Source organism: Cytobacillus sp. S13-E01 (assembly GCF_029193815.1).
Taxonomy (GTDB): Bacteria; Bacillota; Bacilli; order Bacillales; family Bacillaceae_L; genus Bacillus_BV.
This window is the reverse complement of sequence record NZ_JARFVC010000009.1, coordinates 57,672-148,928: the sequence shown is the minus strand read 5'-3', so window position 1 is coordinate 148,928 and position 91,257 is coordinate 57,672. Positions and strand designations below refer to the sequence as shown.

Annotated in this window: 80 protein-coding genes, 1 other RNA gene, 5 pseudogenes and 2 other annotated features (1 of these 88 cut by a window edge); of the genes and pseudogenes, 10 read left to right on the top strand and 76 right to left on the bottom strand. The window is 36.5% G+C overall.

Annotation, left to right across the window (positions count from 1 at the left end; all coding sequences use genetic code 11):
• Positions 1–529 precede the first annotated feature (529 nt).
• The 15 genes from PY093_RS08890 to PY093_RS08820 all read right to left on the bottom strand — a co-directional run bounded on the left by PY093_RS08890 (position 530) and on the right by PY093_RS08820 (position 15,348).
• Positions 530–1,813 carry an IS110 family RNA-guided transposase gene (locus tag PY093_RS08890; protein WP_275645258.1) on the bottom strand — a complete coding sequence of 428 codons (1,284 nt, stop codon included), beginning with the start codon at positions 1,811–1,813 and terminating at the stop codon, positions 530–532.
• Between the two features lie 256 nt (positions 1,814–2,069).
• Entirely contained in the window at positions 2,070–2,357 is a 288-nt protein-coding gene (locus tag PY093_RS08885) for a DUF1292 domain-containing protein (protein ID WP_275645531.1), read from the bottom strand.
• A gap of 14 nt (positions 2,358–2,371) precedes the next feature.
• Positions 2,372–2,788, bottom strand: coding sequence for a Holliday junction resolvase RuvX (gene ruvX / locus PY093_RS08880; protein ID WP_275645530.1), 417 nt, complete (start codon positions 2,786–2,788; stop codon positions 2,372–2,374).
• A gap of 5 nt (positions 2,789–2,793) precedes the next feature.
• Positions 2,794–3,060, bottom strand: coding sequence for an IreB family regulatory phosphoprotein (locus PY093_RS08875; protein WP_275645536.1), 267 nt, complete (start codon positions 3,058–3,060; stop codon positions 2,794–2,796).
• 94 nt (positions 3,061–3,154) lie between these two features.
• Complete coding sequence (alaS, locus tag PY093_RS08870; protein WP_275645529.1) at positions 3,155–5,788, bottom strand: alanine--tRNA ligase; 2,634 nt, start codon at positions 5,786–5,788, stop codon at positions 3,155–3,157.
• 573 nt (positions 5,789–6,361) lie between these two features.
• Positions 6,362–7,432, bottom strand: a complete 1,071-nt coding sequence (locus PY093_RS08865; RefSeq protein ID WP_275645528.1) for an AI-2E family transporter — start codon at positions 7,430–7,432, stop codon at positions 6,362–6,364.
• A gap of 163 nt (positions 7,433–7,595) precedes the next feature.
• Entirely contained in the window at positions 7,596–7,739 is a 144-nt protein-coding gene (locus tag PY093_RS08860; protein ID WP_275645527.1) for a DUF3918 family protein, read from the bottom strand.
• A 22-nt stretch (positions 7,740–7,761) separates the two neighbouring features.
• A complete protein-coding gene (locus PY093_RS08855; protein WP_275645526.1) occupies positions 7,762–7,953 on the bottom strand; it encodes a hypothetical protein in 192 nt (63 codons plus the stop codon).
• Between the two features lie 16 nt (positions 7,954–7,969).
• Complete coding sequence (locus PY093_RS08850; protein WP_275645525.1) at positions 7,970–8,449, bottom strand: PRC-barrel domain-containing protein; 480 nt, start codon at positions 8,447–8,449, stop codon at positions 7,970–7,972.
• A 27-nt stretch (positions 8,450–8,476) separates the two neighbouring features.
• Positions 8,477–10,885 (bottom strand): SF1B family DNA helicase RecD2, encoded by a 2,409-nt coding sequence (gene recD2, locus PY093_RS08845; protein WP_275645524.1) that lies wholly within the window; start codon positions 10,883–10,885, stop codon positions 8,477–8,479.
• 39 nt (positions 10,886–10,924) lie between these two features.
• Complete coding sequence (locus tag PY093_RS08840; RefSeq protein WP_275645523.1) at positions 10,925–11,596, bottom strand: tetratricopeptide repeat protein; 672 nt, start codon at positions 11,594–11,596, stop codon at positions 10,925–10,927.
• A gap of 167 nt (positions 11,597–11,763) precedes the next feature.
• Positions 11,764–12,876: a tRNA 2-thiouridine(34) synthase MnmA gene (mnmA, locus tag PY093_RS08835; protein ID WP_275645522.1), complete on the bottom strand. Its 1,113-nt coding sequence runs from the start codon at positions 12,874–12,876 to the stop codon at positions 11,764–11,766.
• 27 nt (positions 12,877–12,903) lie between these two features.
• Positions 12,904–14,046 (bottom strand): cysteine desulfurase family protein, encoded by a 1,143-nt coding sequence (locus PY093_RS08830; protein WP_275645521.1) that lies wholly within the window; start codon positions 14,044–14,046, stop codon positions 12,904–12,906.
• A gap of 182 nt (positions 14,047–14,228) precedes the next feature.
• Complete coding sequence (cymR, locus tag PY093_RS08825; protein WP_275645520.1) at positions 14,229–14,645, bottom strand: cysteine metabolism transcriptional regulator CymR; 417 nt, start codon at positions 14,643–14,645, stop codon at positions 14,229–14,231.
• Positions 14,646–14,664: 19 nt separating this feature from the next.
• The gene (locus PY093_RS08820; protein WP_275645519.1) at positions 14,665–15,348 is read right to left on the bottom strand and encodes a YczE/YyaS/YitT family protein; all 684 of its coding nucleotides are present in this window, start codon (positions 15,346–15,348) and stop codon (positions 14,665–14,667) included.
• Positions 15,349–15,947: 599 nt separating this feature from the next.
• Here PY093_RS08820 and PY093_RS08815 point away from each other — a divergent pair.
• Together PY093_RS08815 and PY093_RS08810 are read left to right on the top strand one after the other, a co-directional pair.
• On the top strand, positions 15,948–17,192 hold the full coding sequence (locus PY093_RS08815; protein ID WP_275645535.1) for a replication-associated recombination protein A: 1,245 nt from the start codon (positions 15,948–15,950) through the stop codon (positions 17,190–17,192).
• 223 nt (positions 17,193–17,415) lie between these two features.
• Complete coding sequence (locus PY093_RS08810; protein WP_275645518.1) at positions 17,416–18,153, top strand: RsfA family transcriptional regulator; 738 nt, start codon at positions 17,416–17,418, stop codon at positions 18,151–18,153.
• A 97-nt stretch (positions 18,154–18,250) separates the two neighbouring features.
• On the opposite strand, the gene PY093_RS08805 is transcribed toward PY093_RS08810, so the two are convergent.
• The 5 genes from PY093_RS08805 to PY093_RS08785 all read right to left on the bottom strand — a co-directional run bounded on the left by PY093_RS08805 (position 18,251) and on the right by PY093_RS08785 (position 23,163).
• On the bottom strand, positions 18,251–19,018 hold the full coding sequence (locus PY093_RS08805; protein ID WP_275645517.1) for a tRNA threonylcarbamoyladenosine dehydratase: 768 nt from the start codon (positions 19,016–19,018) through the stop codon (positions 18,251–18,253).
• Between the two features lie 230 nt (positions 19,019–19,248).
• A non-coding RNA gene (ssrS, locus tag PY093_RS08800) (6S RNA) lies at positions 19,249–19,430 on the bottom strand.
• Positions 19,431–19,493: 63 nt separating this feature from the next.
• Positions 19,494–21,269 (bottom strand): aspartate--tRNA ligase, encoded by a 1,776-nt coding sequence (aspS, locus tag PY093_RS08795; protein WP_275645516.1) that lies wholly within the window; start codon positions 21,267–21,269, stop codon positions 19,494–19,496.
• Complete coding sequence (gene hisS / locus PY093_RS08790) at positions 21,269–22,552, bottom strand: histidine--tRNA ligase (RefSeq protein ID WP_275645515.1); 1,284 nt, start codon at positions 22,550–22,552, stop codon at positions 21,269–21,271. The genes aspS and hisS overlap by 1 nt, the downstream gene beginning before the upstream one ends.
• 102 nt (positions 22,553–22,654) lie before the next feature.
• Positions 22,655–22,886, bottom strand: a binding site (T-box leader).
• Positions 22,887–22,986: 100 nt separating this feature from the next.
• Positions 22,987–23,163 carry a hypothetical protein gene (locus PY093_RS08785; RefSeq protein WP_275645514.1) on the bottom strand — a complete coding sequence of 59 codons (177 nt, stop codon included), beginning with the start codon at positions 23,161–23,163 and terminating at the stop codon, positions 22,987–22,989.
• A 182-nt stretch (positions 23,164–23,345) separates the two neighbouring features.
• Here PY093_RS08785 and PY093_RS08780 point away from each other — a divergent pair, with 182 nt between their 5' ends.
• The gene (locus PY093_RS08780) at positions 23,346–25,172 is read left to right on the top strand and encodes an N-acetylmuramoyl-L-alanine amidase family protein (RefSeq protein ID WP_275645513.1); all 1,827 of its coding nucleotides are present in this window, start codon (positions 23,346–23,348) and stop codon (positions 25,170–25,172) included.
• 98 nt (positions 25,173–25,270) lie between these two features.
• Here PY093_RS08780 and dtd read toward each other — a convergent pair whose 3' ends face one another.
• The 8 genes from dtd to PY093_RS08740 form a co-directional block, all read right to left on the bottom strand.
• Positions 25,271–25,714, bottom strand: a complete 444-nt coding sequence (gene dtd / locus PY093_RS08775) for a D-aminoacyl-tRNA deacylase (protein ID WP_275645512.1) — start codon at positions 25,712–25,714, stop codon at positions 25,271–25,273.
• A 391-nt stretch (positions 25,715–26,105) separates the two neighbouring features.
• Positions 26,106–28,301, bottom strand: coding sequence for a RelA/SpoT family protein (locus tag PY093_RS08770; RefSeq protein WP_275645511.1), 2,196 nt, complete (start codon positions 28,299–28,301; stop codon positions 26,106–26,108).
• Positions 28,302–29,283: 982 nt separating this feature from the next.
• On the bottom strand, positions 29,284–29,796 hold the full coding sequence (locus tag PY093_RS08765; RefSeq protein ID WP_275645510.1) for an adenine phosphoribosyltransferase: 513 nt from the start codon (positions 29,794–29,796) through the stop codon (positions 29,284–29,286).
• Entirely contained in the window at positions 29,796–32,156 is a 2,361-nt protein-coding gene (gene recJ / locus PY093_RS08760; RefSeq protein ID WP_275645509.1) for a single-stranded-DNA-specific exonuclease RecJ, read from the bottom strand. Before recJ ends, PY093_RS08765 begins: the two co-directional genes overlap by 1 nt.
• Before the next feature lie 84 nt (positions 32,157–32,240).
• A complete protein-coding gene (locus tag PY093_RS08755; protein ID WP_275645508.1) occupies positions 32,241–32,594 on the bottom strand; it encodes a LapA family protein in 354 nt (117 codons plus the stop codon).
• Between the two features lie 265 nt (positions 32,595–32,859).
• Complete coding sequence (secDF, locus tag PY093_RS08750) at positions 32,860–35,115, bottom strand: protein translocase subunit SecDF (protein WP_275645507.1); 2,256 nt, start codon at positions 35,113–35,115, stop codon at positions 32,860–32,862.
• A gap of 299 nt (positions 35,116–35,414) precedes the next feature.
• Positions 35,415–35,717, bottom strand: a complete 303-nt coding sequence (locus PY093_RS08745) for a post-transcriptional regulator (protein ID WP_275645506.1) — start codon at positions 35,715–35,717, stop codon at positions 35,415–35,417.
• 12 nt (positions 35,718–35,729) lie between these two features.
• The gene (locus PY093_RS08740; protein WP_275645505.1) at positions 35,730–36,224 is read right to left on the bottom strand and encodes a COG2426 family protein; all 495 of its coding nucleotides are present in this window, start codon (positions 36,222–36,224) and stop codon (positions 35,730–35,732) included.
• A 180-nt stretch (positions 36,225–36,404) separates the two neighbouring features.
• On the opposite strand from PY093_RS08740, the gene spoVB reads away from it, so the two are divergent.
• Positions 36,405–37,979, top strand: coding sequence for a stage V sporulation protein B (spoVB, locus tag PY093_RS08735; protein WP_275645504.1), 1,575 nt, complete (start codon positions 36,405–36,407; stop codon positions 37,977–37,979).
• A gap of 26 nt (positions 37,980–38,005) precedes the next feature.
• Here the strand turns inward: spoVB and PY093_RS08730 are convergent, their stop codons facing one another.
• Complete coding sequence (locus tag PY093_RS08730) at positions 38,006–38,674, bottom strand: DUF421 domain-containing protein (RefSeq protein ID WP_275645503.1); 669 nt, start codon at positions 38,672–38,674, stop codon at positions 38,006–38,008.
• 435 nt (positions 38,675–39,109) lie between these two features.
• Complete coding sequence (locus tag PY093_RS08725) at positions 39,110–40,399, bottom strand: ArsB/NhaD family transporter (protein WP_275645502.1); 1,290 nt, start codon at positions 40,397–40,399, stop codon at positions 39,110–39,112.
• Positions 40,400–40,632: 233 nt separating this feature from the next.
• Between PY093_RS08725 and PY093_RS08720 the strand changes: the two genes are divergently transcribed.
• Positions 40,633–41,019 carry a TIGR04086 family membrane protein gene (locus PY093_RS08720; protein WP_275645501.1) on the top strand — a complete coding sequence of 129 codons (387 nt, stop codon included), beginning with the start codon at positions 40,633–40,635 and terminating at the stop codon, positions 41,017–41,019.
• A 208-nt stretch (positions 41,020–41,227) separates the two neighbouring features.
• Here the strand turns inward: PY093_RS08720 and yajC are convergent, their stop codons facing one another.
• The 12 genes and pseudogenes from yajC to PY093_RS21290 form a co-directional block, all read right to left on the bottom strand.
• Positions 41,228–41,488: a preprotein translocase subunit YajC gene (yajC, locus tag PY093_RS08715; RefSeq protein ID WP_275645500.1), complete on the bottom strand. Its 261-nt coding sequence runs from the start codon at positions 41,486–41,488 to the stop codon at positions 41,228–41,230.
• A gap of 32 nt (positions 41,489–41,520) precedes the next feature.
• Entirely contained in the window at positions 41,521–42,660 is a 1,140-nt protein-coding gene (tgt, locus tag PY093_RS08710; RefSeq protein WP_275645499.1) for a tRNA guanosine(34) transglycosylase Tgt, read from the bottom strand.
• A gap of 111 nt (positions 42,661–42,771) precedes the next feature.
• Complete coding sequence (gene queA, locus PY093_RS08705) at positions 42,772–43,797, bottom strand: tRNA preQ1(34) S-adenosylmethionine ribosyltransferase-isomerase QueA (RefSeq protein ID WP_275645534.1); 1,026 nt, start codon at positions 43,795–43,797, stop codon at positions 42,772–42,774.
• Between the two features lie 23 nt (positions 43,798–43,820).
• On the bottom strand, positions 43,821–44,003 hold the full coding sequence (locus PY093_RS08700) for a DUF2905 domain-containing protein (RefSeq protein ID WP_275645533.1): 183 nt from the start codon (positions 44,001–44,003) through the stop codon (positions 43,821–43,823).
• A 16-nt stretch (positions 44,004–44,019) separates the two neighbouring features.
• Positions 44,020–45,021, bottom strand: coding sequence for a Holliday junction branch migration DNA helicase RuvB (gene ruvB, locus PY093_RS08695; RefSeq protein WP_275645498.1), 1,002 nt, complete (start codon positions 45,019–45,021; stop codon positions 44,020–44,022).
• A gap of 19 nt (positions 45,022–45,040) precedes the next feature.
• Positions 45,041–45,652: a Holliday junction branch migration protein RuvA gene (ruvA, locus tag PY093_RS08690; protein ID WP_275645497.1), complete on the bottom strand. Its 612-nt coding sequence runs from the start codon at positions 45,650–45,652 to the stop codon at positions 45,041–45,043.
• Between the two features lie 173 nt (positions 45,653–45,825).
• On the bottom strand, positions 45,826–46,407 hold the full coding sequence (locus PY093_RS08685) for an intercompartmental signaling factor BofC (protein WP_275645496.1): 582 nt from the start codon (positions 46,405–46,407) through the stop codon (positions 45,826–45,828).
• A gap of 196 nt (positions 46,408–46,603) precedes the next feature.
• The gene (locus PY093_RS08680; RefSeq protein WP_275645495.1) at positions 46,604–47,479 is read right to left on the bottom strand and encodes a YhcN/YlaJ family sporulation lipoprotein; all 876 of its coding nucleotides are present in this window, start codon (positions 47,477–47,479) and stop codon (positions 46,604–46,606) included.
• Positions 47,480–47,614: 135 nt separating this feature from the next.
• Entirely contained in the window at positions 47,615–48,355 is a 741-nt protein-coding gene (gene nadE, locus PY093_RS08675; protein ID WP_275645494.1) for an NAD(+) synthase, read from the bottom strand.
• 137 nt (positions 48,356–48,492) lie between these two features.
• Positions 48,493–50,031 (bottom strand): SafA/ExsA family spore coat assembly protein, encoded by a 1,539-nt coding sequence (gene safA / locus PY093_RS08670; RefSeq protein WP_275645493.1) that lies wholly within the window; start codon positions 50,029–50,031, stop codon positions 48,493–48,495.
• 464 nt (positions 50,032–50,495) lie between these two features.
• Positions 50,496–51,203 (bottom strand): annotated as a pseudogene (locus PY093_RS08665) (quinolinate synthase); the annotation flags it as partial.
• 6 nt (positions 51,204–51,209) lie between these two features.
• Positions 51,210–51,506 (bottom strand): annotated as a pseudogene (locus PY093_RS21290) (FAD-binding protein); the annotation flags it as partial.
• Positions 51,507–51,653: 147 nt separating this feature from the next.
• On the opposite strand from PY093_RS21290, the gene PY093_RS08660 reads away from it, so the two are divergent.
• Complete coding sequence (locus tag PY093_RS08660) at positions 51,654–52,784, top strand: IscS subfamily cysteine desulfurase (RefSeq protein WP_275645491.1); 1,131 nt, start codon at positions 51,654–51,656, stop codon at positions 52,782–52,784.
• Positions 52,785–52,799: 15 nt separating this feature from the next.
• Complete coding sequence (locus PY093_RS08655) at positions 52,800–53,336, top strand: transcription repressor NadR (RefSeq protein WP_275645490.1); 537 nt, start codon at positions 52,800–52,802, stop codon at positions 53,334–53,336.
• A 383-nt stretch (positions 53,337–53,719) separates the two neighbouring features.
• Here the strand turns inward: PY093_RS08655 and pheA are convergent, their stop codons facing one another.
• From pheA to PY093_RS08500, 31 genes and pseudogenes are all read right to left on the bottom strand, one after another.
• Complete coding sequence (gene pheA / locus PY093_RS08650; RefSeq protein ID WP_275645489.1) at positions 53,720–54,580, bottom strand: prephenate dehydratase; 861 nt, start codon at positions 54,578–54,580, stop codon at positions 53,720–53,722.
• Positions 54,581–54,594: 14 nt separating this feature from the next.
• On the bottom strand, positions 54,595–55,056 hold the full coding sequence (locus PY093_RS08645; RefSeq protein ID WP_275645532.1) for an ACT domain-containing protein: 462 nt from the start codon (positions 55,054–55,056) through the stop codon (positions 54,595–54,597).
• A gap of 109 nt (positions 55,057–55,165) precedes the next feature.
• Positions 55,166–56,455 carry a GTPase ObgE gene (gene obgE / locus PY093_RS08640; protein WP_275645488.1) on the bottom strand — a complete coding sequence of 430 codons (1,290 nt, stop codon included), beginning with the start codon at positions 56,453–56,455 and terminating at the stop codon, positions 55,166–55,168.
• 44 nt (positions 56,456–56,499) lie between these two features.
• Entirely contained in the window at positions 56,500–57,039 is a 540-nt protein-coding gene (locus PY093_RS08635; protein ID WP_275645487.1) for a sporulation initiation phosphotransferase B, read from the bottom strand.
• 507 nt (positions 57,040–57,546) lie between these two features.
• Entirely contained in the window at positions 57,547–57,837 is a 291-nt protein-coding gene (rpmA, locus tag PY093_RS08630) for a 50S ribosomal protein L27 (RefSeq protein WP_275645486.1), read from the bottom strand.
• Between the two features lie 12 nt (positions 57,838–57,849).
• A complete protein-coding gene (locus PY093_RS08625) occupies positions 57,850–58,182 on the bottom strand; it encodes a ribosomal-processing cysteine protease Prp (protein ID WP_275645485.1) in 333 nt (110 codons plus the stop codon).
• Between the two features lie 9 nt (positions 58,183–58,191).
• Positions 58,192–58,500, bottom strand: coding sequence for a 50S ribosomal protein L21 (gene rplU / locus PY093_RS08620; RefSeq protein WP_275645484.1), 309 nt, complete (start codon positions 58,498–58,500; stop codon positions 58,192–58,194).
• A 14-nt stretch (positions 58,501–58,514) separates the two neighbouring features.
• Positions 58,515–58,593, bottom strand: a sequence feature (ribosomal protein L21 leader region).
• A gap of 130 nt (positions 58,594–58,723) precedes the next feature.
• A complete protein-coding gene (locus PY093_RS08615) occupies positions 58,724–60,202 on the bottom strand; it encodes an Rne/Rng family ribonuclease (RefSeq protein ID WP_275645483.1) in 1,479 nt (492 codons plus the stop codon).
• Positions 60,203–60,261: 59 nt separating this feature from the next.
• The gene (locus PY093_RS08610; RefSeq protein WP_275645482.1) at positions 60,262–61,128 is read right to left on the bottom strand and encodes a M50 family metallopeptidase; all 867 of its coding nucleotides are present in this window, start codon (positions 61,126–61,128) and stop codon (positions 60,262–60,264) included.
• On the bottom strand, positions 61,121–61,912 hold the full coding sequence (locus tag PY093_RS08605; protein ID WP_275645481.1) for a M23 family metallopeptidase: 792 nt from the start codon (positions 61,910–61,912) through the stop codon (positions 61,121–61,123). The genes PY093_RS08610 and PY093_RS08605 overlap by 8 nt, the downstream gene beginning before the upstream one ends.
• Positions 61,913–62,056: 144 nt before the next feature.
• Positions 62,057–62,857 (bottom strand): septum site-determining protein MinD, encoded by an 801-nt coding sequence (gene minD / locus PY093_RS08600; RefSeq protein WP_275645480.1) that lies wholly within the window; start codon positions 62,855–62,857, stop codon positions 62,057–62,059.
• Positions 62,858–62,859: 2 nt separating this feature from the next.
• Complete coding sequence (minC, locus tag PY093_RS08595) at positions 62,860–63,552, bottom strand: septum site-determining protein MinC (protein ID WP_481769288.1); 693 nt, start codon at positions 63,550–63,552, stop codon at positions 62,860–62,862.
• Between the two features lie 67 nt (positions 63,553–63,619).
• A complete protein-coding gene (gene mreD / locus PY093_RS08590; protein WP_275645478.1) occupies positions 63,620–64,129 on the bottom strand; it encodes a rod shape-determining protein MreD in 510 nt (169 codons plus the stop codon).
• Positions 64,126–64,992, bottom strand: a complete 867-nt coding sequence (mreC, locus tag PY093_RS08585; protein ID WP_275645477.1) for a rod shape-determining protein MreC — start codon at positions 64,990–64,992, stop codon at positions 64,126–64,128. Before mreC ends, mreD begins: the two co-directional genes overlap by 4 nt.
• A gap of 36 nt (positions 64,993–65,028) precedes the next feature.
• On the bottom strand, positions 65,029–66,036 hold the full coding sequence (locus PY093_RS08580; protein ID WP_275645476.1) for a rod shape-determining protein: 1,008 nt from the start codon (positions 66,034–66,036) through the stop codon (positions 65,029–65,031).
• 127 nt (positions 66,037–66,163) lie between these two features.
• Positions 66,164–66,310, bottom strand: a pseudogene (locus tag PY093_RS08575) (JAB domain-containing protein); the annotation flags it as partial.
• Positions 66,311–67,751: 1,441 nt separating this feature from the next.
• A pseudogene (locus tag PY093_RS08570) lies at positions 67,752–69,558 on the bottom strand (reverse transcriptase/maturase family protein).
• 561 nt (positions 69,559–70,119) lie between these two features.
• A pseudogene (gene radC, locus PY093_RS08565) lies at positions 70,120–70,593 on the bottom strand (RadC family protein); the annotation flags it as partial.
• 95 nt (positions 70,594–70,688) lie between these two features.
• On the bottom strand, positions 70,689–71,255 hold the full coding sequence (locus PY093_RS08560; RefSeq protein WP_275645475.1) for a Maf family protein: 567 nt from the start codon (positions 71,253–71,255) through the stop codon (positions 70,689–70,691).
• 244 nt (positions 71,256–71,499) lie between these two features.
• A complete protein-coding gene (locus PY093_RS08555) occupies positions 71,500–72,594 on the bottom strand; it encodes a hypothetical protein (RefSeq protein WP_275645474.1) in 1,095 nt (364 codons plus the stop codon).
• 221 nt (positions 72,595–72,815) lie between these two features.
• Complete coding sequence (locus PY093_RS08550; protein WP_275645473.1) at positions 72,816–73,559, bottom strand: pilus assembly protein PilO; 744 nt, start codon at positions 73,557–73,559, stop codon at positions 72,816–72,818.
• A 4-nt stretch (positions 73,560–73,563) separates the two neighbouring features.
• Positions 73,564–74,151 (bottom strand): PilN domain-containing protein, encoded by a 588-nt coding sequence (locus tag PY093_RS08545; protein WP_275645472.1) that lies wholly within the window; start codon positions 74,149–74,151, stop codon positions 73,564–73,566.
• Positions 74,151–75,146, bottom strand: coding sequence for a type IV pilus biogenesis protein PilM (pilM, locus tag PY093_RS08540; protein WP_275645471.1), 996 nt, complete (start codon positions 75,144–75,146; stop codon positions 74,151–74,153). The genes PY093_RS08545 and pilM overlap by 1 nt, the downstream gene beginning before the upstream one ends.
• Before the next feature lie 27 nt (positions 75,147–75,173).
• Complete coding sequence (locus PY093_RS08535; protein ID WP_275645470.1) at positions 75,174–75,932, bottom strand: prepilin peptidase; 759 nt, start codon at positions 75,930–75,932, stop codon at positions 75,174–75,176.
• A 76-nt stretch (positions 75,933–76,008) separates the two neighbouring features.
• Entirely contained in the window at positions 76,009–76,479 is a 471-nt protein-coding gene (locus PY093_RS08530) for a type II secretion system protein (protein ID WP_275645469.1), read from the bottom strand.
• An 87-nt stretch (positions 76,480–76,566) separates the two neighbouring features.
• Complete coding sequence (locus PY093_RS08525) at positions 76,567–77,775, bottom strand: type II secretion system F family protein (RefSeq protein WP_275645468.1); 1,209 nt, start codon at positions 77,773–77,775, stop codon at positions 76,567–76,569.
• Positions 77,775–78,809 (bottom strand): type IV pilus twitching motility protein PilT, encoded by a 1,035-nt coding sequence (locus PY093_RS08520; RefSeq protein WP_481769289.1) that lies wholly within the window; start codon positions 78,807–78,809, stop codon positions 77,775–77,777. Before PY093_RS08520 ends, PY093_RS08525 begins: the two co-directional genes overlap by 1 nt.
• A 15-nt stretch (positions 78,810–78,824) precedes the next feature.
• On the bottom strand, positions 78,825–80,486 hold the full coding sequence (locus PY093_RS08515) for a GspE/PulE family protein (RefSeq protein ID WP_275645466.1): 1,662 nt from the start codon (positions 80,484–80,486) through the stop codon (positions 78,825–78,827).
• A gap of 20 nt (positions 80,487–80,506) precedes the next feature.
• A complete protein-coding gene (locus PY093_RS08510) occupies positions 80,507–81,841 on the bottom strand; it encodes a VanW family protein (protein WP_275645465.1) in 1,335 nt (444 codons plus the stop codon).
• Between the two features lie 15 nt (positions 81,842–81,856).
• Positions 81,857–82,648 carry a PRC-barrel domain-containing protein gene (locus tag PY093_RS08505; protein WP_275645464.1) on the bottom strand — a complete coding sequence of 264 codons (792 nt, stop codon included), beginning with the start codon at positions 82,646–82,648 and terminating at the stop codon, positions 81,857–81,859.
• A gap of 78 nt (positions 82,649–82,726) precedes the next feature.
• On the bottom strand, positions 82,727–84,052 hold the full coding sequence (locus PY093_RS08500) for a hypothetical protein (protein ID WP_275645463.1): 1,326 nt from the start codon (positions 84,050–84,052) through the stop codon (positions 82,727–82,729).
• A 149-nt stretch (positions 84,053–84,201) separates the two neighbouring features.
• On the opposite strand from PY093_RS08500, the gene PY093_RS08495 reads away from it, so the two are divergent.
• From PY093_RS08495 to PY093_RS08485, 3 genes are read left to right on the top strand one after another with little or no spacing between them, the layout of a single operon-like run.
• Entirely contained in the window at positions 84,202–84,705 is a 504-nt protein-coding gene (locus tag PY093_RS08495) for a type IV pilus modification PilV family protein (protein WP_275645462.1), read from the top strand.
• A complete protein-coding gene (locus PY093_RS08490; RefSeq protein WP_275645461.1) occupies positions 84,689–85,315 on the top strand; it encodes a PilW family protein in 627 nt (208 codons plus the stop codon). Before PY093_RS08495 ends, PY093_RS08490 begins: the two co-directional genes overlap by 17 nt.
• 14 nt (positions 85,316–85,329) lie before the next feature.
• Positions 85,330–87,096 carry a hypothetical protein gene (locus PY093_RS08485; protein ID WP_275645460.1) on the top strand — a complete coding sequence of 589 codons (1,767 nt, stop codon included), beginning with the start codon at positions 85,330–85,332 and terminating at the stop codon, positions 87,094–87,096.
• A 56-nt stretch (positions 87,097–87,152) separates the two neighbouring features.
• Here PY093_RS08485 and PY093_RS08480 read toward each other — a convergent pair whose 3' ends face one another.
• The 3 genes from PY093_RS08480 to PY093_RS08470 all read right to left on the bottom strand — a co-directional run.
• Complete coding sequence (locus PY093_RS08480; protein WP_275645459.1) at positions 87,153–88,859, bottom strand: vWA domain-containing protein; 1,707 nt, start codon at positions 88,857–88,859, stop codon at positions 87,153–87,155.
• 137 nt (positions 88,860–88,996) lie between these two features.
• Positions 88,997–90,721, bottom strand: coding sequence for a sensor domain-containing diguanylate cyclase (locus tag PY093_RS08475; protein WP_275645458.1), 1,725 nt, complete (start codon positions 90,719–90,721; stop codon positions 88,997–88,999).
• Positions 90,722–90,843: 122 nt separating this feature from the next.
• Positions 90,844–91,257, bottom strand: the 3' end of a protein-coding gene (locus PY093_RS08470) for a bifunctional folylpolyglutamate synthase/dihydrofolate synthase (RefSeq protein ID WP_275645457.1). Its footprint extends 909 nt past the window's final position; 414 of the gene's 1,323 nt are visible here — the last part of the coding sequence; the start codon falls outside the window, past its right edge; its stop codon occupies positions 90,844–90,846.

The window sequence follows — 91,257 nt, the reverse complement described above, 5'->3', positions numbered from 1 at the left end:
TTTTATACTCCCTCATTAAAGTAAGGTTTTTCTCTTGTTTTCTCTGTTTTTCTCAGTATTTCAAATTTCAATAAGACTGCACTTTAATGGACTAACAGAACTTTATTTGTATTTTAGAGGAGGAGGACATAGTTAAATAAACCCTCTTCTTCTATTTTTTTACAAAAAAGGATAATATCTAGAAATATGGTCGCTATTGGATCCCACAATGTTCATGGCGGCACACCCTCCCATTTCTCACGGCGTCATATGAAAAATATGCGCATACATTCCTTCGTTCTGCCTATCCATGAAGTGGGGTCGGCGATGCTTTCTTGCGGGGTCATTGCCCAATAGTATAAATGCTTGCCGACTGCTCCTAGCTTCTGTTGTAAGTCTTCTTCAAATTGAAACAACTTTAAAATACTTCGACTACTAAGTGAATAAAAAATGAGAATTAAATATTGTCATCGATACTACTGTTTATGTTATATAAATCTTCGACTATTTTCTGCACCTAACTTCTTTTTGATCACTTTACCCTATCCTTTTAAGCAGCTTCTTGCATACTAAAATGAGGAATATCTTGTAACATTTTAGCTGGTTCAAACTCAATTTGTTTCTTTCCAATCGTAAATAAAATACGAATTAATTTACAACATATAGCGATGATAGACTGCTTCTTTTTTAATGGATTTTCATTTCGTGTAATAAAGTACTGATGTAGTGCCTTAAATGCAGGATTTTGAGCTACAAGAGGCAACACGACTTTAAACAATAGTGCCCTTAATTTAGGACGCCCTCGTTTAGTAATAATTGTTTGCCCTTTCCACTTTCCTGATGTAGCTAGTTTTAAGTTTAATCCTGCTAACTTAACAATTTGGTCGGGATGTGAGTACTTTTGTAAATCACCGACTTCTGCAAAAAAGGAGGCTACTGTAACTTGTCCAATACCTTTAATATCTCCCATCTCTCTCGCCCCTGGAACATCTTGTATGATGTTCTCTACTTCACTCCAGACGCTCTCTAATTGTTCTGAAAGAAGATCGTATTGGTCTAGTAAGCTTTTTAATTTTAACCTAGCTAGACTTCGCCCCTCTTTAATGCCTACTGAACGAAGGGCAACGTTTTTCAACTGAACAACCTTCTTTATTCCCACACCTTTTTTAACTTCTTTACGAATTTCAGCTAGAATTTCCAAGTCTTCACGCTCTAATAACTCATCAGGAAAAAGTCCCATTCTTAGAACTTGTAGAGAAGCTTTTCCATCCCACTTCCCAAAGACCGTTAAATATTCAGGAAAGAAACGGTCGAGCCATTGGTGAACTATATTTTTCACAGCTGTTAGGTCCTGTACCAATTGGTTATATAGGTTCATACCTTCACGTAAATCCGAGTATATACCTTCCGGTAAATTGGGCTCCGAATATCTTCCGCCCTCAATAAGTCTAGAGATAACTCTAGCATCCTTGAAATCATTCTTAGTAGGAGAATTGTCATCTAACTCCTTTGTTTGCTTAACATGAGCTGGATTAACTACAACCACCTTTTTTCCTTTTTCTTTTAGCCAATAAGCCAACGGAAGCCAATAATGTCCAGTAGGTTCCATCCCAATGATGACATCTTCCTTAGACTGTTTAGCTTTGATTTGATTTAACCAGTTTATGAAACCTTCAAAACCCTCATATGTGTTTAAAAATGTATGAGCTTTTCCAAATTGTATACCTCTATAATCTTGTGCTCTTGCGACATGCTTATGTTTAGCAATGTCAACCCCTATAATTAAGGTTTTTTCTGTAAGTTGCAGAATCTTGTCATTTTGTTTATACTTCATTTTATGTCCTCCTTTGGTTATTAAATGTCCTTTGCGCTGATCAGCTTGGACACTTTGTATCATACCAAGGAGGCTTATTTTATTCAAATCTCATTTTGCTTTAATACAGGAATGCTTTCTTATCTTTCAAGAAAAGCGAAAGGCGCGCCCGGAGCTAGACACTAAAACTAGGTACAAACTTTTATACTTTCTTATCTTTCAAAAAAAAAGATTAGCCCGTGTTTAAAGGACTAATCTTCTATAGTGATCAACTCTATTACTCTTCGTCTTCTTCAGCAAGGAATGTGTTTAGCATTTCCTCAATCATATCCCATTCTTCTTCAGTTTCGATTGGTTGTAGTTCGCCTTCTTCATTTTCAGCATTACTATCGAAACTTGATGCATGTATTTCAATTTCTTCATCATCATTTTCGTCAGCCCCTAGTGGATAATAAAGAACGTATGATTTCTTGAATTCTTCTGAATCAAATGTAAAAAGTACTTCGCATAGTTGTTCATTTCCGTTTTCGTCAATTACAGTAATTTGGTTATCATCATGTGTCATATCTTTCACCTCATCTAATTTTTACTATCAAGATAGCCTTGCAAAATCATAACTGCAGCCATTTTATCAATTACCTTTTTGCGTTTTTTTCTGCTCACATCAGCAGAAATTAACATTTTTTCCGCTGCCATTGTAGTAAGACGTTCATCCCACAGTATAGTTGGAAGTCCGAACTGTTCATTTAACATGTCTGCAAACACTTGACTAGCTATACCCCTAGGTCCAATTGTACCATTCATATTTTTGGGATAGCCGATGACAATTGAATCTACACCATACTCGTCAATTAGTTGGCGAAGTCTGTCCAAGCCAAATTGTTGTCTTTCTTCATTAATCTTTATTGTTTCAATACCTTGTGCAGTCCAGCCCATTTCATCGCTAATGGCTACACCTATGGTTTTTGATCCAACATCTAAGCCAAGTACACGCATCTGGTTTATCCCTCTCGATGACTCTTTAAGTATGATTTCACTAATTCCTCAATTAATTCATCACGCTCAAGCTTGCGAATAATATTACGTGCATCTTTATGACGAGGAATGTAAGCTGGGTCTCCTGACAATAAATAACCTACAATTTGATTAATAGGATTATATCCTTTTTCCTGTAGAGCTTCATAAACTTTAATCAATACCTCATTAACATTTGTTTCAATCGGTTCTTCAGGAAAATTGAATTGCATTGTTTTATCAAATGAGCTCATCTTCTGCACCTCACTCTCAGATTCTGCTGCATGAATCTGGTATGTCATCTCTTATATCCATTGTACACTAACTAAAGACAATATAAAAACTTTATCAAACTGATTTTACCCATTCTTCGACAAATTGTAATGCGCGATCAAGTTCTTCAGGGTTCTTACCACCCGCTTGTGCCATATCGGGGCGTCCGCCACCACCGCCACCACACCTAGTTGCTACTTCCTTAGCCAGCTTCCCAGCATGGAAGCCTTTTTCAATTAGGTCTTTCGTGACTCCAGCTGTAATATTTACTTTATCTTCATTTACACTGCCGAGTACAATGACAGCAGAGCCGAGCTTTTGTTTTAAATCATCTACCATTGTACGCAGATTATTCATATCAATCCCATTTATTCTGCTATATAAAACGGTAACATCTCCAATTTGTTTTGCCTTATCAACGAGGTTTCCTGCTTCAATATTACCAAGCTTAGCTGACAAGGACTCATTTTCTCTTTGAAGATTACGTAATTCGTATTGAAGTGCTTCAATACGAATTGGCACTTCCTTTGGTTTTGTTTTTAACATGGAAGCAACATCTTGTAATAGCTTTACTTGGTCGCTCACTATTTGGTAAGCAGCTTGTCCAGTTAAAGCTTCTATTCTTCTAGTTCCAGCTCCAATTCCTGTTTCTGAAACAATCTTAAATAAGCCAATTACTGATGTGTTTGGAACATGACAACCACCACAAAGCTCTAAGCTATAGTCTCCAACTTGGACAACACGAACGATATCTCCATACTTTTCACCAAATAATGCCATTGCACCCATTGCTTTTGCTTCATTTAGAGACTTATATTGAATATCTACAGCTATACTTCTCCAAATCTTTTCATTTACAATTGACTCAATCTTTTCAAGCTCATCATCTTTAATTTGACCAAAATGTGAGAAATCGAATCGTAAACGCTCGGCAGACACTTGAGAACCTGCTTGATTAACATGTTCTCCTAATACATCCTTTAAAGCTTGGTGTAAAAGATGTGTCGCTGTATGGTTTTTAATAATGTTTGCTCTTTTTTCATTATTTATTTTTGATGTAACAGAAGCGCCTTTTTGAATTGAACCTTTTTCTACAATAACACTGTGAATGTTTTGGCCATTCGGTGCTTTTTGAACATCCTTAACTAGTAGCCTTACATCTTCATTAACAAGTTCCCCTTGGTCAGCTACTTGACCCCCACTTTCTGCATAAAATGGAGTTTTATTGAGAATAATCTGAATTTCGTCTCCAACTACTGCACGGTCAACTAATTCACCATTCTTCAAAATAACATCTACAACTGATGTCGTTTCAAGGTTTTCATAGCCTACAAATTCACTTTCTACTCGAATTTCTCCAAGTACACCTGTTTGAACCTGCATTGAATCAACATCCTGCCTAGCCGCTCTTGCACGCGCACGTTGACTATTCATCTCACTTACAAAACCGTCATGATCAAGTTTCATTTTTTCTTCTTCTGCATATTCTTCTGTTAGTTCAACAGGGAAACCATATGTGTCATATAATCTAAAAACATCTTCGCCTGCAATAGTGTCATTCCCTGCTGCTTTTTCTTTCTTTATGACGCCAGAAAGGATAGCCAAACCTTCATTTAAGGTTTCATGGAAACGCTCTTCTTCATTTTTTACCACTTTCTGGATAAATTCTTTCTTAGCCTGAACCTCTGGATAAAAATCAACCATAATTTCTCCTACAACAGGTACCAGTTCAAACATAAAAGGTCTGTTAATGTTGATTTGCTTCGCATAACGGACTGCACGACGTAGTAAACGACGTAATACATATCCACGTCCTTCATTTGAAGGCAGTGCACCATCACCAACTGCAAAAGTTACTGTACGGATATGATCTGCAATCACTTTGAAAGCAACATCTTTTTCTTTATCTTGCAGGTATTTCACACCAGATACATGTTCGGTTGCCTCTATAATCGGGATAAATAAATCGGTATCAAAGTTTGTTGGGACATTCTGAATAACCGAAACCATTCGCTCTAATCCCATACCAGTATCAATGTTTTTCTTTGGTAGCGGTGTATAAGTTCCATCCGGATTATGGTTAAATTGTGAAAATACTAAATTCCATACCTCTAGGTAACGCTCATTTTCCCCGCCTGGATATAGTTCAGGGTCTTCTAGGTTATTACCATAGGATTCCCCACGATCATAAAAGATCTCAGTATTTGGTCCACTTGGTCCTTCACCTATATCCCAGAAATTCCCTTCTAAACGGATGATTCGTTCCTCAGGAACACCAATTTTATCTTTCCAAATATCAAAAGCTTCGTTGTCTTCTGGATGAATTGTAACTGAAAGCCTATCAGGATCAAAGCCAATCCAGTCTTTACTAGTTAAAAATTCCCAAGCCCAGATGATAGATTCCTCTTTAAAGTAGTCCCCTATGGAAAAGTTACCCAGCATTTCAAAAAATGTATGATGTCTAGCTGTTTTACCAACGTTTTCGATATCATTTGTACGAATTGATTTTTGTGCATTACAAATTCGAGGATTCGCTGGGATAACTCGACCATCAAAATATTTTTTTAATGTTGCAACACCACTGTTAATCCATAACAGGGAAGGATCTTCATGTGGAACTAATGGTGCACTAGGTTCAATAGCATGACCTTTTTCTTTAAAAAAATCAAGAAACATTTGACGTACTTGAGCAGATGTTAAATTCTTCATTATCTCTTTACCTCCAATTTTGGTTTAAATAAGCGTATGCGCCTTAGTCAGTCAGAAACAATAAAAGTGGCCAACATACTCTCTCTAGTCGACATCCGCATAGCAGGTTCTTAAAAGACACCAACACAGAACCGGCATTTGCTTTTAGAGGCGCTAAACTGGACAAAAAACTGCATAAAAAAATACCCTTATCCCAAAACAGGGACGAGAGTATTCTCGCGGTACCACCCTGATTATGAACATAGAGTTATATGTTCATCACCTCAATACAGCTTTGGTAACGGTGCCTACCGGTAGTTTTTCCCTACACTCAGGATTAGCGTTCCGTTTTCCTCCACCCTAGAATTTCTCTCAGCCTTAGGAAATCCCTCTCTGACGTGAAAAATCACGTGGTAGATGGTTTAAAAACGTACTCGGGTCCTTCATAGTTTTATGTATTAATACATATATTGTAATGATAATTTAAATCCGATTATAGACAAGCGTTTGCTATTTGTCAATGTTTGTTGAGTTGAAATAAATTAAACGTTACTAGTTGATATGACTTATGATACTTATTACTTGTATTGGTCCTTATGACTCGACTCCTTTAATAAAGTGTGATTTAGCATGCACAATAATGACTTTTATAATTGCTAAGACTGGTACAGCAATTATTAACCCAATCACACCACCAACTTCTCCACCCAATAGTAAAGCCACCATAATCATGATTGGATGCATATGCAGGCTTTTGCCTACAATTATTGGCGAAAGAAGATTACCCTCAATAAATTGTAAAATAAAAACGATAATAAGAACTACAATAACCATTTCAATCGATATTGTTGCTGCAATAAGCCCCGCCGGAATCGCACCAATTAATGGACCGAAATAGGGAATGATATTAGTAATTCCAATCACGACACCAAGTAATAAAGGGTACTTCATTCCGAAAATCCATAATGCAATTGAAGCAAAAAGTCCTATGATTAGACAAACCAGTAATTGACCTCTAATATAATTTCCTAATGACTCATCGATGTCTTTAATAAATAATTGCCCAGACTGCCTGAAACGTCTGGGTGTTATATACCAAATTGCTTTTTTTATCTCGTCATAGTCTTTAAGCATGTAAAATACAATAAAAGGGATAATTGCTAATAATAAAATAGAGCTAAGCAGCATCTTCAATGTACCTATAACCTTATTTAAAATATAGTCCATTCCTTCTTCAATCGTAATAAGGCCTTCTTCAAGTTTTGCATTTAGTCCACTCGGTAAATACGATGCCTTATTTTGAATGTTTGTTAGCCATTCACGATATGTTTCTAGAACTAATGGGAAATTTTCAACTAACTCCCTCAACTGTGTAATGACAATGGGTATACCACGATATATCCCAAACCCCATGCCTCCAAAGAATAAAATATAAATAATAAGGATGGCCATTGATCTAGGGAGTCCCTGGTAATGGATTTTTTCAACTAACGGATGAAGCAGGTAGGTAATAAAGCTGGAAATAAGAAAGGGAAGTAATACTATTTTTATCACATGTACAATTGGAACCCATATTGGGGCTAATTTCAAAAACACAAACAGTGCTAGAAAAAAAAGTAATAAAACACCAAATCTAAGTAGCCACTTTATTGAAGATTCATTCAATATTATTTCTCCTTTCACTCTTATTTACGGTTTTATGCCTAACACAAGTCCCTCTATTTTTATCTAATTAAAAAGACTAGAAAATTGCTTGGGAACTTGAACAAAATTTTTACACTTTCTTTATATTTGAAGAAAGCCCCACTAAAATAGTGGGGCTTTGCCATTAATAAATCGCTTTAGAAAGTCGTTTACGCATTTGTTTCATTGTTTTATTGTTCATCATATTCCCCATATTGTTTCTTTGAGCCATGCTGTATGCAGCCGCACCTAACCCAAGAGCAATTATTGAAGTCATTGTTTTATTCATTCTGCTTCCCCCTAGCTTTAGATTACATACTTAGTGTTCTGTCATCTTCAGCAAACAAATCGTCAAGTGAGCTTAGAGACCCGTCCTCTTCAACCTGATGGGTATATATTTGTCCTTTTAAAACTGAAAGTTCAATGAAACAGGTCCAGCAGTAGTATTGATTTACGCCAATTTTTCCAATATCTTTACTTTTACAATTTGGGCACTTTAACACAGGTGTACACCTCTCATCATGGTTTTACATCAACGACGATGACATCTTTACCAACTGTGATTGGTTGATTAGTTCTTACAACCTTTTTCCCCTCAGTTATATCTGCAAAGAAGCCATCCGTTAGCTCATACCCTATAATAGTGCCCAATTCTTCTTGAAAATATACATCCTCCAAAAGCCCAAGCTTTTCACCTTCAGCGGATAATACTGGTTTTCGAAAAAGACCATGATGAGAGCTTATAAAATGTGTGGTTTTATTTTGCTGTACCATTGGTAAGGTTTCAAGGTTACATTTAACCATTACTCCACCGGAACCAATCGATGCGATACTCGCTATAGGAATTAATCGATCTCGACTGAAAAGGCCTTTTCCATCTAAAACTAACGATTTGACCTCCCCAGTTGTGGTGATACATATATCTGAGACATTCCCTAACAATTTACCTGTTTTTTCGTTATATACTGGTACACCTTTTAATAATGATAATGTCCGCAAAGATATCAACCACCTTCCGAACATTACTTATCTTTCACTTTCATCCATAAAGTCATACGGTGAAAGGTTTTCCATGCCAATATTTGCATCCCTCATAAAAGGTACTACATCAACTCCAGATTCAGCGTCAGTGGGTATGACTAATTTTTCTAATGGGGCTTTTAAATCATGCTGAAGTTTTGTAGCAAGTGTTGTTTGCCGAAGTCCATCATCATTCCTACGAATTCCTTGACGTAGTGCTTCTTCTTCTCCACATAATATTAAGAAGTTCTTACTTCTTGTAATTGCAGTGTAAATTAGATTTCTTCTTAGCATTCGATAATAGCTTTTCACAATTGGAAGGATAACAATTGGAAATTCACTACCTTGAGATTTATGGATTGAGCAACAATATGCATGTGTAATTTGCGTTAGTTCTTGTTTCGTATAGGTGGCTTCATTTCCGTCAAACGAGATAACTATTAAGTCCTGTTTCTCAGTGTTCTCTTTTGCATAAAAGATTGAAACAATTTCACCAATATCCCCATTAAAGACGTTGCTTTCAGGTTGATTAACTAATTGAAGTACTTTATCACCAACCCGATAGATGCTATCCCCGAATTGCATTTCACGTTTTTGATCGGACTTTGGATTAAACATGTCCTGTAACATGATATTTAATTGATCAATCCCAGCTGATCCCCGGTACATCGGAGCAAGTACCTGAATATCTCTTGCGGAATAGCCTTTTTCCTTAGCATTTTGTGATACTTTTCGTACCACATCCAAAACCTGTGTTTGACTGCACTTTATAAATGACCGATCAGGTTTAGGATTGGTAATATCTGGTGGTAAACCGCCTGTTTTAATATCATGAGCGAGATCAATAATTGATGAGCCTTGTGCTTGTCTATAAATATCAGTTAGAAGCACAGTTGGTATAACCTTGGAGGCTAATAAATCCTTCAATACTTGTCCTGGACCAACCGATGGCAATTGATCTTCATCACCCACAAGGAGCACTTGCATGGAAGGTGGTAATGATTTGAATAATTGGTTTGCTAACCAAATATCGACCATCGATACCTCATCAACAATAAGTAATTTTCCATTAATCTGATTATCTTCATCATGTACAAAGCCTTCAACTCCGTTCCACCCAAGGAGGCGATGAATCGTCACAGCTGGCAGCCCTGTCGCCTCACTCATTCTTTTAGCTGCTCGACCTGTTGGAGCAACTAAAAGGATAGGAAAAGGATTTTCGTCATTATAATCCTTCGGTTCTAAAGAGCATCCATGTAATTCACCATATAATTCGACAATACCCTTAATAACAGTCGTTTTTCCTGTTCCTGGACCGCCTGTTAATAAAAGCATTGGAGACATTAACGCATTTTGAATGGCTTGTTTTTGAGATGGTGCATATTCTACTTTCAATCTTTCTTCAAGTTTTCCTAATGCCAATAAAAACTCACTCTCAGGAAAGCTATCTGCGTATTCTGTTTGCTCAAGAATTCTTGTAATATTTGTTACTAGTCCTTTCTCAGAATAAAATAGAGAAGGGACATACACGCGTTCCTCTTCAATTATAAGCTTTCCTTCTTCAGCTAAACACGTTATTTCCCGAGAAATGTCGAATTCTGAAATAACATCGCGTTTATTTTCTTCTAAAAGATGCTTTACCTTATGTAGTAATTGGGCTTGCAACAAATAAACGTGTCCTTCTTGGATAGAATCCTGTTCAAGGATATATAAACAGCCAGCGCGAATTCGATCTGAATGATTCCCTGATATGCCTAAAACATGTCCAAGCTCGTCTGCTCGTCCAAAACCAATCCCTTCAACATCCTCAACCATTTTGTACGGATTTTCTTGTATTATTTCCAATGTCTGATCTTTATACGTTTGATAGATTTTCATTGACAATTGCGGACCAAAACCATATTGCGACAGGCCTATCATGATTTGTTCAAGACCTTGGTGTTCAATTAAGGATTTATATATTTCTTTAGCCTTTTCATCCGATAATTTTGGGATTTTAGATAATACAGTAGGGTTTTCTAAAATTTTTGAAATTGCACTTTCACCTAATGTCTCAACAATGTTTTCAGCCGTTTTCTTACCAATACCTTTAAATAAATCACCTGACAAATATTGGATAATACCTTGCTTTGATTGTGGTAATTCTTTCCTAAAATGTTCAACATGAAATTGAAGTCCAAACTTAGGATGCTCCTTTAGCGCTCCAAAAAATATGTATACTTCGTCTTCATGAATTCTCGGGAAATAACCTGTAACAACTGCCTCCCTCTCAGTATATTCTTCATTTGTATCCTGAACACGAACCCTAACAACAGAATAAAGATTTTTCTCGTTATGAAAAATAGTAACTAAATGTGTACCTTTAATGTATTTCTGTTGCTCTTGAAATAGATCAAGGGAGTTTTGTTGTTCCATTTTATTTCCCTCCTAACATCACCACAAATTATTTATGATTTAATTATTGTTATTTCCTGCTTCTTCAACTAATTTTTTTCCATGTCCGGCCAAAAGGTGATCAGGTTGAAGTGACAGTGCTTTGTCAAACATTAATATCGCGGCTTCACCATCATCTTTATAACCTGCAAATGCTACCCCTAAATTATAATAAGCATCTGCATGTGTTGGATCTAGTTCAATTACTTTATTAAATTGTTCTATTGCTTCGTCAATCATCGATTGACTGGCCAGGCTTAGTCCGAATTGGAAATGTGCCTCTATATCGTCTACATTTAACTCAACCGCTCGTTGAAAATAGGGCATAGCAAGGCGTGGCTGGTCTATCTGTTGAATCGTCATTCCTAACATAAAATAAAGATCTGAATTATCCAAGCCTTTTTTCATCGCCTCTTCAAACATTTTTCTAGCTTCTGCAAAGTTCTCATCATTAAAATAAAGATTTCCCGCACCATAGTATGCAGTTGCAGCTTCTGGATCTAGTTCTATTGCTTTATTAAAAAAATTCAAAGCCTTTTCTTCCTCACCAAGAGCAGATAATAAATTGCCAAAATTAATATAGACGAGTGAGTCATTTGGGTTTTCTTCTATTGCCTCAGCAAAAGCTTTCGCTGCTTCCTCGTATTGCCCTTCTTGCATATATTTAATACCTTGTTTATTTTTATCTAGCATTATATACACTCCAAACATTAGTTTTCTAACTATTTTTGTCTAATTATTATAGCATAGCTGGGATTTTGAAGCTTTCTATACTAAAACAATATATTTTTCTTAAAAAGCCGAAAACCTCAACTCGACAAAATAGAGTTGAGGCTTCATATGAGTTTTCTACTATTTATTTAAACATACCAGATTTTTTCATTCTCTTTAAATACTTCATCAATAGTACCCCCGCCAATACAAACTTCATCGTGATAAAAAACGACTGCTTGTCCAGGTGTTACGGCTCGAATCTGTTCATCAAAAACAACAGTTACATTGTTGTTATCAATAAAACGGACAGTAACATCATTATCTTGCTGACGGTATCTAAATTTAGCAGTACATTTTATCTCTTCGTTTGGTTGTTTACCTGAAACCCAGCTAATGTTAGTTGCAATAATTGAGTCAGAATACAGTAATTCATTATGAAATCCTTGTTCAACATACAAAATGTTTTTTTTAAGATCCTTACCAACTACAAACCAAGGTTCCCCACTTCCACCAATACCTAGACCCTGTCTTTGGCCAATCGTGTAATACATCAGTCCATCATGTTTACCTTTAACCTCACCAGCAAGTGTTTCCATGTTACCTGGCTGTGCAGGAAGATAGTTACTTAAAAAATCTTTGAAGTTCCTTTCACCAATAAAGCAAATTCCAGTACTATCTTTTTTAGCTGCAGTAGCTAGATTGGCTTTATGCGCAATTTCACGCACCATTGATTTCTCAATATTTCCTATTGGAAAAAGAACCTTTGAAAGTTGGTCTTGTCCTAGTTGATTTAAAAAGTAGGTTTGGTCTTTATTTTCATCTAACCCACGTAGCATTTTATATTCTCCACCAATATATTCAACACGTGCATAATGACCAGTCGCTAAATAATCTGCTCCTAGGGTAAGGGCATGCTCAAGAAATGCTTTAAATTTAATTTCTTTATTGCACATTACATCCGGATTTGGAGTTCGACCCGCTTTATATTCTTCTAAAAAGTACGTAAAAACTTTGTCCCAATACTGCTTTTCAAAATTAACAGCATAATAAGGAATACCGATTTGATTACACACTCTTATAACATCATTATAGTCCTCAGTAGCTGTACACACACCGAATTCATCGGTGTCATCCCAGTTTTTCATGAAGATGCCAATTACATCATAACCCTGCTCTTTTAGGAGAAGAGCTGCTACAGATGAATCCACTCCACCAGACATTCCTACCACAACACGTGTGTCTTTAGGTGCTTTATTCAATTTATTTCACTTCCATTACTAAAAGTTTTATTTTGTTAAACGCTTTACTACTTTTACGGTTTCCTCTGCAGCTTTTCTAACTTGTTCTTCTGTATTACCTAGTCCGAAGCTAAAGCGGATCGATGATTTTACACGATCAGAATTACGACCAAACATCGCAACTAACACATGTGACGGGTCTATGGAGCCAGCCGTACAAGCTGATCCACTTGAAGCTGAAACCCCCGCCAAATCTAAGTTCACTAGCATGGATTCTACATTGGTTTTTGGAAAAGAAAGATTAATGATGTGTGGCAGGGATTCTACAGATTTGCCATTGATGTTAAACACAATTTTATGTTGATTTAACGTTCCTGTAAATATCTCTTGGAATTTCAGATAATCTGCCCTTCGTTCCTGTAGGTTTTGTTTAGAAAGGTGTACAGCATGAGCTAAACCAATAATACCAGCCACATTTTCTGTACCAGCACGTCTTTTTCTTTCTTGTTCTCCACCATAAAGGTTCGGTGTTATTTTGATTCCTTCTCTAGCATATAAAAAACCTGTACCTTTAGGACCATTTATCTTGTGTCCTGATACGGATAGTAAATCAACTCCAAGTTCATTTACCTGAATTGGAATTAAACCGAAAGCTTGGACGGCATCGGTATGTAAAACAGCTTGGTGATCTTGAATAAGTTCACCGATTTCTTTAATTGGTTGGACGACACCGACCTCATTATTACCATACATAATTGAAACTATTATCGTTTCAGTAGTTAACGCTTCTTCAATGTCTTTAATCGAAACCAATCCATTTTCATCAACAGGTAGGTAGGTAACTTCAAATCCCTCTGCTTCTAAAAATTCACAAGTATGAAGTACAGCATGATGTTCAATCACGGTTGTAATAATATGGTTTCCTTTTTCACGGTTTGCTAAAGCAACGCCAATTAAAGCTAAATTATCAGCTTCAGTACCCCCACTAGTAAAAATGATTTCTGTTGGTTTTGCTCCAATTGAATGTGAAATGCTTTGTCTAGCCTCATCGAGTGCATGACGGCTTTGACGTCCATAGTGATGAATACTTGATGGATTACCAAATATTTCAGTCATATACGGTAGCATCTTGCAGGCAACATCAGGGTGCATAGGTGAGGTGGCAGCGTGATCCAAGTATACTCTATCCAAATAATACCCCTCCTTTTAACAACCGGTCATTTTTTAAAAGATAAGAAAGTATAAAAGTTTGTACCTAGTTTTAGTGTCTAGCTCCGGGCGCCAATATCTTCTGCAAAAATAATACAAAAAATGATTAGATTTATTTTAACCTTATAGTTTGGTTATCATAACAATACAAACTTAGATATTTGTTATATATAAAACATGTATGATTCCTGTTCACCATCAGTATAGCTCGCTAAATCATCAAGAGTTGTGTTGTCTAATACCTCTTTAACTGCATCTCTTATCCGAATCCAAAGTTCACGTTTAGCAGGTTCTTCATCCTCTAATACTTCTACAGGACTTATAGGTCCTTCTAGAACACGGATAACGTCACCCGCTGTAATTTTAGTTGGTTCATCTGCTAATATGTACCCACCATATGCTCCGCGGATACTTTTCACCAATCTTGCATTACGTAATGGTGCTACAAGTTGTTCTAAATAGTGCTCTGATAAATTATGGGTTTGAGCAATAGATTTTAAGGAGGTTGGTCCTTCTCCATGCTTTTTTGCAAGTTCAATCATGATTGTTAAACCATATCTACCTTTTGTCGAGATCTTCATCTTTTACACCCCTAATTCCCTAGTTACTTAAATTGTTGATTTTTATAACTGGTTCATATCGTTTAGATACTTTATTTAGTAGACTGTCCGCTATACCTTGACATTGCGGTAATGTATGCCCAACTATTGTACCAATAGTAAAACTAAAAATGATCGTTCCAATAAAAACCGGTCCCCCAAGTAGCCACCCAACTGTAAGAACGACAATTTCCATAGCTCCTCGTATATATTGTACCTTCCAGCCTGTTTTTTCAGTCAGTGCAATCATTAAGCTATCTCTAGGTCCTGCACCGCATCGTGCTGAAATATATAACCCTATACCATACCCTGAGATTGCAATACCAAATAGAAGCATGATAATTTTCCCGAAAATTGTGCTTGGTGTTTGTAGAAAAGGAATCATCATATACATATCGATAAACAATCCAACTGTTAGCATATTCAAAAATGCTCCTAGTTGGGGAAAGGTCTTTGTCATCAGTCCCGTTAGTGCTAATATGACGAAGCCTGCAATAATTGACCAAGAACCAATCGAGAGTCCTAACTGATTATATAAACCAATGTGCAACACATCCCATGGTGATGCGCCAAAATTGGCTTTAATTGTTAGTACAATACCTAGGGACATTACTAATAAACCTGTAAAATAGATACTCCATTTAGTAAGTAAATTAGGTAAACTATATTGCCCTTTCAGTCTCATCTAGTCTTTCACTCCGTTCTGATCTTAGGTAGTAGTCAGTTTACAGTGATTTTATATACGCTTTTTAAGCTAATCAGAAATTATCCATAAATTCTATACGCATAAGGGCAACTACGCCTCTGTCTTTGCCTATTAGGCCCGCTACTCGGTGAGTTTTCTTTACCATAAGCTTTTGCAATTATAGCATATATTGAACAACTAATGTATTTTAACAACTCCATAAAATATGATAAAGTTAATTAATCAAATGCAGTTCTAACGAATATCGTCCTTAGTGGAATCAATAACAAGAAAAGCGCAGGGCGCCCGCCTATCGGCGCATCGATTTAAACCCGCCACGTCCTGTGGCGAACATCGACATCAGCACATCCTGTTCAAGTCAAGCATAAGACAAGCCGTCTGGAAGGTTGTTCTTTGACCTTCCAGACGGATTGGCTTATACCATAGAGCCGATGGCGCCTGGAGCTAGACGTAGATAGACAAACACACGAAGTTATACACAACCCTACGATTTTATAAATTCCTAAATAACAAGAAAAAGAAAATACTTAGCCGATTGAGGGGAAATATAAGTGAAACAAAAACCGTTGGCATTTCGAATGCGACCTACTAAAATAGACGAAATTATCGGCCAACAACACCTTGTTGGTGAAGGTAAAATTTTACATCGAATGGTAAAAGCAAAACACCTTACTTCTATGATACTATATGGACCTCCTGGTATTGGTAAAACCTCAATAGCAACTGCTATTGCTGGAAGCACAAAGACAGCATTTAGAAAGCTTAATGCGGTTGTAAACAACAAAAAAGATATGGAAATTGTCGTTGAAGAGGCAAAAATGTCAGGTAAAGTTATTTTAATTTTGGATGAGGTTCATCGTCTAGATAAAGCTAAGCAGGATTTTCTTCTACCGCACCTAGAAAGTGGTTTAATTACTCTGATAGGTGCTACAACTAGTAACCCTTACCATGCAATAAACCCTGCTATACGAAGTCGGTGTCAAATATTCGAACTTAAGCCCCTACTCCCAGATGAGATTGAGCTAGCATTGGTTAGAGCTATCAGTGATACTGAACACGGCCTAGGTTCACTTAATGTTGAGATTACATCAGAAGCCTTATCACATATTGCTAATTCCTCAGGCGGCGATGTTCGGTCCGCTCTCGGAGCAATCGAGCTTGCTGCACTTTCAACAGATGCAAATGAAGACGGTATAATTAAGATTAATTTACCAATTGCTGAAGAGTGTATGCAAAATAAGAGCTTTGTTCATGACAAAAACGGTGATGCCCATTATGATGTGTTATCTGCATTTCAAAAATCGATTCGTGGAAGTGATGTTAATGCTGCATTACATTATTTAGCTCGCTTAATTGAAGCAGGTGATATGGTTAGCATTAGTCGTAGGTTATTAATTATTGCATATGAAGATATCGGGCTTGCTAGTCCACAAGCAGGGCCACGCGCACTTTCTGCTATTGAAGTCGCAGAAAGAGTAGGATTTCCAGAGGCACGAATCCCACTTGCTAATATTGTTATTGAACTATGTCTATCACCTAAATCCAATTCCGCCTATAAAGCTCTTGATTCAGCCATTCAAGATGTTCGGTCAGGATTTTCAGGAGACATCCCTGATCATCTAAAGGATGCTCACTACAAAGGAGCTGAAAAGCTTGGCCGTGGAATAGAGTATAAATATCCTCACAACTATGAAAACGGATGGGTCAAACAGCAATATTTACCTGACAGGCTTAAAAACAAAACTTATTTTGAGCCAAAACACACTGGGAAATTTGAACAAGCACTTGCTCAATTATATGAAAAACTTCAAAAGAATCGGTAAACGGATGTTGTTTCATCCTCTTAACGATTTTGATGGTCGTTGATCTTATTCAACTATTTACTTTTGCAGTATCTAGTTTTTGCTATAATTAAAAGTGCTAGATTTAACCAAGTTTATGACGGAAGTGATGTTGTAATACTTTATAAAACTATCAAAATGTATAAATCGCTCCTTTGTTGGTCATGATAGATAAAAAACTAGCATGAACAGGGAGTTGAAACATATGAAAGTAAGACAAGATGCTTGGTCACATGAAGATGATTTATTATTGGCTGAAACGGTACTACGTTATATACGTGAAGGTGGCACTCAACTAGCTGCTTTTGATGAAGTTGGAGATAAACTAAACCGAACATCAGCCGCTTGTGGATTTCGCTGGAATGCAGAAGTTAGGAACCAATATGAACAAGCGATAGCGATTGCGAAAAAGCAGAGAAAAGAACGGAAACGAGCAATGGAGAATAATAATAAACAAAACTTCATTCAAGAGGTTGGACAATCCAATCAAACATTTCTCAATACTATTATGAATAAGCTTACTAATGAACAGGAATCTGATCCATTTGAACATAATCAATATTTGGAAGATAATGATACGACTACTGAATATAAACAAGAGTATGCAACTGAATTAATTCCAGCTACTCCAAAATCTATTACACTTGAGGATTGTATTTCATTTTTAACTAGCTTAAAGAAACAAGACCAGAATTCTTATAAATTAATGAATGAAAATGAAAGATTAAAACATGAGCATAGTGATCTTTTACAAAAAAATAAAGAATTGGAAAAGAAACTCCAAAAATTAACAGAACAGCAAGCTATGATTCAAGAAGACTATCAGGCACTTGTTCAGATAATGGACCGAGCTCGTCGAATGGTTTTATTTGAGGAAAATGAAGATCGAAAAGCACCATCATTCAGAATGGATAAGAATGGGAATCTAGAAGTAGCTAAATAAAAAAATCGTGGCATCATGCCACGATTTTTTTAAAATATAAAAAGATAAAATTTTGTACCTAGTATTGGTGTCTAGCTCCGGGCGGCCTGCGCATTCCTTATTCTTCTGATACACGTGATATTTTTATATCCTTTAACATTTCACGAACTACATGACTAGCCATAACGAGCCCTGCGACAGATGGAACGAAAGCATTGGATGATGGCGGAAGCTTCGCCTTTCGAATTTTTGCGTTCAAGTCCGGAACAATTTCTTCACGAATGTCTTCTCTAATCACGATTGGACTTTCATCTGAAAATACGACATTTATTCCTTTACGAATTCCTTCTTTTCTTAATCTTGTTCTAATAACCTTTGCAATTGGATCTGTGTGCGTTTTAGAAATATCAGCGATTTTAAAACGAGTTGGGTCCATCTTATTTGCAGCACCCATGCTTGAGATTATTGGTATATTGCGTTCTAAACACTGTTTCATCAAATGGATTTTATAGGAAATCGTGTCAGATGCATCAACTACAAAATCAAGTCCATAACTAAAGAACTGCTCGTACGTATCTTCAGTATAGAACATTTTTAACGCTATAACTTCGCAATCAGGATTAATGTCAGCAATACGTTCCTTCATAAGTTCAACTTTCTGTCTTCCTACTGTTGAAAGAAGCGCTATCAGCTGGCGGTTTACATTTGTTATATCTACATCATCTTTGTCAACTAAAACTAGCCTACCTACTCCTGATCGAGCTAGTGCTTCTGCTGAAAATGACCCTACTCCACCAATACCTAGTACTGCTACTGTGCTATTTTTTAATGTCTCTAATCCTTGTTTTCCAATTGCTAATTCATTTCTAGAGAACTGGTGTAACATTCTATCAACTCCATTAGTAATTTTACTATGTATACTTAGCAGTGCAACACGACTGCTATTTAACGAACCTGTTGCAGTATTTTACCCGAATAGAACTATATCATACTTGAACTGAATTGCAAGTAAATCTATATGAGAAATTAAAGGTTACATAAAAGTGCAAACAAAAACCCTGTATAAGTACAAAATTACTTACACAGGGCTAATTAATTAGCATTATAGTAATAAAAGGGAGTCCCAATTGTGCCGTCGATGCCTTCGTTTTGAACCCGCACTCGGCAGGTGGGTGCCCTGTTTCAACTTTGTAAGTCCTCATCCATGAGGCATGTACGCGGCAAGAAAACTCCGGGCTCCCGTATAACTTATTGTTCGGTCAAAACAATAGATTATACGACGAACACATCAGGACTCTTTAACTCTATGTCAAAATAATAACATAGTGCTAAAGCGTTTTCAAGGTGATTAGAATATGATTTTAAGACCTTTTTTCAACAGTTACCGACAAATTTAGTTCCTTAAGTTGTTCTTGACTGACGAAATCTGGCGCTTTTGATAATAAATCACTTGCACTTGCCGTTTTCGGGAATGCAATAGTGTCTCTTAGGTTTGAACTTCCAGCTAGTAACATTACTAAGCGGTCAAGACCAAGAGCAATTCCACCATGTGGAGGTGTTCCATATTCAAAAGCTTCTAATAAAAATCCGAACTGTTCCTTTGCTTCCTCATCCGAAAATCCTAAAGTTTTAAACATTTTTTCTTGGATTTCACGTTCATAGATACGTAATGAACCTCCACCAAGCTCATAGCCATTTAAAACAAGGTCATAGGCCTGGGCATGAACTTTCTTTGGATCCACATCCAGGTATTTTAGATCTTCTCTTACAGGCATTGTAAAAGGATGATGGGCAGCAAAATAACGCCCTGCTTCTTCATCATACTCAAGTAATGGCCAATCTGTAACCCATAAAAAGTTGAATTTTGTTTCATCAATTAATTTTAGATCTTTGCCAAGTTTTATTCGAAGCGCACCTAAAGCATCTGCAACGACACTCTTTTTATCTGCCACAAATAATAACAAGTCGCCAGCTTCAGCGGATAATGTTACCCTAAACGCTTTCTGCTCCTCTTCATTAAAGAATTTAGAAATTGGTCCTTTCAATTCATTTTCTTCTACTTTTAACCAAGCAAGCCCTTTTGCACCATATATTGATACAAACTCTGTTAGGGCATCAATGTCTTTTCGGGAGTATGAATCTGCTTTACCTTTAACATTAATTGCTTTTACTTGACCACCGTTTCCGGTAGCAGACGTAAATACTTTAAACCCACAATCTTGTACTAATTCTGATAGATCAATTAATTCCATATCAAAGCGTGTATCAGGCTTGTCAGAACCATATCTATTGATAGCATCAGCATATGAAAGTCTTGGGAACTTAGCATCAATATCTAGCCCTTTAACCTGTTTCATTACTTTCGTCATCATTTCTTCCATCATTGCCATAATATCTTCTTGACTCATGAAGGAAGTCTCAATGTCAATTTGAGTAAATTCAGGTTGACGGTCTGCACGTAAGTCCTCATCGCGGAAACAACGAGCAATTTGATAGTAGCGTTCAAATCCTGATACCATTAACATTTGTTTAAACAATTGTGGTGATTGTGGAAGAGCATAAAACTCTCCAGGATGTACTCTACTTGGTACTAAATAATCGCGAGCCCCTTCTGGTGTGCTCTTTGTTAAAATTGGCGTTTCAACATCCAAGAACCCTTCTGAGTCAAGAAAATCACGTATCGTTTTCGTTACGTTGTGACGCATTTTAAATGTTTCAAACATAACAGGGCGACGTAGGTCTAAATAACGATATTTTAATCGTACATCTTCTGATACATCTGTTTGATCCGCAATTATAAATGGCGGTGTTTTTGCAGAATTTAGAATTGTGATTTCTACTGCCTTGATTTCTATCTTCCCTGTTGCAATATTTCCGTTAATTGTACCTTGCTCACGAGCAATGACGGTTCCTTCAATATCTAATACATATTCGTTGCGAACAGTCTCTGCAATCGCTAATGCCTCTTTTGAAACCTCAGGATTAAAGACAACTTGAACAATACCCGTTCTGTCTCTAAGGTCAATAAATATCAAGCCACCTAGGTCACGACGTTTTTGAACCCAGCCTTTTAACTTTACTTTTTCACCAATGACGTTTTCTGTAACCTCACCACAATAATATGTTCTACCATACATTACATTTCACCTCGTGATAATTTATCTGTTATATGTGAAACTAACGAGTCAATTGCTACCTCATTTTGCTCACCAGAGGACATTTCTTTAACATTGACTACATCTCTATTTAATTCCTCATCACCTAATACAACTACATATTTAGCTTGTAAGCGGTCTGCTGTTTTAAATTGTGCTTTTATTTTTTTACCTTGGTAGTCTTTTTCTACACTGAGTCCTGCTTTTCTTAATTGACTTACTATTGACACGGATTTCTGATTTGCTAGATCACCTAATGTAGCTACATAACAGTCAATCATTGATTCCACAGGTAATTCAATGCCCTCAGCGTGCAATGCTGCAATTAACCGCTCTATACTTAAAGCAAAGCCTATTCCTGGTGTATTCGGACCACCTATTTCCTCAACGAGTCCATTGTACCTACCTCCACCACATAGCGTTGTAATGGCTCCAAAGCCCTCAGCATCACTCATAATCTCAAATGCCGTATGGTTATAATAATCAAGACCTCTAACTAGACTAGGATCCACTTCAAACTCAATATCCACGTCTTTTAAGTATTGTTGAACACTGTCGAAATATGTTTTTGAATAATCGTTAAGATAATCAAGAATAGATGGAGAATTTTTCATGAGTTTATGATCGCGATCTTTTTTACAGTCTAGAATTCTCATTGGATTCTTTTCTAACCGTGACTGACAGTCCATACAAAATTCACTAATACTTGAAGAAAAATGCTTTGTCAAAGCATCACGGTGAGCTCTTCTGCTCTCATAATCACCTAAACTATTGATAACAAGCTTAATCTTTTTCAGCCCAAGTGTACGATACAACTCCAACGCTAAGGATATGACTTCCACATCAACTGCCGGGTCATCACTACCTAAAGCCTCTACGCCAAACTGAACAAACTGTCTATAACGTCCCGCTTGTGGACGTTCATACCTGAACATTGGGCCATTGTAGTATAGTTTTGTTGGTTGTGTAGGATTACCGAACATTTTGTTTTCAACAAATGATCGAACAACCGCTGCTGTACCCTCAGGGCGAAGTGTAATATTTCGTCCGCCCCTGTCTTCAAACGAGTACATTTCTTTTTGAACAATGTCAGTTGTTTCACCTACACTTCTTAGAAATAAATCAGTGTGCTCAAAAATTGGTGTGCGAATTTCTTTGTAATTATAACGGCGGCATATATCTCTAGCTACGGCTTCAATGTACTGCCATTTTTCTACATTACCAGGTAATATATCTTGAGTCCCTCTTGGTATTTGAATTGACATACCCTTTTCCTCCTAAATCCTATATAGACTGTTAATTTTATTGTTTAATGTAGATAGGGATGGTTATAAAAATAAAAAACTCCCGTCTCTACAAAACAATTTTGTAGGGACGAGAGTTAAATCCCGTGGTACCACCCTAGTTGAGACAAGTAATATCTCCACTTTAGTCAGTTAACGCCTGATTACGTTCAGCTCCTACTAAAGAAAATTCTTTTTCAGAGAGAAACCTACGGAGTGTTCATTCATTAAGGCATCATGTAGAAATGCTTTCAGCCAGGGCATTTCCTCTCTATCATGTGTATTCTTAATTACTATTCTCCATCATTGGTTATTATCCATTTGCTACTATTCTTGCTCATGGTAGAATTTTATATAATCATACGTATGAACTGGTTTCTTGTCAAGCTTGTTTTGTCATATCATATCTAGAAAATTCAACTTCGATGGAGCTGCTTCTTTAATTTTCTAACATCTCCAAGTGTTAAGCCAAACTCTGTAGCTAACTCTACTGAAGTAGAATTATTTTCTTTTTGGATAAAATCATGGAAATCCACACCAAAAACTTCATTTGTTCCTTGCTGAGACATTTGTATTTTTTCACCAAATCTCACGTAATGTTCATCCTTTCTGATGTGCTACCAAAAGCGTAAGGCGCCGGAGCTAGCTATTTTTTTTAAAGGTCTATAACATATCATGCCCTTTTTCGATAATTTATTTTCAATAATTACAGGATTTTTATAATTTTTATCGAATCTAAAGAGGGCACAGCTTTGTGAGAAGGAGGATTATTCGTTTGAAGTACTCAACTTTTCGTATACTACTTTGTATATTGCTGCTAGTGATTTCATCACTAGTCTCATCACATGTAGCAGAGGTATCAGCAAATGATCAAACAGCTACGATAAACGTTCCTACATTAAATAGTAGGCAAGGGCCAGGTTTGTCCTATGATGTTATTAGGCAAGTCAAGCAAGGGGAGCAGTTCTCTATTATCGAGAAAAAAAATGATTGGGTTAAAGTCCAGCTCTCAACTAATAGATCAGGCTGGCTTGCTTCATGGCTTATTAAAGAAAACACTAATGAAGTAACTAGTGAACCGAAAAGTGGTAATGTAACAATAACTGTAGACGGATTGCGTATCCGTACTGGACCTGGGACAAGCTTTCAAGTCATTGGATTTTTAGATAAAGGCCAGAAAGCAAAGTATATCGATAAAAATGAAAACTGGACTAAAATCTTTATAAATAATAAAGAAGGCTGGATTTCTTCCAACTATTTATCTTTTGAGGTAATGGAAAGCGACAATAATTCTGAACAAAAACCTAGTCCACCTCAAGAAACCGCAACGGGTAAAATTTCTGCAACTATATTAAATGTTCGGAGTGAACCATCACTAGAGGGTCCAATTGTAGGAAAGTTAAAAAGCGGTGATAGTATTACAATTGTTAATGAAAGAGAAGACTGGCTTGAAATTACCTTCAATGATTCAAAAGCATGGATCTCACGAGATTTTGTTGATATAGACAAAAAAAATGAGCCAAATAAAAATGAAAAAACAGATATACCTAACACTGAGGATGAAAATAATACTCCTGAAGATGAAACGACCACACCAATTTCTGCCAAAGTTACGGCATCAATACTAAATGTACGTGACAAGGGCTCATTGGCTAGCTCAATTATTAGCAAAGTTGCTCAAGGTGACGTTGTGTTGATTTTACAAGAAAGTAATCAATGGTATGAAATTGAGCTTCCTAATAAGAGTAGGGGCTGGGTTGCTGGCTGGTACCTAGAAAAAATTCAAGACATAGCTGTTCCTCCTACTCAAAATGATAATAGTAATAAATCTTCAATGGTTAGGATTTTACAAAATGGTAGTAATGTGCGTTCTGGCCCAAGTACCAGTACAGACGTTGTGATGAGGGTGAATGAGGGGGAATCCTTTGAGATTCTTACGGTCGAAGGAGATTGGTTCAAAATTAAGTTACCTTCTAATAAAGAAGGATATATTGCAGGCTGGATTGTTGAAACCTCAGGGAATACTCCCAACATCGAAAAGCCTGGAGTCAATCAATATTTAAAATATAAAACAATCGTGATAGATCCTGGGCATGGTGGAAGAGATAGCGGTACTATTGGGGTAAGAGGCACATTAGAAAAAGAAATGACGCTTAGAACCTCTAAATTATTATTTGATAAATTAAATGCTTCAGGAGCTAATGTTATCTTAACTCGAAATAGTGATGTATATGTTAGCTTACGATCAAGGGTAAGTCTAGCCAACTATAGAAATGCCGATGCTTTCATTAGTATTCACTATGATAGTGTGAACGATCGAAGTGTCAATGGAATTACATCCTATTTTTATAAAACTAACTTGGATGCACCCCTAGCCTCTGCTATTCAAAAGGAAATGATTAAATATACGAATTTAAAAGATAGAGGGCCTCGTAGTGGTAATTATCATGTAATCCGCGAAAATAAACGTCCTGCAGCCTTATTAGAGTTAGGCTTTCTCAGTAATAGTAGTGAAGAATTAACTATCGGTTCTAGCAATTATCAAGAAAACGTTTCAAATGGGATCTTTTATGGTCTTGCACAATACTTTAAAGCAAAATAAGAACAAGTGTAGGGCACCCGGAGCAAGACACCAACTAGATACAAACTTTTACACACTCTAAACCACTAGAAAATGCGAGTCCTATGACTCGCATTTTTTTAATCCTTACTATCCACTATCAATGTAACAGGTCCAACGTTCGTGAATTTGACATCCATCATGGCACCAAACTGACCAGTACTAACTGTTAATCCTTTGCTTCGTAATTTTTGATTAAATAATTCATAGACTTCTTTTGCGTGTTCAGGTTTAGCAGCATCCATAAAGTTAGGGCGCCTCCCTTTTCGACAATCCCCATACAATGTAAATTGCGAAACTGATAGAATCTGTCCTTTTACATCTAGTAGGGACAAGTTCATCTTTTCATCTTCATCTTCAAAAATACGTAAATTAGCAATTTTGTCTGCGATATATTTCACATCTTCAACCGTATCAGAATGAGTCACTCCAACGAGAAGCATTAGACCATAGTCAATACTCCCGACAATGCTGCCTTCTACTGATACAGTTGCATCCTTTGCACGTTGAACTACTACCTTCATATTTTAAATACCCCCTTTCATCCCGCATTAACGGGCAGTAATACCCCCACTTCAAAACTTTGAAATCCGAAGAAGTTTAAGTGGGGGAAACTTCCCGTAAAAGCCCGGGTAAGGTCAACCAACCCTCAGTGGGGACTAAGAAAAGCGCAGGGCGCCCGCTTATCGGCGCGTCGATTAAAACCCGCCACGTCCTGTGGCGAACATCGACATCAGCACATCCTGTGCAGTCAAGCATAAGACGAGCCCTGACTGAAGGCGTTTTTTGCCTTCGGGAAGGGATTGGCTTATGACCTCAGGTCCGATGGCGCCCGGAGCTAGACACTATAACTAGGTACAAACTTTTATACTTTCTTATCTTTTGAAAAAAAACCCCCACTAAGGGAAGTTTCCTTTATGTCATCATCCTTCTTACTGAGTAAATATCTCGGATTTGCTTTATGCGCTCGACAACTTTTTGAAGGTGACTTACATTATGAATGGAGATGGTCATATTAATAGTTGCCATTTTATTTCTATCCGATTTTCCAGATACAGCATTTATATTTGTTTTTGTTTCATTTACAGCCTGAAGCACTTCGTTTAAAAGTCCTCTTCTGTCAAATCCGGAAATCTCGATCTCAACATTATATTCACGTCGTTCATGAATCTTACTTTCCCATTCAACAGGTATTAATCTCTCCTGTGCATCACTCGTGTGCACATTTAGGCAATCATCGCGGTGAACTGATACTCCACGTCCTTTTGTAATAAAGCCTACAATATTATCACCAGGAACAGGATTACAACATTTAGACAGACGGATTAATAAGTTATCGATTCCTTGAACTTGCACCCCGGATTCCCGTCTTTTCGTTGCTGGAAATTGCCTCATTTCTGAAACTGCATCAGCGACGTTTTTATCTTGTTCTTTATCTCGTTTTTTACGCCACTTCTCTGTTAGTCTAGTTGCGATTTGTGCAGCAGTTATCCCATTATAACCAACGGCTGCATACATATCCTCTTCATTTGAGAAATTAAACTTCTCGGCAACTCTTCTTAAATTCTCTGTTGTTAAAACTTCCTTAACATCGAACTCAAGGTTTTTTATTTCTTTTTCTACAAGCTCTTTGCCTTTATCAAGGTTTTCGTCACGTCGTTGCTTTTTGAAAAACTGACGTATTTTATTTTTGGCTTGTGAGGTTTGGGCAAGTTTTAACCAATCCTGACTTGGTCCATATGAATGCTTTGACGTTAAGATCTCAATGATATCACCTGTTTTGAGCTTGTAATCAAGGGTTACCATTTTCCCATTGATTTTGGCACCAATCGTTTTATTACCTATCTCTGAATGGATGCGATATGCAAAATCAATTGGCACAGATCCGGATGGTAATTCGATTACATCGCCTTTTGGTGTAAATATGAAAACCATATCAGAGAATAGATCAATTTTTAATGATTCCATAAATTCTTCTGCATTGCTCGCATCGTTTTGCCATTCTAAAATTTCTCTAAACCATGTTAACTTCTCTTCAAAAGATGATGTTTGGTGGACAGGTTTACCTTCTTTGTAGGCCCAGTGAGCCGCAATCCCAAATTCAGCTATTTGATGCATCTCAAAGGTGCGAATTTGAACTTCTAAAGGATCACCAGTTGGGCCAATTACCGTTGTATGCAAGGATTGATACATATTTGGTTTTGGCATCGCAATATAATCCTTAAATCGTCCAGGCATCGGTTTCCAGCAAGTATGAATGATTCCTAGAACAGCGTAGCAATCTTTTATACTGTTTACCACAATTCGTACTGCTAATAAATCATATATCTCATTAAATTGTTTATTTTGGATGACCATCTTACGGTAAATACTATATATATGCTTCGGTCTACCTGAAATCTCAGCCTTTATTGAAACCTCTTTAACTCTTCCTTTGACTTCCTCGATTACATCTTCTAAATATTGTTCACGTTCCGCACGTTTTTTCTTCATAAGATTTACGATTCGATAGTATTGCTGCGGGTTTAAATATCGTAAAGCTGTATCTTCTAGTTCCCACTTGATTTTAGAGATCCCTAAGCGGTGTGCAAGTGGTGCAAATATTTCTAGTGTTTCGTTTGAAATTCTTCTTTGCTTTTCTTGTGGTAAATGCTTTAGTGTCCGCATATTGTGTAATCGATCAGCAAGCTTAATTAAAATGACACGAATATCCTGCGCCATCGCGACAAACATTTTGCGATGATTTTCAGCTTGTTGTTCTTCTTGGGACTTGTACTTTATTTTCCCTAGTTTTGTTACACCATCAACAAGCATTGCCACTTCCTTGTTAAATGTTTCTCCAATATATTGTAGGGAAACATCCGTATCTTCGACAACGTCATGAAGGAATCCAGCAGCAATTGTAGAAGGATCCATATCTAAATCTACTAATATCCCTGCCACCTGGATAGGATGGATAATATAAGGCTCACCGGACTTACGATATTGTTCACGGTGAGCTTCTTTTGCAAAATTGTATGCCTCTTGAATAAATTCAATATCTTTATCAATCAAGTAACGCTTCGCCTTTTCGATTACCTGCTCAGCAGTTAACACCTGTTCATTTGCCATGAAATCACCTTTTTATGTTTTAGCTTATCATCACATTAACTTAAAAGTTTTTTTAATAAAATAATGATTATTACTATTATCATGAAATTTCGGAAAGATGTAAAGGGCTACCGCCTTAAAAATATTTCCTATTAGACTTTTGAGTTCCAGATTCCATACCTTAATTAAGAAATAATATAATTAATCTTTTATTTTTTTACAGAGTATGGCAAATAGTTGTTAACTCAAGTATGAAAGAAGCTAATTTAAAAAAGAGCACTCCATCTGTAGAGTTAACGGGTTCCCTTTTGGAGTGCAAAAGGTGAAAAAACAGGGTATATAACTTACAAAAGGCGTGGTAAGTCGCCATGCTTTTTATATTTCTTTAAACCTAAATAAAACCTAAGAATTTATAGTGTTTAAGGTATATAAATAATGTCCTTAAAATCAAGGCTCTATTATTATTCATCGTTGAATTTCGTGTAGGAATAAGAATTCATAGGCGGAGAATTTCCTGCTAATGTATATAGTGGAGGCTTAAGATGCAGATATAAGCGGAGATATTCCGATTAACTGCTCTAAATAAGACAAAATCCAAGGATTTGGATAATATAAACGGAAAAACTTCCCTTATTTTTAGGGAAATATGCGTATTTACCAATTTAAACGGAATTTTTCCGTTTATTTTTTAAACACGGTAAAAACAGCATTTAGTTATAATGGAGCCGAAATTTCTGATAATCCGATCTTATACATAATTTAACATAGTAATTTTACATCTATTTTAGCAAACCAATTATAAGATATAGAATTGCTATTCGCAAATAGTTATTTACTATGTGATTTATCATGCGATTTTATATGTTAAATTGCAAAAAAAACATTGATCTAGCAATAAAAAATAGGGTGAGAAAATCACTACGATTTCGCACCCTATTTGCATTGTGATTTACTGTTTTGCACCTTTAAAGAGAACCCGTTATCTATAGAGTGCTCCCGTTTCTTAATATTGCATTAAAGTTAAAACATCATAACCATCTAGTTTATCGCGTCCATCTAAATAGGTTAATTCAATAATAAAGGCAATGCCAGCGACAATTCCACCTAGTCCTTCAACAAGCTTAATTGTTGCTTCGATCGTGCCTCCTGTTGCTAAAAGGTCATCTGTAATTAAAACCCGTTGACCAGGCTTAATTGCATCTTTATGAATAGTTAAAACATCTTTTCCATATTCTAGTCCATACTCTTGGCGAATTACCTCTCTTGGTAATTTACCTTCTTTACGAACTGGTGCAAACCCTACTCCATGAGAATACGCAACCGGACATCCGATGATGAACCCTCTTGCTTCTGGTCCAACAACCAGATCAATATCTTTTTGACGAGCATACTGCACAATTTGATCAGTGGCATATTTATATGCTTCACCGTCATTCATCAGTGGTGTAATGTCCTTAAACTGAATACCCTCCTGTGGGTAGTTTGGAACGACCGTTACAAATTTCTTTAAATCCATTATTTTATGGCCTCCTCGTACTTTAACGAACCTATATCAAGAGCATCAAACATTTGCTTTAATTGTTGAAAAGAAGAATACAAATACTCATTTTCAAGCTCAATTTGATCTTGCTTTAAACGATATGTTTCTGATTCACTCAAATCTCGTTTTGCAGCACTATTTGATAATGAAATAAATCCCTTGTCTATTTTAACAAATTCCAATTCAAAAAACACCTTTGACATGAAATCAATTGTTTCTTTCGACCATCCCCTATGTTTGGCGAGGTTTTCTGCATGTCGATTCATATCAAATGAACCTTTCTGCGATAAAAATGTATAATACCATTTAAAATGCTCCCTGGTTGGGATTGTGCTAAAGAAGTGATTTTGATCATTATAAAAAAATGTATAAATGCGGCTAGGAAAAGAATTTTTAAATAAAGCTTGCAGACTTTCCCTTCTTCTAGGGAGATCTACAAGAACAACATAAGACTCATGGAAATCATACTTGTCATTTCCCATCATATCAGAAGTGTTAATTATCAAGTTATTAAATTCTTGTAATTCAAGTTTGTCTAATGTTTCTTTATTAAACACTACAAGTTTACATTTCTCTGAAGGAATTGATTTTATAACTTTTTTAATATTCTTAGTGCCTCGTATGTCAAATAATTGCCACTCTGAAATTTCCATGTCTTGTAACATCAACTGTGGTTTTCGAAAATTATTCCATTCGTTAATTGACAGTTCTCCAAGCATTGAAACTTTTGATATTGGAGAAATATGATCATATAACTCACCAAAACCAAAGGCAATACTGTCAAGAGTAACCCCATTGTCTTCGACAATCATCTTAAGATGATTTTGATTAGAACCAATTCGACGGATACTATTTAATAGAACATCATTAATCAGAACTCGTGGTTTTGGGTTACTCATCCCAAAAGGAGCTAACTTTCCGAGCTGCACGATTGTTTCAATTGACACTTCTTCAAGTTTGCAAACGACATCAACCTTTGTTACTGGTATAAAATCTTCTTCTGTTAAAATATCATTTGCTAAACGGTTTAGTCGTATTCTTAGATTATCGACATCAGCGATATTTAATGTCATACCTGCTGCCATTGGATGCCCCCCAAAATGAGGCAATATATCCCGAATGGTTGATAAATTTGCAAATAAATCGAAGCCAACAATACTACGCGCTGACCCTTTAGCGATTCCTTTTTCTTTATCTATGCAAAGAACGATTGTAGGCCGATAAAAACGGTCTACCAATCTCGAAGCAACAATCCCTACTACACCAGGATTCCAGCCTTCCTTAGCTATAACCAAAACAGAGTTAGAGTCAGGTTGATGCATTGTTTCTACTTCTCTAATAGCTTCCTCTGTCATGTCATTAACAAGCTTTTGTCGTTCTTTATTTAATAAGTCAATTTGTTCAGCTAGCATATCCGCTTCTTCCTGGTCTTTAGTCATTAATAAATGAACTGCAGGATCTGCTGACTCTAATCTACCGACTGCATTTATCCTCGGGGCAAGTGCGAAACCAATTGTTTCTTCGGTAATTTCTCGAGGTTCAATCCCGGATAACTTTAGCAACGCTTTTATCCCAGGCCGCTTTGTTGATTGAAGCATATTAATTCCTTGACTAGCAAGAAGTCGATTCTCTCCATGTAGGGGAACGAGATCGGCAATAGTGCCAATTGCAGCAACCTCTAACAATGAAGTAGGAACTTCACCTAGTAAAGCATGAGCAAGTTTAAATGCTACACCTACGCCCGCTAGTTCTTTAAATGGATAAGAACATCCTTCTTTTTTAGGATGGATTATTGAATAAGCATCTGGTAATACTGGTCCTGGCTCATGATGATCAGTAATGATTAAATCAATTCCTAATTCCTTTGCAATGTCCGCTTCATGGACAGCAGATATACCTGTATCAACTGTGATGATTAACGCAAAGCCTTCCTCTTTTGCCCACCTGAAAGCCTTCTCGTTCGGTCCATAACCCTCGGTAAAACGGTTTGGTATATAAAAGTCAACAATAGCACCTTTATCTTGTAATGCCGTCATTAACACTGTTGTGCTGCTAACGCCATCAGCATCGTAATCGCCAAAAACTAATATCGGCTCATTTTCTATTATGGCCTTCTCGATTCTAGTTACTGTTTTCTCCATGTCGTCTAACAAAAAAGGATCATGAAAGTTTTGTCTATCAGTAAACAAAAATGCTTTCGCTGTCTCGACTGTATCAAGCCCTCGATTTACAAGAAGCGAAGCAACTAGAGGTGCTATATTAAGCCCACTACAAAGTGTATTAATTTTTGTTTCATCTATTTTTAAAATATCCCAACGAGATTTTGCCTTTAACATTCTGTCACCCCTTAACCCACCCTATTATACTAGAGTAGCAATGGGGTTTCAATCTAGATACTAATACCAACAATTCTAAACAGTCTAGGTATGCTTCTTTTTAGTTCCATCTTCTTTTTCTATACTATCCTTCTCTTCCTTTATTTCAGTTTCTTCTAGACCAGACACATTCGTATCCGTTTGTGCATGTTGGCGTAAATTAGCATTTTCTTTATTTAAATTCTTCACTCTTCTTTGTAAAACAAACATTCTAAACAGTCCTGCTGAGCCAACGATAATTCCTCCCATAAGAACAGATCCTAAGATAATTAAGATCAGTGGCCATTGTGAAGTCCCAAAGAGATAATCCACCTCCACTGGTTCTACATTAATAACAGCAAACAAGGCAACGAGTAACGCAAAAATAAGTGCAAGAATTAAACTCCATTGTCCCTTCATATTTTGGTGCCCCCTTAATCGAAATTAGTAACCTAATGTACCTTAATTCCCTCATCAAGAGTAGGGATTGATATGAACAAAAACATCCTATACATTCGAAACCTCAATAAGTCTTGCCTTCACTTCTTTTCCCAACCTGTGACCTTCTTCAACAGTATACAACACTTGATTATTGTAACCAAAATAGATACCTCTCACCACCAAAAAGCACTTTGTTTTCTATATAAAAAAGTCGTGGATGGTGCTCCACGACTTTTAATACTATTTATACTTCTGGTTCTGGGTCTTGCTCTTCTACTTTTACATTCCGCTTCTTAGTAAGCTCTTTGCTTTTCCAAACAAGCCATAACTGAGCTGCAATAAATAGTGAAGAATAAGTTCCTGCGATTAACCCGATTAATAGGGCAAATGAGAAGTTTTGAATTGATTCAGCACCAAGGAACAACAATGCTACAACTACAAATACTACTGTTATTACGGTGTTAATAGACCTTCCAAGTGTTTGTTGAAGTGCACGGTTAACAATGTCTTGTAGATCCTCAAAGGTTTTAACTTTCTTTTTCTTCTTATAAAGCTCTCTGATTCGGTCAAATGTCACGATTGTGTCATTTATTGAATATCCAACTATCGTTAGTACTGCTGCAATGAAAGTTATATCAACCTCAAGTCTAGTTAAGCTGAAGAAGACGATGATAAAGAATGCGTCATGCATTAATGCAACAATAGCAGCAATAGCCATACTGATTTCAAAGCGAATCGTGACATAAATGATAATCCCAAGTGATGCTATCATTACTGAGATAAAGGCATTTCGAGCTAGCTCTTCACCGACTGTAGGTGATACTGTACTTACACTTGGTTCAGCTCCATATTTATCTTGGAAGTGTGCTTTTATTTCTGCAATTTCTTCTTTTGATAACACTCCAAGGAAACGAGCGACACCAATTTCTTTATCCGCTCCTGATAAAACTACATCTTTAGGCTCGAGACCAAACTGCTTAAATTCTTCAGACACTTCATTAGCAGTTAAAGATTTGTCAGCCAGTATCTCTACACGAGTACCACTAGCAAAATCAATTCCTAAGTTTAGTTTAAGAGTTAATAATAAGCCAATTCCAATAACAACCATCAACCCTGATGCAAAGAAAAATTTCTTTCTATGTTTTACAAAGTCTAAGCCACCAAATTTTGTAACGACTTCAGCATCATCATCAACATCTGCAATATCGGAAACTTCACTTTGTTTCACACCAAAGTATCCTGGCTTCTTATTAAGGAATCGGCTATTTACCCATAGCCCTAAGAACAGACGTGAACCATAAACTGCCGTTAAAAAGCTAACTAAAATACTGACGATTAACATAGTAGCAAAACCCTTAACAGAGCTTGTCCCAAAGCTAAATAACACGACCGCAGCTAAAAGGGTAGTAATATTTGCATCTAAAATCGTTGATAAAGAGCGACGATTGCCAGATTTGAACGCAGACATCACAGATTTTCCTAGTCTTAGCTCTTCTTTTATTCGCTCGTAAGTAATGATATTGGCATCAACTGCCATTCCTACTCCTAGTAATAATGCCGCAATACCCGGTAAAGTTAAAACGGCGTTCATCCAATCGAATATTTGTAAAATTAGATAAATATAAATACTTAATGTAACAACTGCGATGATCCCAGGGAATCGGTAATAAATAAGCATAAATAAGAAGATAATTGCAACACCGATTATACCTGCAAAAACAGTCTTCTGTAAGGCTGTTTCACCAAATTTTGCACCTACCGAGGTTGAGTACATTTCTTCAAGATCAACCGGTAATGATCCAGCATTTAATAGATCAGCTAGCTGTTTAGCACTTTCAATTGTAAAATTGCCTTCAATCTGGACATCAGAAGTATTAAGTACTTGTGTAACCCTTGGTGCCGAGATAAAATTAGGATCAGGTTTGAGTGCTTCAGCCATATAGGAATCGACACCTTCTTCAAAGTCTAACCAAATCACTAGAAGATTATTGCCAATACCCATAGCTACAATTTTTTCTGTTACATTTTTAAATCGATCAGCATCTTTTAATTTCAAGCTAACAATTGGTTGATTTTTATCATCAAACGTTTGTTTTGCTCCTCCTTCAACAAGGTCTGTACCATCTAACATTACAGTATCATTAACATCACGGAATGAAAGTTTTGCTTGTGTAGAGAGGATTTCACGTACTTTACTTTGATCATCAACACCTGCTAATTGAACGCGAATACGGTCTTCTCCCTCAATTTGAATGTTGGGTTCACTCACACCTAGAACGTTAACACGTCGATCAAGTGCTTCTACTGTGCTCAGTAATGCCTCGCGATCAATTACATCGCCATCTTTAGCCGGCTTCACTTCATATAAGATTTCAAATCCACCTTGAAGGTCTAACCCAAGCTTAATATTATTCACTATACCATTTAGCGTTGTCCCCATTAAACTACCAATAAGTAGTACAAGCAGGAAAAACGCAACTATACGACCTCTTTTAACCATTTGAAAAATAATCCTCCTTCAATTAAGAAAAGCGCAGGGCGCCCGCCTATCGGCGACAAGCATAAGACGAGCCCTGACTGAAGGCGTTCTTTGCCTTCGGGAAGGGCTTGGCTCATACCATAGAGCCGATGGCGCTCGGAGCTAGACACCAAAACTTAATTCAAAATTTTATATTTTGTCTAACAATCCTAGCTAGTCTAGTAAAAAAAACACCAATAATGCCATTATGAGACAACACTCATGACCTGTCAATGTCAGAAAACAAGGAAGATTTTTTGATCACTATGTATCATTTTATCCTAAAATAAATCTTTAAACGCTTCTTTGCTTTCTTTACTAAATATATTTGGAGATTTGTAAGCTTCGATCGTTGCGTAACTGATAAAGTCACTAACATTTGTTCTTAATATATCATTTACAACTTGATGAAGTTGCTTTTCTTCATTATCACGTTTCCATCTCTTTTTAATTAAAAAATCCCATAGTTCATTTTCAGTCACTTTATCATAACCATACAACTCGAATTCTTCTAATTTGCTGTTTATTGCTGGTTCCACTTCAGTACGGTATCTCTGTAAAGGATGCATCGTTTTGTTATTCATCATCATTCCCCTTTATAAAATTGAAATCGAAAACATACCAAAGCTGACGATAATAGCTGCAATTACTACACCAAGTGCAATCGATATAAACGCATATCTCATCCTGATTAAAAATATTGAAGCGGCTACGCATGCACTGTAAGCACCTGTTGTTGGTAGTGGTAATGCTGTAAAAAGCATTAATCCAATTGCTCCATATTTTTCGATACTATTACTTTTTTTTAGAGTTCGGTTATAAAGCCAATCATACATTTTACGGTATAATCCAAATCTCATCAGCCACTTACTAATTGGTTGAAACAATAGTAATAGTGGGATTAATGGTAGTAAATTGCCTATAACACTTAGAACAAAAGATTTTACTAAACTGAAATCGTAGTGAATGTAGGCTAATGGTAAGCCACCTCTTAATTCTACTATCGGCATTGCTGAGACAATTAACACGATTAACTCAGGTGGGAGGAAATCTAAATTTTGAACAAGATATTCTTTTAGTTTTTCTTTCATTTTAAACATCTCCTTCATTTAGTTATATAATGTACCGACACTATACATTTAATATGCGTCTTTCCATTTCTAAAACCTTATGACGGATTGGTTAAAATAATACTTGTCATGCTTGGCCCCCTACCTCGCATATAGTTAATTGTAAATGATATAACCTTGTTTGAGAAGGTAGGGAAACACATGTCTAAACAAACATTTTTGCAAGGGACATTAATATTAATTATTGCTGGTCTAATAACCAGGGTTCTTGGTTTTATTAACCGAATAGTTGTCGCACGATTTATTGGAGAAGAAGGTGTAGGACTTTATATGATGGCAGTACCTACACTTGTCCTCACAATTACAATTGTACAGCTTGGTCTACCAGTTGCCATCTCTAAGTTAATTGCTGAAGCACAAGCAAAGGGTGATCGAAGAAAAATTAAGAAGATCCTAGTTGTTTCGCTTACTACGACTGGTACTCTAAGCTTAATTTTTACACCCTTGATGATATTGTTAGCCCCGATTTTATCAGAAACATTATTTACGGATTCAAGGGTCTATTATCCGTTGCTAGCCATATCGCCTATTGTTCCAATAGTTGCGCTTTCTTCAGTATTACGTGGCTATTTTCAAGGTAGACAAAATATGCGACCAGCTGCTATATCCCAGGTTATTGAGCAAGTCGTTAGGATAACCTTAGTTGCTATTTTCACAAAAGCTTTTCTTCCCTATGGTATTGAGTATGCTGCAGCAGGTGCAATGATATCGGCAGTTATCGGTGAATTAATGTCACTCCTCTATATGTTTTGGATGTTTAAGACAAAAAAACGAGTGAAGGTAAGAACACACTTTTTAAAATCCGTTAAAGCTGGTAAGAATACCTTTAATGAACTAATGTCAATCGCACTACCAACTACTGGTAGCAGATTAATAGGGTCGATTTCATGGTTTTTTGAGCCAATCGTTGTTGTACAAAGCTTAGCAATTGCAGGTGTGGCTACTACCCTTGCAACAAGGCAATATGGTGAATTGACTGGTTTTGCCATGCCATTGTTATTATTACCATCATTTATTACCTACTCCTTGGCAACTTCTCTGGTTCCAGCGATAAGCGAAGCTGCTGCTAATAAACAGACTTTATTAATAGAACATCGGCTACAACAAGCACTTCGGTTGTCCCTAGTAACAGGTGGATTAGCTGTTGTCACTCTTTATGTATTTGCAGCACCAATTATGGAACTAATGTACGGTAGTAGCAATGCAGCTATTTTTGTAAAAGTAATGGCACCATTCTTTATCTTCTATTATTTTCAAGGTCCACTACAAGCAACTTTACAAGCAATGGATTTGGCAAAAGCAGCCATGATTAATAGCTTTATTGGTGCAGCAGTAAAGACAGCCATTATATTTATTCTAGCTACAAGACCTGAGTTAGGTATTATGGGTGCTGCTCTAGCTATTGTATCAGGAATGATGCTCGTAACGTTACTACATTTTAGTACCGTAATAAAGGTAATTTCATATAGCTTTTATATTCGTGATTATGTAAAAAGTCTGATAACTATGATTGGGTCGGGAATTGTCGGACATTATACTTTTATAAATCTCTTAGTAGAAGCTTCCTTAGCAGCCCGAACATTGTTTGCGATTGGTGTAACTTCCGTTATATATCTTGTGTTGTTAATACTATTTAGACTTGTAAAAAGAGATGAAGTTAAACGAGTTCCTTATATCGGAGCAAGACTTTCGCTACTGCTTCCTAATAAAAAATAACCATACCGATTTAGGTTTGGTTATTTTTACTTTTTCTCGTCTTTTATATCAATGTAGAACGTATCATTATTGTTATTATATGTACAATAGGAAATTTTTTTTATTTCTTTATAGCCAAGTTTACGTAATTGTTGCCGTAGCCATAGATTTGTTTTATTCAGTCTTTCTAACTGTTCCTCCTGGACAATGCCATCCAAAATCACCGGCCATTCAAAATCAAAGGTTTCAGATTGAGGCTTGGTTTTGTCTTTTTGAAACACAGATAATTTTCCTGATGGCTCCAAAATAGCAAATTCCACGTCAGCAACATTTCGGATATCTTTTTCACGTAATTGAAGCAGCAAATCATCTAAATTGTATCTTTGTTTTCTCATTTCATGTTCGTCAATTTTCCCCTTATCTATTATAACAGTTGGCTTTCCATCAATAATATCACGTAATTTTTGACTTTTAAGCGAAAGATACGCTAAACCTATTTGGATGACCATCAGTATAATCATAGGATAAATGGTATGTAAAAGTGGGTCCTTGGTATTTTCAATAGCCACGACTGCCATTTCAGCTATCATAATTGAAACAACTAAATCAAGAATACTTAATTCACCGATTTCTCTTTTCCCCATTAACCGAAATACAAATAAAATGACAAAATAGAGAAAAAGTGTCCGTGCACTAATAATTAAATACTCTTCCAACACCGTAGCCTCCTTCTACGAAAAGCGCAGGGCGCCCGCCTACCTGTGCGTCGATTAAAACCTGCCACGTCCTGTGGCGAACATCGACATCAGCAAATCCTGAAGTCAAACATAAGACGGGCCCTGACTAAAGGAGTTTTTTGCCTTCGGGACGGGATTTCCTATTGACTTCCGAGTCGATGGCGCCAGGAGCTAGACACTAAACCTATATCCTCTTTTCTTTCGTACTTATCCATTCTCTAAAACTTATAGTTGAAACTTCCCAAAGGGGGTTTCTATCATCCCCCACTTAAACTTCTTCGAATACTCTAAGTTTTAAAGTGGGGGATTTACTGCACGTTAATGCGGGATAAACATTGAAAATGCAGACTATATTCTTCCATCAACATTAGTTTCTACAAAAATTCAGAAATAATAATCCGTATATTTTTCCATTTATATGAAATCTACTAAATAACGAAAATAAACGTAAATTGTAGAAAGAAGAAGCGAGACAACCACGACCGGTATGCCTATCTTTAGGAACTCAATAAAATTTACTTGTTCCTTGGCTTTAGCCGCTAATCCAGCTACTACGAGATTTGAGGATGACCCTAACAAGGTTCCATTCCCACCTAAACATGCGCCTAATGCTAATGACCACCATAAGGGATCCAAGTTAGTCATCCCATAGTCCTGGAACTCAAATATGACTGGAATCATCGCTGCTACAAATGGAATATTATCGACGAAGCCTGACAATAAGCCTGTTAGCCATAGCACCAGTAGGGCCGTTTTGGGTAGATCACCTTCTGTATAATAAAGTATTCCTCGTGCCATTTCATCAATTATTCCAACTTCCTCTAAACCACCAACAAGTAAAAATAAACCTATAAAGAAGAATAATGTACCCCAATCAACTTGTTTAAATACATCATCTGGCTTGTATTGCTCATGTGTTAACAATAATAGTAATAGCGCCCCTGCCATCGCCACACTAGTTAGGTCTACATGTAGGAAAGGGTGCAAAATAAATCCCACTACAGTAAGTAATAAAACACCAACAGACTTATAGAGAACTTGATCTTTTTTCAAATAGGATATGGCTTCAATATCTTTTAAGCGTTTTTGATTTGTGGGTGTTACATGAAGCTTATTCCAATAAAGAAGTGCTAAACCACCTATAATGACGATAAAAATAAGTAACACAATTGGTGACAAGTTGAATAAAAAAGCATTAAACGTTAAATGCTCGACCGCTTGCCCTATCATTATATTAGGTGGGTCGCCTATCAGTGTGGCAGTACCACCAATATTCGAAGATAGGATGATTGCAATTAAAAAAGGTACAGCAGGGACCTCAAGAATTCTCACCAATGTTAAAATGATTGGCACTAAAAGCAGAACCGTTGTTACATTTGCTAAAAAGGCTGAACCTATTGCGGTTAACAACGACACCACAAATAACAATGGAATACCCTTACCTTTTACAAGCTTGGCAACGACAATTGCGACAAATTCAAACACACCTGTTTGACTAGTAATTGTTACAATAATCATCATCGAAAATAATAATGTAATCGTACTCCAATCTATGTATTCTAAAAATGCTGAGTCAATATCATATATCCCAACAAGTAACATCATAACTCCACCAATACAAGCTATTAGTGCACGATCAAGTTTTTCCGTCATGATGACAAGATAGCTAATAATAAAAATCAATAGTGCAAGAACTATTGTCATGTATATTGGTCTCCTTCCACCCACTTTGTCCCGCGATTTTGCATAAACCTCTTTACATCATATGATGGTAGTCCCAAAAAATATTTCTATTCTAATTTTTTTTGGACATGAATATGCTCGTACTAAGGCTAGTTCTATTTGTAAGAACTAAACGAATAAAGAGTTGCATAAGTAACTATCAAACTTATAAAGCTAACACACTTCTGTCAACTCAATTTATTTAAGTAGGGGGAATGATCAAATTGAAAAACATGGGTATCGCTATGGTTTATGGAGTGTTGGCAACATTTATTGTAATACTTGGTTCCAGTCTAATATTTTCACTATTATTGAGGTTTACGTCAATGCAGGAATCTTCTTTAACATGGGTTATTTTAATCATATCTTTTCTAGCACTTTTCGTTGGGGGCTTTGTTTCTGGAGGAAAAGGTAAAGAAAAAGGGTGGCTAATGGGAGGCGCAACTGGAATCTTATATATACTAGTTGTTTTTTTGTTTCAATATCTTGGCTACGATACTACTTTCTCAACCGAACAATTATTCTATAATCTAGGATTTCTCGGAACAGCTATCTTGGGAGGGATAATTGGTGTTAATATGACAACACCTTCAAGGGCATAATAATTAAGAAAAGCGCAGGGCGCCCGCCTTTCGGCGACAAGCATAAGACGAGCCCTGACTGAAGGCGTTTTTTGCCTTCGGGAAGGGATTGGCTTATGACCTCGAGCCGATGGCGCCCGGAGCTAGACACTAAAACTAGGTACAAACTTTTATACTTTCTTATCTTTTAAAAAAAGAGCCTTCCAAAGTCGGAATGCTCTTTTCTTGATTAATCGTTTTTCACTTCACGTACCGCTTGACGATCGTATGTAAGTCTTGCTCCGTCGCCTGCTTTTAGAACTATCTTGTCCTCATCAATACCGTCAACAATACCATGTAGTCCACCAACAGTGACAATTTTATCACCTTTTTTAAGATCTGACTGCATTTGTCGTGTTGCTTTTTGACGCTTTTGTTGTGGACGAATTAACAAAAAGTAAAAAATTGCAAACATTAATACTAATGGCCCAACCGTTCCTAATAAATCCATTCTGTTCACCCCTTTCAATAATTCATATGCAGCTAGAAGTTTTTTGCATTCGGTTTATTAAAACCATAGCGCTCAAAGAATTCTTCACGGAAATCACCAAGTCGATCTTCCTGAATTGCTTGTCTAACCTGCTCCATTAATTTTAACAGAAAATGAAGGTTATGATAAGTCGTTAATCTAATTCCAAACGTTTCTTCGCATTTTATTAGGTGACGAATATAAGCACGACTATAGTTTCGGCAAGTATAACAATCACAATTTTCATCAATTGGACGATAATCCCTTGCATATTTAGCATTTTTAACAACTAATCTTCCTTCGCTAGTCATTAGTGTACCATTGCGTGCAATCCTGGTTGGTAATACACAATCAAACATATCTATCCCTCGAATCGCACCATCGATAAGCGAATCAGGTGAACCAACACCCATTAAATATCTTGGTTTATTCGTAGGTAATAAAGGTGTAGTGAAGTCCAACACTCGGTTCATCACATCTTTTGGTTCACCAACAGATAATCCTCCAATAGCATAGCCCGGGAAGTCTAAAGATACCAAATCCTTAGCACTTTGCTTACGTAGCTCCTCATATTCCCCGCCCTGAACAATTCCAAATAATCCTTGATCCCCAGTTCGTTTATGAGCTTCTAAACACCTTTGGGCCCAGCGACTCGTACGTTCCACCGATTTTTTCATATAATCATATTCTGCTGGAAAAGGTGGACACTCATCAAATGCCATCATGATATCTGAGCCAAGTGAATTTTGAATTTGCATTGCTTTTTCTGGTGATAAAAATAATTTATCGCCATTTAAGTGGTTGCGAAAATGAACTCCTTCTTCTTTGATCTCGCGAAATTCACTTAAACTAAACACTTGAAAGCCACCTGAGTCTGTTAGAATGGCGCGGTCCCAATTCATAAATTTATGCAAACCTCCTGCTTCTTCAACAATATCATGTCCTGGACGAAGCCATAAATGATACGTATTACTTAAAATAATCCCAGCACCCATTTCCTTCAGATCTTCAGGTGACATTGTTTTTACTGTTGCTAGCGTTCCAACAGGCATAAAAACAGGAGTATCAAATGATCCATGTGGTGTATGAACCTTTCCAAGTCTTGCTCCAGTTTGTTTACATGTTTTAATTAATTCATATCGAATTGCTGTCAATTGCTATATTCTCCCTTCAACTCTCCGGTTATCCTTGCTCTTAGTTTCTAAAGTACTTTATTACAATATAAAGACACATATCCAGCTGGAATACCTTAGCGTGAGCTGCCCTTACACGATAAGCATAGCATCACCGAAACTAAAAAAGCGGTATCGTTCTTTCACTGCCTGCCCATAAGCATTTATCACATTTTCTCTTCCCGCAAGTGCGCTTACTAACATCACTAATGTTGATTTTGGCAGATGAAAGTTTGTGATTAATCCATCAATTGCTTTATACTCATAACCTGGAAAAATAAAGATGCTTGTCCAGCCACTTGATTCAACAAATTTCCCATGCTCATTTATAATTGTTTCAAGCGTTCTCGTTGAAGTAGTCCCAACCGAGATTATTCGTCCACCAGATTTTTTCACATCATTTAATAAATGTGCTGTCCCTTTTGTCATTTGATAGAACTCCGCGTGCATATCGTGTTCATCTATTGATTCAACACTTACTGGTCGAAACGTTCCTAGTCCCACATGCAATGTTATAAATGCTATATGTACACCTTTTGCTTTAATTTCCTCTAATAAACCCTCCGTAAAGTGTAATCCAGCTGTTGGAGCAGCCGCCGATCCCCGTTCTCGGGCAAACACCGTTTGATAACGTTCCTTATCATCAAGCTGCTCTTTTATGTATGGTGGCAGCGGCATTTCACCTAATGAATCCAACACTTCATAAAATATACCTTTATATTGAAAGGTAAGTGTTCTTCCACCATGATCACTAATTCCTGTACAAATAGCTTTTAAACGTCCATCACCAAATGATATAACACTACCCGTTTTGATCCTTTTTGCTGGCTTAATAAGTGTTTCCCATGTATCTTCTTTTTCTTGTTTTAAAAGTAAAACCTCAACTTTTGCACCAGTATCTTCCTTTTCGCCGTATAATCGGGCAGGCAAGACCCGAGTGTCATTTAAAACAAGACAATCACCTTCCTGTAAATAGGAAAGAATTGCTCTAAAGGTCTCATGCTGCAACTTACCCGTCTTCTTATCAAGAACGAGTAACCTCGAGGCCTCCCTATCCTCTAAAGGAGTCTGGGCAATTAGGTCCTCTGGTAAATGAAAATCAAATAAATCTACCTTCATCATTATCACCTATTTCCTTCTTCTCATCTAAATCGTCCCATCACGTAAAAAATAAATGAAAGGACTACACTTACTACTATTGAAGTTACGATTGGAAAGTAAAATGTTGTGTTTCCCTTCTTAACTACGATATCACCAGGCAGTTTGCCAATGAACTGCCATATCATACCAATAATCAATAATACGATACCCACGATCATTAACATTTTACCCAATGTGTCCTCACTCCTTAGGAATTTCCATTTGAAAGTGTCTGTATACTAAATCTGTCACGACTCTACCTCGAGGCGTTCTTTGTAAAAAGCCTATTTGTAATAAGTATGGTTCGTAAACATCTTCAATTGTAAGGGATTCTTCACCAATGGTAGCGGCAATTGTATCTAGTCCTACTGGGCCACCACGAAACTTTTCAATGATACCTTTAAGTAATTTATGGTCAATATGATCCAATCCTAAACTATCCACTTGAAGGAGTTCCAACGCTTTATTACACAGATCAAGTGTGATAATTCCATTGCCACGTACTTGTGCAAAATCCCTTACCCTACGTAATAATCGGTTTGCGATCCTTGGTGTACCCCGGGAGCGTCTCGCTATTTCTATCGCAGCATTAGAATCAATTTGAACATTTAAGATTTCCGCCGTTCGTTCCACAATATTTGTTAGTTGAACTTCATTGTAGTATTCAAGTCTACTTAACACCCCAAACCGGTCTCGTAGAGGGGCTGAAAGCGAACCTGCTCTCGTTGTTGCACCTACAAGCGTAAATGGAGGTAAATCTAGCCGAACAGACCTTGCTGTTTCACCTTTACCAATAACGATGTCCAAACAAAAATCCTCCATCGCGGGATATAAGACTTCTTCAACAGATCGATGCAGACGGTGAATTTCATCAATAAACAAAACATCTCCTGGTTCTAATGCAGTTAATACAGCTGCAAGATCTCCAGGTCGCTCAATAGCTGGACCAGATGTTGTTCTAATATTTACACCCATTTCATTTGCAATAATGGTTGCTAATGTTGTTTTCCCCAATCCGGGAGGACCATATAATAATACGTGATCTAATGTTTCCTGTCTCATTATTGCTGCTTCAATAAAAATGGAAAGATTTAATTTCACTTTATCTTGTCCTATGTATTGCTGTAACGTTTGTGGGCGTAAACTCTGTTCAAGTGACGAGTCGTCAATATCCGCTTCACTGGAGACAATTCGTTCTTCCATTAGTATTTAAACCCCCCTGCTATTTTAAAAGCTTTTGTAATGCTTTTTTTATATATTGGTCAGTTGTCATTGTTTCTTGCAATAACTCAGGGATGATTTTTTTGATTTCCCGCTCTGCATAGCCTAGTACTTTTAACGCTTCAATTGCTTCGTCTAACGCAACAGAGGATGAAGGATCAGCAAGAGTGTTGTCATTTGGATTAAACAAATCATGCTGTATATTTGGTACTAAATCATGAAGTTTTCCCTTTAAATCAAGAATCATTTGGCGAGCTGTTTTTTTACCAACACCAGGAAACTTAACTAAAAACTTTTCATCTTCATGTTCAATCGCTCTAACTACTTGCCCTGGTTGTCCTGATGCTAGAATAGCTAAACCACCCTTTGGACCTATTCCAGACACATTAAGAAGTTTGACAAATAAAGCACGTTCCTCACGTGTTTGAAATCCGTAAAGGGCTAATGTATCTTCACGAACATAATGATATGTATAGATCGTAATGAGTTGGTCATCACTTTTATTAAATGCGAACGGATTTGGGGCAAATACTTGGTATCCAATACCATTATTTTCGACAACGATATATTCTGGATTTATGTAATTAATATAGCCTTTAATAAATTCAATCAAATAGCTTCTCTCCTCTTTCTATCTGTAACCCATTTTATCATATTGGATTTAGAAACATGAAGAAAATCTACTTGTTTTTTAGAGGGTGGCGATAATACCTTTTTCATCCAAAAGTTAAGGTAACCAGCATTTCGTTTTATTGATAAAATTAAAAGAAAGACTAGCGTATTGAACTAGTCTTTACTCGTTTTGCTTATAGGTGTTGCAGAAAAGGTTTTAAAGGTCTCGATTATATTTACATAATGATCTTTTGAATCAACTCTTATGCCTTCCTTTAACTGGTTGTGTTGGTGACTTTCTAGTTTCTCAATATCTATTTGAAAGAAGGATTGTATAACCTTTGTCGATTTATCTGGTTTACCTTCAAAGATGGATAGCACCCCATCATCAGTAATACCAAAATATCCGTTTGACTTTAATAAAGGTGATATATCATCTATTTTTTGTTGAAAAACAACTTGTTCTTCATCTTGGTGAACAAGTTGCCAGTTCTCATACTGTGCCCAAAAATCTTCCATGGACCAAATTGTCTCTTCAACAATTTCTTCACTTACTTCTCCATCCATATATTGTCGTTCTAAAATTACGGTAACAGTTAACGGACCGTTCACTTCATGTACTTTGTCTGAAGCAGCCAATAATGCATTAATCTCTGCTCCATTGTTATTTGATTCTGAAAATGAAATGTTTGACAACGAAATAGGTAATAAGATTATGGCAGTCCAAATCGTAACACGATTAATTAGTTTTTTCATTATTCCCTCACCTCTTGCTTATATTTCCAGCAACTCACTAAATAGTGTGACCCAAAATTAGCAGAGTTATCCAAATAAATTAAAGAAAACTCTCCGAGTAGCGTTCCGAAAGGACAAAGCACTTATTCGTTTTTAGAATTTATAAATTCTGATTAGCTTAAAAAGGGTCAGCCCAAGTTTGGACCGACCACTTTGTTTAACTGTTATTATTATTTGTAAAGGGACGACGAATAGTATCGCCAATATTCTCAAACAAATCATTCATATCTGTGTTTATTGTATCTCTACTGTTACCTTCTCGGATATCATTATCAAGGTTTCTCACTCGGCTGAATGTTGCTTCATCTGTTACTACATTTATATTTTTACCTTTAGCAAGTGTTTGTACAACGTTTCGAACTTCATCTTTAACATTTTTATCGTTCTTATCGTCGGTATCAACAGCAACAATGATATTATTTCCCATAACCACTGCACGAACATCATCGACATTTTTTACCTGTTCTGCACGGTCTGTTATACGTCTGACAAGGTCACCATCATAATTGTTAGTGTAGCCTGTAGAATTTCTTCGGTCATTATTGTCATTTACATGACCATGATAATTAGCATCTCCACGGCTAAATCGATTATTATCTCTTTTGGCGCCATTGCCGTCCATTAAGTTTCTATCACGGTTTAAAATAGTATTGTTTCTACCGTTGTTATTATTATCTCTGTTAAAGATCCCGGAATTATTGTTATTATCTTTGTTTAGGGTTCCAAACCGATTATTGTCGTTTCGGTTGTTATTATTATCTCTATTTAAGGTTCCATAACGCGTATTATTGTTACCGTTATTGTTTCCATTTCGGTCAAACATCTCTGTTAAAGGACCATCATTATCATCTAGAGTGTAGGCATTTCCGTTTTGGTCACCTACGCCACGATTATTATTTTCATTTGAATAATAACCGATTGGTCTAGCGTTATCTGCGTTTCGTGTACCCATAGCTCCTTCGTCGGTATTACACGCAACCAGACCACCTAACATTAATGCTGTCGCTGATAATGTAAGAATTTTTTTCCTCAATGGAAATACCCCCTTATTTAGCCTCGTGAACATCAACATTTCCGACGTTCAAATATAGGTTGGCATTTAAGCGGGTATAATATATCTGTAAACTTTCGGTAGTTTCGTGAACACCTACCTTTATTTTTTCATCAATTAATATTTGGGTGGTGCAGTTGCTAAGCTACGTTTATGATGAGATCTTTCATGCAGCTTTTCAATTATTTGTTTATCATGATTTGGCACTTCGTCGCCCTTTAGGTATTTATCAATCATGTTATAGGTTGTTCCCATCTCATTTTCGTCTGTTTGACCTTCCCATAAGCCAGCACTTGGTGGTTTTGTGATTATATCTTGCGGTACACCTAGTACCTTTGCCATTTCTCTTACTTCACCTTTTGTAAAATGAACAAGTGGGACTAAGTCAACGCCACCATCACCATATTTGGTGAAATAGCCTGTATGCCATTCGGCAGCATTATCTGTACCTACCACAAGGTAACCATAATTATTTGCAACAGCATATAATGTGGTCATCCTAAGTCTTGCTCTAGTATTAGCATCTCCTAGTTTAGCTGTTTCTTTATTCCAATCTCCGCTTTTTTTAAGTTGACTCTCTATTTCAGAAAAAAGAGTCTGATGGGTTGCTGTTAGGTCTATTTCATGATGACTTATGCCGGATGCTTCAATTACTTTCAAAGCATCAACTTTATCATTTTCACTACTTTTACAAGGCAGTACTAGTCCTAACGAAGAATCTGGAAATGCCTTTTTTATTAAATATGTAACGACTGCGGAGTCAATACCACCACTTACCCCAACGATAGCTCCTTTTAACCCAGCACCTTCGACCTCTCCTTTAATCCAATTAACCAGCTTTGAAATTTTTTCTTCCATGGCTATTACTTCCTTTCATGAATTCCTTTTGTTTATAGTAGCATATCTTTTAACTGGTCAACAATTTAAGCAGTGAATTACTAAATTTATTAAAAAGTAAAAGAGACGACTTAGGTAAAAAATCGTCTCTTCGTATTTTAATCGTCGAAATCATCTTCATCAAAATCTGGCATTGCAAACATCGGGTTGTATGGTTGATTAAATGGCATTTGTTGATAAGGGTTTACACCAACTGGCGCTCCTCCAGGACCTCCGTATCCGAATGGATGAACTGCTCCCCCTGGGGCTTGTGGGAATCCAGGCTGCACTCCATATTGCTGAGCTGGTGCTCCTCCGTAGCCTTGGTGTGATGTTCCATATGGCTGAGTTGGTACACCTCCGTAGCCTTGATATGGTGTTCCGTATGGCTGAGTTGGTACACCAAAACCTTGCTGTGGTGCTCCAAATTGTTGACCTGGTACACCAAAACCTTGCTGCGGTGCTCCAAACTGCTGACCTGGTACACCAAAACCTTGCTGCGGTGCTCCAAACTGTTGACCTGGTACACCAAAACCTTGCTGTGGTGCTCCAAACTGCTGACCTGGTACACCAAAACCTTGCTGTGGTGCTCCAAACTGCTGACCTGGCACTCCAGGTCCTTGCTGTGGTGCTCCATATTGATAACCAGGAACTCCAAAGCCTGCTTGTGGAACTCCGAATGGTTGCGCTGGTCCAGGAAAACCTTGTTGTGGAAATACTCCAGCATCATTTGGTAGTCCTTGCGGGAATTGATCCTCATCAAACATTTCTGGACTTCCACCTTGTGGGTACGATGACTGTGGATAACCACCAAAACCTCCTAACCCAGCATTTGGATATGGCATTACCGGCTGTCCTCCACCCATTCCGTGTGGTAAATTGGGCATTTCTGGTGGTAATTCATCCTCGGCATCATCAAACATTTCTGGATTCGCTGCCTGCTGGTATCCTGGTACTGGGTATCCTCCATAAGGATGCATTTGTGCCCCTTGATATGGAAATGGAGGAGTAGGTGGTGGGCATGCAAACGGACCCAAACCAGATCCTGGTAAAACAGGTGAAATAGGTACACAAGGATACTCTGCCAGCTGTGGCTGTGGAGGAGTATAAGGTATTTGCTGAGGTGCCTCTGGCATCTCTTCTTGAACTCCGGCTACTTCAGGCTCTTCTTCTTTTTCAGGTGCCATCATACCTGGTAAAATGTTTGTAGGTGCTGGTGGTACTTGTGGAATTTGTGGCATTGACATTTGCATTAAGTTGTAATTATTAATATCTATTTCAACCGGCTGCATTGGTTTAGGCATTTTTGGAATATATGGACCTACCTTCTTTTGCTCTTTAATTGGTGCTACTTCTTCAACTACTGGTATTGGCGGTGGTGTGATATCAGCATATGGATGTTCAACTTTCTTCTTTACTTCTTTTGGTGCAACAATTGGCGCTTCTTTTTTAACACTTTCTTTAACCATCCCGACATTTTTCTGAACTTCTTTTTTCACAGGTACATTTCCGGTTGGAACTTTTATTTTCATACCTGGCATAATCATGTCCGGATTACTTAGTTGTGTGTTCATGTGTTTTAACTCTTCAAAGTTTACACCATATTTTTTAGCAATGTTCCAAAGAGTATCCCCTTTTTGCACAACATGGATTTTCACTTATAGTTCCCCTCCTGTACATAAGTCTTTACATACTATGTGACGGTAGGCAAATTGCCACTATGCTTCATCACAACTTATGCGTTTTTTGGAAGTAATATGAGTAAAAAGAGCGTCAGGGCTTATAGAAAGCTAGAAAAAAATTTTTTTACAAGTTATAATTCCCAAAAAATAACACACTTAGGATTACCATTACTTTTCTATAAGTTTGACTAACCTTCACATACATGTGTGAAGATCGTCTTTGTACAAAGTATAAACTTTTGTACCTAGTTTAAGTGTCCGGACAGGGCACCATCAGTCCGAGGTCATAAGACGATCACTTTAAGAAGGAAAAACTAACATTTTAAAGAGACCGACCGTTTTAAGCTTTACTTGCACCAGATGTGGTGATGTCGATGATCACTACAGGGATTTACTCAATGTGCCTCGGAAGCTGGTGTCTTAACGCTTTACTTACTTATCTATGCCCTTGTAAGCATCCGTTTGAGAGCTAGAACTGCACCCTTGGCAATTGTCTCATTGACTGAAATTTGATTAATAATTTCTCCTCTTTTCAGTGATTCAAGTACCCATAAAAGATGAGGTAAATCAATTCTATTCATTGTTAGACAGGGACACATATGGGGGTTAAGTGACACTATTTCTTTATCTGAATGATTTTCTATCAGACGATTGACAAGATTCATTTCCGTTCCAATTGCCCACTTACTGCCATTTGGAGCATTCTCGATTGTTTCGATAATATATTTTGTAGACCCAACATAATCAGCTAAGGCAACAACCTCTCTGCTACATTCTGGGTGAACAATAATGTTCATACTCGGTTTGTTTTTTTTAATTTCATTTACATTTTCAACAGTAAAATTTTCATGAACAGAACAATGACCTTTCCATAGGATAACTTTTACGTCTTGAAGATTACCAACATATTCAATCTGATCGGAAGTAGGATTCCACACAGCCATTTTCTCTAAGGGGACTCCTATTTCAAAAGCAGTATTCCTACCTAAATGCTGATCAGGTAAAAATAAGATCCGCTCTTTTTGTGTAAATGCCCATTTAAGCATTTTTTTTGCGTTTGAAGAAGTTACTGTTGCTCCACCATTTTCACCAACAAAAGCCTTAATTGCAGCTGTTGAATTTACATATGTAATAGGAATGATCCGATCAAACTGCATACCTCCGTCTATTAACTTTTTTATAGAAGGAGGGCCATTTTCTACAAGGACCTTTGTAGCAGTTGGATCATTATGGTTACAGCCGGCATTCAAAGTATCCTTGAAATGGTTATACCAATGATCAGAGGAACTAATAGATACCGCGATACCTCCTTGTGAGAGCATGGAATTACTTTTATCATTTTTTGACTTTGTAAGAATAACCACATTTTTAAATGCAGTAATTTTGTCAGCTAGCATTAGTGCTGAAATACCACTGCCAACAATGATTACATCTCTATCTTCACAAGGCATCTTGTCACCTCTTCATTACTACTGTCTTGACAACTATATTTACACATATTTAAAATAATAACAAGCTATTTTTATTTATATGTATGTTCAAATCAGTTACTATCAAGGTATACAATGGTATTAAGCTTTTTGAAAGGGTGTTAGACCATGATTTATTTAGATTATGCCGCAACCACGCCAATGCGAGATGAGGCATTGCAAGTGTATAGTGACGTTGCGAAAAAAATGTATGGAAATCCAAGTAGCTTACATGACATTGGTACAAAGGCTAAAAACCTTCTTGAGGGTTGCCGTGAAGAATTGGCTTTATTACTTAATGCTGATACAAAGGGGATCTATTTTACAAGTGGTGGTTCTGATGCCAACATCCTCGCCATTCAATCGTTAATTAGCGCTAATAGAAAAAGAGGTAACCAAATAATAACGACTCAATTAGAACACTCTTCCATTTTAAATCTTTGTAAAAGACTTGAAGGTGATGGGTATATCGTTACTTATTTACACGTTAACTCACATGGTGAGGTTGATTTAGATGAACTAGAAAACGCCATTACAGATCAAACAATTTTAGCTTCTATCCATCATGTCAATTCAGAAATAGGTGTGATTCAGCCCTTAAAGCAAATTAGTGCTATTCTAAAAAAGCATAACATTATCTTTCATAGTGACTGTGTACAATCCTTTGGTAAACTTCCATTAGATGTAATTGACATAGGCGTTGATAGTATTTCAATATCTAGTCATAAAATATATGGCCCCAAAGGTGTTGGAGCTGTTTACATCAATCCTATTGTAAAATGGCAAGGACAATTTCCATTCACTACACATGAAGGTGGATTTCGTCCTGGAACTGTGAATGTACCAGGCATTTCTGGTTTTGTAACTGCTGCACAACTGATATATAATGAAATGACCTCTGAACAAAGTCGTATACTTGAGCTTAGGAAGCGACTCATAGATGGTGTTGAAAATTTAAATTATCCGTTTGAAATGTTGAATGATTCTTTTAAACAGCTACCTAATATTCTAGGACTACTATTAATAGGCATTGAAGGGCAATATACCATGTTAGAATGTAATCGCTACGGCATTGCAATATCTACTGGTAGTGCATGTCAAGTCGGGCAACAGACACCCTCTAAGACTATGCTTGCAATTGGCAAATCACCAGAAAATGCTAAACAATTTATTCGGTTATCATTCGGAAAATATACAACTACTGATGATATCGATAAAACAATAGATGTGTTTAAAAATTTACTAGAAAATAAAAAGTAGGGAGGGAGTGGGAAAATGAAGGATGAAAAAAAAATCCTAGGTGAGAGTCGACGAGATTTAATTCTTGAATGGCTTAAGGATACGAGAGAACCTATGACTGGTAGTGAATTGGCTGCAAAGACAAATGTTAGTAGACAAGTAATTGTTCAAGATATTTCACTTCTCAAAGCAAGAAATGAGCCAATTTTAGCGACAAGTCAAGGCTACATCTACTTAAACACCGAATCGACTAGCGATACTTTTGAACGTGTAGTAGCTTGTTATCATACTCCTGGTCAAACAATTGATGAGCTTACAATGATTGTTGACCATGGAGTTACAGTAAAGGATGTGAGGATTGAGCATCCCGTATACGGGGATTTAACTGCATCAATCATGGTAAGTAGCCGAAAAGAAGTTGATACGTTTATGACTAAAATTAAAGAAACGAAATCTTCTTATCTGTCGGAACTTACAGATGGTACACACCTACATACCCTTGAAGCAAATTCAACCGCGAAACTAGATGCAGCTTGTCAATCATTAAAAAAGGCTGGCTTTTTATTGGAGTAACAATAAGAAAAGCGAAAGGCGCGCCCGCCTATCGGCGACAAGCATAAGACAAGCCGGCTGGAAGGTTGTTCTTTACCTTCCGGACGGATTGGCTTATGACCTCGAGTCGATGGCGCCCGGAGCTAGACACTAAAACTTGGTACAAATTTTTATACTTTCTTATCTTTTAAGAAAAGCGCAGGGCGCCCGCCTTTCGGCGACAAGCATAAGACGAGCCCTGACTGAAGGCGTTTTTTGCTTTCGGGAAGGGATTGGCTTATACCATAGAGCCGATGGCGCCCGGAGCTGGACGTAGATAGACAAAGACTCGAAGTTATACACAACCTTACAATTTTATAAATTCCTAAACAACAAAAAATCCTTACAACCAGTAAGGATTTTTGTTACTTTTTAAGAAAGAATGGATAAGTGCCGAGTATTTTTACCGAGCAGCTTAATGCTTCTAGTTCAGCAATTGCCCCTGGGATAAGGATATCGTCTAATTTACTTTCTATATCGATAATAAAAAAGTAATTTCCAAGACCTGTTTTCATAGGTCTAGATTCTATTTTAGACAAATTTAGCTTTCGCCAAGCAAAAGCTGATAGGACCTGATGTAATGCCCCTGCTTGGTCTGAAGGTAAGGTAATCATAATGGTAGTTTTATCACCAATTGGAACTAAATTAGTGGGAGTAATGTTGACCCTATCTTTATGTAGGACTACAAATCTAGTATGGTTATTGTCATAATCATGAATATTACGTTCTACTATAGATAATCCATATTCCTTTGCAGCTAATTCGTTTGCGATTGCCCCTATATTCTCTTCTGGATGGTCACATACATGCTTTGCTGCTGCTGCTGTTGATGTCATATATTCATAGGTAGACTGGCGCAATCGTTTATGAAGGAATTTATGACACTGAGCAATAGCATGTGAATGAGAATAGATTGTAATTATCTCTTCCCACTTAGCTTGGTTAGCAGGATGAACCATTAAATGTTGGCGAATTGGTACTACGAGTTCTCCTACTATATGTAATGGCTGTTCATGCACTAAATAATCAATTGTTAGGTTAACAGAGCCTTCAATCGTATTCTCAAGAGGAACAACTGTAAATTCGACCTCATTATTTTCTACAGCATCTATACATTCTGGGATTGTATGATATGGTACCCCAACATCATCAGGAAATAAACTGTTTACAGCTATATCTGTAAACGTTGCTTTAGGTCCCAAAAAACTAATTTTTCTATTTACCATATAATATTCTCCCCTTATGCCCCTGTTCCAAGAACGTCTACTTTGTCAACAAACTCAAGTCGCTTTAGCTTAGTAAGGAGCTCGGTAACTTCCTCTGTCATACCAGCTGTATTTAGTGATAACGTAACATTTGCCTTACCTCTAAGCGGTATCGTCTGATGAATCGTTAACACATTACAGCCTGAGGCAGCTACCACCCCTAATAGTTGAGAGAGTGTACCTGACCGGTCCTCTAAATGAAAAAAAAGAGAAATGATTCTTTCCTTTACCACGGTATGAAAAGGAAAAACGGTATCCCGATATTTATAATAAGCACTTCTACTCAAATCTACTAACTGAGCTGCATCTGCAACTGAATTTGCTTTGCCTCGTTCTAACAGTTCTTTTGCCTCGAGCGTTTTCTTAATTGCCTCAGGTAAAACATCCTCACGGACAAGATAAAATTTTTCATCTAATTTTTTCTTATTATTGTTCAGAATACCACCACCTTCGGGTCTATAATGTTGACTGATTGATTTAAGTATATTCAAGTGAGGCACGTTCTTAATTGACGTGCCTTATTTTTAACACAGTATCAGAAAAACTTTATTCGACAAATTCAAACTCATAATCTTCAAGCCTAACAGTGTCCCCATGTTTAGCACCTTTTTCGCGAAGTGCTGCATCAACGCCCATTCCTCTAAGTTGTCGGGCAAAACGTCTTATTGATTCCTCACGTTGGAAGTTTGTCATTTTAAAGAGCTTCTCAATTCGATCCCCGGTTATAACGAAGGTAGCATCACTTTCGCGTGTGATTACGAAATCAATTTCTTCTTTTTCATGTCTATAAAGCACTCTATGTTCTGAATCGTCTTCTTCGACTTCTTCCATTGGAAACTCAGGAGTTGTTTCAACCAAGTCAGCCACTTCAAACAATAAATCTCGTAGACCTTGCCTGGTTATTGCTGAAATAGGAAAGACCTTAACATCTTCGCCTAGCTTCTCTTTAAATAATGTAAGATTTTCCTCTGATTCAGGCATGTCCATTTTATTTGCTACAACAATTTGCGGCCTTTCCATTAAGCGAAGATTGTACTCTTTTAGCTCAGCGTTTATTGTTAAATAATCTTCGTACGGATCACGGCCTTCCATTGCAGACATATCAATGACGTGAACAATTACACGGGTACGTTCAATATGACGTAAGAATTGATGTCCAAGACCAATACCTTGATGGGCACCTTCAATTAATCCAGGTAGGTCTGCCATAACAAAACTTCTTCCATCATCTGTTTCAACAACACCTAGATTTGGCACGATCGTTGTAAAATGGTATTCAGCAATCTTTGGTTTTGCAGATGAAACTATTGATAATAACGTTGATTTCCCAACACTTGGAAAGCCAACAAGTCCGACATCTGCTAATACTTTTAACTCTAAAATGACATTACGTTCTTGACCTGGTTCACCATTCTCGGCAATCTCAGGAGCAGGGTTAGCTGGTGTTGCAAATCGGGTATTTCCTCTTCCACCACGCCCCCCTTTTGCAATGACAGCCTGTTGACCATGTTCTGTTAAGTCTGCTAGTACTTGTCCAGTTGCCTCATCTGTCACAATCGTCCCTGGTGGTACCTTTACAAGCATTGAAGTCGAATTTTTCCCGTGCATCCCCTTGGACATTCCGTGCTCACCACGGTCGGCTTTGAAATGACGCTTGTACCTGAAATCCATTAGCGTTCGTAAACCTTCTTCAACTTCAAATATTACATCTGCACCTTTACCACCATCTCCGCCTGCTGGACCCCCATTTGGTACATATTTTTCACGGCGAAATGCAACCATCCCGTTACCGCCATCTCCGCCTTTTACATATACTTTGACCTGATCGACAAACATACTTTCCCTCCGTTCACTTTTTAGCCGCAACATTAAAGAAGCTTCTAAATAGTACTTATAACAGCCATCAGTTCCCCATTATGAATTTGAAATTCAGTTAATTGGATAAAATCTTGGTTAGACTGTTGTTCATGAAACCAATTATTTAGTTGTTCAATATTTGTTATTATTCCACTAAAATCAAAAAAGAATCGGACTTCTTCGTTAAAAGTCTCAATAGACATGCTCAAATGATTATCACTATTTACATCAATCGAAATGTCTAAAATTGAAAAGAAACGTACACACCAGTTATGTATTTGCTCATCGCACCAAGACAAATCTTTAATACCACCTAAAACTTCATACTCTAACCGAAAGTGATGCTGTTCCCAATTGTAGGTCATTAAAAGCTCAGCTAATGAATGTAAACGTAAGTTTGTCAGGTTCGATTCATTTTGGGATTCAATAACGATTTCTTCGATAATTTCTTTTACTCTATCAATCTTACCTAGTGAAAGGTTTCCTTTAATTAATTGAATTTTATTGAGCCAATCATGTCTTGAATGACTTAGTACTTCAACAATCTCCCAGTCCTTTTTCATCATTATAAACTCCTACATAATTAGAATCTTATTTAAAAAATTATAACAAACAATACCAAATAAAACTAACTTAAGTAATAAATTTTCTCGATATTGTCGAATTTGAAATCGATACCTAATATGTTTATAACTTAGAAAAGCGCAGGGCGCCCGCCTTTCGGCGACAAGCATAAGACGGTTCCTTTAAGAAGGTGGTTTTTCCTTCTTAAAGGAAATGGCTTATGACCTCGAGCCGATGGCGCCTGGAGCTAGACACTAAAACCAGGTACAAACTTTTATACTTTCTTATCTTTTAAGAAAAGCGCAAGGCGCGCCCGCCTATCGGCGACAAGCATAAGACTAGCCGTCTCGAAGGTTGTTCTTTGACCTTCCAGACGGATTGTCTTATGACCTCAGGTCCGATGGCGCCCGGAGCTAGACACTAAAACTAGGTTCAAACTTTTATACTTTATTATCTTTCAAAAAAGAAAACTCTAACCACATCAGGTTAGAGTTTCTTAAGAAAGCTTACGCTTCTTGTGCAACTGGGTATACACTTACTTGTTTGCGGTCACGACCTAAACGCTCAAATTTAACTACTCCATCAACTTTAGCGAATAAAGTATCGTCCCCACCACGGCCAACGTTTTCACCTGGATAAATCTTTGTACCGCGTTGACGGTAAAGGATTGATCCACCTGAAACGAATTGACCATCAGCACGTTTAGCACCTAAACGTTTCGAGATTGAATCACGACCGTTTTTAGTACTACCTACTCCCTTTTTAGAAGCGAAGAATTGAAGGTCTAATCTTAACATGACATTCACCTCCTACTTTATTGTAATGTTTATATATTGCCCATAATCATTTTCGATGGTTTGTAAAGAAATAAGCATACCTTCTAAAAGCAATTGCACTTTCTCATCCGTTTCCTCTGATAATTCTTTCGGAACCACAAAGCGGAGAAAGCCACCCTTGCCACCCTGCTCTATATGAGGGGTGATATTAGTTAGTGCTATTATTGCATTTATTGTACCAATCGAAACTGCCGACACGCCCGCACAAACAATATCTGAACCATGTTCTGCGAAATTAGCATGTCCACTAACTGTAAACGATTCAATAAGCCTATTACTTAGGCGTTCTATCGTTACTTTTATCATCGAATTACCTTACGCGTTGATTTTTTCAATTACAACTTTAGTGTAAGGTTGACGGTGACCTTGTTTGCGACGGTAGTTTTTCTTTGCTTTGTATTTAAAAACAGTGATCTTTTTACCACGACCATGTTTTTCAAGTTTACCAGTAACAGTTGCTCCTTCTACAGTAGGGCTACCAACTTTAACATTGTCTCCACCTACGAATAAAACTTTGTCAAATGTAACTGTTCCACCTTGCTCAGTGTCAAGCTTTTCGATGTAGATCTCTTGACCTTCTTGAACTTTGATTTGTTTTCCACCAGTTTCAATAATAGCGTACATAATTGCACCTCCTAATTTAGACTCAGACTCGCCATACACAGGCGCCCCACAAAGTGAGTTCTTACTACCTGTTCTGTGCGGTTGTAGCATTGGGTGCTACAAACAATAACATTAAAATATTATCATTAATAAAAAAATATGTCAATATAAAATATAACGACACAACTAATTAAGAGGTCCAATAGTCTACATTGGACCTCCCAATTCAGTACTATCTATTTTATCACTTTTTTATTCGTTCTTCAATCTCCATTTTTGAGCCAATGTGACGAATAGAATAAGACCTATTTTCTGTAGAGCGTTCAGTGATGTAAATTGAGATCATTAATGCTTCTTGAAGTCTCTCTAAATGCTCATTATTTGTTCCTTTTACAAAATCAATTACAGTCTTTGGAGCTTCAATCCAAATAGCTTCGTGTTCCATACCTCTAAGTTCCCATAATTCACGTTCAAGTCTAAAAGCAATCGATTCAGGAGATAGTTGCCGTCCTGTTCCTTTACACATTGGACACGTTATCTGGATAGTCTGATCTAAGCTATGCTGAACCTTTTTACGAGTTAATTCTAGAATGCCAAGAGATGTAAAGCCTAGAACTTTTGTAACCATTGGATCCCTTTGTAAGGAGGTTTTAATTGTATCGATAACCAATTGTTTATCACTTTGACGGCGACCCATATCAATGAAATCTACTAAGATCATCCCACTAATATCCCTTAAACGCAGTTGTCTAGCAACTTCTTTCGCTGCTTGAACATTTGTTTTTAAAACAGTATCTCTTAAACTTGATTTCCCTTGAAACTTGCCAGTATTTACATCTATTACAGTCATGGCTTCCGTATTATCAATAACTAAGTAGGCTCCACTTTCTAACCAGACAGTTCTTTTTAAAGCATTTTCTATTTCAAATTCGATTCCATAATGTGAAAATATATTTTCCTTACCATTGTAATATTTAACAATGCCATCTTCTGCTTTACCTTTAAAATTTTGAAATGCGCTAAAGTCATCTACAATTATTTCACCTGATTTTCCACTACGATATGTTTCTAACACACGATCAATGGTATCGTTTCTTTCATATAATAAGCTCGGTTTTTTCGTTGTCGTTTTCCACATGTCGATGATTTTTTTATATTTAGTTCTTAAATCTTGTAATTCCTTTAGTACATCAGCAGTATCTTGATTTTCACATGAAGTTCTTACTATAAGTCCTTCATTCTCCGTACACTCTTTAGTAGTGAAGGCTTGCCATGTTTTTCGGTCTTTTTCATTCTTTATTTTACGTGATATAGTAATTGTTTTGCTTTCTGGTAAATAGATAAGGTATTCTCCTTGAAGCTCAATAACTTCTGAGAGAGTCGGACCTTTTAATTCACTGCTATCCTTCGTAACTTGAACAAGGATCTCCTGACCTTGATGGACGAACTGTGAGATACTCATTTGCATTTTATCCTCAAGTGCCAGTGCCAAATTTTGATATGACAGTAGCTTCTCCCTGGAAATATATGCGTTTTTATCAATACCAATATCTACAAATGCTGCCTGAATTCCTGGAATTACATCCATAACTCGCCCAATATAAACATTGCCTACAACGCTGTTACTTTGAGGTTGTTGGATTATAAATTGTACAACCTGATCATTCTCTATTACCGCAACACGCTTTTCCCTCGTTGTTAGATTTAAAATTAACCTATCCAATTATTTATCCTCACTTTACTTATTCTCTACGACCAATGTACCGATTTTAAACCTTTAGGTCAATAAGAGTAAAGGAGTTCACCGACAGGCTGGGAGGTTCGTTTATCCTTAAAATAGGCATGTAAAAGTTCATTTTCATCAAGGGGTGTTTGCTGTTTTCCTTGTTTTCTGACTATGATAGGGTGCTTATAACCTCTGTGAAACTTTAGTAAAACTTGGTGGATTGTTTCTGTTTCGTCAACGACCAACGGCTTAAGCTTCGAGATTGATTGTCGTTTCCCATAGTAACGTTCAAGTAAAAACCTCATAAATAGAAAATGCCGCTGGCGCCATTCCATTATAATTGAAAAAAGCAGAAACATAACAATCATCCATGAATGTAATTGTGAAGGCTCAAAGTATAGAATGAGAAAAATGAACATCAATAAACTGACGATCGAAAAAAGTATTGTTAATTTATGCGCTTCAATAAATGGGTTCTTTAGTGAGAATACCAAGAATAGAAGCTTACCGCCATCCAACGGCCATATTGGAAGTAAATTAAATAATAGAATAACAACATTATGAAACATAAAGATTTGAAACGTTTCCTGAGAAATAATCGAGGATTCATGTAAAATAAAAGCTAGTGCGACAAGCCAAATATGTTGAATCGGCCCTGCTAATATAACAATTAATTCTTCTTTTAATGGACGATTTCCATGCTCATCCATTTCAGCAACCCCACCAAATGGTAGCAATTGAATATTTTTAATTCTCCATGAAAAAAAATGGGCACCTGCAACATGTCCCAGTTCATGGATTAATACAATTAGAAATAGCATAATTAGCTCCTTAAATTGAGCAGTAATTATGCTTATTCCTATTACAATCCAGAATAATGGATGTATTTTTATTTTTGATAAAGTAAGGAGTAATCTACTCAAAGGATATCACCTGGATTGGGTCAATAAACGTTTCACCCTTTTTTATGGCAAAATAATACGTCCCTGTTTGCCCATCTTCACTGTCCATGACTTTGCCTAGTTCCTGACCAGTTTTTACAAATTGATATAATGAGACATCAATAGATTGGAGCTTTGCATACCATGTATGACTACCATCAGCATGTTGAATAATGACGGTCTTACCAAGCTCATCTTTGTTACCAACAAAGGTAATAACTCCTTCATTCATTGCTTTTACAGCAGATTTGCTTCCCGTTTCTACTGTTATACCCTGACCGTTTACCTCAAATCCCTGAAGAACCCTCGCATTTACTGGGACAGCGTAAGGAGTCGTCGGTTCATTTTGTGCGACCTGCTCCCCATTGTCATTTTTATCTTTTGGAAAAATGGCTAACGGACTTCCAAATCGTTCTTCATACATCTTCGTTATCGCCGCAAATTGAAAGTCATTTTCCATCGTTCCTTTAACAAATTGTCTGGCAGAATCAAACTGTGGCGACTGATTTTTATAGAGTATTGCTACAATTAGAACAAGACAAACTGAGAGAAGAATTTTAAACATAAAGACTTCTTTTCGAAATAAAGGGTGTCCTGAATCATTAGGGCCTCCTTCAATTGATGAAAATCGTTCATGTCCATATCTTTCTTCATCCCTTACGATGAACGAAGAAGAGTCTTTCGATAGGCCTGACACACCACCAGCCTGTCTAGCTTGTTTTCGTTTTGCTATTCTTTTTTTAATGTCATCCGTACGATTGCTCATATCTTTACACCATTCCCTTTAGACGAGTTTGTACAATTTTATGACTTGTCCGGCTAAGATATGACTTATATTCAAACAAAATAGAAAGTTGTGTTAGTGTTGTCTGCTTTTTTGAAAAAATAAAAAGTCCTGCAAATGCAAGACTTAACGTACACCAAAAAACCTCTTAAGTTTTGTAAACATCCCTTTATCATCTTCGTCTAATGATTGAAGTGGAATAGACTCTCCTAAGATTCTTCTTGCAATGTTTCGATAGGCAATTGCGGTCTTGCTAGTAGCATCTAATGCAATCGGTTCACCACTATTTGATCCTTTAATAACATTATCATCATCTGCAATTATTCCAATTAAGTCAATTGAAAGATGTGTAACAATCTCATCCACATCTAGCATATCACCATTTTTAACCATATGATTCCTGATTCGATTAACAATTAATTTTGCTGGTTCAATATCTTCTTTTTCTAATAAACCTATTATTCTATCAGCATCTCTGACTGCAGAAATTTCAGGTGTTGTTACGACAATTGCTCTATCAGCACCCGCTACTGCATTTTTATAGCCTTGTTCTATTCCTGCTGGGCAATCAATAATAATATAATCATAATCTTGCTTTAATTCAGTAATAAGTTTTTTCATCTGCTCAGGATTAACTGCAGATTTATCACTTGTTTGGGCTGCAGGAAGTAAGTATAAGTTGTCATCAAAGCGCTTATCTTTCACTAGAGCTTGATGGATTTTACAACGGTTTTCAACCACATCTACTAAATCATATATAATTCGGTTTTCTAGTCCCATGACAACATCGAGATTACGTAACCCTATATCTGTATCAACCAAACAAACTCTCTTTCCGGCTAGCGCAAGAGCGGTCCCAACGTTTGCTGTTGTAGTTGTTTTCCCGACGCCGCCTTTGCCCGATGTAATAACAATTGCCTCTCCCATCGCTAAATTCCCCCTTCAAACCTTGTCAAGTTAGGTCTTAAATGAGTCAATAATTGTAATCGATCTACAACTATCTTCCCGAACTCGTCAATATACGCACATTCCATCTCATTACGATCGTCTTGATGGTAGTCTGGTGCTCTGTTCATAATATCACTAATACGAAGCTGCGAAGGTTTCATGATCGATGCTGCTATTACCGCCTGTCTATTTCCATTACAGCCTGCATGGGCTATACCTCTTAGAGCACCCAATATAAATATATTTCCTTCTGCAATAACGGTTCCCCCAGGATTAACATCACCAATTAACAATAAATCCCCTTGAACTTTAAGAATCTGCCCAGATCTAACAACCTTTGAAGCAGACACTATCTCAGTTTCTCTCTTTAATTCAAGTGCTTCTTCCTTTGATATTACATTACTCTCTATAGAATCCACAGCAAGGTGTTTTTTGCTTCTAATAAGGGCTTGTAGCTCTTCTCGTTGGTCACTAGTAACATATCTGTTTCCTACCTTTAAACGAACAGGTAGATAAGGGCCGCCTTCTTCGTGACGTTGGTTTAATGCTAATTTCTCTTCTAACTCAGCTACTAGATCTTGAAATGAACAAGTATCATCGAGATGTAACGTTAAACCGTCTTTTGTGCCTTTTATTGTCACATATTGCTGTTTTTGTCCTTTCACGACGTTCACCTCAACGATTAATATTTCAACAAAGAGTTTCCGTTTTCCTCTATTAAAATGATAAGTTTTTTTATTACTATTCTGTTACTGCAAGCTTGAGAAATAATCGTTTAAAAGGAGAGCAAAGTAAAATGACAAATACACTATTTAATACTAGTGTTGAAAAAAGGCGCTTACTAATAAAATAAGTAATTGGCATATCAGTAAACCCAATTAATAAATTTACTCCATATATAAAAAACTCAAGCATTGTAACTCCAATTATACTCAGTAGCGAGATAATAAAGATATTCGTTTGTAGTATCTTTACTGCTTTTGAGAGAATATAAGAAATTACTGGATATGCAAACATATAAACACCAGTAATTTCTGTATAGACAACATCAAATAATAATCCAAAAATAAGACCATAAAGTAACCCAACTAAATGATTATGGTAAATCATGATAAAAATAATAGCTATCATGACAAAGTGAGGAATAAATAGTCGATCCACACCAAAAAGGGATGGTGGTAAAATGTCAACAAAAACACTCTCAAAAACAAATAAGAAGGTTATTAGAGTGGGAAGGATAAGTCTTTTCAACTTTCTTCCTCCTCTTCCTCTTTAGAGATCATTGTTCGTTCTACCACAATTACATGGTCAATTTGATAAAAGTCAGCAGCCGGCTTAATATATGCCGTTTTTGTAAGCCCATAATCATCAGGTACAACTTCAATTACTTCTCCAACTAGCAATCCTTCCGGAAATACCTCTCCAAGTCCAGATGTTAATACTTGCTGCTTTATTTCAACCTTTGCATCAAATGGAATCCTTTTTAATAAAAGGGCTTCTTTTTGTTCATCATAGCCTTCAATTAATCCGAACACCTTGCTTCCATCACCTTGTACAAATGCAGAAATTCGATTCATCCGATCAGGTGCACTTAACAATTGTATCGTGGATGTAAACTGAGAAGTATATTTTACCTTACCAATTAATCCTTTAGCTGTAATTACAGCCATGTCTGCTTTAACACCGTGTTGTCCACCTTTATTAATTGTAATTAGTTCCTGCCATCGGTCTGGATTTCTTGCAATAATAGATGCCTGTATTGGCTCATAATCACGAAGACTTTCTGTTTTATCTAAAATTTCTTGTAATATTTTATAATCATCTTTCAAGTCTTGTAGTTCTGTCTCAAGCTTTACATATTCATCAAGCTTTGATTTAAGGATTTTATTTTCTTCGTATGTATTTTTGATATCGTTCACATTACTAAAGAATTGAGAAATAGAACGGGCTGGCGTGTGGATAATTGATTGTACCCAGCCCGTTGTATCTTTAACAAATTGTTCTGGCCATGTTAAGCCTTCACGATCTTTTAGTGAAAAACCAATCAATGCCACTAATACAATAATACTTACAAGCAATAATATAAGACGTTTATTCAAGAAAAATTGTGGCAAGATTAACACCCTCTTGTTCTTATCATTACAAAGTAATTATCTATCTTTTTTAAATAAGTGTATATGGTCAAGAGCTTTTCCTGTTCCAATCGCAACACAATCTAAAGGATTTTCCGCGATAAGTACAGGCATACTTGTCTCCTCGCTAATTACCTTATCCAAATTTCGTAATAGTGCTCCTCCACCAGTTAGAACGATACCACGATCCATAATATCAGCAGCTAACTCTGGTGGTGTTTTTTCTAATGTATTTTTAACAGAATCAACGATTGCATAGACCGTATCATGCAACGCTTTAGAAATCTCTTCAGCAGTAATTTCAATGGTTTTTGGTAGCCCAGTTAACAAATCTCGGCCACGAATTTCCATATTCTCTACACCCTCTGGTGAACCTGCTGAACCAATTTCCATTTTAATAGCCTCTGCAGTTCGATCACCGATCATTAGGTTATATGTCTTTCTTATATATTGAACCATCGCATCATCCATTTCGTCTCCAGCGACACGAATAGATTGACTAGTAACAATACCGCCAAGAGAAATAATCGCAACCTCAGTTGTACCACCACCAATATCTACTACCATGCTTCCTGTGGGCTCCCAAACTGGTAGGTTAGCACCTATTGCGGCTGCAAACGGTTCTTCTATTGTATATGCGTCTCTAGCCCCGGCTTGTCTTGTAGCATCTATTACAGCACGTTTTTCTACTGCAGTAATTCCTGATGGAACACATACCATTACATATGGTTTACGTGCGAAATAACTCTTAGTCACAGCTTGTCTAATATAATATTTCATCATTGTCGCAGTTGTTTCATAATCAGCAATTACACCGTCTTTCATCGGACGAAGTGCAACTACATTACCTGGTGTACGACCAATCATATTTTTTGCGTCATTTCCAACAGCTACAATTTGCTTAGTATCTGTTTGCATAGCAACAACCGATGGTTCTCTCACAACAATCCCCTTGCCCTTCACAAAGACAAGTGTATTAGCTGTTCCTAAATCTATTCCAAGGTCTCGTGTACCAATTCCAAACATGTTATGTATCTTCCTTTCTGATACGAAATGCTAAATGTTGAGTGATTTTAGAGTTAATCTAACTATTTTTATCCTTCAAAAACCCATAACAAATATTATATCGTACTAGTTAAAAAAAGAATAGGGGTTACACATACCCTTTTTCTTTAAGACTAACATATTTATGTTCACCAATAATGAGATGGTCTAAAAGCTCAATGCCAATAATTTTACCACATTCTGAAAGTCTTTTTGTGACTTCGATATCTTCTTTACTTGGAGTGGGGTCCCCTGATGATAGCAATAGGTAAGGCTTTGAAGTTATCTCCACCTTTTCCCCTGCTCCACACCGTGCATGCAACTTTCATCGCACACGGCATTCCATCGTTTGCCTTCTATTTCACTTTCCTCAATCTGCCTAATTTAATTTGAATCCCTGATTTATTTGATTATTTGATTCCCAATAAACAATCTTAGTTTGTTCAACTTCATTAGTTGTTCCTCATTTAAATTGAGAAATTTAAGATAGCTTTGGATAGTTTCTGTTTCTGTGGCATGAATTAGTTGATGAATATTTCTAGTAATTAGTGCTAGACATTTTGTTGTTGTTTATTCGCCCAGCATATGCAGCGATCGTATTTTCTGCTGATTTTGTCGGTTTAAATCCAAAGCTATATTTAAAAATTTTGCTTAGGATCTAGCACTAGTAAGATGCATTGTTGTGCAATTCTATCCCACATAGATGGAATACCTAGTGGTCTAATTTTTCCATTCAGTTTTGGAATCTCCACACGTCTCACTTTTCGAGGGTTGTAATGTGTAAATCTTTCCTTACACATTTAAATAAACTCATGGGTATTAAGCTTTGGCTCGTGACCTTTTTAGTCATACGAGAATCCTTGAAATGATTGAGTTGAAATAAATTAGGCGTAACGACTTGAGGCTATTGCTCCATTTCCATTACAGAAACTTCTACGCTCCTGCCTCTACTCTCACTACCATAAGAGGAAGTTATAGAAATATTCCCTTTCCTTCCTACCACTTCATAGTGTGTGTACACTCCATGTTGGTAGCTTTCCACGTTCCCTTAACTCTATCAATGTCCTAACTTAGGTGCTAGCTCTTACCTGACGTCCTCTCCACCGCCTATAACGATGCATGGAGCTTTCGAAACCACCATACTTACTCGCCCACGGAACGCACTTGAGTCTTTTCATCAAGTCCACTCATTTCTGAATGGTTGCTACTTACAGATATTTCATTCGCTAGTTCGTCAGTGTTTTACCACATTCTCACCATATTAGGATTTTTGCGACTCCCGACCTATCAGTTGCACCAACCACCTCTGGTTGGATTTCGGCAACAATTGTCACTACGGCAACTTTCAGCCGACTTCACCGAGCTTCACACCCTATTCTTTTACACATTCGAATAACGCATGTCGGAGTATTAGAGTAGGCATTTCAAGGCGTTACCCTATCATTCTACCTATCGAGTTAAGAGTTCACGACTCTCTTACTTGTCAAATTGACGTTCGGATAGCGTGCATAACCTTTTTAAGTTATGAACGTGTCGCACGATGATTATGAATGCATATAATTGAAGCAGCTGATCGTCTAAAGGCTTCTTTGTAGTAGGGTGAGAACCCAGCGCCTTTCTTAGTTACCTAAGTAGGTTTCCGAAAACTCCCCTCCAAACCGTACGTACTCCTCTCAGAGTATACGGCTTTCCATTTATCAGTCTAACTTCCCATTGTGAAGGTTATGGTGACAAGGAACACACATTGCGATGGTTTTTCTACGTCGGGCATTCATATGTTGTTCCCATCACTTCTTACCATCCAAATCCTTTAGCTTATGTATATGATGCATTTCTAGAGGTACACCACTAGCACCGCACCACTCACATTTTTCTGCTAAAAGACGGTCAATTAAGCTTGTCCTGCCACCATAAGCGAACGTAAGTTCAACTGTATCTATTTTCTGATGTTTTACTTCCCTACTTTTCTCCATCCGTTTTTTTCGCAAAATAAGCAGTTTTAATACCTTCCTTCGTTTCGTAACGTACACCGAACTTCCCATTAATTTTATATTTGGTGATTGTTTTACTAACGGTAGACTTATATTTATTGGCATAAGTTTTAATCATACTGTATTTCATTGTTTGTCGAAATGATTGAAGGACGTGAACATTACTAGCTAAACAATAGTAGTTGTATAAGCCTTCAATCTCAGCATTGTAAGTACGAAGGATTTCTAAATCATCGTTATGCACTAAATACGGTCGATGGACAGGTTTCCACCCATTGCATTTGCCTATTTTTAAAGCGCCCAAATCGACGAGTTTCTTGATATATTTTTCGTGAGGTACAAATAACTTTGTTTGATAATTAAACTTTCGTTTCTTTGTACCATTTGGCATCTTCATTCTGTGCCAATCTCTTGCTACACGAATATCATAACTTAGGAAACGAGCATTTTTTTCACGATGTGTAATCAACGTTTTTTCAGCACTAAGTTCTAATTTTAATTCCATTGCCAAGAAGTCTGTTAAATCTTGTTTGATTTGCTCAGCCTCATTCTTGCTTCCTATGACACCAATGATGAAGTCGTCTGCGTAACGAACATATTTCATTCGACGATAATTAGGGTCAAAAAGGTCTTTACTGTCGTGACTTTGAAGTTCTTTGTAAAGTACCTTTAATTCTTTTAGTCTCTCTGATTTTCCTTTTTCAGATAATGTTTCCCAATCACGTTTATTATTACTTTTACGTTTTGCGATTTTGGAAGCGATATTATGATAAACCACGTTATGAATACGTTTTTCACCTTTATTATAACGCTCAGTATATTGCTTCACATATTTATCTAACTCATGTAAATAAATATTGGACAATAATGGACTTATGATTCCCCCCTGAGGTGTGCCACTATAAGTTTTGTGGAAAACCCAATCTTCTACATATCCTGCTCGTAGAAACTTCCAAATTAGATTAATGAATTTTTCATCTTTAATCCTTTTTCGTAAAAGTTGAATCAATACGTGATGGTCAATATTATCAAAGAAACCTTTAATATCCCCTTCAATAAACCATCGAGTTCCGGTGAATGTGTTGCGTATTTCTTTAAGTGCAGTGTGACAACTTCGATTTATTCTGAAACCATGTGAGTGATTTGAGAACTGTGGTTCATAGATACTTTCCAGAATGCGCCTTACGACTTCTTGGATTAGCTTATCCTCAAAAGTTGGAATACCTAAAGGTCTTAGTTTTCCGTTCTTCTTTGGAATATACGTTCTTCGTGCTGGTTTTGGCTGATATGTTTGGTCTTTTAGTTTCCCAATTAGACTCTCAATTCTGATAATACTCATTCCGTCGATTGTATCGTTATTAATACCTTTGGTGCTACTTCCTTTATTTGGATAAGCGTAGGCTTCCAAGTAAAATTCAATATTATAAAGGTTTCGATACAGTCTTTCAAAAGAATAATTTTCCTCTTTTGCTTTGGAAGTCAGACTGCTTAATACTACTTTTGGATTTCTCATAGAGCCTCACGCTCCTTCCCAATTTTGTATTAAACTCGATGAACTACTCTCCTTCGCCATGTAATAGGCTTTCCCTATCTCAGACTACTACGAGAGTTCCGTTGCCATATTGGATATTCAGACACACATGTCATAGCCATTTTATGGCTTTCCAACTTAGGCAATCCCCATTTAGACATTTAGAAACATAGCAAATCAATAGTTTCGGATGTGACTTTCGCTCGTTTCTTCCATATAGAAGATGGTCGAAATAGTATCACTTCAGGTTTCTCGAGGTATTTAAGAAACTTGCATATTTCGTACAGCGTATATCGTTACCTCCCGCTGAAGGTCCGAGTAGTCCCCCTTGAGCTATCATTCAAGCAATTCAGCTTTCATCCTTGTCTATGAATTTCATCTTGCCATTCAGTCGTGTCTTGGTAACTAGACAACTTATGACTTTGCCAACATGCTACACTCCCCGTTCGGTTTCCTTCACGGATAAGTTGACTGATGATAGGGTACTAATTGTGATATTTCCCTACTACTTTGCTAAGGCAGATTTTCTAAATGCCCTTATGGGCGCACCACCTCTCTAGGGTGCACTATACTTGCATTTAGACTACCAATAAAGATGGTTTGGCGGTGGAGAACTTGATTTTTAGTATTTAAATATAAACAAACAAAATGCTCTTGGGACAGAAAGCGCATGTCATCCATTACATATTTAGCTCCATCCTCAGGCGACCTAATTACATACCGATCCTCGTATTGTAAACGCCCAATCCGTCGTCCAATTTCAATCGATGCCATGATTTGAACTGCTTTTGCTAAACCAATTCCCTTTATAGCTGTGATTTCTTCAACACTTGCATCTTGTAACAATCGTAATCCATCAAAGTGCATTAACAATCGGTTTGCAACCTGTAATACAGATTCCTGCTTTGTTCCAGTCCGTAGTAGGATCGCTAATAATTCTTGATTTGATAAGTTTGCGGACCCCTCCGACATTAATCGCTCTCGCGGTCGTTCATCTTGTGGAAAATCACGAATCATAATTGGAGTCTCCAGTGTCAATATTGTCTTCCTCCTTTAGGAGCCCCCCTTGCCAATCATGTTGCTAGAATGTACAGGTAAATATTACTAATCGCTTATTTTCTATATCCTGCTTTTTGTAATTCACGAATAGTACGTGAAACGGGCAAGCCTACGACTGAAAAATAATCACCATTAATTCTTTTTACTAATGCTGAACCTAGCTCCTGAATCCCATATGAGCCAGCTTTATCTGCTGGTTCACCGCTATTAATATACTCCCATATCTCTTCCTCGGTTAGTTCCCAGAAAACAACTTCAGTTTTTTCGTAAAAGGTTACAGAGTTACCTTTATGGAAAATGGCTACCCCTGTTAACACCTCATGTGTATTACCTGAAAGCATTTTAAGCATCGAGAATGAATCTTCTTTGTCTTTAGGTTTTCCTAAAATATGATTATTAAAGACAACTATCGTATCTGCACCGATTACAAAATCAGCTTGGTAATTGCGTGCAACTTCTGCTGCTTTTTGTTCTGCTAATGACAGGACTATCTGGTCTGGTGTTAAGTGAGGATCAATAATTTCTTCAATGTTACTAACCGATATCTCAAAAGATAAGTGTAGATTACTTAGTAGCTCTTTTCTTCGTGGGGAGCTAGAGGCTAAGATGAGGCGTTTCATTTTTTTACCACCTTTTTTAGTATTTCGTTCAGTTTGGAAGATACAATTGTATCGTATCAAATCTTCCATCCTTAAACAATTTATCAAAATTGAATTTTAAAGCCATTTTTATTATTTAACAAGAACGTGTTTTTATGTTTAAGCTGATAGATAAAACAAAAGAAAGCAACGCCTGGCGTTCCTTTCTTTCATAGTGCTCGCGGAAAATTGAATTTTAATAAGTTTATTCTAAAAAGTTGCAGCCTTACGATATACCAAAAACCCATTTATGGTAACTTGTAAATCCATCTAGTAATGCCTGCTGAGATTTCCAAAGGCTGAGCTTATCCCCATTATTCTTATACGTTTCTAGTGAATCATATGCAGTAGTTATATTTTGTGATAGGCTTTGTAAAGGCTCAGTTAACCCTTTAATTTCTTCTGTTCGTAAGCTAGTTAGTATATCAGAAGCTTCTTTCCAGCCCTCATCTGTTATTCCATCTCCTGATATTGCATTCACAGAAAGTGTAGCTAGTTTTCCATAGAGCAGTGCTGCTTTCCCAATAAAGTTGCTATCGGCCTGTGCAACATTTTTGAAGGTCCCTCCCTCAATCGTATAGGCTTTTACAAATGTCTCTTGGTTATTTTCTTGATAGAGTAAACTCATCGCTTTAACTTTTTCTTGAATACTCCCAATACCAGCTAACACAATATACGAACCATCCTTCACTAGCATAGCAGCAGAAAAACCGCTGCTTTTAATTTGATCAACAATAACTTGTCCTGCAGACGCATTTGAATATACTCCAGCTTGAATAACGAACGTATTTAGTGGAGCTAATTCTAAAGAAACCGTTTCTTTCCCATCCGGTGTCACAGGAAGGTCAGTATTTTCATTAGGCTGAGATTGTTGATTTTGTTCTTGCGGTGTGGCTGTTACAGGTTCCTCGGGATCTACCTCAGTTAATAAATTTAAAATAATAATTCCAAATATTGTTCCAATACCTACCGCCATAATGATCGAAAGAAAAAAAGGTCTACTTGAAAAAGATGTTCGTTTTGTAATTGACTTAGGTCTAAAACCTTTTTTGCTCGTTCCCTTACTATTATATTTACGTAGATCTTCAATTGGTACTACTGGCAATTTGTGTTCATCTTTACCGACATCACTAGGAAGTACCCACGAAAAGTCATCCTCTTTTGCTTCTTGTGCAGCAGCGATTTCATGATTTCCATATGCCTCAAGTTCTGTATCTGCTATGTTTCTTTCTTCTTGATTAATTTGCTCTGATTTATTTTCTTTAAATTTTCGCTCTTTACCATTAATTTTAATAGAGATACCTTGTTTGGGCTTGTCCATAGTCGTTCCCACCCTTCCATTGTCGAACAGGACAATTACTTTCTATCATGCTACCATATGAACAAAAAAAAATAACAAGACTTTTGTCGTCTTGTCGGAAAAGGTTTCGTCAAATTTTTCAATTATTCTTTTTAAAAATAGAATCTAGGAGCAACTAGGTCTAGTGACGCCCGGGGCTAACCACCTAAACTAGGTATAAAAAGGCTTTAATTCACCTCGGCCTACTCATTGTCTTTTATACCTGATGGAAATGGGTTTTGTTTATTACTTGGTAGTAGTATTTCGAATACAGGTAATTGGTCAACTAAATCTGTTAACTTTGGTAAATAAAATGTAGAAACTGAAAGCGTGAAAGCAATTGGACCTATCTCTTGTTCGACAGAAGTAATTTCTTCTTGTCCAGAAAATGCTAGATTTTCTATTTGGGTAATTCGTGTTTGTGTTTCTAGAGTATTGATAAATTGTTCCATCGCATAATAATCTGGTGACTGTACGGAAAGGTTTACCGTCAGCTTTTTTATACCTTGAGGAAGCTGTATCGCTTCACTAGGCTGATTTTCACCATTGGTTTCGTCTTCATTGTCATCTTGAGTTGATTCGACATATTCTTCTAAAGTACTTTGATCGGTTACCTCTGCATCTCCAAATCCCATATTAGTGATGAAACTGTTTGAAACAACTTCAGCTTTTTCAAGATCTAATAAGAATTGCTCTACTACTGGCTTTACAGGAACTTTCTTTTGTAACTCAACCGTGCTTTCAACTGTTTGATCTTGAGTTTGTTTAACTTTTGACTGAACAACTTCTAAAAGTCGCCTTTGTGTAGCAAGGTCATTTTCAAGTCTTGCGGTCTCAATTTGTACCGGTTTTAAAAGAGTAAAATATAAAAGCAAAAAAAGTAATGTGATAAATAGTATTGAAATAATGTAAACTGATATCTGTTTTTTAGAAAATTTTACTGCCATTTACTCAATCCCCCTTTTGGAGTTCGTTTATGGCCTGTTTGTTTATTTTTAAATTAAACTGAGCGATATACCTCGGTAAATAGCTAGTGTTGGTATTCACGTCTTCATTTGAGATTGCTTCAGTTTGTATACCTAATAGGGTCACTTCAAGCAAAAGTTTGGAATCAGTTAATGACTTTAAATAATAAGCAACTTCCCGGTTTGTATCAAACTGCACTGTAATTGAAATTGTACCATCCACCGCATAAGAAAATGTACGTAGAAATCCTCTTTCTGGTAACAGTCGAATAATATGATTTAATAATGGGACGGTTTTAGTTGGATAACTTTCTGCCCATAAAACTGCATTTTCAAGTTCAACAACAGATGAAGAAGCTTCAAACTCGGATATTTTTTGTTGTTCAAGAGCTACCATTTGTCTAAGTGTGTTTAACTCATTTTCCAAAACATTACTATTCGATTTAGAACTACTATAGATAGAAAAAAACACAGTAGTTCCTACTAGGAATAAAAGAATAAAGACACCAGTTAAGATGTAATTTGACTTATTTTTTGTTTCTCTTTGTGGAAGTAAATTTATGTCAACTAACATTATCGCACCTCTTTTAACGCTAAACCTAGTGCCAAATGAAGATTAGAATCAAGTAGGCCGCCATCACTAGTTGTAAAGTGCTCCGAGTTTATAGTATCTACCTGAACTTCCGATCTTTCTTTTACTTCTTTATAAATAGTTGAAAGATAAGGATGGTCTCCACATAGAAATATTCTACTAACCCTTTCCTTTCCTTGATTTAGAGAAAAGCGATAGAAGTTCATAACATGTTCAATTTCTTTATACGTATCTAATAAGCTTAATAATAGTTCATTTTCTTCACCAATCCACTTGAATTCTGTATTACCTGTTCTGGTATTCTGACTTTCCCACTTATCATGTGCTCCATCAATTGATAAATGACGCATAAAAACTGGTTTGTGATGATGGAAAATACTGATATTTACCATGTGTTGATCAAATTGAAGGATCATTGTGTGATCCTTTGATTTAGTGTGATCGATTTCATGATACAATCGGTACATACAAAGTGGAGAAATATCTGCGGCAATTGGTTTTAATTTTAATTCCTCAAAAAGAGTAGAATACTGCATTACGATATCTTCTGGTGCTGCAAAAAGAAGAACAGTTTTCCTCTGTCTGGAATCACCTGTTACGAGTATATCGAACACAGGGTCCTCAAATGGTAAGTGTATGGTGGATCCTAACTCAATATATAAATACCCTTTTATTTCATCATCATGTAAGTCTGAAGGGACTTGAAGTGTTCGAATTACAACATATTGATCAGGAACTACAAAGCGAACATTGCGTCTTTTTATACCCCATTCTTCTATACATTGCTCTAAAATTGTTTCTAATGTTTCACGGTCAATAATCTTACCATCTCGAATAAGCCCTTCAGGTATAAACCGTTCTCCATAATGACTCACAACAACAGGTGATAGCTGTTTTAATTCAATAAAACGGATGACATGGTCTTTTATGACGATATTTGCAGTTTTGTGATTTCTCGAAAAGAAGTTAAAGACCATGTTGCAAATCTCCTTTTATAAAGAGTTTTATATAAACATTGTAAGGTACAAACGGATTAGTTGGTCACCAAAGAAGTAGGCTAATAGCGTTCCAAGGATGATGTATGGCCCAAACGGAAAGGGTTTGCCTTTTTTTACTTTTCCAATTAGGATGCCAACTATTCCAAAAAGAGCACCCGCTAAGGTTGATAGGAAGAAGGAAAGTAGCACTAACTTCCACCCTACGACAAAGCCTATTAAACCAAATAGCTTAATGTCTCCCCCACCCATGCCACCTTTACTTACAATAGCAATGACAAGAAGTAATGTAAATCCTACTATCGCTCCTAGCAATGAATCCCACCAAGGCGTAAGAGGGATTAAGATTCTTTCTATAAAAAAGAGTCCAAAAAAGAAAAGCAAGACTTTGTCAGGGATAATCATATAATGTACATCGGAAACGAAGATTATCATAAATAATGATATCAATGTCCAAGAAATAACCAATTCCTTTGACCAGCCCACCAACATTGGTGAAATCGTAAAAAGAATTGCAGTGATAAGCTCAACAACAGGATAGATTGGTGAAATAGACGCCTTACAAGACTTACAGCTTCCTTTTTGAAGTAAAAACGAAAAAACAGGGATTAACTCCACTGCTGTTAATTGATGCTTGCAATTAGGACAGGCAGAGCGTGGTGCCACGATTGATTGATTGTTGGGTACTCGAAGGCCTACAACGTTGAAGAAAGAGCCTAGGAGGAGTGCTGTGATGAATATGTATGTAATTATGAAAAGTGACTCCATATATTAACTCCTTATAATCAACTAAATAGTCCTATAACAGGACTATTTAGTTGTGAATTTATGGGTTGGTTTCAATTTAGGAATTTTTCCCCACGTTCTTTCGATCAAAAGCACCTTCAGCAACTGGTGTTGCATTAGCAGTCCCACTGGTTGATTCTGATACAGTTCTCACACTGCCCTTTAGGATTACAGTATATGTGTATTTTGTTCCATCTTTAGTAATTACAACTTTACTATCGTCTTTATCATAAGTATTATTGCCGCCATCGGGATCTTTAAATTCTTCTAATAATCCATTTGCTATTAAATCACTTAATAACAATGTTGTTGTTGTAGTTGGTGGTTGACTAGTAACATGAATCTTCGCCGCATTAATCATCTGCTGTGCATTTGCTACATGCGCATCCTTCTTAGTATTATCAATCAAGCCACCAATACTAGGCACCGCAATAGCCGAAATAATCCCTAAGATTACAACTACTGCTAGTAATTCTATTAATGTTAATCCGCGCTGATTTTTTATGTGATTTCTCATCTTTTTTAGCATGTATAAAACCTCTCCCTCATAGTAAATTTGTCCTGTTTTGATTATATCATGACAAATTTAAACAAGTTACTGTTTTTTTATGGATGTTTACATCTGAATTTGATTGAATATGTCGAACATAGGAACTAGAATAGATGTTACAATAGTCCCGACTATTCCAGCAAGGAAAACGATCATCAAAGGTTCTATCAATGATTTTAATCGATCCGTACTACTCTCGACTTCTGCCTCATAGAAATCTGCAACTTTTCCTAGCATTTCATCAAGTGATCCAGTCTCTTCACCGATTGCAATCATTTGTGTGATCAGCGGTGGAAATGCCCAATGCTTTTTCATCGGTTCTGTTAAGGATTGTCCTTTCTCTAGAGAATCCTTTGATTCACGTAGCACTTTTGTGATCACTTCATTTTCGACTACGCTTTCTACTATTGACAATGCTTGCAAAATTGGGACTGAACTAGAAAACAGTGAACTTAATGTTCGTGTCATTCTTGCTAGTGCTGCTTTTTGGAGCATTTTTCCGAATATCGGAATTCTTAGCGAGAAATAGTCAATGTAATATTTACTTTTCTTTTGTTGCTTTAGTAGAAGATAAGTAATGTATATCCCAATTATTAGAAGGATAATTAGCCACCACATTTTCTGCATAAAACCACTTGCATTCAAAACCAATTTGGTTATAGCAGGTAGCTCAGCTCCAAACCCCGCAAACATCTCTACAAATGTCGGAACAACTGCAACAAGCAGAAAGACAACTACGATCACTGCAATTATTCCTACTGTAATTGGATAGGCGAGAGCAGATAGTATTTTCTGCTTCGTTCTATGCTGCTTTTCATAGTGGAGAGCAAGGCGATCAAGTATTTCGTCCATATTCCCACCTGCTTCTCCCGCTTTGATCATACTCGTAAACATAGGTGAAAAAATCTTCTTATGTCTTGCAGTCGCCGCTGATAAAGGGTTACCTTCACGCAGGTCTGTTTCAATTTCTGTTAATACTCTTCTAAGTGGTTTGCTCTCGGTTTGATTCGACAATATTTTTGTCGATTCTACTACGGAAACACCAGCTTTTAATAGCGTAGAAAATTGGCGCATAAAAATCACAAAATCTTGTAATTTTACTGGGTTTCCAATTGTTATCTCTTTTGTTAAAAAGGTTTCAGGTACTTCTTGAATATCTATTACACGTATCCCTGTTTCACGTAATTTACTAATTGCTTCTCGTTTTGAAGGGCTTGTTATATTTCCTGACCTTTTCCCTTCTTTACCTCTACCCTGATATCGATATTTTGGCATTACTCAATCTTCTCCCGTATAAAAGGTAGGGCTGCTTCTCTTGATATAACACCTGCTTGTACAAAGTCTTTAAGTCGACTTTCGAGTGTGTGCATCCCTTGTGCTCGACTTGTTTGCATCACATTTACTATCTGATGAATCTTTTCATTTCGAATCAAGTTCGAAACTGCTGAATTGTTCAGCAGTACTTCAGTTACAGCTTTCCTGCCTTTTTTATCGGTTGTCGGAAATAAACGTTGGGAAACGATTGCAACTAGAACTGACGCTAACTGAATTCTAACTTGGGCTTGCTGCGTGGCAGGGAATACATCAATAATTCGGTCAATCGTGGTGGGTGCACTTGATGTATGTAAGGTAGCAAAAACTAGGTGTCCCGTTTCAGCAGCAGTTAGGGCAGTATGAATTGTTTCTAGGTCGCGCATTTCGCCAACAAAAATAACATCTGGATCTTGTCTTAAAGACGCACGTAATCCATTTGCAAAGTTTTTTGTATCAAAGCCTACTTCGCGCTGGTCTATTATACAATTACCGTGCTTATGTAAATATTCAATAGGATCTTCAAGGGTGATGATGTGTTTACGCATTGTCTGATTCATATAGTCTAGCATTGCAGCAATTGTAGTGGATTTACCACTTCCTGTAGGACCTGTTACAAGTATAAGTCCATGTGGCTTCGTTGAAATCTTTTTTAAGATTAGGGGCAGCTCAAGCTCATCAATAGTTGGAATTTGTGTTGGGACAATTCTTATAGCTAGCGCAATACATGAACGCTGAAAAAAGGTATTTACTCGAAAACGAGATACACCTGTAATGCCGTAGGAAAAATCTAGTTCACCTTTTTCGATGAATTGTGGCCACATTGTTTCTGAGATGATTGCCTTTGCCATTCCTTCTGTGTCATCAGGCTTTAGCACATCTTGTCCATATTTTTTCAACTCACCATTAATACGTATAACTGGAGGTACTCCAACAGTTAAGTGAATATCAGAAGCTTTTAATTCAAATGCTGCACGTAGAAGTTTATCCATTTTCATTTTCACTTTTATCACCTACTCTGGCATAGCAACCCTTAGTATCTCCTCTGTAGTTGTTAACCCTTGTTTAACTTTTAACAAGCCATCATCTAGCAGGAAGATTGTTTTATTTTTCATTGCAATTTCCCTCAGCTTTGAAAAAGATTCTCCGTTCATAATTACACGTCGCATGTCATCATTTATAACAAGTAGTTCGTGGATTGCAAAACGGCCTTTATAGCCTGTCATATTACACGTTCCGCAGCCTTTACCGCGTGTAATCTCAGTTATTGCAATTCCTCTTTTAGAGAATATTTCAAGCTCTCTCTTAGTCGGCTCTTCGCTTTGGGCACAATCTCGACATACCTTTCTAACGAGACGTTGAGCAACAATTCCACTTAAAGATGATGCTAATAGGAATGGTTCTACCCCCATATCCATTAGTCTAGTTATTGTCCCAAGAGAATCGTTTGTATGCAGTGTGCTTAAAACTAAATGCCCTGTTAGGGATGCTCTAATCGCTACATCTGCTGTTTCCCGGTCCCTTATTTCACCAACCATAATAATATTTGGATCCTGCCGTAAAATTGATCTCAAGCCTTTTGCAAATGTCATTCCAATAGTAGGGTTCACTTGTATTTGATTTACTCCCTCAAGTTGATATTCAACAGGGTCTTCTATCGTAATAATATTCACTTCTTCACGATTAAGTCGATTTAACGCGGCATATAGAGTTGAAGATTTTCCAGAACCAGTTGGTCCTGTGATTAACACAATACCTGTTGGCTTTTCAATAAGACTTAAAAAGCGTGAGATATTCAGCTTATTAAAGCCTAATTTATTGATATCATTTAACGCACTGCTTAAATCTAAAATACGTAAGACAATTTTTTCTCCAAATACTGTAGGTAGTGTGGCGATACGTAAATCGACCGGATGAAAGTCTAGGTTCATTTTCATACGGCCATCTTGAGGTATGCGGTGTTCAGTAATATCAAGGTTAGACATAATTTTAATCCTAGCAATTAAAACGTTCTGCATATGCTTGGGCAGTGATCTTTCTGTACGTAGTACACCGTCTACACGATAGCGTATCACAACTTTTGTCTCTTGTGGATCTATGTGAATGTCACTAGCACGAAGTTGGATCGCGTTTTGCAGTATTTGATTAACTAATCTAACAACTGGTGAGTCAGTATCTGTAATTTTGTCTTCTTCAACCTCTTGCCCTGTTTTAAGGTTAGTTAGCAATTCATCCATACTATCGTCAACATCATAGTATTTTGAAATAGCACGAAGGATATCGTCCTTTGTGGCAATTGCGGTTTCAATTTGAAACCCCGTTGCTAACCGTAAATCATCGATTGCGTAAAAATCCATTGGATCCGACATAGCGACAAAAAGTTTGTCCCCTTCTTTTTTGAGCGGGACCAATAAGTTCCGCTTTGCAAATTCCTTAGGTACTAAGCTCGTCATCTTGGGATCAAATGGGAAACGAAATAAACTAATGTGTGGTATTCCTAATTGAAATTCCAATACTTCGATTAATTGCTGTTCAGTGATATATCCATGTTGTAGTAGTGCATCCCCAAGCTTTTGGGACTCACTTTTCTCGTTTAATGTAAGTTGAAGCTGGTCTACAGTTATTAGACCCGCTTCAACTAATAAATCACCTAATCTTTTACGACTTTGTTTCATTTGACATCCCTACTTTAGACTTATTCGCCCTTCATTGGAGCTCCAGGAGTCCCCCAAAGCTCGTCATCTTTATGATTTTTTTCTACACCAACATTGTCTTCCGCCACGGAATTATTACCATCAGTACGTTCATTCCCTTCAGGAACCAATGTTAAATCATTCCCATTTCCTGGGTTACTAGCTTTGTTTTCCCTTGTGTTACCGGGTTTACTCGCTAAGCTATGGATTTCAACCCTGTGAATAGGTGGGTAGAAATCTTCAGCAATTTTGATTTTTTCAATAATATCAAATGATTCGTCCAGGGTTAAACGAAATATCGGGATAAGAAAGCCCTTTGTTCCTGCTTCCTTAACAACTACTTCTCCAATGGAAACCGTACTTTTATATTGGAGGACAGTTCTAGGTTCAAATGCTTGAATAGTATCAATTATAACCTGATAACCAAATATGAAAGGTACACCCGTTATGGACGTATATAAGCGATCTTTAAACAACTCAAGTTGAAAAGTGTACTCTGTTGTATTTGGGTTATAAAAGACAAAATCGTTATTTTCTGGTAGAATTCTAGCTTCATAACCTAATTCTGCATAAGTTGGTAAATTTCGGCTATAATGGCGTTCAATTATTTCAAAATTAGTTGCTAGAACAGCTTTATACAGACCTGAAGCAATAATACTTAAAGCCTCTGGAGAATAGCCCGGTAATTCATCGTCACCAATCATTTCTAACAAAGAAACTTGAGACCTAGGAGGGACCTTTATTGTATTTATACGATTAATAAATTTCGATATTTCATCATGATATGCTGTAGTTGCAACAATACTCTCTGAAACAATTTCATTTTTCTCTTTATTCTTTCCGTAATTTAACAACTGGAAAGTAAATTCTCCAGTCTGAAGATTTTCAGCAACTTTTTCAAGATCGCTTTGCAGCTTGTCGACATCTAGGTTCTCTCTAAGTGAATCATCAGCTATGTCCTTGAGAACTGCTGTATAATGTTCGTCAGATATGGCTACAAGAAGAGGCGAAACACTTCTATCCTGAGCATTTGAAACACTTTCTATAACTGAAAAAGAAAACAATGAAGTATTGATTACTTTATCGTTTTCTTTATTTTTTATATATAATTGAGTTTTGGCTTCCCAATCAAGTATTTCATTCTCTATCTTCTTTATCGCTTCTTCTTTTGTTAAGCTTGAGACATTAATAGGACCGATCATCGTTCCTTCCTCAAAGCTATTACCAGGGCTGAATACAGATTCATATGCAAAAGCACCTAATTGTGAGAAACTAAAAATATAACTTGTGCAAAAAATTATAGCAGCGAGCAGCTTTAGTTCACGCAAGTTTCTCACTCATCTGCCTCCTTTTTAGGCTTCAACGTGCATAGATAACTCAACAACAACACTTGGGCCGTCCTCTAGTGCAGTTAGGATATCATCCTCTGTTAATACAGTACCTTCTGTAAACAGCACCTGACCATCAGATCCGACAATATCTTTTATCACTGTCTTTCCAAGCAATATTTCTACTTGTTTTTCTTTTAGAGCTTTAACTTCGTCATCTTCATCAAGCAATGTAAGTCCTTCAAATGGATCAACTTGAGATTTAACAACATCACCTGCAAATGAGCCAATAACGTCATCAGTAGCTGGTACTGGATGAATTAATTGATCAGCTGATTCAAGATAGAGTGAAGAAGCATCTTCTTTTACAATAATGATATCTTTTCCGTATGTTAAAATTGAATCTGAAGCAAGCGTTACTTCACGGTTTGTTACATTTAACAACACACCTAGAATATTTCCTGTTTCATCATCTACAAAATATTCTGTAACCTCACCAAGTAGTTCTCCTTTGCGGGTCATAACTTTAGTGTTCGTGATTTTTATTTTCTTATTCACTAACTGATTAGCAATAGGAATTTCGTTTAAATCAATAACAGCACTATCACTTTCAACTGTAACAGCATATTCTCCAATACCAACGACTTTTTTATAGGGAATCGCTTTTACACTTACTTGCCAGTCCTCATGCTCAATCGTTAAAAAATCAATTGAACCTTTATCTGGATTAATTACTAGCGATTTTACTTTACCTACTTGTTGACCTTCAGAAATGCTAATAATCGGCAGACTTACTATTTCGGTACTTTTTTTCATTCTTTTCACCACACCTGTTCTATTTAGTTCACGACTGATTCATGTCTATCATTGTACCATGTATCGACAAAAAAATAGTCATTTTTTACAATAATGTTGCTCTAAAAAATGCAATTGTTGTTGAATGATTACGAAATTTGTAAATTTATCTTTTAAATGGTTTATTAAGGAATGTAGTTCTCTCTCATTATGTTCAGAAATGTAATGTTCAATTAATAAATATGAGAATGTATAATAATCTTGGGCTGGTAGATTTGGGTGCAAATGATCTTTGACACGTTTCTCATACTCTGTAACAGACAGATATTTTCTGCTCAGCTGTAACTGTGAAACCATAGTATGAAACATTTGTTTTTGTAACCGATTCTTTCGTTTCTCCTTAACTAAATCTAAGTCGTTAATGTTCTCTTGAGCTACTAATGCACTTTCCTCTAGTCCGCCACTTTCAACCTCTTCCCCAAAACTAATAGGATCTGATAGTGTTTCATCAGATGAACTACTATCTCCTTTAGCAGGTTCTATCACTGAGTCATATTCATCAACATCGTTTTCAGGTTCATCGAGTACTGTATCTTCTTCTGCAAATACATCAGCATTAACTGATTCTGTTATAGAATGATCGACTTCTTCAATTTCATCGATATTTAAGTCATTGTTGTAGCTTGCTTGTGTTTTTGATTCTTCAATAATTTCATCGATATTGTAATCTACGATACTATTATCATCTAATGTATTTGTTGTCGGCTCTTCTAAATTCAGATCAAGTTCATCGTTAACCTTATGAAGATCATTTAGTTCTTCTAAATCAGCCCAATTCTGAGACTCTTCATCGTTACTAGCAGCCAATGTTTCTTGGTCATTTTCAATTAGTATGTCCTGATGATCTTCATCATCACTTTCTAAAACTGCGTCCACAGGTAAAATGCTGTCATTCGTATTTTCTTGTTGGGATGTCTGAGCAAGAACAACACCATCTAAGATTTCATTATGTTTAACTTCCTCGATCTCATCTTCATTAAGGCTGGGATCGTTACTATTTATATTCTCTTGAAGTGCTGGTGAAGCTACTGCCGGCTCAGATCTATCAGAATCAAGGGATTGTTTATTATCACTCGAATAAGCGTCATCTTCAACAGTCTTCACCTCTTCGGTAGAGGTATCAGCAAAAACAAAAGAGCTTAGTTTTTTTTCAATTAAATATGTAGCTGCTAATGCAAATAATAACAATAGTAATGAGGTTTGCCATAATTCAAATACTGTATTAGCTAATAACCCAATAAGTGCTAGACATAAAGAACTTGCAATGATAATGAGTTTACCTTGCTTCTTAAAGCCAAGCGGTAAAAAATATAGTAAGGGTATAAGAATGATAAGTGCAGTGACGGTAAATATGATGGTCCCCAATTTCTCACCTCTTTCGATATTTTTATATTAATCAGGTAAGGAATCACTTCCTTTTTCGGCAAAAAGTTCATAAATCCGTCTTAATTAGACAATTATCGACTATTAGTTATTGTATAATAAACTTACGTATTTTGAAAGAAGGGGACGAAATGATTCCAAACAAATTTTTAGCTAACTCAAAAGGATTTACTTTAATTGAAGTAATGCTTTCCATAACGATTCTCGGAATAATTTCACTTGGCATGTTTTCTTTTTTCACTCAAGCCTACTCCTATTCAAAAATAAATGAAGATAAAACGCTTGGAATATATGTGGCAAGAAATATGCTAGTATATATGGAAAGACAAAATTTCACTAAATTAAATGAACAATACATAGAGCCTTTAACAGAACCTCTATCTGATGGTGCTATTACACTTACTGTAACTAATTGTAGCGATACTCATAAATCAGGGGAAACCGTTTTTGATCAATATTGTGATGAAGTGTTTTTACAAACATTTAATAATGTTCAATATTCTGTTTCTGTAAAAATGAAAAAGCATATAGATCAGAAGTTAAGAGAATACCTCATACCAACAACAATTACAGTAAACTGGGGAACAAATACTACTTCAATTGAGGGGTATGTTATAAATGAAGCTATTCGATAATAAACAAGTAGGCATTACGGTTGTAGAACTTCTAGTTGCATTGACCCTATCATCAATTGCTATCCTTACTATTTATAGTGTCTTTCTATCAGGAGTCAAAGTCTATCAAAAAATTGGCATTGAAGGATTTCTTAGGGATGAAGCCGATTACGTTGTAAGTATGATTATTAATGAAATGAATCAATCCTCAGTTGATATTATCAAATACTGTGAAGCAACAGAGAACTGTATTGAGCTCATTGATAGTAAACAGATAAATGTAAATAACGATGCTAAGGAATTAGTGGGTGAGTCTGAAAAAGAAACTACTGTAATTATTAGATTTATTATTAATGATACAGTTGTGAGAGAAGTAATCGAAATTAATAAATCTAAAGAAAATGAAACATTAACAGAAAGTTCTACCCTTTCATCTCCTAATTCAACCTTTACTAACTCAAAAATAGAAATTCTAGGAATAGAAGAAGTCTATCAGCAAGATCTGAGTGAAACTCCAATGTTTAAAAGTGCGATTATAAATATGAATTTACAGGTTGGTCATTCTCGATATAAAGAGGGTAGTCCATTGTATGTTGAGCCACTACAATTAGAGAGTCAATTTGGGTTTTAATAGGAGGAAAGTTAATGATTACCAGGAATGAAAAAGGCTCTAGCTTAATCCTAGTGTTACTGGTCAGCCTCATTTTTATGACACTAGGACTCACAATTGTCGCAGCAACAATTGGTGGTGCAAAGAGAACGGAAATCAGAAAAGAAGATATCGCAACAACATATGAAGCAGTTAAGATCATGGAAGAAGTAATTGCCAAATTTCATTATGAGATTAGTCAACCTTCGTTCAAATTAAATGAAGCCATGCTTAAAGATACTAGGTACAAAGCACAGTTAGCTACATTTATTGAAGATCTTCAATCGCAATACAATCCCTCACTTAAAATCACAAACCTGTCTAATGAATATGATATTAATCCTTTAGAACACTTTACAAGGGTATATAACATTGCTGTTACCGCGACGAATGCTGATGGAAGAACTCGAACAGCAAGCCGAAGATTATTTCTATCACCAACACCTAGTTTTCTCCAATATGCAGCCGGTTCTAGTCCTGAAGGGATAGTTAATTTAAATGGTGGTTCAAAGATTATTGGAAATATGTATGGCAATACCTTCAATATCTCTAATACTGTATATTTCAACGATGAAGTCTCACAAAGAAACGGCCAAATTGAAAACCAAGCACCAAGTGTTTATCCTTCACTTCAAGGGGAACTAAGTGTACGAGGGACTATTAATGGGAATGAGTTGTTAAGTGATCCGAGCCTATCAAATTATTTTTTTAAATCAAATATTTCTTCCGAAAATGGTGTGCCAATTATTAAGAGGGCGACAAGCGAATATGTTGATGTCAATTTCAAAAAAACCTTTGCTCAAAAAATAAACCAGCTCCAAGGCTATAGTGGCACACCCACTACTGAAGATAATTTTAACGATGAAAATAGTATCAATTTCGCGATAAAATCTCTACTAGAGCCATGTCGTGAAATTATCATAAATTCGAACGAAGACTCTATTAGTGGAACGAACAATTGCGATTCGCCACTATACTTAATTGAAAAGGATGAAAACTATCTAGATATTAACAGTGCCATTCAACCAAAATATACCACAGTAGTATATGCAGATATATCTTTAGATGAAGCTGAAAACGATTTTGAAATAAGAAGCCCTAATCATGTTGAGAATGCTCCATTATTTGTTACTAATAACCTTGACATAGAGGATGCTTGGCTAGTCGTTCATGGTGATTTAGTAATAGACAGTTCATTACAGTCCACAATCGAGATAAATGGAAATATTTTAGTTACTGGTGATTTAATTATTAGAGGAGACAATTTAACTCCAGATGGTAAAGAAGAATTACAGGAAGATGATGAGGTACAATTTGCTTCTACTATTTATACACTAGGTAAAGCAGAAGTATATAATACGAAAATAAGTGGTCTAAATAACAAACAGCTTGTTCTACTTGCACAACAAGACATGATTATTACTAGAATAAATGAATTTAGAGATTATACTAATCCTGCAAATACACCACTAGAAGCATACTTTTATACAGATTCCTCTGCGACTTTGTATGGAGTAGGTTCACTATTTAATATAAAAGGAGGGTTATTCGCTAAAGAAAGCCTTACTATTAATGCAATTAGACAAAATTCGATTCAAAAAAGCTATAATCTAGCACCAAATATTATTTCATCTGCGGCACAAAAAAGTCAATATTCAAGATTTATAATCGATTATGATCGATCCGTAATTATTGATCAACTTGATGCTTTACCCAGAGTAGATAGATTGCAGCTAATATTAGACGATATGATGATACAATAAAAGCCAAATCCACTTTTGGATTTGGCTTTTATTGTAGTCAAATTTCATTCTATTAACTACCAGCGATAATCTAACCCCTCGCCTGGCTCATTTGGTATATCAGGGTCACTCTGGCCTCCACCTTCACCTGGTTGATCATCTATTTCCTTTACAAATATCAGCAACGAGGCAGAGATAGCTTGATTCTTTTCATCTTTTTCTTCAGCATTAACAGTTATGGTTTCAGTACCACTTTTTTCCGCTACTATCCACCATTCATTGTCTACTTTTTCTAATGAAACATATTTAGAATTCAGCGGTGTTAGGGATTCTATCTTTTTATTTGTTGCATTATATGGAGAAAAAATAAGTAAATTATCTAATCTAATTTTTTCTCCGATAAACATCGTTTTAGTATTAGGCTCAAATGCGATCTTACTTAAAGGAATCTTAGATTTCTTTACTTCTATGACGGCAGATTTTTTAACAACAACTGCCCCACCATTGTATACTATATCAAAGCTGAAACTATATATTCCTTCACTTAGTAATTTCACAGGTAATGTGTAACGTAACCGCTGATCATTTAACTGTGGTGGGTTAGGATCAAACGGTATATCCTCTAAATCCATAATGACTTCATTGCCAATTTTTTTAATAGAATGACCTTCTTCAATGATTACATTATCAGGTGGGACAAAGCGGACAAATCCTTCATTGAAGGATGGGTATTCTGAAGAAAGATTCGTTGATATTTTTCGGAAATATTCAGAAATGGTATCGACATTAGCTTGTACAGCTTTTCCGTTTGAAATTGAAGAAAGCTCTGTAAGAAAAGACATATCTAAGTCATTTTCATTACCAAAACCAATTGAATAAAGTGTAATATCTTCTCCTGCTAATTTAGCCGCTTCTTCTCTGGCTTGGCTCCTTATAGAGTCATTTATACTAATATCAAATCGGTTTTCATAACGAAATATTTTACTTGAATGTTCAAAATACGCATAGTTTCTGCCTGGATTAGCATCATAATAGACGTTTTTATATTGTCCAGGTAAAGTAATTCTTTGTCCAAATAATAAATCGAATATACCACCGAGATAAGTTATCTCACGGTAATGACCATTTACCCACATTTCTTTTTGAGAATTCGTCGGAATCCCATCCGTTAAGAATATAATAAATTTATCTCGTTCTTCCTGAGGATTACCATTGTTGTTGTTTGAATCCTCTACCAAAATCTCTCGTGCTTTCTGTAGTGCCTGTGTATAATTTGTTCCACCTTGAGCAGACAACTTGTCCACCATATTACTAACTAAGGTTGGGTTATTTTTAAGTGTATCAATAGAATTGATTATATTTATATCAGTATCGAATGGTACAAGTGCAAACCGGTCACGGTCACGCCCTTTTTTTCCATTTTCTTTAAATATATTTGTTGCTATCTCAACAGCATCTTTCGCATATTGTAGCTTGGTACCGTCTTTGACAAAATCACTCATTGACCCCGATTTATCAAAAACGAAAACAACATCAATAGGATTGCGAGAAATTTTTTTTTCGGCAACCCCGCTCGGAATTAAATCGATAAGGATGTTACCTTCTGTAATCCCATTCTCGTTCATTTCTATAATTGGCTTTTCAGGTCGAATTATGGCATCTAACGACGGTTGTGAAGAATTAACATTAGTCATTGCAAGTACCTTAAATGAATGAAGTAGCGGTGTAACAACTAACAGTAAAGCAACAATTAATTTTATATAAGTAGAACGATTACTAAGCATTAGCCGCCAACCTCCATTAAGATACATACAAAAGTCCTATTCTATTTTTATTATATCAAACAATACAATTTAGGGTAGAGTTTATTATCTATTTTTTAAATTGAAAAAAGCCTCCATAGATACTTGCTACAGAGGTCCTAACTTACATATTGCGCAACTTTATTTCTTCCAGCTTGTTTTGCACCGGTATACATGGCTCTATCCGCATGCCTTACTAGTGCTAATGGGTCATCGGCATCCTCAGGTGCTGTTGCAACACCAATACTTGCTGTAATTGGAACAAGGATTTGTTTTCGATATTTATCAAGGTCATTATAAAGCGTAAATGGATTGTTAGCTATCATTTTACGAACATTTTCCGCAATGTCATAGCTATCTTCCTTGTTTGTATTTGGTAGAAGGATAACAAATTCTTCTCCTCCATACCGAGCAACAGTTCCACGATTATCAATAGTGCTTACTAGCCTATTTGAGAGCTCACATAGTATCTCATTCCCACTTTGATGACCATATGTGTCATTTACAGCCTTAAAATGATCAATATCAAGTAAGATTAAGGACAGTGTCTGTGAATTGTCCGGATTCGTTAATTTTGAAAACTCTTTTTCAAGCACCCCTTCAAAATACCGATAATTATATAATTCTGTTAATGGACAGCGCTCACTTTTATTCTTTGTTTCTTCGTAATGCTTTGCGTTTTCAACTGCGACAGCAAGATAAGAAACGAGCAAATCAACGATCATTAATTGATATTTTTCATATGCACGTCTTTTATTTGAGGCAAGTGCTACTACTCCAATTACTTGTTTATTCCTAACAATCGGAACACATATAACACTCTCGACAGAGGTAGGAAGATAACCTTGTGTGATATCTTGCCATTCACTTCTTTTATTAAAAAGCACTGCTTTTTCTGTTTGCCATACAGTGCCACCTATACCTTCATTTCTCTTTAATGGACCGATATTAATAGCCTGTGCCTTGCCTCGTTCCATATATTTTATTAATTGAAGCTCATCTTTTTCTTCTACAACGTCCAATATATATGCATAATCAACAGGAAGGACTGTAGATAATTTCTCAATTATTAAATCTAATACCTCATCTACATTTAATCTACCTGCTAATTGATGCCCGATTTCACTTGCCTTTTGCAAATAATAGTTAACTTTCTGACTTGCATGATAGTGTTTAAATATAATGGAAAAGGTCGCTAAGGGTATTCCAATATATAATGTTGCTATTGGTCCCATATCAACATATAAAATGTAGAGAACAACCCCAACTGGAAATTGGAGCATAGAAATTAGTGCTTGCCTAAGTAAATCTTTTGTGATGAAATGATCTTTTTTCTTATATAATATTCGGTGAGCAATATGAATTAATGACTGGTTTGAAAAAAATTTGATAATTTCATAAGAAATAAGTGGAATTAAAAACGTAAGAGCTGCTAGATCTTTCTCATCATGTGTTCCACCTAATAGGTAGAATACAATGGCACTGATAATCGAAGTGAACAAAAAAATCAAAGAATTAAGTGGTATACGGTGATTGTCTCGCCAGCCTACCCTAACTGAAATTAATACAATCGTTAGCGCAATCTGGGCGACAAATATTTCTGCAAAAAGGCCAAATGATAAAAATACAGCTAAAGAAATACCTTCATAAAGAAAGATAGGCGTATCCTTTATTATTATAGGAAGGAAAGAGACAATTGAGGTCAATATAACAAAGCCAATGATATCCATTCCATAACTGAGAATATCTGGTTTTGTATTCTGATAGGTAAGCCAAATTAATAAGGGCGTAGTAAATGCCCACAAAATCCATATCGTACTTCGAGCTCGTGTACTGACTTTCATGCCACTCCTCCCTCCCATTTAACTAACAGTTATAGTAATTTTTATGAAAAAGAAACAATAATTGTAATTCTAACAAATTTTCAGTCAGTTGTCATATAAAAAATAGGTCAAATTACCCGTATTCAAGAATACTTTTCGACATTTTCTGTGAGTTTGACAATATATGGTCGTGCATCTGACAAAAAGTAAAGAGATCCAGTAACGATTAGTATTTCATCTTCTGATATTTTATGGAGACTAGTGTCAATACAGCTTTTCCAGTCTTCATCATAGGATTTATTATGAATTGTTGACATCTCATATAGCTCTTTCGCTGTAAATACCCTTGGAAAATCAAAACTAGTAAATGTTATTGAATCTGCAACACTTTCTAAAGGGATCAACATATCAGCAAGTTTTTTGTCACGAAGAGCACTAAAGATAATCTGAATTTTTTTCGTTGAATAACGAGATGACAAAGTTTTAACTAAACTGTTTATTCCTTCTGGATTATGTGCTCCATCTATTATAATTGTCGGATCATTGCATAATTGTTC

Coding starts and splice junctions, on each gene's coding strand:
- spoVB (WP_275645504.1), top strand. CDS start 36,405: ATGTCTAAACAAACATTTTTGCAAGGGACATTAATATTAATTATTGCT.
- PY093_RS08625 (WP_275645485.1), bottom strand. CDS start 58,182: ATGATAAAAGTAACGATAGAACGCCTAAGTAATAGGCTTATTGAATCG.
- alaS (WP_275645529.1), bottom strand. CDS start 5,788: ATGAAGAATTTAACATCTGCTCAAGTACGTCAAATGTTTCTTGATTTT.
- hisS (WP_275645515.1), bottom strand. CDS start 22,552: ATGTCAATTCAAATACCAAGAGGGACTCAAGATATATTACCTGGTAAT.
- PY093_RS08815 (WP_275645535.1), top strand. CDS start 15,948: ATGCGACCTACTAAAATAGACGAAATTATCGGCCAACAACACCTTGTT.
- PY093_RS08740 (WP_275645505.1), bottom strand. CDS start 36,224: ATGAAAGAAAAACTAAAAGAATATCTTGTTCAAAATTTAGATTTCCTC.
- rpmA (WP_275645486.1), bottom strand. CDS start 57,837: ATGTTAAGATTAGACCTTCAATTCTTCGCTTCTAAAAAGGGAGTAGGT.
- PY093_RS08525 (WP_275645468.1), bottom strand. CDS start 77,775: ATGCCAAAATATCGATATCAGGGTAGAGGTAAAGAAGGGAAAAGGTCA.
- PY093_RS08890 (WP_275645258.1), bottom strand. CDS start 1,813: ATGAAGTATAAACAAAATGACAAGATTCTGCAACTTACAGAAAAAACC.
- PY093_RS08605 (WP_275645481.1), bottom strand. CDS start 61,912: ATGAGCAATCGTACGGATGACATTAAAAAAAGAATAGCAAAACGAAAA.
- PY093_RS08555 (WP_275645474.1), bottom strand. CDS start 72,594: ATGGACAAGCCCAAACAAGGTATCTCTATTAAAATTAATGGTAAAGAG.
- PY093_RS08495 (WP_275645462.1), top strand. CDS start 84,202: ATGATTCCAAACAAATTTTTAGCTAACTCAAAAGGATTTACTTTAATT.
- PY093_RS08725 (WP_275645502.1), bottom strand. CDS start 40,399: ATGACAATAGTTCTTGCACTATTGATTTTTATTATTAGCTATCTTGTC.
- PY093_RS08475 (WP_275645458.1), bottom strand. CDS start 90,721: ATGAAAGTCAGTACACGAGCTCGAAGTACGATATGGATTTTGTGGGCA.
- PY093_RS08485 (WP_275645460.1), top strand. CDS start 85,330: ATGATTACCAGGAATGAAAAAGGCTCTAGCTTAATCCTAGTGTTACTG.
- PY093_RS08885 (WP_275645531.1), bottom strand. CDS start 2,357: ATGACACATGATGATAACCAAATTACTGTAATTGACGAAAACGGAAAT.
- PY093_RS08545 (WP_275645472.1), bottom strand. CDS start 74,151: ATGTTAGTTGACATAAATTTACTTCCACAAAGAGAAACAAAAAATAAG.
- PY093_RS08805 (WP_275645517.1), bottom strand. CDS start 19,018: ATGTTACACCAGTTCTCTAGAAATGAATTAGCAATTGGAAAACAAGGA.
- PY093_RS08685 (WP_275645496.1), bottom strand. CDS start 46,407: ATGAAAAAACTAATTAATCGTGTTACGATTTGGACTGCCATAATCTTA.
- PY093_RS08480 (WP_275645459.1), bottom strand. CDS start 88,859: ATGCTTAGTAATCGTTCTACTTATATAAAATTAATTGTTGCTTTACTG.
- PY093_RS08765 (WP_275645510.1), bottom strand. CDS start 29,796: ATGGATTTAAAGAAATTTGTAACGGTCGTTCCAAACTACCCACAGGAG.
- recD2 (WP_275645524.1), bottom strand. CDS start 10,885: ATGGAACAACAAAACTCCCTTGATCTATTTCAAGAGCAACAGAAATAC.
- dtd (WP_275645512.1), bottom strand. CDS start 25,714: ATGAAGGTAGTAGTTCAACGTGCAAAGGATGCAACTGTATCAGTAGAA.
- PY093_RS08720 (WP_275645501.1), top strand. CDS start 40,633: ATGATCAAATTGAAAAACATGGGTATCGCTATGGTTTATGGAGTGTTG.
- PY093_RS08580 (WP_275645476.1), bottom strand. CDS start 66,036: ATGTTTGGAATTGGTACACGAGACCTTGGAATAGATTTAGGAACAGCT.
- PY093_RS08660 (WP_275645491.1), top strand. CDS start 51,654: ATGATTTATTTAGATTATGCCGCAACCACGCCAATGCGAGATGAGGCA.
- PY093_RS08530 (WP_275645469.1), bottom strand. CDS start 76,479: ATGCTAAAAAAGATGAGAAATCACATAAAAAATCAGCGCGGATTAACA.
- PY093_RS08560 (WP_275645475.1), bottom strand. CDS start 71,255: ATGAAACGCCTCATCTTAGCCTCTAGCTCCCCACGAAGAAAAGAGCTA.
- pilM (WP_275645471.1), bottom strand. CDS start 75,146: ATGGTCTTTAACTTCTTTTCGAGAAATCACAAAACTGCAAATATCGTC.
- PY093_RS08755 (WP_275645508.1), bottom strand. CDS start 32,594: ATGAAGGGACAATGGAGTTTAATTCTTGCACTTATTTTTGCGTTACTC.
- PY093_RS08820 (WP_275645519.1), bottom strand. CDS start 15,348: ATGAGACTGAAAGGGCAATATAGTTTACCTAATTTACTTACTAAATGG.
- PY093_RS08700 (WP_275645533.1), bottom strand. CDS start 44,003: ATGTTAATGATCGTGGGTATCGTATTATTGATTATTGGTATGATATGG.
- PY093_RS08515 (WP_275645466.1), bottom strand. CDS start 80,486: ATGAAACAAAGTCGTAAAAGATTAGGTGATTTATTAGTTGAAGCGGGT.
- PY093_RS08770 (WP_275645511.1), bottom strand. CDS start 28,301: ATGGCAAATGAACAGGTGTTAACTGCTGAGCAGGTAATCGAAAAGGCG.
- cymR (WP_275645520.1), bottom strand. CDS start 14,645: ATGAAGATCTCGACAAAAGGTAGATATGGTTTAACAATCATGATTGAA.
- recJ (WP_275645509.1), bottom strand. CDS start 32,156: ATGTTAAAGGCAAAATCTCGTTGGGATATTTTAAAAATAGATGAAACA.
- PY093_RS08635 (WP_275645487.1), bottom strand. CDS start 57,039: ATGAAAAAGGACTGGGAGATTGTTGAAGTACTAAGTCATTCAAGACAT.
- queA (WP_275645534.1), bottom strand. CDS start 43,797: ATGAAGGTAGATTTATTTGATTTTCATTTACCAGAGGACCTAATTGCC.
- PY093_RS08860 (WP_275645527.1), bottom strand. CDS start 7,739: ATGAATAAAACAATGACTTCAATAATTGCTCTTGGGTTAGGTGCGGCT.
- obgE (WP_275645488.1), bottom strand. CDS start 56,455: ATGTTTGTCGATCAGGTCAAAGTATATGTAAAAGGCGGAGATGGCGGT.
- PY093_RS08810 (WP_275645518.1), top strand. CDS start 17,416: ATGAAAGTAAGACAAGATGCTTGGTCACATGAAGATGATTTATTATTG.
- PY093_RS08550 (WP_275645473.1), bottom strand. CDS start 73,559: ATGGCAGTAAAATTTTCTAAAAAACAGATATCAGTTTACATTATTTCA.
- ruvX (WP_275645530.1), bottom strand. CDS start 2,788: ATGCGTGTACTTGGCTTAGATGTTGGATCAAAAACCATAGGTGTAGCC.
- PY093_RS08875 (WP_275645536.1), bottom strand. CDS start 3,060: ATGAGCTCATTTGATAAAACAATGCAATTCAATTTTCCTGAAGAACCG.
- ruvB (WP_275645498.1), bottom strand. CDS start 45,021: ATGGAAGAACGAATTGTCTCCAGTGAAGCGGATATTGACGACTCGTCA.
- nadE (WP_275645494.1), bottom strand. CDS start 48,355: ATGGAAGAAAAAATTTCAAAGCTGGTTAATTGGATTAAAGGAGAGGTC.
- yajC (WP_275645500.1), bottom strand. CDS start 41,488: ATGGATTTATTAGGAACGGTTGGGCCATTAGTATTAATGTTTGCAATT.
- aspS (WP_275645516.1), bottom strand. CDS start 21,269: ATGTATGGTAGAACATATTATTGTGGTGAGGTTACAGAAAACGTCATT.
- PY093_RS08535 (WP_275645470.1), bottom strand. CDS start 75,932: ATGGAGTCACTTTTCATAATTACATACATATTCATCACAGCACTCCTC.
- PY093_RS08655 (WP_275645490.1), top strand. CDS start 52,800: ATGAAGGATGAAAAAAAAATCCTAGGTGAGAGTCGACGAGATTTAATT.
- minD (WP_275645480.1), bottom strand. CDS start 62,857: ATGGGAGAGGCAATTGTTATTACATCGGGCAAAGGCGGCGTCGGGAAA.
- pheA (WP_275645489.1), bottom strand. CDS start 54,580: ATGGTAAATAGAAAAATTAGTTTTTTGGGACCTAAAGCAACGTTTACA.
- PY093_RS08490 (WP_275645461.1), top strand. CDS start 84,689: ATGAAGCTATTCGATAATAAACAAGTAGGCATTACGGTTGTAGAACTT.
- PY093_RS08520 (WP_481769289.1), bottom strand. CDS start 78,809: ATGAAAATGGATAAACTTCTACGTGCAGCATTTGAATTAAAAGCTTCT.
- PY093_RS08745 (WP_275645506.1), bottom strand. CDS start 35,717: ATGAATAACAAAACGATGCATCCTTTACAGAGATACCGTACTGAAGTG.
- PY093_RS08505 (WP_275645464.1), bottom strand. CDS start 82,648: ATGAAAAAAAGTACCGAAATAGTAAGTCTGCCGATTATTAGCATTTCT.
- PY093_RS08840 (WP_275645523.1), bottom strand. CDS start 11,596: ATGCTAGATAAAAATAAACAAGGTATTAAATATATGCAAGAAGGGCAA.
- rplU (WP_275645484.1), bottom strand. CDS start 58,500: ATGTACGCTATTATTGAAACTGGTGGAAAACAAATCAAAGTTCAAGAA.
- secDF (WP_275645507.1), bottom strand. CDS start 35,115: ATGGTTAAAAGAGGTCGTATAGTTGCGTTTTTCCTGCTTGTACTACTT.